We start from the raw sequence: 115,343 nt of genomic DNA on the forward strand, positions 1-115,343 counted from the left end.
TTGGAAATTATTTTTGCCAAAATGAGTAATCCTAACTTGTCGCTGGCTTGTACTCTTTCTTATCTATTACCATTTTAGCAATAATCTCTCTCAAGATTTCACTAGTACCACCACCAATTGGGCCTAGCCTACTATCTCTAAGCAATCTAGCCATAGGATAATCCTCCATATAACCATAACCTCCTAAAAACTGCAAACAGTCATAAATAACTTCATCAGCCATTTTTGTAGACTTCAACTTAGATATAGTCGCTTCTTTAACAACATATTCTCCCTTGTTTAATCTATACGCTACAGAATAGTTATACTCTCTGCATATTTCCATATCTGCATATAGATCTGCATACTTATGTCTTAATGCCTGGTATTTGTCTATTGTTTTTCCAAACGTTGTACGCTCAGACATATATTGACGTGCATAATCCAAAGCGTACTCCGCTCTAGCATGCGCATTAACACCCATTATTAATCGCTCTAAAGCAAAATGCTGCATTATATAAGAGAAACCCTTATCTTCTTCACCCATTAAGTTAGACGCCGGTATCGTAACGTTATCAAATGCTATTTCTGCAGTATCAGAGGCTCTCCATCCTAATTTGTTAAGCTTAGAAGCAGAAACACCTAAAGTATCTTTATCTACCATAAAGATACTAATCCCTTTATTTCCCAACTCAGGACTAGTCTTTGCTGCAACGACCATATAATCACAATATACTCCGTTTGTAATAAATGTTTTAGAACCATTAATTACATATGTATCTCCTTTTTTAACAGCAGTTGTACGCATACCAGCAACATCACTACCTCCAAAAGGCTCTGTAACACATAAACAACCAATTTTTTCACCAGCTATACTAGGTGCCAAATAGTCCTGTTTAATAGCGTCATCTCCTTCTTTTGTAACGTGTGTCATTGCCAAATAAGCATGTGCCCACATTGCAGCAGCAAAACCACCAGAATTAATTTTTTGTAATTCCTCTAAAAAGATAATTGTATAAAAAAGATCCAAATCTAATCCTCCGTACGCTTCTGGAGAAGCAAGACCAAAATAGCCCATATCCCCAAATTTTTTCCAGATAGAACGATCAATAGTTCCTGATTCTTCCCACTTGTCTACATTAGGAACAACTTCCTTTTTTAAAAATTCTTTTAGACTTTCTCTAAATAACTGATGCTCTTCTGTGAAGTACATACCTTCCATACCTGTTTCATTTTTTATCGATGCTCAAATATAGTTTAATTCTATCAATCTTATTCGCAGGAAATCCTTCAATATTTGATAAATCAGCAAAAGAAGTGAAACCTCCGTTTTCCTGTCTATATTCAACCATGCGCTTAGCAAGATCATATCTAATATAAATTAATTTAGAAATCTCATACGCCGTAGCGCTATTAATATCAATTAATACAACCTTAGGCCTGCTTATAACCTTATAACGCTCTAAAAGACGCGCAACCACTTCCGGTGATAAACCATAAACATCTAACAACTGGTCATTTGCCAAAAAACCACCCAGCCTATCTCTAAATTTAATTATCCTTGCAGATAACTTTTCTCCGATTCCGTTTATTCCCTGAAGTTCTTCTGCTGTTGCGGTATTAATATCTACAACATCATAAGCAACAGAGATTATTGGCTTTTTAACAAAACCAACACTCGCTTTCTTCTTATTCTTCTTGGTCCAATCTGGAAATTTAAAGTAGGGAGACAAAACGTCTAATAGCGAATCTGAGACTTTAGTAACTTCTTTAAAATCTGCCGTAGAGTTTACATATTTATTTAAAGCCCTATAATTATGCAATCGATCTATTTCCTCTGTAGACATACCTAATGTATACCCTTTATAATCCGAAATGTAATTTGGATTATAAGGATAGATTTTAAATGTGTTCTTTTCTATAGATTGATTTTTTAAAGAGTCTATTTTAGTTTGAAGTTCGGTATTATGAGTTAAGTCATTTGTAGAAGATGCAAATACTCCATTACGAACCAAAAAATAAACAACTTGCAGAATTATGATAAATAACAATAAAAAGAAAATCCCACTTTGCTGTTCTTTACTGAACTGAAAGTGGGACTTAAACTTTTTCATTATTTTAATATTACTTCTTTATCGTCTGCTTTGTATGCAGCTGACCAGATTTTAACTTCTTAAAGTATTCCGCTAAGTCTTTTTTAACTTCACCAGACATTATATACAAACCTATTATATTAGGAAAGGACATCGCCAAGATCATCATATCTGAAAAATCTAATACAGCACCTAAACTAACAGAAGCACCTATTACAACAAATACCAAGAAGAACATTTTGTAAACAAACTCAGTTCTTTTACTTTTTCCAAATAAGTATGTCCAAGCACGCATACCGTAGTAAGACCAAGATATCATTGTAGAAAAAGCAAATAAGAAAACAGCCAATGCCAAAACATAAGGGAACCAAGAAATTTGACTACCAAAAGCATCTGATGTTAACTGCGCTCCAGCCATACCTTCTACCTCATGCATACCGGTAAATATTAATACCAATGCAGTTAATGTACAAACTACTACTGTATCTATAAACGGCTCTAAAAGCGCAACAAAACCTTCTGATGGAGGATTATTTGTTTTTGCTGTACTGTGTGCAATTGCAGCAGAACCAACACCAGCTTCGTTAGAGAATGCCGCTCTTTGGAAACCAACAACTAAAACACCTACAATACCACCTTTTAAAGCAGACGGACTAAATGCACCATCTACAATTGCAGAAAATGCAGGGCCTATATTTTGTATATTCATTACAATAACTGCTAATGCAGCTACCACATAAATAGATGCCATAACTGGTACAATTTTACCTGTTACTTTGGCAATACTATTAATGCCTCCTATAATTACAACACCTACTAAAACTGCTGTTACTACACCAAACCAAAATCCGTTACCAGCAAGTGCAGGAAACTGACCTGCTAATTGCTCAAAAGATTGATTTGCCTGGAACATGTTACCACCTCCAAAAGAAGCTCCAACAGCTAATACTGCAAAACCTCCTGCAAGTACTTTACCTAATCCTTTCATATTTCTTTTCTCTAGACCATAACGCAAATAGTTCATTGGACCACCAAACACTCTACCATCAGGTAAAATATCTCTGTATTTTACACCTAACGTACACTCTACAAATTTTGAAGACATTCCTAACAACCCACAAACGATCATCCAAAAAGTAGCACCTGCACCACCTAATGACACAGCTACTGCCACACCCGCAATGTTCCCTAGACCAACAGTACCAGATACTGCTGTAGCCAACGCTTGAAAATGTGTTACTTGACCTGGAGCATCTGGATCATCATATTTACCTCTTGCAAGATCTAATGCATGTTTAAATCCACGAATATTGATAAAGCCCATTCTTATTGTAAAGAAAGTTGCTCCTAACACCAACCAGATCACAATAAATGAAATTGGTTTAGTTAACGGATCTCCGTTTGGATGTGTTAAAACTACAGGATCATCATAATTAATTTCGGCAAAGTAATGTGCACCTTGCTCTATAACGTGCTCTTTATTCTCTGAGTTATAGACAACCTTGCCCGCTGCTGTTAAATGGCTTAATGTACCATTCGCTAAAGAAACTATGTTCTGGTCTTCACCTGCTGCGTTTGTAAGAACTGCTATATTCTCACCTTGCTTAACTTTTTCTCCATCTTTTTTAAGCCACGTTTTTAACGTAAACTTATCTTCTAATTCAGGAGACCAGTTAGGCACACCTATTCTTTTAGAATCTGCATATACTACAGGATCGTAAATACCTATTGCTGCAAAAGGGTCCCAAAACAAAACAGACCCCAAAGCGCTTACTGCCGGAGTCATAGTACCGTTAAAAATTTCGGCAATTGCATCTGATTCTACCGTAAATACTTTGGTTACACTTTTTCCGTTAGAATCTGTAATTATACAGGTGTAAGGGATACCTTCTACTAAACCTGTTGCTTTATTTGAGCTTAAGGGAGTGTTTTGATTACTCCACTTATAGGTATAAGGGGCTTCTCCTCCACTTACCTCTAACTTAATCACTCCATCATTAATAGAATTTGAGGGATTAAAAACTTTTCCTTCTACGCTAAAGTCTTGAGCAAAAACAGACATAGACATAATAAAAGAAAGAAAATATAGGTATTTCTTCATCGTTGATTGATTTTTTTGAGTTTGTTAGGGCAGCAATATCCAAAAAATAATCAACTCAATCAAGGAATTTTCATTAAATTATCAATCAATATGGAAGATTTCATTCAATTTCATAATTTGCTCAGGTCTACCTAAAACAATAACCTTGCTTTTAGATTCTAATTGCAAATTAGCTTCTGGATTAATAATATATTCACCTTCGGGAGAAATGTAACCTATTATAGTACACCCCGTTCTTTTCCTTAAATCTAAATCTTTAATAGAATTACTTGTCGTATTGTCTGTTAAATCTTCTATTGCAATTTCTTCTAAGGTTGTGGTGTGTTTGCCTTCTGTAGACAGCTTATCTAAAAAACTAATTAAATCTGGCATTACAACTAAAGATGCCATATGGTCGCCACCAATTTTATCTGGCATTATAACTTTATCTGCACCTGCTAGAATTAATTTACGTTCAGAATTCACCAAAGAAGCTCTACTTATTATAAACAGTTCTTTATTTAACTGCCTACTAGATAAAACTACAAACAAGTTTGATGCATCATCTGGCATTGCCGTAATTAAATATTTTGCATTAGCAACTCCTGCCTCAATTAAAGACTCATCATCCGTAGCATCTCCTTCTATAAAAAGCACATCTTCTTCATACTTTTCTATAACTTCTTTATCCTTTTCTATAACTACAAATGGTCTTTTATAACTACTAAGTCGTTCTGCTGCTTGCGCACCGTTTCTTCCGTATCCACAGATAATAATATGACCAGACAAGTCTTTAATTTTATTTTTCACTCGTTTTTTCTTTAATAGTTGCACTGAATTTTTACCCAAAACATATTCCGTAACAACAGATATAGCGTAGGCGACAATAAAAACACTAGAGATTATAAAAAATATAGTAAAAATTTTAGATGCAGTATCTAATGGTTTAACCTCCGAAAAACCAACGGTAGCCATAGTGATAACAGTCATATAAACTGCCTCCATCCAACTGTAACCCGAAATATACCTATACCCTAAAATACCTATTGCCAAAATAGATACAATTAACAATTCTGCTAAGTATATTTTTGATCTGAATAATTTTAAAAGCTTCACCTATAAATGGTATTTTAGTACTGATTAAAGCATTTCTAGGAACAGAAACACGCTTTATAATAGCATATTAATTATTACAAATCAAAGACTGAGGTTCTCTTGGTATACAGTAAATCCTTAATTTTTAACCAAAATGCTAAAAATAAATACAAAGCAAATCCAAATCCTAACGTGGCAAAAGTTAAGTAAATAAAAGAAGTACGCACTATCCTAGCCCTTATGCCAAAACGCTCTGCTATACGTCTACAAACCTCAAAACCGCGCTTTTGAAAATAGTATAAAATGTTATAGAAAAATTTCATACTATAAAATTAACCATTTCTACTTAATAAACTACTACCAACAACACATTGCAAGCATTTATTTTTTGAACAATACGCTTTATACAATTGTAAAACCGCCTGACTATCTTTTGCGTTCTCTACAGTAACTTTTATCGTTTTAAAGCCAGACACAACATTATTTTGCTCTTTAGCTAAAGTTGTACTCATTTCTAAAATAGTCTCATTGTCATCTTTACCCACATACTTAGAGTAACAAAAACGTAAAGGCAAAATAGTATTTATAACCAGTAAATCTATGAAGGATTTGGTTAGCTTCTTTTTACTTTTTTTTGATTCTTTAGCAAACGTAAAATGATTATCCCAATACGTACTCGCCATAACATTGCAAACAGTATATATTTCTGTTACACTTTTAGCCTGCATTAATTTAGCAAACAATGCTTGATGTTCTACATATAAAGCAGACAGCTGAGACAAACGGATGGTAGGGAAATTAGTAGGCCTTAATTTAAAAAAAGCAACGGAGACCTCATCATCAACAGTAAGGTTGAATTTATTCTGCAAAAAAGCATATTCTTTTTTTAATTCTAAATAATAGGTATCTAAAACTTCATCACTCTTTAACAAACCAGACATACCAAACAAAAGACTTTCTGCCTGTAACGGTTTTACACATACTTTTTTGAAAATACTAAAATCTATGTTTTTTGCGAGTTGCAAAAATGAGTCTCCATTTATGGTCGAGCCAAAATTTTTCATCAACAAAACAAAAAGAACGTGTTCCCAATTGTTATTAGAATCTACTAAAAGTTGGTTTACAAGAACGGCTTTTTGTTCTAAGCGTTCAAAATACAAACGGTCTATCCAATTTTGCATTAAAAAAGAATCTACAGAAGCTATGTCTTTTTCGCAATTGATAAATTTTTGTTTCTCCGAAGAAAATAATTGGCTGTAATTCTCTAAAACATGTAAGGGAATGTAGTCTTTTAATACAAGCGTGGGAATCTCAGAATTATCTGGTCTAAAAACGGTTGCGTCATCTTCCCAAACTACATGTAGTATTACATTATTATAATTTTTATCTTGCTCATGATTATGCGCATACCAATGAGACGCATTTAAATGCATTTCTACATTACCAGCCCACAACTGGTCTCCTATTTTAACTTGAGCATTAAAAAAATCTGGCCCTTCGTTATAGTTATGCGTGCCAGCAGACACAATTGTTATGGCATCTCCGTGGGTTGTTTGCAAACCTTTTAACTGTAATTTTTTATATTTCCATATAAAATGTAAAAGGTCTTCGCGCATAACTATACTAAAGGTTGTTTGCTTACTAAAGTAAACAAAAAGAATTTTATATGTAACGTTACTCTTTTACATCACCTTCCCAGTTCATAAAACCGCCTTCTAAATTGTAAGCGTTTTCAAAACCAAGACTATTCATTATAGCACAAGCCTGTCCACTACGGTTTCCAGATCTACAATACACGTAATAGGTCTTTGTTTTATCTAGCTTTTCTAATTCGTCTATGAAGCCCTGTCCTTTGTAAATATCAACATTTACAGCATTAGGTATGTACCCTTCTGCAATCTCATCTTCAGTCCTTACATCTAATATAAAAGCGTTAGCATCCTCTGCTAATTTTGCACTCCATTCTTCTTGTGTTAAATCCATCTTAAATATTTTTTTTCAAAAGTAATTAAAATAATTTTTACATACATTTGTATATACAATTATTGTAGCAACATGGATGTGAACAAAATTTTAAAATCGAATAAGCCTTTAGCACTAGAAAGCAAGACTATTATTCACTTAATGTTAGTACACCAAAGTATATCGGAACATACAACAGAAGCTTTAAAACCTTTTGATGTTTCTATACAGCAGTTTAATGTTTTACGTATATTAAAAGGACAAAACGGAAAAGCCGCTAACCTTAGCACCTTAAACGATAGAATGGTGTCTAAAATGAGTAATACGACTAGATTGGTAGATAAACTAATTTTGAAAGATTTTGTAAAACGTACAGTTTGCGAGGAAAATAGGAGGAAAATTGAAATTTTTATCACTAAAAAAGGAAAAGAAGAGCTTTTAAAAATGAGCAACGCTATGCTTGTTATGGAAAAAGAACTTCTAAAAGATGTAGATACGGAAGACTTAATTACTTTAAATAAATTATTAGACAAATTAAACACAGACAAATAAAACAACAATTATGAAAAAATTATCAGTAAGTATTTTAGCATTAGTTTTTTCTGTTGCAGCATTAACAGCTCAAGAGAAAAAAATTAACACAGAAACAAGTAGTATTACTTGGAAAGGATATAAAGTAACAGGTTCTCATGAAGGTTCTTTAGAGTTTAAAGAAGGTTCTTTAGTTTTTAAGAACGATAAATTATCTGCAGGTGAATTTGTAGTAGACATGACTACATTAGCTGTTACAGATTTAGAAGGCGGAATGAAAGGTAAATTAGAAGGCCACTTAAAGTCTGATGATTTCTTTAGCACTGAAAAAAATACAACTTCTAAATTAGTTTTTACCGTTGGTAAAGCTACAGGGAAAAATGCTTACGCAGCAAAAGGTAAATTAACTATAAAAGGTATTACTAAGCCAGTAGACTTTACAATATCTGTATACGGTAGTAAAGCAACAGCAAGCTTAAAAATAGACAGAACTGAGTTTAATATTAAATACCAGTCTGGTAGTTTCATAGAAAACTTAGGAGATAAAGCTATTTATGATGATTTTGATCTTGTTGTAGATTTACAATTCTAAAACATACTTTAAGATTGTTTTAAACCTCACTTTTGTGAGGTTTTTTATTTTTTATGAAACTCTAGTTGGGTATTATAAAATTCCTTTATATATTTGACCTAATGAAAATAACAACTAACATATGGTGGTGGAACAACTTACGTCAAACGTCGTGAGCAAAGCATCATTGTAATCATATACATAAAAGGCTTGTCTATCACGACAAGCCTTTTTTTTATTTAAAAATTTAAAGTTTAAGATGAAATATAATCTAACATCACACTACAAAAAAATATTAGCAGACACTATTACACCTGTTAGTATGTACTTAAAAATTAGAGATAAGTTTCCTAATAGCATTTTATTAGAAAGTAGCGACTACCACGCCAATAATAATAGTTTTTCTTATATCTGTTGCAATCCTATTGCTTCTATTAAAATAGAGAATGAAACAATCCTAGAAAGCTACCCAGATGGTACTAGTCAAATTACTACTATAGATGAAACTGTAGATGTTGCCACTGTGCTACACAACTTTAGCACTAAGTTTAGCTCTAGCAATAACGACTTTAAGTTTATAAACAATGGTCTTTTTGGCTATATGGCTTACGATTCTGTTCGTTATTTTGAAGATGTAAACATTACCAAAAAAGACAACTCTGTTACTATACCAGATATGTATTATGCGGTATATAAAAATGTAATTGCTGTTGATCATTTTAAAAATGAAGCATACATATTTGCACATACTTATAACACAGAAAACAACATTCCAGAAATAGAACAATTATTAAACGTAAGAGATTTTGCTACTTACAATTTTTCTAAAACAGGAGAAGCAACATCTAACTTAACAGATAACGATTTTTTAGAACAGGTAGATTTAGCTAAAAAACATTGCCAACGTGGAGACGTTTTTCAATTGGTATTGTCTAGAAGGTTCTCTCAAGAGTTTAAAGGGGACGAATTTAATGTATACCGTGCCTTACGCTCTGTAAACCCATCTCCTTACCTATTTTATTTTGATTATGGTGATTTTAAAATATTTGGTAGTTCACCAGAAGCACAAATTATTGTAAAAGACGGCAAAGCAGAAATACACCCAATTGCTGGCACATTTAAACGTACTGGTAACGACGAAAAAGATGCTATTCTTGCTAAAGAATTAACAGAGGACGACAAAGAAAATAGCGAACATGTAATGCTAGTAGACTTGGCTAGAAACGATTTAAGCAGAAATGGGAATACGGTTACTGTAGAAAACTACAGAGAGGTTCAGTTTTTCTCTCATGTAATTCACTTAGTATCTAAAGTTACAGGAATAAAGAAAAAAAACATACCTACAATGAAAGTTGTTGCAGATACCTTCCCTGCAGGTACACTTAGTGGGGCGCCAAAACATATGGCTATGCAACTTATAGAAAAATACGAAAAAACTAGTCGTGGTTACTATGGTGGTGCAATTGGTTTTATGGATTTTAGCGGAAATTTTAATCACGCTATAATGATTAGAACTTTTCTTAGTAAAAACCATCAACTACATTACCAAGCTGGTGCTGGTTTAGTTGCTGCATCTAATCCAAAAGACGAACTACAAGAAACATACAACAAATTAGGAGCACTAACCAAAGCTTTAGAAATAGCTGAGAATATTTAAGACGATGAAAAAAATACTAGTTATAGATAATTACGACAGTTTTACATACAATTTAGTGCACTACCTAGAAGATTTGGATTGTGATGTTACTGTAAAACGAAATGACCAACTTACACTTGAAGAAGTAGATGCTTTTGAAAAAATAGTACTCTCTCCAGGTCCTGGCATTCCGGATGAAGCAGGATTATTAAAAGAAATTATTGCTACATATGCACCTACTAAAACTATTTTGGGTGTTTGCTTAGGACAACAAGCCATTGGTGAAGTTTTTGGAGGATCTTTAATAAACCTAGAGCAAGTTTACCACGGTATTGCGACTACTATTACGGTTATTAAAGATGATGTCTTGTTTGCTGGTTTAGGCAAAGAATTAAAAGTTGGTCGTTACCATTCTTGGGTTGTTAATCCAGATTTACCAGAAGTTCTAGAAGCTACTTCTGTTGATGAAAACGGACAAATAATGTCTTTACGCCATAAGGTTTATGATGTTAACGCAGTACAGTTTCACCCAGAGTCTGTATTAACTCCAGAAGGCAAAAAAATGCTAAAAAATTGGGTAAATAAGTAAAATAGATCGATATCAAAAATTTACGTATTTATTAAAAATATTAAAGATGAAAACAATATTAAATAGATTAATTAATCACGAAATTCTTGGAAAAGAAGATGCCAAAAATGTATTAGTAAACATTGCTAAGGGTGATTATAACACAAGTCAGATTGCAGCTTTCTTAACTGTTTATATGATGCGTAGCGTTACTATTGAAGAGTTAGAAGGTTTTAGAGATGCATTGCTAGACCTTTGCTTAGCCGTAGATTTATCTGCATATAATCCAGTAGATTTATGTGGTACTGGTGGCGATGGTAAAGACACTTTTAATATTTCTACACTTGCCTCTTTTGTTACTGCTGGCGCTGGCATTAAAGTTACCAAACATGGTAACTACGGTGTCTCTAGCAAATGTGGCAGTAGCAATGTAATGGAATCTTTAGGAATAAAATTTAGTAGCGATGCTGGTTTCTTAGAAAAAACAATAGACCAAGCTGGTATTTGCGTATTACACGCTCCCCTTTTTCACCCAGCTATGAAAAATGTTGCACCAATACGTAAAGAGTTGGCTGTAAAAACATTCTTTAACATGTTAGGACCTATGGTAAACCCTGCCTTTCCTAAAAACCAAATGGTAGGTGTTTTCAATTTAGAGTTGGCTAGGATGTATGGGTATCTTTATCAAAATACAGATAAAAACTTTACTGTTTTACACGCCTTAGATGGGTATGATGAAATTAGCTTAACAGGGAACACAAAGACAATCTCTCGTTTATCAGAAAGTATGCTTAAACCAGAAGATTTTGGAGTGCAGCAAATAAAACAATCAGATATTGTTGGCGGTGATACTATTGATGCTTCTGCTAAAATATTTGTAGACATCTTAAGTGGTAAAGGCACAGAACCACAAAATAATGTTGTTTGTGCTAATGCAGGTATTGCAATTGCTACAGTAGAAAACATAAGCCCAAGAGAAGGCTTTTTAAAAGCACAAGAATCTTTGCGTAGCGGTAAAGGATTAGAAGCATTAAAAAAATTACAAAAGCTAAGTGCATAAATGGATATCTTAGAAAAAATAGTACGCGACAAACGCAAGGAGGTAGATTTAAGAAAATCACTTATTCCTGTTTCTCAATTAGAGGCTTCTGTTTTATTTAACAGACAAACAAGTTCTTTAGCTACGGCATTAAAAAATAGTAGTTCTGGTATTATTGCCGAGCACAAAAGAAGGTCGCCTTCTAAAGCCGTAATAAATAACAGTCTGTCTGTGCAAGATGTAGCTACAGGTTACCAAGGTGCAGGTGTTTGTGGTATGTCAGTTTTAACAGATGGCAAATATTTTGGTGGTTCTTTAGACGACTTACTAACCGCAAGAGCAGCTGTAAAAATGCCGCTATTGCGTAAAGAGTTTATTATAGATGAATATCAAATACTAGAAGCTAAAGCCTACGGTGCAGATGTTATTTTATTAATTGCAGCCATACTTACTAGAGACGAAATAAAACAGTTTTCTGAGTTTGCTAAAAGTTTAAATTTAGATGTTTTATTAGAGGTACACAACGAGGAAGAATTGCACAAATCTATTATGCCTAGTTTAGATATGCTAGGTGTAAACAACCGTAACCTAAAAACATTTACAGTAAGTTTAGATACTAGTAAATCTTTATCTTCTTTAATACCAAACGACTTTGTAAAGGTTTCTGAAAGTGGTATTAGCAGTATTGAAGCAATTAAAGAATTACAACCTTATGGTTACAAAGGTTTTTTAATAGGTGAAAATTTTATGAAAACTGATAATCCTGGCGATAGTGCTACCAATTTTATTACATCTTTATCCTAATGAAACTAAAAGTTTGTGGTATGAAGTACCTTGAAAATATGGAAGCCGTTGCTGCATTGCAACCAGACTATCTAGGTTTTATATTTTGGGAACCTTCTTCTCGATTTTTTAATGGCAAAATGGGTAACATTCCTAAAAACATTAAAAAAGTTGGTGTTTTTGTTGATGCTGATTTGGATTATGTTGTAAATCGTATTAACGAGTATAATTTAGATGCCGTACAATTACACGGTAAAGAGTCTCCGGAGTTTTGTAAAGGATTACGAAATTCTAGCCTTGGATTAAAAGGGAAGCAACCGCAAATAATAAAAGTTTTTTCTATTAAAGATAGTTTTGACTTTAGCAGTCTTAGTCCTTTTGAAAAAGTGTGCGACTACTTTTTATTTGATACAAAAGGAAAATTGCCTGGTGGAAATGGATACACTTTTAACTGGTCTGTTTTAGAAAACTACCCATCTACCAAACCCTACTTTTTAAGTGGTGGTATTGGCATTAAGGATGTAGATAAGGTGAAAGACTTTTTAAAGACTACTGCTTCTAAATACTGCGTTGCTTTAGATGTAAATAGCAGTTTTGAAATAGAACCAGGATTAAAGAATATTGAAAAATTAAACGAATTTAAAACAGCATTAAGTATCTAAATCAAGTGCTTAAAACTTAATACTAATTCAGATGAATTATAATGTAACAGAAAAAGGATATTACGGAACATTTGGCGGTGCCTATATTCCAGAAATGTTATATCCTAACGTAGAAAATCTACGCCAAAATTACCTTAAAGTTATGGCAGAGCCAGACTTTAAAGCAGAGTTCGATCAGCTTTTAAAAGATTACGTAGGCAGGCCGTCTCCTTTGTACTTTGCAAAAAGATTGTCTGAGAAGTACAATACAAAAGTATACTTAAAAAGAGAAGATCTTAACCACACCGGTGCACACAAGATTAACAATACTATTGGTCAAATTTTAATGGCCAAAAAGTTAGGTAAACACCGTATTATTGCAGAGACTGGTGCTGGTCAGCATGGTGTTGCTACAGCTACTGTTTGTGCTCTAATGGGTATGGATTGCGTAGTGTATATGGGTGAAATTGATATTGCCCGCCAAGCACCAAACGTTGCTCGCATGAAAATGTTAGGCGCAGAGGTTAGACCTGCACTTTCTGGTAGTAAAACACTTAAAGATGCAACTAATGAGGCTATTCGCGATTGGATTAACAATCCTGTAGATACCCATTACATTATTGGTTCTGCTATTGGGCCACATCCTTATCCAGATATGGTTACTAGATTTCAATCGATTATATCAGAAGAAATAAAATGGCAGCTAAAAGAAAAAGAAGGTCGTGAAAATCCTGATTACGTAGTTGCATGTATTGGTGGTGGCAGTAATGCTGCTGGTGCTTATTATCACTTTTTACACGAAGAAGAAGTTGGCATTATTGCTGTAGAAGCTGCTGGTAAAGGCATTAATTCTGGAGAAAGTGCTGCTACGTCTGCACTTGGTAAAGAGGGTGTTATACACGGTTGTAAAACATTACTAATGCAAACGCAAGACGGACAAATTACAGAGCCCTACTCTATTTCTGCCGGCTTAGATTACCCTGGAGTTGGACCATTACACGCTCATTTATACAAAACAGGAAGAGGAGAGTTTTATTCCGCTACAGATGATGAGGCTATGCAATCTGGTTTAGAGTTAACAAAATTAGAAGGCATTATCCCAGCCATAGAAAGTAGCCACGCTCTAGCCATTTTTAAACATAAAACTTTTAAACCAGAGGATGTGGTTGTACTAAGTTTATCTGGTCGTGGTGATAAAGATTTAGATAATTATATTAAATATTTCAACTTATAAAATTGTATAATGAATAGAATTAATCAAAAAATGCAAGAAGACAAAAAACTTCTTTCATTGTACTTTACAGCAGGTTACCCAGAGCTTAACAATACAGTTAAAATAATTGAAGATTTAGAAGCTAGTGGTATAGATATGATTGAAATAGGATTGCCTTTTAGTGATCCGTTAGCAGATGGTCCAACCATACAGAATAGCTCTACTATTGCACTTAAAAATGGTATGACCACCAATTTACTTTTTGAGCAATTAAAAGATATACGCAAAACAGTTTCTATTCCTTTAATTGTAATGGGGTATTTTAACCCAATGTTACAATACGGCGTTGAAGCCTTTTGTGCAAAATGCGCAGAAGTTGGTATAGATGGTTTAATTATGCCAGATTTACCTTTGGCTGTTTACCAAGATGAATACGAGTCTATTTTTAAAAAATACAACCTAAAAAACATCTTTTTAATTACACCACAAACTAGCGATGAGCGTATTAAACAAATAGATGATGCATCTGACGCCTTTATTTATATGGTAAGTTCCGCTAGTGTTACAGGTTCTAAATCTGGTTTTGGAGATGAGCAAACTGCGTATTTTAAACGTATTGCTACTATGAAACTTAAAAACCCACAAGTAATAGGTTTCGGTATAAACAATAACGAAACATACACCCAAGCTACAGAAAGCGCAAAAGGTGCAATTATTGGCTCAGCCTTTATAAAACATCTTACAGAAAATGGTGTAAATACCATTAAAGAGTTTGTACAAAAAATAAGATAAGAACTTATTTTTAGATCATAAAAAACTTTTAAAGAATTAAAAAAACAGCTACTTACAAGAGTGTTTCTTGTAAATTACTAAACCAAACAAAAGCTATCTATTTATTTAGGTAGCTTTTTGTATTTTTAGCACGTTAGTAATACTAATACTACATAGTTATTTTGTAATTTTACTACAGAAAAAACAATGAAATTTTGAGAAAAACAATAATATTAATTATTATAATATTGTCATTTAGTTGTGGTAATAATAGAAATAAACATTTAGAAGTAAAAAAAGAAAATCAACAACTTAATGAAAAAAACGGAAAAATATATTATGTACATTATAATTTAAATTCCAATTTTGAAATTATTTTTAATGGAGTTTCATTAGTAAGAAATAATAAAATTGGAGTTGTTGATAATTATCAATATCTCAATCCATATATAAATAAAAAGGGTGTTCAAACACTAAGTTTAAAAATAAAACCTCACGAAAAGGATGAATTATTAACAGAAAATTATCTCAAGAACATAAGTATTGATATCTACTATTCTGAAAATGATGAAAATCCACCATTTAAATTAGTGAAAAAATGCGAGTTAAAATCGATTGAAAAACCAATAAAGATTTTTATTGATTCTTGGACATTTGAAGCAAAGGTTCCATATAGCTTAGTTGGACTTGAAAATTCTCAATCTTTTTTAGATAAAGACCAAAATAAATTATTAGAAAAAGTAATTGAAAAATACTCTAATGTTAAAAACATTATTAATAATGGGGATGCTTTGAAATACTTAGAAGTTTATAAAAAATCTAGACAAAGAGAAATAAATTCTATGTATTATGACGTAAATAAACAAAAAGAATATTTAAATAATATAGCAAAGAGAGTTCAAGCCTCAAAAGGGTTTATGCAGCCTATTTCTGATTACAAACTTTTTATACATCCAAACGGTAAACTAGTCCAATTGGTTAATTCCAATGGTTCTACGCCTTTATATTCAATTGATGATAAAGGCAAAAGAAAATCTTATGGATTAATACTTCATCAATTAAAAGGGGCAAATGAATTAGAAGTCTATTAAATGGTTAAAACGAAACATATTATGGCGAAAGTAATGGTGCTAAAGTGGGATGGGAATTAGAAGGACGCATTAAGGCAAAGAAATAAAACGAGAATACAAACAGCTAGCCAAAGAGTAAAACCTCAATTGTTACTTATTATTAATACCTCAACACCCCTATATAAGCGCATAAAAAAAGCTGTTTCATAATTGAAACAGCTTTTAGTTTTTTGGTTATTTACGGTTATTATTTTCTGTATTGTATTGCCTTGTTAGGGTAATCTGTAATTAAACCATCTACTCCCATTGCTAGTAGCTTTTCCATATCAGTCTCATTATTAACTGTCCAAGGAATAACTTTCATATTGTTTGAGTGAAGATCTGCTATTACTTCTTTAGTTAGCATACTATGCAACGGACTATAAATTTGTGGTACAAACCCTATTGCCTGCAAATTAGTTTTTACATCGTCTTTATACACCAAAGCAGCCAATGTGTACTCTGGATAATTTTGATGTAAATATTGCAACACTCTAAAATCAAAACTTTGTAGTACTACATTTTCAACAGCAATTTTATCTTTAATAGTTGCTATAACTAAATCAGAAAAATCTTTTGGGTTAGGATGATACAAGTCGTCGCCCTCTGGCAAACTCTTAATTTCTATATTGTACTTAATTGGTGTAGCATTACCTGCTGTTAAAGAATCTGCAAGTTTAATAACATCTAACAATAAAGGTTTTGTTACGTACTGTTTTTGTTGCTCAGGAAAATTAACATTTCCCATACTACCACAATCGTATTTTTGAGTTTGCTTGTAGGTATGCTCATAAATATTTAACGCAACAGAATCGTTTTTAGCAATAGTTTTACCTGTAGAATCTTTACAAAAAAGCGGATTAAAATAAGGCTCGTGAGATACCAAAACTTGTTTATCTTTTGTTACTGCAAGGTCTAACTCAATAGTATTTACACCAAGTTTTATTGCTGTTGTAAATGCTGGTATGCTATTCTCGGGCATTAAGCCTCTAGCACCACGGTGTCCTTCTAAATCAAAACTATAAGTCACCACTGTTTCTTCAATCGGAGCAGCTTCTTCTTTTACTTCTTTCTTTTTATCGCTCTGCTTGCAAGCCATAAAACCTAGGCCTATAAGGCCGCAAATAGCTATTTTTAATTTCATTTTATAATTTTGTTTAAAAATGCAACTGTATTTACATAAACACCTTGCCAGTCTTTAGACCTAATATCACTTGCAATTACGTGATTTCCGCTTTCTGGAAAAGCTACCTTTATTTTATTTTCTTCTGGTGTACCAAGAGCGTCAAACATTACTTGCATTGCTGGTACAGAAACCACATTGTCTTGCTCTTCTTCATTTTTATAATAATACCCTAAAAAAACAGGACAAGTAACTTTAGAAAAAGTCGCTGTTGTCATTGTATTTGTTAGCATTGTAATTAAAGAAACATAACCATTTATGTGGTAGTTAGTAGACCAATATTTCGCTTCTAATTCCGGACGTTCTTGCACTTGCATTGTGCCTCCTAAAACTTTCATAAACTGCTCTCTACCTCCTGGCTTTATTATAGATTTCATTGCAGGATTAAGTAAATCTATAAACGGAGAATATAAAACCAACGCTTTAATATCTTTATCTTCTGCTGCTATTGCTAAGCTTAATGTACCACCGGTAGATGTACTAATTACAATAACCTCTTCGCCTATTTGCTTTCCATATTCTATAGCCTTCTTTGCAGAAGCAATGTAATTTTCTGGAGTCAAATTCTCGAACGTATTATCTCTATAAATTCCGTGCTCTTCTAAACGAGCCATATATGTATTTGCTTTAAAGTTTGCCGAAAGCTGAGACATTACGGGCTCACCTTCTGCACTACTAGCACCAAAACCATGTAAATACACAAAAGCAATAGGTGATTTTTTATACTTATAATCGTCTGCCCAAATGATACGTGCTTCGTTATCTGCCTTAATTCCGACTACATTACTCTCCGCTACTTGTATATTTTTCTCTAACTCTTTTAAACTTTGCATTTTCACTGCTTTTTGTGCGGTTACAAAAGAAGCAATTACTAGAAACAAAGAAAGGATATATGTCTTTTTATTTTTCATTTTATTGTTTTTTAATAATTTATCTTAAAACTTTACAGACAATTGCAGTCCATAAAATGCCGGAGGACCTGCAATAAATGTAGGAATACCAAAAGCACCTCCTGTATTACCAGCATCTATAATAAATTCCTCATCTAAAACATTAGTTGCAAATAAACTAATCTCGTACCTATCTTCTATAGTAACGCCTGTTCTAATATTTAACAATCCATAACCGTCTTGAGATATGTTCGGTAAATTAGTTTCCTCAAAAAACACTTTAGACTTATATGTATATGTTGGTCTTAAAAATACAGCTACTTTTTCACTTAAAGTAGGATTGATATTAAATCCTACTGAAAAAGAGTGCTCTGGTGTTAACCTAAATGTATTACCTGCCAATTGTTGTGCATTTCCGTCTGAATCTTTAGCATCAAAAGAAGCATCTATATACCCATAATTAGCAAAGAAAGAGCTACTTTTTGCAAATTGATATTGCATCGCTGCTTCAAAACCAAAAGCTGTAGCACTACCACTATCGTTAGGAAGTATAACCAAACCATCTGTTTCATCTAGACGTGCAATTGTTGTTTGAAAATTATTGTAATCGTAATAATATCCATTAATATCAAACTGTAATTTATTATCTAACAGTAATGATTTTAATCCCAACTCATAAGACCAAACAGTTTCGTCTGACAATACATTTACTTCTGTAGCCGATACATTAATTACATTTGGTCTTCTACCGCGTGCAACATTACCAAAAACAGTTACCACATCACTTAAATCATAATTTACAGCAAACCTACCTACTGCAGATGTAAAAGTTTCACTTGCCGAAATTCTACCGTTTGTTGGTGTAAATAAGTTGTTAGGGAAAGCGCCTAAAAAGTTACCTAACAATCCTGGGGTATCTGCATTTATAACCTCTAAACCAGCATTACTATTTTCTAAGGTTGCTCTTAACCCTAATGTAAAAGTTAATTTATCTGTAACATCATAAGATGCATCTGCAAAAATATCTCCTGAATAATTTTCGCCATAGTTAATAGAGTTTTCTTTATTAATAGACAATAAAGGAGCGCCAGCCAATGGTCCAAAACTAGCCGGGTCATTAGGTAGGTTAGGAAACAATGTTGGTATACCGTTTACAACCAAAGCATCTGTAGCGACTAAAAGAACAAAGTAACTTTGCTCATTCACCTCAAAAGGAACTGCTTGCGAGCCATTCTCATAAAAGAAATTAGCTCCAAAGAAACCAGAAAACTTATCATCATTATCAAAATTAAATCGTACTTCTTGACTAAATTGTTCGCCTTCTGCAATCTCTCTAAAAAATAAAACTGGTGCTGCAGTACCGTCTGCATCAAAAGCTTCATCAGAGTCAAATTTTCTGTAAGCTGTAGTAGCTGTTAAATCCCAATTATCATTTAAATTAGATTTTAAAATACCTGTTATACCATATACTTTACGGTTTAATCCTAATTCTTTACCGCGCTCTAAATCTGCAAAAGAGTTCGGATTTAAATCTCCTCCTAAAGGTGCAAATGTTCCACTTTTAAAAGACGTTCCTGGAGGCGTGTCTTGCTGCCAGTTTCCAATTAAATCTAAGGTCGTATTATCATTAATCATATATTTTAAAGAGCCTCTAAGTGCTAAAGTTTCTTTACCGTTAAGGTCTCCGCCAGAAAGGTTTTCTATATACCCATCTCTTCTATTATAAATGGCAGCAAAACGAGCAAATAACTTATCTTTTACTATTGGTGTATTTACAAAGCCATTTACTAAAAACTGATTGTAATTACCAACACCCGTTTTTAAAGACGCAGAAGTCTCGTTCTTTGCCTTTTTTTGTATAATATGCATTGCACCAATTTGTGCTCCTCTACCAAAAAGAGTTCCTTGCGGGCCTTTTAGCACCTCTACTCGTTCAATATCAAACAACTCTACAACAGAACCACGAGATTTACTAATGGATACTCCGTCTTGAAAAACAGAAACTCTTGGCTCTACTCTAGAGTCACCACTATCACTAGTAATACCTCTTACCACAATACCTGGGTTGTTTACACTTTGAATTTGGATTTGTAAACCTGGCACATAATCTGAAAAAGTATCGTACTCAAACGTGCCTTGGTTGTTAATAAACTCACTACCGTAAGATGTTATAGCAATTGGTACATCTTTATTTAATTGTTCTCTTTTTTGTGCTGTAACCACCAAACCGTCTAATTGAAAAGAAGGCTCTTTTAAATTAAAGTTTACCCTAGTCTGTGGTGTAGAAATATCTACCGTTTTTTTTATGCTCTTGTATCCTAAATAAGATACTGTAACCGTATACGTTTTATAACTTAAGTCATCAATTTTGTATAAGCCAGATTCATCTGTAACTGCACCCCTAGAAATGCTTTGTATAATAACATTGGCTCCAATTACAGGAGTCCCTGTTTCATCTACTACTTGTCCGTTAAGACTCCCTTTGTTTTGTGCAGCAACAGTACATACTGTTAGTAATAATAAAATTAAATAGTACTTCTTTTTCATCGTGTTTTTTTAAGTTGCCCAAAACTATGTAGCTACTGTTAAGCTAAAAGTCTCGCTACTTTATAATAATGTTAGGCAAACATTAACACGTATTACGTAAGCATTAATACGGAGATCCTTTTGTTAAGCGAAGTTTAAAATAATTACTTAAACAACTACTTGTCAGCCTACTAACACAAAAAACAATTAAACAGAATAATTGCGCAGATATTTAATTTAAACAATAAAAAAGTACTTGTAGTATTCTTTTTTTTAGTGCGATGAAAATCTAAGAACAAAACCAATCTTAAAATTTTCATAAAATTAAATTAAACAAACGTTTAATTTAAACATTTGTTTAATTTTACAGCCTCAAAATTAACAATCATCACATGGAGTGGAATGATAAACAGAAAAAAATACTTGATATAGCTGAAGAATTATTTGCAATAAATGGTTTTGATGGTACTTCTATTAGACAAATATCAAAGGCTGCCGATATAAATGTAGCAATGATCTCCTATTACTTTGGTTCTAAACAAAAGTTATTACAAGCAATTGTAGCGTATAGAAACACTGGTTTTAGAGAAGAGTTTGAAGATATAATTGTTACAGAATTAAGCTACCTAGAAAAGTTAGATCAAATAGTTTCCTTAGTAATTAGTAGAATACACAAGAACAGAAGAATTTATAAAATTATTCACTTTCTACATAGTAACAATGAACATAATTTTGATTTTGAAATCTATAATGCCCAGAAAAAAGAAAATTTTAAAACATTAAAAGACTTTATAACTAATGGGCAAAAAGAAGGTTCGTTTGTAGAAGGTGTAGATTATTTACTCTTTGCAAGTAATCTAAGAGGAGCATACTTTAGTTTATACTTTAACAAATCTCTTTTTATGTCCGTCTTAGATCTTAAAGATGATACTGGTTTTGAAAAATACATATTTTCTAATTTAATACCACACGTACAAAGAACAGCTAGAGCCGTATTAACCTATAATCCAAAAAAAAATAAAAAATAAAATCTTATCCATTTAATACATCTAATAAATACTAAAAAAATGAAAACCCCAATAGTTTTAATGCTATTATTTGTTTTAACAATTAGTAATATAACTGCTCAAGAAAAAACAAATTTAACGCTACAAGAGGCTGTAAAACTTGCCACTACAAAAAGTAATATCTCCAAAATTGCTGATACAAAAGTAAACACAGCAAAAGAAGAATTAACATCTATAAAAAACAATAGGTACCCCGACTTTAATATCTCTGGGCAGTATTCTTATTTAACAAGTCCCAATATAGATTTAAAGTTAAATACTGGCAGTGGTGATGGTACAACAACAGAAGCACCAGATGTAAACTCTTTTGCTCTAGGACAAGCAAACATAACCCTACCCCTATTCTCTGGCTTTAAAATTAAAAATAGTATCTCTGCTGGTGAAAATCACTACAATTCTACTATTTACCAAGCAAAAAACACCAAAGAAGTGGCCACTTTAAATACCATTAATGCGTATGCCAACCTATATATGGCAAAACAAAATGTAGCATTAATAAAAGAAAATTTAGCCCAGGTGCAGCAAAGAGTTAAGGACTTTAGTCAAATGGAGAAAAATGGATTACTAGCTAAAAACGATTTACTAAAAGCTACTATACAACAATCTAATATTGAAATTTCTTTAGAAAATGCAAAAAAAGATGTTCGCATTCTTAATTACAGGTTAGCGACCAATTTAAAGTTACCCGAAAATACGGTAATTGAATTAAATGATGCTGATTTTGATACACGTACTATTACTAATAAAAATATTGAAGAAGAAAGTTTAGAAGAGCGTAATGACATACAAGCGTTACAGTTTGAAGAAATGGCGGCTAAAAATCAAATAAAAGTAGCCAAAGCAAACTATTACCCTTCCATTGGTTTAGTTAGTGGCTATACAGCTTTAGACCTAAATAACGCCTTAACAATTACAAATGCCATAAATATTGGTGTAAGTGTATCCTACAACGTTTCTGATATTTTTAAAAACAAAAGTAAAGTAAAAGCAGCAGAAAGTAGAGCTAAAGAAGTTGCTTATACTTTGGATATGGCTCTAGATAACAATAAGGTACAGTTAGCAAGTACAAAGGAAGAATACCTTTTAGCGCTTCATAAATTTACGGTATACACTACATCTGTAGCGCAAGCTGTAGAAAACTACCGAATTGTTAAAGACAAATATGATAATGGACTGGTAGACACAAACGATTTGTTAGAAGCAGATGTAGAACAGCTTCAAGCTAAAATTAATCTTGCTTTTTCAAAAGCCGAAATAACTAAAAAATATTACGAATTACTTGCTGCAAAAGGGCAGTTAGCAAACAAATTTTCTATTTAATAATACATAAACCCCATGGAAAAAAATAAAAAAACAAACAATAAGTTTATCATCATAGTATCAGTTTTAGTAACTATTGGTGTTGTTTACGGGCTATATAAGTATATACATTCACTTTCTCATGAAGAAACGGATGATGCACAAATCTCTGCAAATATGAGTCCTATTATACCTCATGTTAGTGGTTACATTAAAAAGGTTTATGTAAATGATCATCAAAAAGTAAAAAAAGGAGATACACTTTTTATAATAGACAATAGAGATTACAAAGTACAATTAGAGCAAGCCAAAGCTGGTTTAGCGGCTGCCGAAAGTCAGCTTACTGTATCTAAAGCTAGTATTGGATCTTCAGTAGCCAATGCAGCAGCATCTAACTCACAGGTTAATTCTGTTAAAGGAAATATAGAAAGTGCAAAAGTTAGACTTTGGAGAGCAAAAAACGACTTTGAACGTTACAAAAACTTATACGAAAATCATTCTATTACAACGCAACAATACGAGCAGGCACTAGCTGCAAAACAAGAAGCTGAAAGTCAGTTAAACGTTTTAGAAAATCAACAAAAAGCATCCGCTAGCCAACATAATGCTGCTGTATCACAAACAGAAATTACAAAAAAACAAACCAATGTTGCAGAGGCTAATATAAAAAGTGCTGAAGCAGTTTTAGACGCTGCAAAATTAAATATGGCATATACGATTGTTACTGCTCCTATAGACGGACAATTATCTGAGGTAAATTTACAACCTGGTCAATTTGTATCACAAGGTCAGTCTTTAATTTATTTGGTACAAACAGCAGAAAAATGGGTGATTGCCAATTTTAAAGAAACCCAACTAGAAAAAATGGAATTAGGTCAAAAAGTATCTATAGAAGTAGATGCATACCCAAATGAAGAGTTTTTAGGTAAAATAACTGCTTTTTCACCAGCTACTGGTGCTCGTTTTTCATTATTACCACCAGATAATGCTACAGGTAACTTTGTAAAAACAGTACAAAGGTTACCAGTTAAAATTGATTTTTCTTCTGACAATGAAGCTCACAAACTTTCTAAACTACGTTCTGGGATGAACGTTCTTGTAGATGTTCATTTAGATTAATTATGCAAGAAGTAGACGAAAACAGCCTAGTTGAATACGGCTACAGAAGGGTAATTATTACCATTACTGCGGTATTATGTGCTTTATTAGAAATAGTAGATACTACTATAGTAAACGTAGCATTAAATGATATGCGCGGTAGTCTTGGCGCTACATTAACAGATGTGGCCTGGGTAGTAACGGCTTACGCTATTGCTAATGTTATTATTATACCAATGACTAGTTGGCTGGCCAAGCAATTTGGTCGTAGAAATTACTTTGCCGTTTCTATAATCATATTTACGGTGGCCTCTTTTTTATGTGGTAATGCTACAAATATTTGGGAACTGGTTGCCTTTAGGTTTATACAAGGCTTGGGTGGTGGTGCTTTACTAGTAACTGCACAAACTATTATTACAGAAAGTTACCCTGCTGCAAAAAGAGGTATGGCACAAGCCATTTATGGTATGGGTATTATTGTTGGCCCTACTTTAGGTCCGCCTTTAGGTGGTTATTTGGTAGATAATTTTTCTTGGCCTTATATCTTTTACATTAATATTCCATTAGGTATTATAGCCGTATTCTTAACCATATTTTATGTGAAAAGTCCTAAATACGGAGAAAAATTAAAAGCTAACCAGGTAGATTGGTGGGGTATTATTTTACTTGCTACGTTTATAGGTTCTTTACAATTTGTGTTAGAACATGGTCAACAAGATGACTGGTTCCAAGATCCTATAATTGTAACACTAACGGTATCTGCCTTTTTTGGTTTTATATTATTTATATGGCGACAATTAGTATATAAACATCCAATAGTTAATTTAAAGGCTTTAAAAGATAGCAACTTAAGAGTTGGTACTATTATGACGTTTATTTTAGGTTTTGGACTCTATGGCTCTACTTTTATTATTCCAATTTATACGCAGTCTATACTTGGTTGGACAGCAACAGATGCCGGACTATTATTAATTCCGAGTTCTATAACTACAGGTATAATGATGCCAATTGTAGGTAAATTAATAGAACGCGGCATCTCTCAAAAATATCTTGTAGCACTGGGTTTCACCATCTTTTTTGCTTACAGTTTTTGGATGCATCTACTAATTACACCAGACACCAGTTCCGAGGCTATGTTTTGGCCACTAGTAACCAGAGGTATTGGCTTAGGACTATTATTTGTGCCTATTACAACCTTATCTTTATCTACATTAAAAGGAAAAGATATTGGAGATGGCGCTGCTTTTACAGGAATGATGAGACAATTAGGAGGTTCTTTTGGTATTGCTATAATTACTACAATGCTGTCTAGATTAAACCAACAACACCGCGTAGATCTTATTCCTAATATTAGTTCTATAGCAACCAACGTACAAGAACGTATTGCGACTTACAAACAGCTATTTATATCAAAAGGATTTAGTCCTGATGAGGCTTTATCTAGAGCTTATGCTTTAATAGATGGTTCTGTTAATAAACAAGCTGCAATTTTATCTTATATGGATATATTTTTATACCTGGGCGTACTTTTTCTTATCTGTGTTCCTTTTGTATTGCTAATTAAAAAAGGTGCAGGTAAGGTTGATGCTTCTGCAATGCATTAAATAAAAAAATCTTCAACACAACTAGCTATATATCTAGTTGTGTTGAAGATTTAATAATTACCTCAAAAATTTATTTTTACTTTTTTAGGTCGATATCTTTTATATTTTTAATCTTATTACGTTCTAAAAAAGCATCAATAGTTTCAAAATGCTCTATAACACGTTGATCTTTAAATTCAAACACTTTTTCTGCCAAACCTTGTAAAAAATCACGGTCGTGAGATACTAGTATTAATGTACCATCAAAATCTAGTAACGCTTCTTTTAAAACATCTTTAGACTTTAAATCTAAGTGATTTGTAGGCTCATCTAATATTAAAAGGTTTACAGGCTCTAACAATAGTTTTACCATTGCTAGTCTGGTTTTTTCTCCACCAGATAATACGCTTACTTTTTTATCTACATCATCGCCTTTAAACATAAAACGACCCAAGATATTTTTTATTTGCGTACGCACATCTCCTTTTGCTACCTCATCTACGGTTTGAAAAATAGTTAAATCTGGGTCTAGCAATGATGCTTGGTTCTGGGCAAAATAACCTACTTGTACATTATGACCTAAACTACATTTACCATCGTATTCAATTTCTCCTAAGATAGATTTTATCATAGTAGATTTACCTTCACCGTTTCTACCAACAAAAGAGACCTTTTCTCCTCTAGAGATAGACATATTGGCATTTTTAAATACGGTATGATCTCCGTAAGTTTTGGTTAAATCTTCAACCGAAATTGGATAATCTCCAGAACGTTGTGCTGCCGGAAACGATAATCTTAAGGCTGAGTTATCTACCTCATCAATCTCAATAATATCCAATTTTTCTAACATACGTTCTCTAGAGGTAACCTGATTTGTTTTGGAATACGTTCCTTTAAATCGCTCTATAAAACGCATATTGTCCTCTATAAACTTCTGCTGTTCTTCGTAGGCTTTAATTTGATGCGCTCTACGGTCTTCTCTTAATTGTAAGTAATGTGTATAATTTGCTTTGTAGTCGTAAATTTTACCCATAGTAACCTCTATAGTTCTGTTGGTAATATTATCTATAAATGCTCTATCATGCGATATTACCATTACAGCTTTTGCTTTGTTTACCAAAAAGTCTTCTAACCAAATTACAGACTCTATATCGATGTGGTTTGTTGGCTCATCTAACAAAATTAAATCAGGTTTTTGCAGTAGTATTTTAGCTAGCTCAATACGCATACGCCAACCGCCACTAAACTCACTCGTAAGTCTATTAAAATCTTCTGATCTAAAACCTAAGCCTTTTAATGCTTTTTCTACCTCAGCATCATAATTTACATCTTCTAAAGCGTAATATTGCTCCCCAAGCTCAGATACCTCTTCTATAATTTTCATATAGGCATCACTCTCATAATCTGTTCTTGTTTCTAGCTCCTTGTTTAAAAAAGCCATACGATCTCTCATTGTAAAAACGTGACTAAAAGCTTTAGACGCTTCTTCTACTACTGTGCAATTATCTTCCGCTAACAAATGCTGTGGCAAATAAGCAATTACAGTGTCTTTAGGGCAACTAACTTTACCCTTGGTTGCCTTTTGTTTTCCGGCAACAATTTTCATCATTGTAGATTTACCAGCACCATTTTTACCCATAAGTGCTATTTTGTCATTTTCATTAATAACAAAATTTACACCACTAAATAAGGTTGTTCCGCTAAATTCTACTGCAATATTATCTACTGTAATCATCTGTATATTTTAAAGACTGCAAAACTAACAAAAAGTAAAGGATGTAATACGTGGTTTAAATAGTTTAGTGAAAAAAAATTAAAAAACCATTTAACACTCATTAACAAAGACTTACAAGTCTATTAACTAAAACATTACGAGTTATCTTGTATCTTGAAGATGAACCTAAAAAAAGAAATGATATGGGAATTATTGATGATAAGAGATTAAAAAGAAAAGTAAAACAAACAAATCCTACAAATCCCACAGGGAATACTACTATAAACACGAATACGTTCGACATTGACTCTGAAACCATTAAGGGTCAGCAAAATAAAAAATAACCCCACAAGCTTTTATATGCAAAAGCCCTGAAATTATTATAATTTCAGGGCTTTTCTTTTTATCAACTTAACAATTTCATAATTTTTAATTTTTGTATACAATTTAAAAGTAATTGTATACTTGCAATAAATTCCTACAAGAGGCGTTTTATTTCGATAACTAAAAATAAATAATGAAAAAACAAATCTTACTACTTACTACGTTCTTATCTGTTACGTGTTTTACGTATGCACAAGAATTAGAACCTACCGAACAAACCAACAATGAAGAACAGTCTATTTTAGAGTATCAAGACAAAAAAAACATTGCAAAACTTAGTGTAACAAGTTTAGTTTTTAGAAACTTTCAATTTCAATATGAACGAGTTTTAAACAAAACTTTTTCTGTAGCCTTATCTTATGGTACAATACCTGAAGGTGGTATTCCTTTTGGAAGTTCTTTTGTTGATGAAGATGATGATGATGACTTAGCAAATATTGTACACGATGGCAAAATGAGCTACTCTAGTTTTACACCAGAAGTACGTATTTACACTGGAAAAAAAGGATATGGAAAAGGGTTTTATATAGCTCCATTTTTTAGAGCTTCTAAATACACTTTTAAAAACATAAACTTTAGCTATGATTTAGATGGCGGAGGAACCGAGTCTTTAAGTACTAGTGGTACTATAAAAGGAAACACTTTTGGTTTGTTATTTGGATCTCAGTTTAACTTAGGAAGCAACCTTGTTTTAGACTGGTGGATTGCTGGTCCACATATTGGAACTAGCAACGGAAATTTAAAAGGTGTTTCTTCTAGATTATTATCTCAGAACGAGCAAAATGCCTTATTAGAAACTTTAGAAGATACTGATATTCCTTTAGTAGATACGGAGTATAAAGTTGATGCTAATGGTGCTGAAATAGATTTAGATGGTCCTTGGGCTGGTGTACGTGCTGGTTTAAGTATTGGATATAGATTTTAGATCTTAACTTACAGATTAGAAAACCCCTAAAACCAAAATGGTTTTAGGGGTTTTCCTTTTTACAAAAAAAGTACAACCAATTACGATTGTACTTTTCTCATTATAAACTTAAACTAACTTATTAAAATCTGTAAGTTAGTACTCCTGCAAAATTTCTTGGATCTGTTTGGTTAATGTAACGTGTTCTGTATGCATTGTAACCTACTTTATCAAACATATTGTTTACTAAAAAACGTAAGCTCCACTGACTGTTAAGTTCATAAGAAACTTGTGCGTTTGTTTGTGTGTAAGACGCCACATAAAAAGGTTTTTGGTTTGGCACAATACCTTCATGTGTTACAGCACCTGCACTCCAGTCGTTAATTGGTCTTTCTCCTGTATAGTACACTCCTGCTCCTACAGACAAACCTTTTAATTTTTGTTTAAAGCTATAGTTTGCATACACATTAAAAGTATGTTTTGGTGTATTTAAAGGTGCAGATCCATATACATAAGAAGTGTGCTCTTTGTACTGCGCATCTATATAACTATATCCTGTTATTACTTCTAGGTTATCCAAAATACGACCACTTAATTCTACCTCTATACCTTTACGCTCATCATTACCTCCTTTTTGGTAAAAACCAGTAGCAACCCAGTTTTCATCATAAACAGGTAGATTAATATTTTTATTATTAATTTTAAAATAAGTGAAATTAAAACGCAAACGGCTGTCTAACCAATTTGTTTTTATACCAGCTTCTAACTGATCGAAACGTTCATTACCTAACTGATTTCCGTTTACATCTAATCTTGTACCTGTTCTAGGGTAAGAGCTATTTGTGTATGATGCAAAAACATTTACATTCTCTATTGGAGTAATAATTAGTCCGGCTAACGGATTAAAAGCATCACTCTCTGTTGTTTCTGTAGCTGCATCTGTTAAAGTTTTACTGTAACGTATACCTATAAAAGATTTTAACCATTTGTTATATGTAATAACGTCTTGCGCAACTACACCTAAAGATCTAGATTCTGACTCTCCCAAGTTTACATCTCCAAAACCTAAATCTGCTGGTAATGTTGATGAGTTAGCAGATGGATTAAAAACGTCTACAATATCTAAATTTGCCCCACTTTGACTAGTTGTACTATATGCACTTGTTCTGTAGTCAAAACCAACTTGGAAAGTGTGTGCTATTTTTCCTGTTTGTACTTCATCACCAATTAAATCTATTTGCAATACACTGTTTTTATCATTACGAGTAGAAATAGCATAACCACGGTTTCTTTGATTGTATACAGGATTGTCATCTACGTCTGTAATAACATTACCCAAACTAGCTCCTTTATCGTCTAAATCTAATGTAGAAGAAAAGTAAGCTGCTTTAATAGTTAATTTATCATTTATCTCTCTATCAAAACGAAGAGAATAAGTTGCGTTTTTTGTTAGTGCTTTATCATTAGCATACCCTAAAAATATATTATCTGGCAAATCGTAAATTGCATTTACATCATTCTCACCTAAATTTACAGTACCAACATCTGGAGTTCTACTGTCATCTAGGTAATCCATTTCTGCTGTAATAGTAGTTTTATCATCTATTCTCCATTCTAAAGACGGATTGATGTAAAAACGGTCTGACGATACGCCCTTTCTATAACTATCAGATCTTTCTAGAGCACCATTAATTCTAAATGCTAAATTTTTAGCATTATCTAAAGGTCCGTACACATCAAAAGTAGCACGAGTTTGTCCAAAACTGCCAACACGTAGAGATGCAGAACCACCAGAATAGTACTTTGGTGTTTTAGTAACAATATTAATTACACCTCCTGGACTACCCAAATCTGTAGCAACACCCTGAGTAATAGATGCAGCACCTTTTAAAACCTGAATATTATCTACACCTTGCATATCTGTTAATATACCCTGACCTCTAAAATCTGAGTGTACACGTACTCCATTTTTTAATATAGGAATACCTCTAAAACCACGAGAAGACATACTCTCTCTTTTATTACCATAAGTAGCAAAAGTATATACACCAGGTACGTTTTTAGTTGCATCAGAAATTGTAAGGTTTCCTTGTTGCTCTATTAATTTATCAGAAATAATAGAAATACTCTGTATTTGCTCGTAAGGCGCCAGTGGCAAACGTGTTAATGCTTCTATTTTATCTGGATGCTCAAATCGGTTGCCAAAAACTTCAACCTCATCTAGCTTTAAGTTATCTACCAACTTAAAAGTAAGTTTTAGTATTTCATTTTCTATTATTGATACTTCCTTAACAACACCATAATAACCAACATAAGATACTTTTACATTGTAGGTACCTTCTTTTAAATTAGAAATGGTGAAAAAACCGCTTTCATCAGTTGTTGTTCCAATTTTTGTCCCCGACAAAAATACATTGGCATAGCTCACTGGTTCATTGTTAGCATCTGTAACATAACCCTCTATTTGTGACTGAGCAAAAGACAACTGAATTGCCAATACAAATAGCAGACATAATTTCTTATACATAATTCTTATTTAGATTTATTTAAAATAAAGGAGCAAATGTAAAACCCAAAATAATAACAACAAAACTATTTAGACTAAATATAAACAAAAAGATAAATAATTCTATAACTTATTATTTTCCAATCTTTTAACAGATACACAAACAGTAAACAAAGGTTCGTTTAGCAATTAACATTTTGTAATAAAAGATTAGAATGAAGAAGAAAATCATTTTATTTTGATTCATCATTAATGGAAAAACCAAAACTAACATTGAAGAAAACGCACAAAAAAACACCATTCCTCTACAATAAGAAGAATGGTGTTTACTATTTTAAATAGTTGGTATATAGCGCTATTTAAGCACCAATACTAAATCATCAGAATTTACTAAAGAACCTCCAGATAATTGTATTTTATCTACAACACCTTCCGCTGTTGCAGTTACGGTAGTTTCCATTTTCATAGCTTCAATTATAAACAAAGGCTGATTCTTTTTAACTGCTTCCCCTTTTTTAACCAAAACATTAGATAATAAGCCTTGCAACGGCGCTCCTATTTCTTTACCATTTTCTTTATCTGCTTTTATGTTCTGGGCCTTAACAACTTTTATTGCTTTATCCTTAACCATTACATTACGTAACTGTCCGTTAATTTTAAAGAAGATGCTAACATATCCGTTTTCGTCTGGCTCACCTTTTAGCATTAGCGATACTAGTACGTTTTTACCACGATCTAACTCTACTATAATTTCTTCGCCAACATCCATACCATAAAAGAAATTCTTTGTTGGTATATTCATAACATTACCATACTTAACGTGGTTGGTATACGCGTCTGTAAATACTTTTGGATATAGTTTGTAAGATAAGAAATCTGTAATCTCTAAATCTCTACCCATACCCTTGGCAAATTTTCGTTTAAAAGACTTAAATTCTTTTTCAAAATCTATAGGTTCTAAATGTGCATTTGGCCTGTCTGTATAAGCTACTTGATCTTTTAATATTATCTTTTGTAGTTCTTTAGGAAATCCGCCCACAGGTTGTCCTAAGTCGCCCTTAAAAAAACTAATGACCGACTGAGGAAAAGAAATTGAATCTCCCTTTTCTAAAACATCTTGTACAGTTAAACTATTGCTAATCATATACTGCGCCATATCACCTACTACTTTAGAGCTAGGTGTTACTTTAATAATATCTCCAAAAAGTTGATTTACCTCTCCGTACATTTTTGTTACCTCTGGGAACTTATCTTCTAAACCAAGTGCAATTGCCTGTCCTTTTAAGTTAGAATATTGTCCACCTGGAATCTCGTGTTTGTACACTTCTCCTGTGCCAGATTTTAATCCAGACTCAAACGTGTAATAGTAATTACGTACGGTTTCCCAGTAATTAGAGTATTCTGCAAGTTTATCTGTGTTTAATTTATTTTCTCTTTCGTGAAAACGTAACATTTCTACAAGAGAATTAAAATTTGGTTGTGATGTTAAGCCAGACAATCCGCCAAGTGCTACATCTACAACATCTACACCTGCTTCTATGGCTTTTAAATACATTGCTCCTTGTATAGAAGATGTATCATGCGTATGCAAATGTATGGGTATGTTTATTTCTGATTTTAAGGCTGATATAAGCTCAAAGGCAGCATTTGGTTTTAATAAACCAGCCATATCTTTTACTCCTAAAATATGTGCACCTGCATTTTCTATATCCTTTGCGAGTTGAATGTAATATTTAAGATCATATTTTGTTTTCTTAGGATCTAAAATATCACCCGTATAACAAAGAGAACCTTCTGCTAAACCACCTGTTCTTTTACGAACATGCTCTATAGTTGGCGCAATAGATTTCATCCAGTTTAAAGAATCAAAAATACGGAATACATCTACCCCTGTTTCCCAAGATTTTTCTACAAATTTTTCAATTAAATTATCTGGATAGGCAGTATAGCCAACACCGTTAGAACCACGCAGAAGCATTTGTAACAATACATTTGGCATCGATTTACGCAATAGCGCTAAACGTTCCCAAGGATTTTCTTGTAAAAAACGCAAGCAAACATCAAACGTTGCACCTCCCCAAACTTCCATACTAAATATTTCCGGAAAATTTTTTGCATACCCTTCAGAGACCTTAAGCATATCTGTAGTTCGCATACGAGTTGCCAATAAACTTTGGTGCCCATCTCGCATTGTAGTATCTGTAAAATGTACTTTTTTCTCCTTCTTTAACCACGAAGCAAAGCCTTCTGGGCCTAGCTCTGTTAACAAGTCTTTAGTTCCTTTAGGAAAAGGACCTCTTTTATCAAAAGAAGGTACTTTTGGTTTAGAAAAAACGTGATTAGGATCTTTCTTTTTTACATCCGGATTACCATTTACTATAGTTTCCCCAAGATATTCTATTAATTTATTAGCACGATTTCTTGGCTCTACAAACTCGAACAAAGAAGGTTCGTTTTTAATAAAATTAACTGTAACCTTACCGTCTCTAAATGTTTGGTGTTTTAAAATATTATCTAAAAACGCCATGTTACTTTCTACACCTCTAATACGAAACTCTGCTAATGCTCTTCGCATTTTACGACAAGAACCATCTAAAGTTCTACTAATTGCAGAAACCTTTACCAACATAGAATCAAAAAACGGCGAAATACGCACACCTTGATAAATACTACCAGCATCTAATCTAATACCAAAACCAGAAGCACTTCTATAGGTAGTAACCACGCCATAATCTGGCTTAAAATCATTTGCAGGATCTTCTGTTGTAATTCTACACTGCAAAGCATAACCAGTAATTTTTACAGATTCTTGATCTTGAATTTTTATTTGCTGATCAGATAGTTTGTAACCACCTGCAATAAACAGTTGTGCTTTTACCAAATCTATATTGGTAATCATTTCGGTTACCGTATGCTCTACTTGTATTCTTGGATTTACTTCTATAAAGTAAATACTACCATCATCATCTACCAAGAACTCTACGGTCCCTATATTATTATAATTTACAGCTTTACAAATATCTAACGCATATTTATACAAACTATCTCTAGTTTCTTGCGGTAGGCCAATAGATGGAGCAAATTCTATTACTTTTTGATAGCGTCTTTGTACAGAGCAATCTCGCTCGTACAAATGCACCATGTTACCATGCATATCTGCAACAATTTGCACTTCTATATGTTTTGGGTTTTCTACAAATTTTTCAAGAAAAACGGTATCATCCCCAAAGGCATTTAAAGATTCTCTTCTAGCTTCAGGGAAAGCCTTTTCTAGTTCTTCTTCGGTACGTATAACTCGCATACCACGACCACCACCACCAGAAGCAGCTTTTAGCATTAACGGGTATCCTATACGTTTTGCTTCATCTATAGCAATACGAACATCTACAAGATCTTTATCACTACTTTGTATAATTGGGATATTATTAGCAACCGCAACTTCCTTAGCCGTTATTTTATCGCCTAAAGATTTTAATACGGATACCTTAGGGCCAACAAAAATTATATCATTGTCTGCACATTTCTGCGCAAATTCTGCATTCTCTGATAAAAACCCATAACCAGGATGTATCGCATCTACATCATTATCTTTTGCTACCTGTATTATAGCATCTATATTTAAATACGGTTTTAAAGGTTCATGATCTTCTCCAATTTGGTAACATTCATCTGCCTTATATCTGTGCAAAGAGTAACGATCTTCATAGGTATATATACCAACGGTCTTAATACCTATTTCTACACATGCTCTAAAAATACGGATTGCAATCTCCCCTCTATTTGCAACTAAAACCTTGTTAATTTTCATTTACTCTATTTTTGTTAGTATTTACTACCAAGATGCAATTATTTTGCCAAATTAAATGCTAATCAACAATATCAATTAACATAATTACCTCTTTTTATTCTACTTCTCAAAGGTACTTCATTTAACCGTTTTTATCAATATTAAAATTTTACAAAACAACCTTATTTCGTATCATATTGTTACTATTTTACCTATATTACATTTATTTAATAAGTAATTTAAGTATATTACTAGACATTCAATTTTTAAAACATCAAGAAATAAGCTTGACATTGATCTTAAAAATTATTACCTTTTAGGAAAATTATATGATATATGGGAAAAGGAGATATAAAATCGAAGAGAGGGAAAATCATAAACGGCACGTATGGAGCCAAAAGGAAGCGAAAAATTAAAAGAAAACCCACTTTACAAGAAAAGATTAATCCAGAAAAAAAGAAATAAAACCAACCATTTTATGCTTTTTATCTAAAAAACCAACCACTTAAACCGATAAAAATAGGTTCTACACCACAAATTTGACTGTGTTTACCACATTCCTTTTTAATTAACCTAAAAATAGACCAAGTTTGTACTACCAAATTGCAAACATAACCAACTCCCCAAACACTATGCTTAAAAGTACTTTTGTTATTTTTTCTCTTCTAATAACTAATACGTTTACAAATACATCTAGTTGTGACAATGCTTATTCTGCAACTTCTTACGCACTTAACTACGCAAAAAAGTCTTTGAAAGCGGATAATTTTGATCATCAAAAATTTTATGCCAATAAAGCATATACTGCTCTAGAGAAGAGTAATAAGCTTATGAAGCAATGTGATTGCCTTAAAGCTAAAACTACTGTCTTAAGCGGTTTAGAAAATATAGATAAAGCTAGCAAGCCTAAAGATTGGGACTTAGGAAGACATTATGCTAAACTAGCACTTATAGATGTAGAAGATACAATTACGGCTTTAGATGTTTTTACGCAAAATGGCATAAACACAGTTTCTTCAGTAGCCGAACTAAAAGACAACTCTTTATTATTAGAAGCTGTTGAGCTAGAGAAGCAACGTGTAAGTCTAGAAGCTGAAATAGAAAAGCTAATTAGTAAAAAAAGAGTTTTAGCTATTAGAATTGCTGAAAACATACAAAAACAAAGACAAAACTAATTTACTTAGTCTACCACTAAGGTAAGTTCTACGCCATTACTTTCTTCTATAATATTTAACTCGTACGTGTAAAAACCTAAAGGCAAAGGTGTCTCACCCACATAATCTATAGGTTGTAATGTATATGTTTGTCCGTCTGCCTCTATTATGATAGATGCATAATTATAGGCCGTCTCATATTCTAAATACTCAGAAAAAGCATCAGGTGCAATAGCTGTATGTTGCATATCTGCTTCTCCTACTTGTACTGTATCATAAGTTAAACTACTCGTGTTTTTTATTCTAATATTTACGGCTTCAAGATTATCATCTCTATCGTCACAACTAAAACAAAAGCTCAACAATAAAATTACAATAGGTAAAAACAGTTTATTTTTCATAGCACACATATTTAATTGTATACTATAAAAACGATGTTTTACACATATTATTATCTAATAAAAACCGGCATATTTTCTTTTTCCGTATACTCTTGGCTATAAGCATAGCCATCTATAGTAAACTTCTTAATATCGTCTAAAGTTTCTGCATTGGTATCTATAATATAACGCACCATAGAACCTCTAGCTTTTTTAGCGTAAAAACTAATTACCTTTAACTTATCATTCTTCCAATCTTTAAAAATGGGAGTAACAATAGGTGACTTTAAACTTTTCTTGTCTACCGCACCAAAATACTCGTTACTGGCTAGATTTACAAAAACCTCATTTTCTTTAAGTTCTGAGTTTAGTGAAGCTGTTACATCTTTTTTCCAGAACTCGTGTAAGTTCTTATTGTTACCTACAGGCATTTTTGTTCCCATTTCTAAACGGTAAGCCATCATCAAATCTAAAGGCTTAAGAATGCCATACAAACCAGATAAGATTCTTAGTTTATCTTGCAAAGCTCCAAGCTTAGCTTCTGATAAAGAATATGCATCTAAGCCCTGGTACACATCACCATTAAAAGCAAAAACAGCTGGTCTCGCATTTTTTGTAGTAAACGGTATAGTAAAATCTTGATTGCGTTGCCAGTTTAATTGCGCTAGATTATCTGAAATACTCATAAGCTGAGATATTGCTTTTGGCGATTTCATTTTAAGAACCTCATTTAGCTTTTTAGCTTGTTTTAAAAACTGAGGTTCTGTAAATTTTTTAGTTGGCAACTTGGTTTCAAAATCTAATGACTTTGCTGGCGAAATAACAATCTTCATCTTTTATTTAATTTGATATAAAATTAAGAATCCTTTTTACAATTTCACCTATACTCTAAAAGAGTTTTTAAATACCACTATTGCAAAAACTAATGCTATTGAGCGTGCTTAGCGTAATGCCTCCACTTCTCTATAACACTTGCCATATCTTCTGGTATTTCTGAGTTAAATCGCATTAATTCTTTAGTAACAGGATGCACAAAACCAAGAGTTTTAGCGTGTAATGCTTGTCTTGGTAATATTTTAAACGCATTATCTACAAACTGTTTGTATTTTGTAAATGTTGTGCCTTTTAAAATACGTTCTCCTCCATAGCGCTCATCATTAAATAATGTATGCCCTATATATTTCATATGCACTCTAATCTGGTGCGTTCTACCTGTTTCTAATTTACAAGAAACTACAGTAACATACCCCAAACGCTCTATTACTTTATAATGCGTTACCGCTTCTTTCCCCTCGTCTCCTTCAGGAAAAACATGCATTTGCAATCTGTTTTTTGGATGACGACCTAAATGACCTTCTATAGTACCTTCATCATCCTCTACATTACCCCAAACAATAGCAATATATTCTCTTTCTGATGTTTTATCAAAAAACTGCTTAGACAAGAAAGTCATAGCCGCTTCTGTTTTAGCAACTACTAAAAGTCCAGATGTATCTTTATCTATTCTATGCACCAACCCTGGTCTATCACTTGTATTGTTAGGCAACTCGTCCTTACAATGGTGCAATAATGCATTTATTAAGGTTCCAGAATAATTCCCATGACCTGGATGCACAACCATTCCTGGTTCTTTGTTTACTACCAAAAGAACATCATCCTCATAGACAATATCTAAAGGTATATCTTCTGGCTGTAATAAAAACTCGTATGGTGGATGCGTAAACATAACGCGTATCTCATCACCTGCTTTTACTTTATAATTTTGCTTTACCACCACATTATTTACCCAAATGTGACCGTCTTTTGCTGCTTTTTGTATTTGACTACGTGTTGCGTTTTCAATAAAATTCATTAAAAACTTATCTATACGTAGCGGCTCTTGGCCTTTAGAAGCTATTACCTTATGATGTTCATAAAGTTCCTCCTCATTGGCTTGTGGTCCAAATTCTTCACTCATAAAATATGTAGCTTACTGTTGTTATTAGTGGTTACCGTTACCACAAACCAATTCAACCTTAGATGTTTTTGGTAATTTTTCTCCGGCTTTAATTTCTTTTCCTTTGTACTTAATTTTAAGTACCATATCCTCGCCAATATTATCTACATAAGATACTTTTTGTACATCTAAACCAACAGCACGTAACATAGATGTTGCGTTTCTCTTCGTTTTTTGTATAACCTGTGGCACAGATACTTTTTTGTATCCAGAAGGATTTACTGTGAAATATATTTTTCTATTCTTTTTTACTTTGTTTCCTGCTGGTGGATTTTGCTCTATAATAGAAAACCTTGGGAAGTTTGGATTGTAATTAGCAGAATCTAAAACCTGAGATCGCAATCCAACTTTATCTATTTCGTGTTTCATTTGTGAAACTGCCATTCTAGAAAAATCTGGCACTTCTACAAACTCACCATGATTTGTAGTTGATTTTAACCATTGTAAAACTCCAAAAACCAATAATACGACCACTACCAAGGCAATACCAAGTTGAATAATTAATGTTTTACTTTTTAAAAAGTTGAAAAAATTTCGCATAACTATAATAATATCGCACAAATATATAAAACCCAATGCTTTTTTCTTTAATTTAAAAAAATGATATTTGTTATTACCATTTAAGATTTCTATAAATACCATGAAAAAAAATATTGCCATCATTATGGGAGGCTACTCCAAGGAGTACAAAATATCCCTAAAAAGCGGAAACGTTGTCTACAAACACCTAGACACCAGCAAGTTTAACACGTACAGAATTCACATTCTAAAAGATAAATGGGTTTATGTAGATGCAAACGATCAAGAGAGCCCTGTAGATAAAAGTGACTTTTCTATTATAGAAAATAATGAAAAAATAAATTTTGATTGTGTTTTTAATGCAATTCACGGTACACCAGGAGAAGATGGTTACTTACAAGCCTATTTTAATTTAGTGGGTATAACCCAAACTGCCTGCGATTTTTATCAAGCTGCGCTTACATTTAATAAGAGAGACTTACTTAGCGTCCTAAAACCTTATGGTATTAAATCTGCAGATTCTTATTACCTTAATAAAGGGGATACCGTAAATGAAGGTGAAATTATAAATAAAGTTGGTTTACCATGTTTTGTAAAAGCGAATAAGGCAGGTAGTAGCTTTGGTATTTCTAAGGTTCATAAAAAGGAAGACTTAGCAAAAGCTATAGAAAATGCTTATTTAGCCGATGATGAAATTATTATTGAAGCTTTTTTAGATGGCACAGAAGTATCTGTAGGTGTAATTATGTACAACGGAAAACCTACCGTTTTACCAATTACAGAAATAACTACAGAGAACGACTTTTTTGACTACGAAGCTAAGTACGAGGGCAAATCACAAGAGATTACTCCTGCAAGAATTTCTAAAGAACAAGAAGAGAAAGTAAGCGAGATAGCTGCAAGAGTTTATAAAATTTTAAAAATGAAAGGATACTCCAGAAGCGAATTTATTTTTGTAGATAATGAACCTTTTATGCTAGAAATGAATACAACTCCTGGATTAACAGAAGAAAGTATTTTGCCACAACAAGCTGCTGTTGCAGGAATATCTCTTTCTGAGTTATTTGAAAGTGCTATAATAGAGGCTTTAAAATAATTTAGTTCTTTACTAGGGTGTATTAGAGTATGTAATACACTTATTTTTTTTACAAAATAAAACACAATTATATGAAACGTGCCATATTCCCCGGATCTTTTGACCCACTTACATTAGGACACACAGATATTATTAATAGAGGTATTACTCTTTTTGATGAAGTAATTATCGCCATTGGTATTAATGCTGAAAAAAACTATATGTTTACTCTAGAACAGCGTATGCATTTTATTACCGAAGCTTTTAAAAACGAGCCAAAAATAAAAGTAATGACCTACAAGGGCCTTACCGTAGACTTCTGTAAAGAAGTAGATGCTCACTTTATTTTACGTGGATTACGTAACCCGGGTGATTTTGAATTTGAAAAAGCTATTGCACACACAAACAGAAAGTTATCAGAAATTGAAACCGTATTTTTACTAACTTCATCTGGCAAGTCTTACATTAGCTCTTCTATTGTACGCGATGTAATTAGAAACAATGGTGATTATACTAGCTTGGTACCAGACACAGTTAGAGTTTCATAAACACAAACCAATTGTATTTTAACAAAATTGAAAACTACCAAAATGAAAAAAATTATAGGTCTTTTTAGTCTATTATGCATAATTGCTTGTAGCGAAAAACCAGAAGACAAAGAAAAAGATTTTCAAACTTTTTTTGAAACCAGCAACGGACTAGAAACTCCTACATACACAGAAGTTATTGACTTTTACATTAAACTTGCTAAAGAGTTTCCGCAAATAAATGTGCTTACTATTGGGGAAACAGATAGCGGCCTGCCATTGCATTTGGTAACCTATAATCCAGATGGTGAATTTAACTTTAACAAGCTAGAAGACAAAACCGTAATTTTAATAAACAACGGCATACACCCAGGAGAGAGTGATGGTATTGATGCTACTATGCTTTTGTTTAGAGATTTAGTGGTAAACAAAATTGGAGCACCAAGAAATACGGTACTAACTACTATTTCTATTTATAACGTTGGCGGTGCATTAAATCGTAATTCAACGTCTAGAACCAACCAAAATGGCCCTAAAGAATATGGATTTAGAGGTAATGCGCAAAATTATGATCTAAATAGAGATTTTATAAAGAACGATACCAAAAACGCAAGATCTTTTGCTGAGATCTTCCACTTAACAAAACCAGAAATCTTTATAGACAACCACGTTAGTAATGGTGCAGATTACCAGTACTCTTTAACGCACCTCTTTACACAACACAATAAATTGGGTGGCGATTTAGGGAACTATTTACATACAGAAATGATGCCTACACTAGAAACATCATTAGAAGAAATAAACTGGCCAATTACGCCCTACGTTAACGTTTTTAATACTGTTCCTGAAAAAGGATTTTCTCAATTTATGGATTACCCCAGATACTCTACCGGCTACACAACTCTATGGAATACCTTAGGTTTAATGGTAGAAACGCATATGCTTAAACCTTATAAAAAACGAGTTATGGGGACGTACTATCTAATGCAGAAAATGATAGACATATCTGAAAAAGATGGTGAAAAAATTAAAGAATTAAGAGCTAATGCTTTCGCAGCAGATCAAGAAAAAGCAACTTACCCTATACAATACACCATAGACACTACTAAAACATCTACTTTAAACTTTAAAGGGTATGAGGCAGATTTTATAGAGAGTGAAGTTACTGGACTTACTAGACTAAAGTACGACAGGTCTAGACCGTTTACAAAAAAGGTAGAATACAAAAATTACATAAAGCCTACTAAATTTGTTACCATACCAGAAGCATACATTATTCCTAAAGGATGGAAAAAAGTGATTCCGTTTTTAGAGGTTAACAAAATAAATTATACCCAACTAGAAAAAGACACCGTTATAAACGTAGCATCTTACAGAATTAAAGATTACCAAACGCGTAAATCTGCTTATGAAGGTCACTACCCTCATAACAACACAACTGTTACTAGCAGTATGCAAAATGTACAATTTTTAAAGGGCGATTATTATGTACCTACAAACCAACCAGGTTTACGTTACATATTAGAAACACTAGAGCCAGAAGCTATTGACTCATTTTTTAATTGGAACTTTTTTGACACAATTCTACAACAGAAAGAAGGCTTTTCTCCTTATGTTTTTGAAGACGTTGCTGCACAGCTATTAAAAAATAACCCTGCTCTTAAAGCAGAATTTGATCTTAAAAAATCTGAAGACGAAAGTTTTGCTAGTAGCTGGTACGCACAGTTAGATTGGCTGCACAAAAAATCTCCTAATTATGAAAAAGCACACTTACAATATCCTATATACAGAGTATTGAAGAGTAACTAATTACTCTTCAAACAAAATTTTAATGTTAGCATAAGAATTCTCTAAGGCCTTGGCAATTTTCCCAGGGCCTTTCCATTTCACCTTCTCTATACCCTCCTCTTTTTGTCCAGTAAGCTCTCCTTCATAAGAGGTATTCATAGCAAACCAATGCACCTCCTTTAGTTTATATTTACCATTACGCTTAAAAATATGGTAGGTAATTTTTAACAAGTTTTCAATTTTTAAGCCTTGCACACCCGTCTCCTCCTCTACTTCTCTAATAGCGCAATCCTCAATAGTTTCGCCTTTATCTAGTTTTCCTTTAGGCAAATCCCACTTATCATTTCTATAAATAAAAAGTACTTTACCCGCATCATTTGTTACCACGCCACCGCCAGCAACAACAATAGGAATATTCTTGGCAAATTTCTTTAAAATCTCCTCTTTATTAGGATGATAGATGTATGCCTTAGGCAATTTATTCTTAGACAAGGCTTTTATAGCCTCATTAATTGCCTCCCCATTTAATAAAAAATATTTATTATCTGCGATATCTGACAGTTTATTTGTCAAAATCAAGGGCAATTCATTCACAAAAACTTTATACATTTGCGGTATGGTTTTAAATAAAGACACTGCAAAAAAAACAGCCGAACTTCTATTGCAAATTAATGCAATTAAGTTGAAACCAGAAAATCCTTTTACATGGGCTTCTGGATGGCAATCTCCAATCTATTGTGATAATAGAATTATTCTGTCATATCCTATTATTCGCAACTACGTTCGCGAAGAAATGGCTAAACAGGTAGAAGCTCTATACGGCAAACCAGATGTTATTGCTGGTGTAGCTACTGGTGCCATTGGTATTGGTATGCTTGTTGCAGAGTATTTAGGACTTCCGTTTGTATACGTTAGACCAGAAGCAAAATCGCACGGCAGACAAAACCAAATAGAAGGCCATCTATCTCCGAACCAAAACGTTGTGGTAATAGAAGATCTAATTAGCACAGGAAAAAGTAGTTTAAATGCTGTAAAGGCTCTTAAAGAAGCTGGCGCCAACATTAAAGGCATGGTTGCCATTTTTACTTACGGTTTTGATGTTGCTGAAGAAAATTTTAAAAGCGAAGATATAGAATTACATACATTAAGTGACTACCCTAACTTAATACAACAGGCGTCTGACACTAACTATGTTCAAGAAAAACAATTAAACACACTACTGCAATGGAAAAGTAATCCAGCAGTATGGAAACCAGAATAATATGCATATAGAAGCACCAAAAAAAACAGTAGCTAAAAGCGATAAAGAGGTTTTTGATTTCTTAATTGATATTAAAAATTTTGAAAAACTAATGCCAGATAACATTAGTAAGTTTGAAGTATTAAGTGAAGATAAATTTCTTTTTGCCCTTAAGGGGATGCCAGAAATCGTTTTAAAATTAAAAGAACAATATCCTAACAATAAAATAATATTAGGAGCTGCTAGCGAAAAATTACCTTTTACATTAACAGCAGACATTACTAGTCTTTCCGCAACAGAAACTGAAGTTACTTTAAGTTTTGAAGGCGAATTTAACGCTATGATGGCAATGATGATCAAAGGCCCTATCACTAAATTTATAGATACATTATCAGAAAACCTACAGGTTATCTAATATAACAACTGTATTTCTTTTAAGTTATATTCTTTAAAAATATTATCCTCTAGTAGAACTATTAGTTTTCCGCTAGAGGATACTCCTTTTATAAAGCCCATAAACAACTCTCCTGCATTATCTTTAAATGTTGATGGCTTATTTACTCTAAACATAATTTCTTGGTACAAGGCTCTTAATGCATCAGGATTCTCCAAAAAATCTTTTGTTACGTATTTTTTTAATTTCTGAAGTATACTATTTAAAACTTCATCCAAATTAAAAGTTTCTCCTTTTAATAATTTTAAAGAGGAGACATTTGGCAAATTATTGAACAATAATTGATTTACATTTAGCCCTATCCCTATAATTGAAGATTGTATTTTACTGCCAATCAATATATTTTCAATTAAAATACCACAAATTTTAGAGTTAGCTGACAGAATGTCGTTTGGCCACTTTACAGCCAAACTAGGTATATTTAACTGTTGCAGAGCTTCGTACATCGCCAAAGAAACACACATATTTAACAAAAACTGATCTGCAACCTCCAAACCTCCTCCCTTCTTCAATACACTAAAAGTCAAGTTTTTACCGGGCTCAGCCAACCATTGCGTACCCATTTGCCCACGTCCTTGCAATTGATTTTCGGTCACAACTACAGTAAAATCGTCTACATTAGCAGAGACAATTAACTGCTTTAAATACTCGTTTGTAGAGTTGGTGGCATTAAGTTTGATTATGTGCATATGTGGATTATTATAATATTCTGCAATCTTATGTTAAAAACAATAGTTAAAAAAACAAAAAAACAATAACTTTGTATAATCTAAAATTTTTGAATGCAAAAAAATACAACTAGTGCAGACGAACTAATCGCTTTAATTTTACAAGGGATTGATGATGTTAAAGGGCACGATATAAATTTACTTGATCTTAGGGATATAGACAACACTGTTTGCGACTATTTTATAGTTTGCAATGGTACCTCTAATACGCATGTTAATGCAATAGTAGGTTCAGTACAAAAAACCGTTAGTAAAGCAATTCACGACAAACCTTGGCACGTAGAAGGATCAGACAATTCTGAGTGGGTTTTACTTGACTACATAAATGTTGTAGTACACGTTTTCCAAAAACAAATAAGAGAGTTCTATGATATAGAAGGACTTTGGGGAGACGCAAAAATTACCGCAATAGAAAGTAGTTTTAACCAGTAAAAAAAAATAATGGCAAAAGATAATAGCACAAAACCTACTAAACCTAAATTCAACTCTTGGTGGATCTACGGTATTTTAGTAGTCTTAATCATAGGATTTCAGTTTTTAAGCAGTGATGGTTTATCATCAACTAGCAAAAAAACCACATCAGAACTATTAGAATACATCAAAAATGGAGATGTAAACAAGGTTATTGTAATTACGAATGCTAAGTATGCTAAAGTATACCTTACTAAAGAAGCATTAGAAAAAGATACCCACAAAACTGTTGCTAAACCTAGTTTTTCTCTAAACCCTACAGAATCTCCTAGTTACATTGTGAACTATGGTGATTTACAGAATTTTGAGAACGAGTTAAAGAAAGTAAAAAGTGAAAATAGCTTAGATACCAAAATAGAATATGGTACTGAGTCTAACACGTTTGAAAATCTTTTATTTACGCTATTGCCATTTGTACTAATCATAGGTATCTGGATATTTATGATGCGTAGAATGTCTGGTGGTGGCGCTGGTGGTGGCGGTGGCCAAATATTTAACATTGGTAAATCTAAAGCCAAGTTATTTGACGAAAAAACAGATACACGTACTTCTTTTAAAGATGTTGCTGGTTTAGAAGGTGCAAAAGAAGAAATAGAAGAAATTGTTGAGTTCTTAAAAAACCCAGAAAAATATACATCTTTAGGTGGTAAAATACCTAAAGGAGCTTTATTAGTAGGCCCTCCAGGTACGGGTAAAACATTACTTGCTAAGGCAGTTGCTGGTGAAGCTAAGGTTCCTTTCTTCTCTTTATCTGGTTCTGACTTTGTAGAGATGTTTGTAGGTGTTGGTGCTTCTAGAGTACGTGACTTATTTAAACAAGCAAAAGATAAATCTCCTGCAATTATTTTTATAGATGAAATAGATGCTATTGGTAGAGCTCGTGGCAAAAACAACGCTACAGGATCTAACGACGAAAGAGAAAACACATTAAATCAATTGCTAACAGAGATGGATGGTTTTGGAACCAACACTAATGTTATTGTTTTGGCTGCCACTAACCGTGCAGATGTTTTAGATAAGGCATTAATGAGAGCTGGTCGTTTTGACAGACAAATTTATGTAGACCTACCAGACATTAGAGAACGTAAAGAAATTTTTGAAGTACATGTGAAGCCAATTAAAACAGCTGAAACATTAGATTTAGATTTTTTAGCAAAACAAACTCCTGGTTTTTCCGGAGCAGATATAGCTAACGTTTGTAATGAAGCGGCATTAATTGCTGCTCGTAAAGAGAAAAAATCTGTAAACAAACAAGATTTCTTAGATGCCGTTGACAGAATTGTTGGTGGTCTTGAAAAGAAAAATAAAATAATTACCCCTAAAGAAAAGAAAACTATTGCTTATCATGAAGCTGGTCATGCAACCGTAAGTTGGATGCTAGAACACGCTGCGCCATTAGTAAAAGTTACTATTGTACCTAGAGGACAGTCTTTAGGAGCAGCTTGGTACTTACCAGAAGAGCGTCAAATTGTTCATACAGAACAAATGTTAGACGAAATGTGTGCTACCCTTGGTGGCCGTGCTGCAGAGAAAGTTATTTTTGATAAAATCTCTACTGGTGCACTAAGTGACTTAGAAAAAGTGACGAAGCAAGCAAGAGGTATGGTTACTGTTTATGGTTTAAATGACAAAATAGGAAACCTTACGTATTACGATTCTTCAGGACAAGATTCTTATGGTTTCTCTAAGCCTTACAGTGAAGAAACTGCTCGTGTTATTGATGAAGAGATTTCTAAGTTAATTGAAGAGCAATACGTAAGAGCTATTGAGCTTTTAGACAATAACAAAGACAAGCTTACAGAACTAGCTGAACGTTTACTAGAAAAAGAGGTTATCTTTAAAGATGATTTAGAAAAGATTTTTGGAAAAAGACCTTTTGATAAAGACGTTAGAGAAAACGCTGAAGAAGAAGCTAAGAAAGACGCAGCTGCTAATTCTTCTGAGGAAGAATAGTACATATAGATTACAAATTTTAAAGATTTTAATGAGCATATTTGGTAAACTTTTTGGAGGTAGTAAAAAAAAGAGTTCTGATGTACCCGCAGAAAACCGCGGAGTGCATATGCCAGAACTAGACTTACCTATAGACGAAAAGTTTACCATCTATTTTAAAAAGAATGGCGGTAAATTTATCTATTGCGATTCTGAAGATGAAGTTTCATTAGCTCTAAAAAACATAGTAGAAGAAAATAACTGGCAAGACAGTTCTTTTTTTCATTTAGATGATAGATTAGAAAGAAAATTTGCAAGTGAGCATTTAAAATTTTCTAAATCTGCACAACAAAGCACCGTGTTTTTTACAACTTGCGAGCATCTTATTGCTCAAAATGGTTCAATCTTAATTTCTTCTAATCAATTAAAAGAAAGAAAAATGAACGAACTTCCTGATAATTTTATTGTTTACGCAACTACCAGTCAGCTTACACCAAGTTTAGGTGACGGTTTAAAAAGCATAAAAAGTAAGTACCAAGGAAGCATCCCTGCCAATATTACAACCATAAAACACTTTCAATCTAACATAAAAGAAGAAGATTTTTTATCTTATGGTAGTACATCTAAGAACTTATATCTTATCTTAATGGAAGATTTATAAGTATGAAAGAGATCTTAAAAAGGGGAATAACAGGTATTGTTTACGTATTACTTTTATTATCGGCTGTATTCTTAAATTCAGATGCATTCGATTTTTTATTTATGGCTTTTGGCTTAGCTTGTTTGTTTGAGTACAAACGTATTGTTAAACTAAAAGGCTATTATGTATTTGTAGCATACCTAGCCTTATGGTGGGCCTATATTTACCTTATTAAAAGTGATTGGATTATAAACGTACTCCTTATTGCTACGCTACTTATAGACTTCTTTTTACTTTATTTCTTATTTTCCAAAAAAGAAATAAGCTTTAAACCTTTTCATAAATTTTTAATCGCACTATTTTTTCTAGGAGGCGGTTGTATTTTTTTAACTATGATACCTTATAGAGGTGGTGGCTTTGAAAAAATATTAATTATGGGAATTTTTATTTTGATCTGGGTAAACGATAGTTTTGCTTATTTAGTAGGCCGTAAATTAGGGCGTACAAAACTTTTTCCATCAGTATCACCAAAAAAAACAATAGAAGGCGCAGCAGGAGGTTTAATTTTTGCTTTAATTGCTGCATATATTATTTCTATATTTGAAACAAACTTAAGTATTATACAATGGTTTATATTAGCCACTGTAATTGTAGTAACAGGGAATTTAGGCGATTTAATAGAGTCTAAATTCAAAAGAAAAGCTAACGTAAAAGATAGCGGAGCAATTTTACCAGGGCACGGAGGCATTTGGGACCGTTTAGACAGCCTTGTTTTTGCTGCACCATTTGCATTTTTAACTTTAATTATATTTTCACATGTTTCATAAAGAGGGACAAAAAATTATCATTATTACATTTATATTAGTAACCGCTGCCGTAATAGCTGCCGATTACTTTGTAACCCTAAATTGGCTAAAACTAGCTTTACAACTTACTGCTTTAGTATTCTTAATATTGATATTACAATTTTTTAGAAACCCTAAAAGAAAAGTAGTAAAAAGCTTTGATGACATTCTTGCTCCTGTAGATGGCAAAGTTGTAGTTATTGAAGAAGTTGAAGAACCAGAATATTTTAAAGGAAAACGTAAACAAATTTCTATTTTTATGTCTCCTATAAATGTACACGTTACAAGATACGCCGCTTCTGGCTCTGTAAAGTACTCTAAATATCACCCAGGTAAATATTTAGTTGCATGGCACCCTAAAGCAAGTACGGAGAACGAACGTACAACGGTTGTTATTAACACTCCAAAGTTTGGAGACATCTTATACAGACAAATTGCTGGTGCATTAGCAAAAAGGATTGTAAATTACGCTAAAGTTGGCGATAGTGTTCACCAAGGTGAAGATGCCGGTTTTATAAAATTTGGATCTAGAGTAGATATTTACCTACCTTTAGATACTGTTGTAACCGTAAAACTTAACCAAAAAGTAACTGGCGCTAAAACTTGTATTGCAACCTTACCTAATAAAGATGACTAATGATAAGCTACATAAAGAGTTTCTAGAATCTGTGGAATATGTAAACAATTACGTAAACCCTTTGCCTGCAGACTTACTTTTAAAATTATATGCATACTACCGTATTGCACATAAGAACTTTGACAATCCCGGCAGTACAACACCACTTATAAATGCTTTTAAAGCTAATGCCTTAATACAAGCCAAAAACCAAAGCACAGATGAGGCCATGCAAAACTATATAGACCTGGTTGATAAGGAAATTAGAAGCAACAAGAACTAAAGACGTATAATACTATATAAAAAAAGACCGCTTTTAAAGCGGTCTTTTTTTATTCTATAATAGTTCAATTATTTTTTGCACAACAGTATCGCTATCCCAATTCTCTTCTATATTAGGTAGCTTCATTATTTGCTGCATAATAGCTTCTTGCTCGTCTCCTAAAGCTAAAGCTTCTGCATAAGGTCTATTACTAAAAGTTACTCTAGAGTACACTGGTAGCCATTTTTCTGGGTAGGCTGTTGCAAATTTTTTCTCAATTTTTTTCTGTATCAGAAATAAAGGATCAGCAGTTTTGCTACTCATCTCTACAAAATTTCTATAACTAAGCTCTGCTATAGCATCTGCATTAGGCTTGCGTTCTTTTTGATACTCTTCAAAAGCTAGCTTCCAATTATCTGGGTATTTTTCTAACATATTTGTTAGCACAAAAATATCTTCAAAACCAGCGTTCATTCCTTGACCATAAAAAGGAACTATTGCGTGTGCAGAATCACCAACCAAAGCTGCTTTATCCCAGTATGTCCAAGGAAAACATTTCATTGTTACCATTGCACTTGTTGGATTTTTAAAGAAATCATCAATAAGGTTATCTAAGTCTAACATAACATTGGGAAAATGTGTAGAGAAGAACTCCCTAGCTTGTTCCTTTGTGTTTATACTTTCAAATGACGTATCTCCTTCAAAAGGCATAAAAAGCGTACAGGTAAAGCTCCCATCTATATTAGGCATTGCTATAAGCATAAACTTACCACGCGGCCATATATGAAAAGAATGTTTATCTAACTTATGTGTACCATCTTCATTAGGGAGAATAGACAACTCCTTGTAACCTACTTTTATAAATTCTTGCGAATAATCAAAGCCACTACGTCTTTGCATTTTATGACGTACTCTAGAAAAAGCACCATCACATCCAAAAACACAGTCGAACTTATACTCTTCCCAGACTCCTTTTTCAGATTCCCCTGTAAATATTTTTGCTTCAGGCAAATCTACATCCCATACTTTTTCAGAAAAACGAAACTCTGTCCCTTCGGCTTCTGCCAAATCTATCATTTTCCTATTTAAAAGTCCTCTAGAAGTAGACCAAATAGCTTCCTCTTCTTTACCATATTTTTGAAAATACAAAGGCACGCCATCTACGTGCATTGCCCTTTGGTACAATGGTATTGCTATTTTTTTAATTTCATCTTCTAAACCTACCTGCTTTAGAGCGTTCCAACCTCTATTACTCATTGCTAAGTTTATAGAGCGCCCAGAAAACTCTACGGTACGTATATCTGGTCTTCTGTCAAAAACAGTAACCTTATGCCCTTCTTTTCTTAAGTAAATGGCCAATAAAGAACCTACTAATCCGGAGCCGACTATGGCAATGTCTTTTGGAGATTGTGACATATTTTATGTGTGTAAAGAAATTAAGCAAAATGTTAAAATTATACTAGAAAGACATCTAAATACAGCCTAATACTCGTATATATTACACATCCGCGTTATGCGTCTATATATAAAAAAGTCCTTCACAATTTTATTTTTATGAAGGACTTTTTCTTTTAACAAATCTTATTCTAATATTCCGTCTACTATTCCGTAGGCTACAGATTCTTCTGCGTTCATCCAGTAATCTCTATCAAAATCTTTCATTACTTTTTCAAAATCTTGACCACAATTATCTGCTAAGATTTGTGCACTTAATTCTCTGGTTTTTATAATTTCTTCTGCTTGTATTTGTATGTTAGATGCCTGACCTCTTGCTCCTCCACTTGGTTGGTGAATCATTACTTGAGCGTGTGGTTGTATAAAACGTCTTCCTTTAGCACCTACAGATAACAATATAGAACCCATAGAAGCTGCCAAACCAGAACAAACTGTAGAAACAGGACTTTTTAAAGACTTAATAGTATCATAAATAGCAAAACCTGAAGTTACATAACCTCCTGGGCTGTTTATAACAAACTGAATTTCTTCACTTCCCTGTAAATCTAAATACAACAAACGATCTATAACGTGCTTTGCAGAGTCATCATCTACCATACCCCATAAAAACACTTTTCTTTCATTCAACAACTTTTCATCAATTGCTTCTTGAACTTTACCTTTTTTTGAACTCATTGCCTATTTTATTTACATCAAAAATAATCAATTTATTTATAAAGTACGCAGCTACATTTCATCAATCTAAAAAACATACTACAAAACACAGTATCTTTGTTAAAAATTAAACTTTATGCGTAAAATATTCACTTTTATTTTAGTTGCCTCTCTGCTTACCTCTTGTAAAGAAACTAAAAAAGAGGACACTACAACACCTACAAAAACACAAGAACCAGCAAAAAAAGAGCTTACTATATTAGACAGCGTAGCTAATGCTCACGGTTTTGAAAACTGGAAAAACATTACACAATTACAATTTACCTTTAATGTAGACCGAGACGGCAACCATTTTGAGCGTACTTGGAACTGGCGCACAAAAAGCAATGATGTTTTAGCAATGACTGCCCAGGATACCCTTGCTTACAATAGAGCTAGTATGGATTCTATTGCTAAAAAAACAAATGCTGGTTTTATAAATGACAAATATTGGTTATTAGCTCCTTTTAACCTGGTTTGGGATAAGGACAATATTACATTTACCACAGCTAAAAATACAGAAGCTCCAATTAGCAAAAAGTCAATGCAAAAATTAACGATTGTATATGGCAACAATGGTGGTTACACTCCAGGAGATGCGTACGATTTTTATTTTGAAGACGATTACTTACTTAAAGAATGGGTTTACAGAAAAGAAAATGCTGCAGAACCATCTATGAGTACTACTTGGGAAAATTACACAGAACAAAACGGATTAAAAATTGCCTTAGACCATAAGAATGCCGAAGGCAATTTTAAATTATATTTTACAGATGTAAAAAGTATTCGCAAGTAACTATTGCTTTTGCAAAATACCCTCTTTTAAAATTTGTCCAAAACGGTACATATCTTCAAAAGAACAGTAAAATGGTGCAGGAGCTAAACGTATTACGTTTGGCTCTCTCCAATCTGTTATTACTCCGTTTTTCATTAAGTAATTAAACAATTCTTTTCCTTGGCCGTGTAATAACACAGACAATTGTGTACCTCTTTCTTTAGGTGTAATTACCTCAAAACTGGCTGCCTCTACCTCTTTATCTATTTCTTGTAACACAAACTCTAAGTAGCTAACAATTATATCTCTTTTCTTAATTAAAGCAGGCATACCAACCTCTGCAAACATTTCTAAAGATGCTAAATATGGTGCCATTGCCAATACTGGAGGATTACTTACTTGCCAAGAATCTGCTGTGTAACTAGATTCAAATTCTGGTTTCATTAAAAAACGAGTCTCTTTCTTAGAACCCCACCAACCTTCTAGTCTAGGAATAGTATCGTCTGCCAAATGTTGTTCGTTTACATATATACCAGATGCATTTCCTGGCCCACTATTTATATATTTATAACTACACCAAGATGCAAAATCTACATTCCACTCATTTAATTTAAGTTCTACATTACCTGCTCCGTGCGCTAAATCCCAACCTACAAAAGCACCAGCATCTTGTCCTGCTTTTGTTATTGTCTGCATATCAAAAACCTGGCCGTTGTAATAGTTTACCCCACCAATTAAAACTAATGCAAGCTCATCTCCTACTTCGTTAATTTTTGCAACAATGTCTTCTGTACGCCAAAAATGCTCTCCGTCTCTTTTTTTAACCTCAACAATAGTATCCTTAGGATCGTAACCGTGAAACTTAACCTGACTAGTTAACATATACTGGTCTGATGGAAACGCTTTTTCTTCGCAAATAATTTTAAATCGTTTTGCTGTTGGTCTATAAAAAGAAGCCATTAAAAAATGTAAGTTTACGGTTAACGTATTCATTACACTCACTTCTTTTGTTTTTGCTCCTAACAATGCTGCCATTGGTGGCGCTAAACGTTCGTGATAGTCCCACCATGATTTTTCCGCATAAAAATGGCCCTCTACACCTAACTGCGCCCAATCTTGCATTACATCGTCTACAAACTTTTGCGCTGTCTTTGGTTGTAAGCCTAAAGAGTTTCCTGTAAAATAAATAGCATCCTTACCATTAATTTTAGGAAAATAAAACTGATCTCTATATCCTTTTAATGCATCATTAGCATCTAACTCTTTAGCAAACTCTAAGGTATTTTTAAACTGCATCTATTTAAATTTTATTCAAAAATAAGAAATCAAAATAACTATTTTTGCAAAAACTTTTTTATGCATTTTTTATCGTCCGTACTAGAAAACTATATTGCCAATAACTCCGAGAATGAACCTGAAGTTTTAAAAGAGCTTACCAGAGAAACACATTTAAAGGTTATACAACCTAGAATGCTTACGGGGCATTTTCAAGGCCGTGTACTTAGTATGCTATCTAAAATTATATCACCAATACATATTTTAGAAATTGGCACGTATACTGGGTATTCTGCTATTTGTTTAGCTGAAGGACTGCGAAAAAATGGAAAACTACACACTATAGATGTGAACGAAGAACTGAGCCATATACAACGAAAGTATTTTGAGAAAAGTGGTTTTGCTGATAAGATTGATGCACACGTTGGCGATGCTTTGGATATTATACCAAAATTAGATGTTACTTTTGATTTGGTTTTTATTGACGCCGAAAAAAGAAGTTATCCTGCTTATTTTGAAGCTGCTCTTAAAAAAACAAGACCTGGAGGCATTATTTTGTCAGACAATGTACTTTGGTCTGGTAAGGTTATAGAGCCATTAAACCCTAAAGATGTTGCGACTAAAGTATTACTAGACTATAACAAAAATTTAAAAGATGATCCTAGGGTAGAAACTGTTTTACTGCCAATTAGAGACGGACTTACGTTAAGTAGGGTGCTGTAACCTTTTTACTAATCTTATACAATACAAAAGCAGAAATTATACCTACCAATGCCCCAACAGTAATATCTAAGGGGTAATGCACACCAACGTATATTCTACTTGTACAAAATAGTATTGGCCATAGATAAGCTAAATAAATCCACTTGTATTTATTGCGCAAAACAAGAACCACAATTGTTGTTAAAGAAAATGATGAAGATGCGTGTCCAGAGAAAAAACTGTACCCTTTAGCCTTTACCACTACGCGTATAAGATCTCCTAAAGCAGTATCGCTACTTGGCCTTACTCTAGCCACAAAATCTTTAGTTAAATTGGTTAGCAACATTACAAAAAGAAAAACAGCAACTATAGTAAAAAAATCTACTAAAGCTTGTTTCTTGGGTCGCTTGTAAAAAACTAGAATAAGAAAAAAAACATAAATAGGAATCCAAGTTGTTATATTGGTTACTATAGACCAAAAATAATCATACTCTTCTAAACCAAGATTGTTTAAATAGATAAAAGTATCCTTATCCCATTGCAAGAGTTTATCTAACATAAAATTACTTTCTCTTAATTACGCCAGTAATGTCTTTTACATCTTCCTTTACCTTAGTAACACTGTCTTTAATGTCTTTGGTAAAGCTAGTATCTATACCTTGCTTTTCTGCGCTTTTAGTAATTTCTTGTTTAATATCTTCGGTAGCATCTTTAAGTTGACGCATACCTTTACCCAAGCCCTTTGCGATATCAGGAACTTTATCTGCACCAAAGACCATCACTACGATAAACATAATGAAAAAAATTTCGCCTCCGCTAATAAATAAGATAAACGTTGAATACATACTACAAATATAATCAGAAGTTTGATTGCACCATAAAAAAAGTCCCACATCTTGAATAATTAACAAGTGTGGGACTTTCTATTTTTTTAGGAATGAAACTATTGCTTCACATTTCCTTTAAATTTATCAAAACCTGACTTCACCTCTTTAGCTGGCCAAGAGTTGTTTGATGTATCAATATCAGCAGTTTCTGCTTTAGGATCAACAACTATACCTACTAATTCTTTCTGAGAAGAGATTACTTTTTTAATCTCTTTATCACTCATTCTCCAAACTTCCGCTGGGTAAGTAACATTTTCTTTAGAACCGTCTGCATAACTATATTCTACTATTAAAGGCATTGGTATACCACCTGGCTTGTTAAAAGTAACTTCGTAAAAGAATTTTGGTTCTTTTACAGCTGCTCTTTCTGCTGCAGTTAAGTTATCCATCATGTATTCTTTTAATGTTTTAGAAACATCAGATGGGTTTTTACCTTTTAAGTTAGCGTCATAATCATCACCATCCATATCAGCTAAGAAAACTAATGGTGGCAAGTCACTTAATTTTAAGTTTCTTTGCTCCATTACATCTCTAATTTGCTTTGGCGGGTTGTTAGACACTTGGTATTTTTTAACTTCTTTAACTCCCATATCTACATAATCTGTAGTATAGAACCAACCTCTCCAGAAATAATCTAAATCTACTGCAGATGCATCTTCCATAGTACGGAAGAAATCTTCTGGTGTTGGGTGTTTAAACATCCAACGGTGAGAATATGTTTTAAATGCATGATCAAATAACTCTTTTCCCATAACAGTCTCTCTTAAAATATTTAAGGCTGTTGCAGGTTTACCGTAAGCGTTAGATCCTAATTGGAAAACATTTTCTGGGTTAGACATTATAGGAGTCATAAAATTCTGATCTCCTGCCATGTAAGGTACTATTTTAGCAGGCTCACCTCTTTGAGATGGGTATTTAGCATTTGGAGCAATTGCTTCTGGAAATTCTTCTCCAAATTCTTGCTCTGCCATATACTGCATAAAAGTATCTAAACCTTCATCCATCCAACCCCACTGACGTTCGTCAGAGTTTACAATCATAGGGAAAAAGTTATGACCAACTTCATGGATAATTACGCTAATCATTCCGTATTTAGTTCTATCAGCATACGAACCATCTTCATTTGGTCTTCCGTAATTCCAGCAAATCATTGGGTATTCCATACCTTGTTGTTTTGCGTGTACAGAGATCGCTTTAGGATAAGGATAATCAAAAGTATGACTAGAGTAAGAACGTAATGTATGTGCTACTGCTTTAGTAGAATACTCTTCCCATAATGGGTTACCTTCTTTTGGGTATAAAGAAACTGCCATTGCTGTTTTACCACTTGGCAATTTAACATTTTGCATATCCCAGATAAATTTACGTGATGTTGCAAAACCGTAATCTCTTACGTTCTTTGCTATAAATTTCCACGTTTTCTTGTCTTTAGAGAAACCTTTTTCTGCAGCTTCTGCTTCTTTTTGTGTCACTATAACTACTGGCTTATCAAAAGACTTAACAGCCTTTTCATAACGCTTCATCATATCTTTAGAGAATACCTCTTTTCTGTTCTGTAATTCCCCTGTTCCATCTAATACGTGATCTGCAGGTACTGTAATGTTTACTTCGTAATCTCCAAAAGGTAAAGCAAACTCGCCACTACCCCAGAACTGATGGTTTTGCCATCCTTCTACATCACTATAAACTGCCATTCTTGGGAAGAACTGAGCAATTACATATGCTTTGTTACCGTCTTTAGGAAAAGACTCGTATCCAGATCTTGCTCTACTTACTGTATGGTCTGGTATGTTGTACCACCATTTAATAGAAAAAGAGATTTGATCTTGACTTTTTAATGCTGTAGGCAAATCTACACGCATCATAGTTTGGTTAATTGTATAAGGTAAATCTTTACCGTTTGAACCTTTTACATGCTGAATTTTAAATCCACCATCAAATTCTGCACCTTTCATATGCGCTCCTGCAAATTGACCTACTGGCACTGCACCTTGTAAAGCAGAACTGTTTCTTAACGCAGACTTATTTCCTTTTTCACGTACGTTCTGATCTAACTGAACCCATAAAAATTCTAAATCGTCTGGAGAATTGTTGATGTAAGTAATTGTTTCTTCACCGTATATTTTTGAGTCTTTATCATCCAACTCAATATCCATTTTATAATTGGCTTGTTGTTGGTAATATGCTGGTCCCGGAGCTCCAGATGCAGACCTATATGCGTTAGGAGTAGAAAACTCTTGGTACATTTGTCTAAATTTGCTCTGGTTGGTATGGCCAGCTTGTCTTTCTGTTTGTTCTTGTTCTTGTGCTTGCACCATTACAGTGGCAAACATAAATAGAACAGCAGCTAAATAGTAGTTAATTTTGTTCATTTTCTATGGTTTTATGTAGGCGAAAATTAACACTTTTTTAGCGATTTGTTAAAGCAACTCTAAAACTTTAACATTCCTTTATTATTTCCACGCGTTAGAACAACACTTTTCTTAATTTTTGGAAACTTAAAATGTACTATGTTTTTTTGTTCTTCATATATATCAGTCAGTATGGTACTTTCTGCTTCAATAGATCTAAGTTCTTCTAATTTAACATTTTGAACCTCTAAGTATATTATTATATTATCTACATCGTATTCTCTACCTATATAATTAACGGCAACTTCTTTTCCGTTTAAAGAAATATGGAATTTTTGTTTTACATATTTCTTTATATAATCTTCAGCTTGTTTGTTCTCGTTTTTAGTAGCTAAATTAGATTTTATGTCATACCGTTGTTTTAACAACTCATCAAAATCATCTATAAAAACTCTAGATGTTATTTGTAATGTATGTTCTTTATCAGAATAGTTAACACTAGTTACGCTTACATAGTATTTATGTAATGCAACAAAAGCAAAAAGGGGCAACACTAATAATAAGAATCTTTTTTTAAACATAATATGTAATTTATAGTCACCAAAAGTACGCAATTGGCGTGCCAAATATATGGTGTAGTTTATTTATTTAATTTGATTTAATACCTATTTTTTTGTTTTAAACTCCACACTTCTTTCGCGCAAATACCCCTATATTTTTAGTTGGTCTTTGGTATTTATTACAACCTGAAAATCATCTCTATACTCACAGTACAACATAAACAAATCTATATTGTCTTTTTCTATCTCTAATTCATTTACAAATAAAGAATCTGCATAAAATCTTTTAACACGCATTGTACGGGCGTACCTATAGTTACGTTTTACTCTTTCTTTTAATCGTTTGGTCTCTCCGTTTAATGCATTTATTAACGATAAAATTGGTCCGCCAGACATTGATGAATACAATTCGCGTTCATCAGATGTAAGTGCTTTTACATTTTGATTAGGCAACCCCAATGACCTACCATCAACAACGGGTTCTAAAGTCAAACTATTTAAGTCTGTAGCTATATTACCAGATAAATAAAATGGCTTTACTACTACCTCTTTTAACTCTGTTAATGCTACTTCTAAAGCTACAACCCAATTATTCTGTTGTAAAATAGCAGTAGTAATTACTATTTTTTTATTTGCAAACTGTACTGCAGAAAACTCAATAGTATCTTTTTCTTGCGCCGGAATAGAAAAATACCCGTTTAAATTTGTAATTGTAGCTTTATTACTCGTAAACACCAACAACTTCTTCTGTTGTGCTCGTTACCGTACCTTCTATATCTATACTTTTATTTTGCGCTACACCAGCCTGCACAAATAAGACTACCATTAACAAACAAAATAGTTTTTGCATATTATTTTTTTTCTTTTAAAAATGACTTAGCCTTCATTTTAAAGAATGCTTTTACAAACACATCGTTGGGTTGCGACATAAAAGCATCAAAATCCTCATCTTGTTCACAATACAATACAAATTCTTGAAGTTTTGCTTCTGGTATTTTTAGCTTAGTAAGAGTTATAGAATCCAAATACTTCTGCTGCATTTTTTGGCCTGTTGTATAGCGTTTATCTCTTGCTACACGCTCTTTTAACATTTTTGTACGGCCGCTTAAGTAATTTATAACTGGGTCTAATGAATTTTTAATCCCATCAAAAGACATAGTTGTGCCAGAAATCAACTCCCTTTCTGCTAATTCTAATGTTTTTACGTTTGCATGAACTAAACCTAAGCTCATTGCGGTTACTTGCGTTCTTTGGTCCAGAACAACCTCGTCTAACTCCTCTAAGGTTTCGTCTAAATTAATAATGTAACTTTTAAGATCTAATATTTTTTGTGTGATAATAATCTGCTTATTTTTAAACTGCACGGCAGAAAACTCTATCGTATCTTTTAAACGAACTGGAATAGAAAAAGAACCATTTTCATTTGTTACAGCACCTTTATTGTTTGTTCTATTTAAAACATACACACCAACAACTTCTTGAACAGTACTACTTACAGCACCCTTTAATTGTACAACCTTATCTTGTGCAGTAGTGAACTGAGTAACCAGAACTAAAAACAAGAAAAATTGCAATTTCTTCATTTTTACTCTTCCTTAAATTTTAAAAACAACTCACTTTTCTGTCGTAAAAAATCCCAAACCACAAGTTCATTTTTCGCTTTAAAAATGCCATCAAATCTTTTATCATACTCGCAATACAACATAAACTCATCTATGCGATCTATAGGAATATCTAAACTTTTTGAAAAAATTGAATCTACATAACTACTTCGCAACTCCTTACTGTGCGCATAACTTTGGTCTCTAGAAGCACGTTCTTTTAACATTTTAGTACGACCGCTTAAAAAGTTTAAAAAAGGATCTATACCAACCTTATTATTCGTGATCCATTTAGTAGCCGTAACAACTTCTCTTTCTGCCAGTGGCAAGGTTTTTACATCTGCATTTGGCAAGCCTAAACTTTTAGCCGTTATAAATGTTCTGTTATCCAAAACAACCTCATCTAACTCCTCTAAGGTTTCGTCTAAATTAATAATGTAACTTTTAAGATCTAGTATTTTTTGGGTGATGATAATCTCCCTATTTTTAAACTGTACAGCAGAAAACAATAAGGTATCTTGCAAAGCTACTTTTAGGGTAAAATATCCTTTAGGATCCGTAATAGTTGCCTTTTTCGCAGATTTATTTAAGACATAGACACCCACAACTTCTTGCTCTTTACTAACTACGCGCCCTTCTAATGTTTCTACTTTTTGCTCTTGTGCTATAGCAAGCTGAGTTAGCACTATAAAAAACAATAAAAGTTGAAAACGCGTCATCCTTAATCTTCTTTAAAATTTAAAAATAATTCACTTTTCTGTCGTAAAAAATCCCAAACCACAAGTTCATTTTTAGTATTTGATATCCCTTTAAATCTTGGGTCGTACTCACAATACAACATAAACTCATCTATCCTATCTACTGGTATTTTTAAATTATTAAAGAATATAGAATCTACGTATCTTGAACGCAACTCTTTACTACGCGCATAAAGATCATCTCTTTTTATACGGTCTTTAAGCATTTTAGTACGCCCACTTAAAAAGTTTATTAAGGGATCTAAACTCATATAATTGTCACCATTATTGGCCGAAAATAATTCTCTTTCCGCCAAAGGCAATACTTCTACATCTGCATTTGGCAAACCCAAACTTTTAGCCGTTATAAATGTTCTATTATCCAAAACAACCTCATCTAACTCCTCTAAGGTTTCGTCTAAATTAATAATGTAACTTTTAAGATCTAGTATTTTTTGGGTGATACTAATCTCCCTATTTTTAAACTGTATTGCAGAAAATTCTATAGTATCTTGTAAGCGAACTGGAATAGAAAAACTTCCGCTTTTGGTTGTAATTGTTCCTTTTTTAGTTGATTTATTTAAAACATATACGCCAAGTACTTCTTGCTCCTGGGCTACAACAATTCCTTTTAACTGCACTATTTTTTCTTGTGCCGTGCTTACTTGCGTTAGCACAGTTAAAAACAAAAAAAAGTACAATTTTCTCATCGTTATTTTCCCTCTATTGTATTTTTATCTTCCTTTAAAAAGACCAAGCTTTTACGTACTAAAAAGTCCCAAATAATAAAATCGTTTTTTTCTCTAGCAAGCGAATTAAACTCGGGATCTAGCTCGCAATACAATATAAATTCTTCTATACGATCTTTAGGTATGTTTAAATCTTTTATAAAAACAGAATCTGCATAAGAATTTCGCATTTCCTGACTACGGGCATAGCGCTGGTCTCTTGCAACACGCTTTTTAAGCATTTTAGTACGACCATTAATTGCGTTTAAAAGCTTGTTCATATTTATGCTTAAACCACCAAACATAGGTCCGTGGTCTGCATCATGTAACAAACGTTCGCTCTGCGGCAATACAATAGCATCTGCATTTGGCAAGCCCAAACTTTTTGCAGACACAAAGGTTCTTTGGTCTAAAACAACCTCGTTTAGTTCCTCTAAAGTTTCTTCTAAAACTATAATGTTGTTTTTACTTTCCAACATTTTTCTGGTTACTATAATATCTTTTTTCTTAAACTGTACAGCAGAAAAAATTATAGTATCCGTCTCATTGGCCGGCATAACAAAAAAACCATTAGCATTGGCTATTGTAGCCTGTCCGCTAGTTGTGTTTATTACATATACACCAATCACTTCTTCTGCGGTACTCATAATAGTACCTTTTACAGCCTTATAAAGAACAACCTGCCCGTTTGCAAAGAAACAGGCGCTTATAAAGATTAAAAAAAGTAGATTTTTCTTCAACCGTTATAGTTTTTTATATTCCTTACTATGGGTTACAAGAAAATCTATAAGCTGAAATTCGTTAGACTTTTTTAATAAAGTTTGCGATGGTATTTTATCATCACAATACTGTAAAAAATTATCTATTTTATCTTGAGCTATTCCTAAATCGGTTACAAAAAAGTCATCTTCGTATACCTGTCTTAAAACCCTACTTATCTTAATTTCTGGTACTTTTGCTTTTTCATCTTTTTTCTTTTTAGACTTTGTTAAGGCCTTAAAAAGATTTATAAAATTAATCCCATTTTGCAACCCTCCGTTTTGAATATCACTATTTGCAACGTTATTTACAATGGTAGTACGGTCTACATCATACTCTACCTGCTTAAACTCTTCGTTCTTAAGCTCTATAAACTTCTCTTGATCTTCTGGACTTACAACAACCTCATCTAATTCTGTAACTTTTTCGTTTACATCTATAATCAAACGATTTTTCTTTAAAATAGCCTCAGTAATAAATACTATTTTAATTTTATAATTCATAGCTGTAAAAGCCAATTGGTCACCTAGTTTTACGTTTATAGTAAAATCACCATCTTGATCTGTAACTACAGCATCTTCTGCTGTAACATTTATAACATCTAAATCTGGTACATTTATATCTCTATAGATAACAGTACCGCGCAATAGTGTGCGCTCTGCATCTTGCGCAAAAACTGTAACAGTGATTAGTAAAAAAAATAATGCGAGTAAATTGTTTTTCATAGTGGTTAGTTTTTAGTGCTTAGAAAATTATTTTCTAAGTATCACTTAAATATAATGAAATGCAATTTACATTCAAAAAAAATAGAGTACCATTAAACTTTTGTTAATTTGTAAAATTGAATTTTAAGAATCTTTTAAAAATATAATGCATGAAAAAGTTATTATTAGCCAGTACATCTACCCTTTTTGGAGAACGCTATTTAGAATACATATTACCAGACGTTGCTTTATTTTTTAAAGATATAGATACTGTAACTTTTATACCTTTTGCCAGACCAGGCGGCATAAGTCACGACGACTACACAGAAATTGCAACTAAAGCATTTGCTAAAATTAATAAAAAAGTAATAGGACTACACACCTACAAAAACCATAAAGATGGTATAGACCAAGCGCAAGCTTTTTTCTGTGGTGGCGGCAATACATTTGTTTTAGTACAAGAACTATACAGCCAAGATGCCATGCCGTATTTAAAAGAAAGTATTGCAAACGGCAAACCATATATGGGTACAAGTGCAGGTAGTAATATTGCTGGTATTACTATGAAAACAACTAATGACATGCCTATTGTGTATCCTCCTAGTTTTGATACTATGCACCTGGTAAACTTTAACATTAACGCCCATTACCTAGATCCAGACCCAAATAGTAAGCACAATGGCGAAACCAGAGAAACTAGACTAAAAGAATTCCATGCATATAACACTACACCCGTAGTTGGTTTAAGAGAAGGTAGTTTTTTACTTGTAACAGCCAATACAATAGAACTTAAAGGCGAGCATACCGCACGTATTTTTGAAGCAAATAAAATACCATACGAAAGCAAAACCATAGATTTTTAAAATACGAACGTACCATAGGTGTTATTTAACGGATACCAATTACATTTTAACCACTGTTTTAGGTGAATACATTTCTTTATTTTATTTTTGTTTGCAATGCGTAATTGCATTTTTAAAACACCCCTATCGTATGAAAAAATTAGTTTTTGGATTATTTTTAAGTACCTGCCTGTTTACCAGCCTACAAGCACAAGTTAAAATTGGCGAAAATCCACAAAACCTAGACGCTAACTCAGTTTTAGAATTAGAAAGCACTACTAAAGCTTTGGTAATTACTAGACTTAGTACGTTACAAATGGATGCAATGACTCCGTTAAACGGAGCATTAATTTACAACACAGATACCAACTGTGTACATTATTACAATGGCACCATTTGGATTAACTTATGTGAAGCAGAAAATGCAGGCGATATCAACTTGGTAGAAAGTCCTGCCAATACGTTTACGTTTACAAATGCTGCTGGTGATGATATTACGTTTGAGACTCCAGAATTTACAGATAACTATACGGGAACTGTTGCTGGTTTACCAAGCGGCATAAGAGTAACAGACGATGGCAATACGGTTAATATTGAAATAAGAAATTTTCCAGGAAGATTGATTAATGAAAATTCTATAAATGCTGATAGACTTACAGATCGTGCAGTAACTAATCTTAAATTAGGAGATGGTAGTGTATCTGAAATTAAAATACAAGATGAAGCAGTTACTACTACTAAAATACGACCAGGCACTAATAACCAGGTTTTAAAAACAGTTGGCTCCAATGTAGAATGGGGAACTTTAGATGCTGCAAGTATTGCAGGTCAAGATTTAACCGTTGATGCTACTTTAGAATTTACTGGTAGTACAACTGGCGTTGGCGCTCTTATTGAAACTGTTGGTATTTCTGTTGCTGATGGCGGAATTACGAATGCAAAATTAGCTCCAGATGCGGTTACTTCTGATAAAATAATAAATGCAACAATAGTAAGTGATGATCTTGCTGATAACGCAGTAATTACTTCTAAAATAACAGATGCAAACGTTACTGCTAGTAAGATTGCTGCAGATGCAATAGACAATACAAAATTAGCTGATGCCGCAGTACAAACTGAAAACATTTTAGATGGCAGAATTGCAACACTAGATATTGCAGATGATGCCGTAACTGCTGATAAAATTGGAAGCGCAGGTGCTGCAGATGCAAACAAAATTCTTGGAACCTCTGCTGCTGGAGATCCAGAATGGCAAAACGCTAGTCAAATTGCTGCTAGTCTAGGCGAAGATGTAATTTCTAGCAATGGCTCTATTTCTGGGGTTGCTGTAAATGCAGCTTTAGCTGCTATGGATTTAGAAGTAAATGTAGATGATACAACTATTGAAGTTGACGCTACAAACGGCTTGCAAATTGTTGCAGGTTCTATTGATAACACCAAGTTAACTAACGACGCAGTAACAGGTGCTAAAATTTTAGACGCATCTATAGAAAGTAATGATATTGCTGATAAAAATATCACGCTATCAAAATTAGCCGATGGTACTACACTAGGACAATTAATGCAATGGGATGGTACAAATTGGGTTTTAGTTGATGCTGCTACCTTAACAGCAGATGGATTAATTGGTAACGAAGTTACCGGACCAACAGATGCAACGCTTCAACTAAATGGTGCTGGAACCCTAGCGGATCCATTAACACTAGATGTTAGTACAGGCGGAATTAATACAGCAGAACTAGCTACAGATGCAGTTACTACAGATAAACTTACTGATGCAAATGTTACTAGGGATAAAATTGCTGATTTAGCAATTAACGATGCTAAACTAGACAAAACAACTATTTCTTTAACTGGTTTTGCCGTTCCAACAGCTGACTTATCTATAGGCTCACAAAAACTAACCAATGTTTTAAACCCTACTGATGCACAAGATGCAGCAACAAAGTTTTATGTAGATGCAGCAGTTACAGCAGGAACCACTGCTTTAGCCTTAAAAGAAAATAGCGCAAATAAATCTAATGACGGTACTTTAGTTGATAACTCTGTAACTGATTTCCCAACAGAACAAGCCGTAAAAACATATGTAGATAGTAAAACTGTTAGTGGCACAACAGGTTCTATCTTTTTTGCTGATGCAACAGGCCAAGCAACAGAAAACAATAGTCAATTATTTTGGGATAACCCAAACAATAGATTAGGAATTGGAAGAACAAACCCTCAAGACAAATTGGATGTCGAGGGACAAATTAGAGCAAGAGATGGATTCGCTGCAACTGGAGGAACAGTTGGCCAACCATCTTATGGTTTTTATACCAATGGAGATACAAATACTGGAATGTTTAGAATTGCTGAAGACCAAATTGGTTTTTCTGTTGGAGGCACACAAGCTCTCAAAATTGAAGAAGATTCAGGCGAAACAAACGTTACTGTAAACGGTGCTTTTTCAACACGAATTAAAAGTATTAATTCAGGAACAACAGCTATTCTTGAGGTTGATGAACACACCGTTATTTTATCAGGAGCTGTAACGAATGTTACTTTTCCTACATCTGCAAGTTTAGGTCAAGTATTAATTCTGAAAAACATTACAATCACCCCATTAACAGCAAGCATAAATTTTATAAATGATATAGGAGCTTCTACTTCTAGTCTTCCTATTGGTGTAACTCAACTACAATATGACGGTGCTAACTGGCAACAAATAAACTAGTATGAAAAACTTACTTTACATATTATTATGTTGTAGTTCTGTTGCCGTAGCACAAAATGCTATGTACAACAACGGTAGCATACGCATACACGATACGGGTACACTTGGGTTGCACACCAACCTTATTAACGATGCTACGTTTGACCAAAATTTGGGAACAGCAGGGTTTTACGGTCAGGTTACCACAAGTGTTACTGGTGCTTTTATTCCTGTTTTTTACGATGTAGAAATTTTCAAACCTTTTAGTTCTGCTATTTTAGAGACTTCTATTACAGTAACTAATGCTTTAAATTTAGTAGATGGCGACTTTGTTACCTACCGTAATAATCCATTAGAAAACATTAAACTACTGCCAAATGCTTTTACGGTTGGCGAGTCTAACTTGTCTAAAGTAGATGGCTATATGTTGGTAGAACAAAAACAAAATTTCTTTTTTACCGTAGGTGATTCTGGCTATATAAGACCTTTAACATTGCAATCTGAAACTGTAAACGCAACAGCTAAGTGTGCTTATTTTTATGAAGATCCTAATCTTCCTTCGACCTTTGCTACCAGTTTTAACACCAATAGCAAACAAAAAGAAGTAAGAGATGTTAGCACCACAGAATTTTGGGATATCGATAGTAGTTTACCCTCTACTGTTAGTATTTCTTGGAACGACCGCAGCAACATTGCTAACCTAGTAGACGAGTACTACCAAGTTGGTATTGCAGGTTGGCACAGAATACAAAAAAGATGGGTTAATTTAGGCAGTGTAGACCCAATTGGTGATCTTAACCAAGGTGCAGTAACCTCTGAAACTTTTGTGCCTAACGATTACGAAGTGATTACATTGGCTAAAATGGCAATTCCAACAGAATTGTTAGATCTAGAAAACTACTATGTAAGTAATAATGGCGATGGTGTAAACGACTTTCTTGTGATTCCAGAATTAGAGCTATCTCCAAATAATCGCATTCGCATTTTTGATAGAAACGGACTTAAAGTATTTGAAAAAGACAATTATAACAGTGAGTTTAATGGCTATTCTAACATAAACAATAACGTATATAAACGAAACGAAGGTTTACCAAGTGGTGTTTATTTTTACCTTGCTTTCCTAGATGATCTACAACTAGAGTATCAAGGCTTTTTATATCTAACTGGTACTGGTAATTAGTAAGATACAGATTAACAAATTATTATTTTTTTATATAAAAGCAGACCATATGGTCTGCTTTTTTTATATCTAAACACCTATAAAACAAAGAATAAAACAGCACAAACTTAATCCTTTAAAAATACTGTAAGAATTTACTTTTATTTAAATGCGTAAATTCAAAATTTATTTTTTGTATTTTTATGATAGGACCAATCCAAAACCAACTCAAAACAAACGTTCTACAGACTTCTTTAAGCACTAATCAAGCCCATAAATTAGTCGTCTCACATACAATAAACTATGTTTTACAACATAATATTTAAGTACGCTTATTAATTCATTAATTTACAATTGCTAACCTAGATATAAACAAATGAAAATCAACAAATTAGTAGTAATCCTTTTTTTTGCCATTGCTCAACACTCTTTTGGGCAAGTAAAAATAGGTAATGATATAAACACCATAGATTCTGCTTCTATTTTAGAACTGGAGAGTACGGATAAGGTGTTAATTTTAACCCGAGTTACAAATACTCAAATGGCTGCTATTACCCCCCTTTCTGGCGCTATGGTTTACAATACGGATGAAGGTTGTATATTTCAATACAATGGTATTTTATGGCAATCACTGTGTGACACAAGTTCTTTTAATGAAACAAATACCATTATTTTTGATAATAATGATGGTACGTTTTCTTATACAAACGAGAATAATATTACTGTTGCCATTACAAAAGCACAATTATCAGCTAACGGAGATGGGACATTTAGTTTTACAAACGGAAACGGGACTCCTGTAAATTTTGATGGTACAGACAACCAGGTACTAAGTACCGATGGAACTTCTGGTAACCTAACATTAGAAAATGGAGGTACTCTAGTTTTAAATGTTGCTGATGCTGATGCTGATGACACAAACGAACTAAATACTGGCTTTACATTAAACGGTACAGCTTTAGAAATTACCGATGCTGGTGGCACAATAGCACAAGATTTAAACGGAACTTTTGCTACAGATGCAGAAGTTGGCGTTGTTGCTAGCGCAAGTGCAGCAGCGATACAAGCAGTTCAAGACAATGTAGATATAAATGAAGCCGATGCAGACGCAGCAATTACAGCGGAAACTACAAGAGCTACTGCTGCAGAAAATGCTATTCAGGCTGATGTTGATGCGAATGAAACAGCAGCAACTAATGCTATTAATGCAGTTCAGACTGATGTTGACACTAACGAAGCTGATGCTGATGCTGCAATTGCTGCGGCAAACACGGCAATCGCTTTAAAAGAAGATGCTGCTAATAAATCAACTAACGTTGCTTTAGGAACTTCAGATGTTGACTTCCCTACTCAAAACGCAGTTAAAACATATGTAGATGCACAAGTTGCTGGATCTACACAAGTAATTGTAAGCACTGATGCGAATAACGATGTGACTGCTGGTGCTGATGGTGGTGCTTTTTATGATGATGCTGCCTTACAAACTAGTATTGCTAACAATACAACTGCAATTACAACGGAAACTACAAGAGCTACTGCTGCAGAAAATGCTATTCAAGCTGATGTTGATGCCAATGAAACAGCAGCAACTAATGCAATAAATGCAGTTCAGACTGATGTTGATACTAACGAAGCTGATGCAGATGCTGCAATTGCCTTAAAAGAAGATGCTGCTAACAAATCGACTAACGTTGCTTTAGGAACTTCAGATGTTGACTTCCCTACTCAAAACGCAGTAAAAACATATGTAGACGCACAAGTGGCTGGATCTACACAAGTAATTGTAAGTACTGATGCGGATAACAATGTGACTGCTGGTGCCGATGGTGGTGCTTTTTATGACGATGCAACACTACAAACAAACATTGCAAACAATACAACAAATATTACGTCTAACGATACTGATATCGCTAATAATACAACTGCAATTACAGCAGAAACTACAAGAGCTACTGCTGCAGAAAATGCTATTCAGGCTGATGTTGATGCGAATGAAACAGCAGCAACTAATGCAATAAATGCAGTTCAGACTGATGTTGATACCAACGAAGCTGATGCAGATGCGGCAATTGCTCTAAAAGAAGATGCTGCTAACAAATCGACTAACGTTGCTTTAGGAACTTCAGATGTTGACTTCCCAACACAAAATGCAGTAAAGACCTATGTAGATGCACAAGTTGCTGGATCTACACAAGTAATTGTAAGTACTGATGCGGATAACGATGTGACTGCTGGTGCCGATGGTGGTGCTTTTTATGATGATGCAACACTACAAACAAACATTGCGAAAAATACAACAAACATTACGTCTAACGATACTGATATCGCAAACAATACAACTGCAATTACAGCAGAAACTACAAGAGCTACTGCTGCAGAAAATGCTATTCAGGCTGATGTTGATGCGAATGAAACAGCAGCAACTAATGCAATAAATGCAGTTCAGACTGATGTTGATACTAACGAAGCTGATGCCGATGCTGCAATCGCTCTAAAAGAAGATGCTGCTAATAAGTCAACTAACGTTGCTTTAGGAACTTCGGATGTTGATTTCCCAACACAAAATGCAGTAAAAACATATGTAGATGCACAAGTGGCTGGATCTACACAAGTAATTGTAAGTACTGATGCCAACAACGATGTGACTGCTGGTGCCGATGGTGGTGCTTTTTATGATGATGCTGCACTACAAACAAACATTGCGTCTAACGATACTGATATCGCAAACAATACAACTGCTATTACAGCTGAAACTACAAGAGCTACTGCTGCAGAAAATGCTATTCAAGCTGATGTAGATGCGAATGAAACAGCAGCAACTAATGCAATAAATGCAGTTCAGACTGATGTTGATACTAACGAAGCTGATGCTGATGCGGCAATCGCTCTAAAAGAAGATGCTGCTAATAAGTCAACTAACGTTGCGCTTGGAACTTCAGATGTTGATTTCCCAACACAAAACGCAGTAAAAACATATGTAGATGCACAAGTTCTTGCTTCTGATCAAGTAATTGTAAGTACTGATGCGGATAACGATGTAACGGCTGGTGCCGATGGCGGTGCTTTTTATGATGATGCAACACTACAAACTAACATTGCCAACAATACAACTGCTATTACAGCGGAAACTACAAGAGCTACTGCTGCAGAAAATGCTATTCAAGCTGATGTTGATACTAACGAAGCTGATGCAGATGGTGCAATTGCCTTAAAAGAAGATGCTGCTAATAAATCAACTAACGTTGCTTTAGGAACTTCAGATGTTGACTTCCCAACTCAGAATGCTGTTAAAACTTATGTAGACGCACAAGCAGATGGTACTATAACCTCAACAGATATTGATGTTACAGGCGGCTCTAATGCTGCATTTGAAAATGTAAGTCTTAGTATTGCGGACAATGCAATAACCACGAGCAAGATTGCCAATGACAATGTTACATTAGATAAATTGGCTAACGGAACTAGTAATGGCCAAATAATGAGATGGGATGGAACTAACTGGATTCTTAGTAATGAAACAATAACAAAACTAGAAAGTCCGGCTGCAGCTCAAAATACATTAGTATACACAGATGAAGCAAACGGAGTTACAACTTTACCTAACATTGTTAGAAGTGTTAATGGTGTTAACCCTCAAGCAAATGGAAATGTTGCTGTAATTTTGTCAAGTGTATCAACGGGAATGGAATCTGCTAGGCCAGCAACTGGTGTAGATTCTGATATTTATATTGTATCTGGCGAAGTTGCTCCTAATACCGATAGAAATGGTGTTGCTTTTATTTATGATGATCCAACTGGTTGGCAAGAAGTAACAACAGATTTATCTACAAATGATGCTCGTTATGTAAATATTATTGGTGATGCTATGACTGGTCCATTAACAATGGGAGGTAACGCTGTTACTTCAATAGCAAACCCTGTAAATGCTCAAGATGCAACTCCTAAAAGTTATGTAGATGCACAAATTATTGCTTCTACACAAGTTATTGTAAGTACTGATGCAAATAACGATGTTACGACTGGTGCTGATGGTGGTGCTTTTTATGATGATGCAACACTACAAACTAACATTGCCAACAATACAACAAATATCACTTCTAACGATACTGATATCGCCAATAACGTAACTGCTATCGCTTTAAAAGAAGATGCTGCTAACAAATCGACTAACGTTGCTTTAGGAACTTCAGATGTTGACTTCCCTACTCAAAACGCAGTTAAAACATATGTTGATGCGCAAGTAGCTGGATCTACACAAGTAATCGTAAGTACTGATGCGGATAACGATGTGACTGCTGGTGCCGATGGTGGTGCTTTTTATGATGATGCAACACTACAAACAAACATTGCTAACAATACAACTGCTATTACAGCGGAAACTACAAGAGCTACTGCTGCAGAAAATGCTATTCAGGCTGATGTTGATGCGAATGAAACAGCAGCAACTAATGCAATAAATGCAGTTCAGACTGATGTTGACACTAACGAAGCTGATGCTGATGCGGCAATTGCTGCGGCAAATACTGCTATCGCTCTAAAAGAAGATGCCGCTAACAAATCAACTAACGTTTCTTTAGGAACTTCAGATGTTGACTTCCCTACTCAGAATGCAGTAAAGACCTATGTAGATGCACAAGTGGCTGGATCTACACAAGTAATTGTAAGTACTGATGCCAACAACGATGTTACGACTGGTGCTGATGGTGGTGCTTTTTATGATGATGCTGCATTACAGACAAACATTGCCAACAATACAACAAATATCACTTCTAACGATACTGATATCGCCAATAACGTAACTGCTATCGCTTTAAAAGAAGATGCTGCTAACAAATCAACTAACGTTGCTTTAGGAACTTCAGATGTTGACTTCCCTACTCAAAATGCAGTAAAAACCTATGTAGATGCACAAGTGGCTGGATCTACACAAGTAATTGTAAGCACTGATGCGGATAACGATGTGACTGCTGGTGCCGATGGTGGTGCTTTTTATGATGATGCAACACTACAAACAAACATTGCCAACAATACTACTGCTATTACAGCGGAAACTACAAGAGCTACTGCTGCAGAAAATGCTATTCAAGCTGATGTTGACGCGAATGAAACAGCAGCAACTAATGCAATAAATGCAGTTCAGACTGATGTTGACACTAACGAAGCTGATGCTGATGCTGCAATTGCTGCGGCAAACACGGCAATCGCTCTAAAAGAAGATGCTGCTAACAAATCGACTAACGTTGCTTTAGGAACTTCAGATGTTGACTTCCCTACTCAAAACGCAGTAAAAACATACGTAGACGCACAAGTTCTTGCTTCTGATCAAGTAATTGTAAGTACTGATGCGAATAACGATGTGACTGCTGGTGCTGATGGTGGTGCTTTTTATGATGATGCAACACTACAAACAAACATTGCCAACAATACAACTGCAATTACAGCAGAAACTACAAGAGCTACTGCTGCAGAAAATGCTATTCAAGCTGATGTTGATGCAAATGAAACAGCAGCAACTAATGCTATTAATGCAGTTCAGACTGATGTTGACACTAACGAAGCTGATGCAGATGCGGCAATTGCTTTAAAAGAAGATGCTGCTAATAAGTCAACTAACGTTGCCTTAGGAACTTCGGATGTTAACTTCCCAACTCAGAATGCTGTTAAAACTTATGTAGACGCGCAAGTGGCTGGATCTACACAAGTAATTGTAAGTACTGATACGGATAACGATGTGACTGCTGGTGCCGATGGCGGTGCTTTTTATGATGATGCAACACTACAAACTAACATTACCAACAATACAACTGCAATTACAGCAGAAACTGCAAGAGCTACTGCTGCAGAAAATGCTATTCAGGCTGATGTTGATGCGAATGAAACAGCAGCAAACACTGCTATCGCTTTAAAAGAAGATGCTGCTAATAAGTCAACTAACGTTGCCTTAGGAACTTCAGATGTTGACTTCCCTACTCAGAACGCAGTAAAAACCTATGTAGATGCACAAAAAATTTCTGGAACCTCAGGTTCATTATTCTTTGCCGGAGCAACAGGAGCAGCAACTGAAGACAATTCTCAATTATTTTGGGACATCACAAACAATAGGCTAGGTGTTGGAACAGATATGCCCGAAAACAAATTACAAGTTTCAGGAGCAATTAGAAGTGCTGGTCTATTAAATTCTGACGGAACCGTTGGTGAACCTGCATACCGTTTTAGTGATGATACAAATACAGGTATCTTTAGTCCTGCAGCAGATGAAATAGGCCTGACAGTAGGTGGTATTGAAGCTATCAATATTGATGAAACATCTGGAAACACGACAGTTACAATTAATGAAACTTTAGATTTAGATGGTCAAGTTTTAGATGAAAATGATTCTTCTGGAAACGCAGGTCAAGTTTTAACAGCAACTGCAACAGGTACTGAGTGGGTAAACAACAGTAGTCCTATTAAGGCTTTTGGGAAAATCTCATCAACTGGGGCTTTAACTAGAGTTTCTACTGGTGTAACTGTGATAAAACAATCAGGTGTTGGTCATTATAGAGTAGTCCTTACAGGTATAGTTTCTGATGGAAATTATATTATTCAGTTAAGTCAGCCTGGAAGAGGTGGTGTTGGCAATGATGATCCAGGAATCTCGTATAGCAATCAGACCGCAACTGGATTTGATGTTATTATGGGAGATAATGATAACGGAGGAACAGACAGAGCAAGATTTGACTCAGAATTTATGTTTGTAATACTTGATTTATAAGAGAGCATCAACCTATAATATTAAAATAAACTTTAACCCTTAAAACAATCAATTTATAAAAAAAAACAAAAATCGAGTTACTTTTTAGTTCCCCAAGTAATTCATCAAATTAAACAAACATCTATATACTTTGTTGGTAACCAAACACAACAACCAATACCAACAACTAATATGCTAATATCTAACCAATAAAAGCATATTAAAAAATAAGTATATAGTACCAAACCAATAATTTAATGAAGATGAAAAAACAAATTTTACCACTTATGCTTTTAGTTCCTGTACTAAATTGCTTCGCCCAAATTGATGCAAATTTATTGTTAGGATTAACCTCCGGTACAACAGCAGAGATTAATGCAATAGCCGGACCTTTAGAAGGTTCTATTTTGTACAATACCACAGAAAAAAGAATGTATTTATACAACGCAAGTATCTGGGAGAAAATTCCTGATATCACAGATTTATTACCTCCTACATTTACTGATGGTTCAATATTGTTCGCAAGCTCTTCTGGAGCACCAGATGAAGATAACGGACAATTATTTTGGGACAGCACCAATAACAGGCTTGGTGTTGGCACAAACACACCTGACAACAAAATGCAAGTAACCGGTGCAATTAGAAGCGCAGGTCTATTAAATAGTAACGGAAATGCAGGAGAACCAGCATATAGATTTACAGATGATACCGATACAGGTATGTACTCAAAAAATGACAATGAACTTAGTTTTACCCTTGGTAGTCATGAAGCATTAAGATTAGATAGGTACACTACAACACAAACACAAGTATTAATAAGCGAACGTTTAGGTATTGGTTTTGATTTGCCTGAAAATTTGGCTTACACAGGAGTTGACGCCCACTCAACTTTAGAGGTTAAAGGTTCTGTTGCCACTGCAATAGATGTTACTACAGGAGACTTAACATTAGACGATACGCACCACACTATAATTTTAGGGGGAGCTCATAATATAACATTACCCGATGCATCTACTTGTAAAGGAAGAATATATGTAATAAAAAATCCAAATACTTTAATTTTAACTGCTACAATTAGCACTTATAAGAGTTTGATAGGTGTTAATATAAGCGCTATAGCAAGTTTAAAAACAATTTGGGTACAAAGTGATGGAACCAATTGGCAACAAATACAATAACAATGAAAAAAATAATATTCTATATCTTTTTATGTCTCTCTAGTATTGGTTTATCTCAGAACGTGATACAAAATACAGGCAATCTAAAAATTTTCAATAATGGCCAAATCGGTTTTCATATTGATTTGGCTAACGATGGTAATTTTGACCAAAACGAAGGTTTAGCTGGTTTTTATAGCGATGACACTAGAACAATTTCTGGTGCTTTTAAGCCCATTTTTAATGATATGGAAGTTGTTGTAACCAACGACTTATTTTTAGATATAGCGGTAGGAATTACAAACAATAGTAATTTTATTTTGGGTGATGTAGTTACTCCTAGAAGTGCTATTGATATAAACTTAGATTTTATACAAAATGCTTTTTATAACGGAGATAGCAACCTTACCAAAGTAGATGGCTATGCGTCTATTGCAAATAAAAAAAGTTTTACTTTTCCTGTAGGAGATGCAGATAAAATTAGACCCTTATTATTAGATTCTGAAACGATTAATAACACAGCTAAAAGTGCCTATTTTTTTGAAGATCCAAATACGCCATCAACCTTTACAAATACATTTAACACAGATGCCAAAGCTGATATTTTAACCGCCGTAAGCACCTATGAATTTTGGGATTTAGATGCCAATATCCCATCTAAAGTTACCCTAACTTGGGATCAAGATAGTAGTATTGAAAATTTTGTAAACGTTATTGAAGACATACGTATAGTGGGATGGAATAAAGCCTTAAACATTTGGGAGAATTTAGGTAATGCAGCAATGGCTGGCAACTTTAATTCGGGCTCTGTAACGTCTGACACTTTTGTTCCTGATGATTATGAGATTATTACTTTTGGAACCAGCTTAACTGCTTTAAGCGCTAATTTTGATAATTATTTTGTTTCTCCAAATGGGGATGGCATAAACGATTTTCTTCATTTTGAATCTATTTCTTTAGCTCCAGATAATAATAATTTAAAAATCTACAACAGATGGGGAAGGATTGTTTACGATAAAGAAGGATACGACAATACTTTTGGTGGTATAGCAAACGTAAAGGGAGTTGTTACAAAGGGAAATGCTTTACCAGACGGAGTCTATTTTTATATATTAAACCTAAGAGACATCAACATAAAACATCAAGGGTATATTTATTTAGGATATCAAAATCAATAATATGTATTTTTGTTACATAGCATCGATTTTATGATAACCCAAAACAACCTTGTTTTTAAACTGATTTCACCCAAAGAAACGTACCCAGTGAGACACGCTATTCTAAGAGCTGGAAAACCTTTGTCTTCTTGTAAGTTTGATGGAGATGACCTAAAGACTACTTTGCATATTGGTGCGTACCAAAATGGTAATTTAGTGGGAGTTGCAACTTTACTAGAAGCAAAAAATAGTGCTATTTTAGATGTTAATGCCTATCAACTAAGAGGTATGGCTATACATCAAGATCAGCAAGGAAAAGGCTTGGGGAAAAAAATTATTAATTACGCTGAAACAATTTTACAGGAAAAGCACGTTTTACTATTGTGGATGAATGCTAGAGAAAGTGCAATTCCCTTTTACACAAATTGTGGATACACAAAAAGTGGTCGCATATTTGATATAGAAAAGGTAGGACCACATGTAGTTATGTTTAAAAAGTTAAAATAAGAGTTATGCAAAGAAGATCATTTATTCTAAAAAGCGGAATTATAGGTGCTGCCGCATTAACCGCGCCACATCTAATTTTTGCCCAAGATGAAGAAACAGAATATTCTGTATACGAATTAATGGGGCAAGCAGATATAGAATTATTTGGCAAAGGCATAAACCTTAGAAAAGAAGCTTACGAATCTTTTAAAAAAATGAAAGTAGCGGCTTACAGTGCAGGTATAGATTTAAAAATTGTATCTAGCTACAGAAACTTTAACAGACAAGAAGGTATTTGGGAACGCAAGTATTTAAAATATACAGACAACCAAAACCTTAAACCACTAGATGCCATAGAAAAAATAATAGAATACTCTACAATACCAGGCACAAGTAGACACCATTGGGGTACAGATATAGATATTATAGATGGTTACCAAAAAACAAATGGAGATGTTTTGGTGCCTAGTAAATTTGAAGAAGGTGGCCCTTTCAAAGAATTAAAAAAATGGATGGATGAAAATGCTAATGACTTCGGTTTTCATTTAGTTTACACCAATGATAAAAAACGCAGAGGTTTTAAATACGAGCCTTGGCACTATAGCTACGCTCCTATTTCTAAGCCTATGTTAGAACAATTTAGAGGTAAAAACATCATGCGATTAATACAAGAACAAGAGCTTTTAGGTAGCGAACATTTTACCGCTGGCTTTTTAAGATCTTATATTGTAAATAACATTTTGGACATTAATCCAGATCTTTTATAACTCTTTTTGTATCTTGGATTTTACTAACCAAGATATAAACTATAATGAAAAGAGGCGGTAATTGGAAAATAAGAATACTTATTGGTCTAGCTATTGTTGCCTTTGCATACGTACAACGTTGCAGCAACAAAGAAGAAAATCCATATACAGGAAGAGTCCAAAATATTAATATGGACGCTGACCAAGAAATTGCTATTGGTCTACAAAGTTTACCACAAATAACAGAACAACATGGTGGCCTATATCCAGATCAAAGTTTACAAAATCTTGTAGACGCTGTTGGAAATAAACTAGTAGAAAATAGCGTTGCAAAAGACACTCCTTACAAATACGAATTTCATTTACTTGCAGATGAAAACACTATAAATGCTTTTGCCTTACCGGGCGGACAAATATTTATTACCTACGCTCTATTCTCTAAACTTAACGAAGCACAATTAGCTGGTGTTTTAGGCCACGAAATTGGACATGTAATTGGCAGACACTCTGCAGAAAGAATTGCAGATAGTAATTTTTGGCAAACTTTATCTACCGGCGCATCTGTTGGTGCAGATATGGGTGGTGTTGTAAATGGTATTGGCCAAAAAACATTACTTACCAATGGTCGCGGAGACGAATTAGAAAGTGATGATCTTGGAGTATTACTGATGATGCAATCTGGCTACAATCCAGAAGAAATGATAGAAGTAATGAAAATTTTAAAAGATGCCGCTGGGCCAAATAGACAACCAGAATTTCAAAGTACTCATCCAGATCCTGAAAACAGAATCCAAAAAATTAAAGATGCTATAGCAAAATATAGAAAAGGGAACTAACTATTCGACGAAAGGTAATTTAATCTCGTTATTTTTATTTAATTTTGTAGAACCCCAAATCCTAACTAATTGTTTTTAACCATTATAGCTTTGAGAATACTAATTCTAAAAAAGAGACTATATGGGAAGGCTACTAGAATACAAGAAAATTTATTTAAGCGCATTTGACAATTGCAGACCAATATTTGCTGTTATTTTATTAAAAGCATATTCATTTTTTTGCTTTGCACTAATATCGATAACTGTTTATGCATTTTTATACAGAGCATTTACTGGTTTTAGATTCTAAAAAAAATATACTTTTTATTTACGAGAACATTTACAAAGTATTACGTATAAAAAAATCCCTTTGAACTTATCAAAGGGATTTTTTTTAGCTGATGATTGTTGGATGAACTCTACTTTCTTTTTTTATTCTTTCTTTTATTCTTTTTAGCTAACTTTTTTTCCTTTGCAGTTTTATCTAACAAAGCTAAAGAACCCTTTGCATTACACATTTCTGCGTGCTCTACTATAGTCCGACCTTTATCACACGTAACTCTAACATCTGCCCCATTTGCAATTAACAATTCTAAAATAGCTACTTTATTATATCGCGCAGCAAATATTGCTGGTGTCATTCCATTCGATTTTTTATTCACATCTTCGCCAAACTCAATTAATTTACGAACCGTTTCTATATCACCCTTCATAATAGCCATACACAAAGGATTAACTGATACTACCGTACTTTCTGCTGCACTAAAACTAGATGCTGTTGTGCTTACTTCTGCCTTTACTACTGTTGTTGCTACTAATAAAGCAGCTGCCGCAACTAAAATTGATTTTTTCATGATGATTGTTGTTTTTTGATTTAATTGATGAATTGTATTCTATAATGAAAGACGACCATGATTATATTATGTTTCAATAAATATTGACTATAACATAATTTTAACATTGCTTTTCACTAACGATATCGTTTTAGTTTAGGCCAATAGTTAATGCATTCTTAAAAATTAAAAAAAGAAACGTAGATACCTTAAAAACTTAATAAATGGTGCTATTTTTGAGTAGCAAAAAATTTAAAGATGAACAAAAAAGTTATTTTAATGATTTTAGATGGTTGGGGTAAATCTCCAGATCCTAAAATCTCGGCTATAGAAAATGCAAACACTCCGTTTATAGATTCTTTATATACGAAATACCCTAATGCCAACTTACTAACAGATGGTATGAATGTTGGGTTACCTGAAGGTCAAATGGGAAACAGCGAAGTTGGACATATGAACCTAGGTGCTGGCCGTATTGTTTATCAGGATTTAGCTAAAATTAATTTAGCAGTAAAAGAAAATACGTTAAAGGATGAAAAAGTAATACAAGACGCGTTTAAATATGCTAAAGAAAACAACAAGTCTGTTCACTTTTTAGGCTTACTTAGTAATGGCGGTGTACACTCGCATACTTCTCATCTAAAAGGATTAATTGAGGCTGCTGAAAATTACGGAATAGAGAACTCTTACATACACGCCTTTACAGATGGTAGAGATGTAGATCCAAAAAGTGGAAAAGGGTACCTAAATGATATAACCACTTTTTGTGAAGATAAAAACACAAAATTAGCTAGTGTTATTGGTAGATACTACGCAATGGATCGTGATACTCGCTGGGAGCGCGTTAAACTAGCTTATGATTTGTTAGTGAATAATACAGGGACAAAAACTAGCAATGTAGAGCAAGCAATACAAGATAGTTACGACAATGATATTACAGATGAATTTGTAAAACCATTGGTTGTAACGGATGAAAACGGCACACCTCTTACTAAAATACAAGAAGATGATGTAGTCATCTTTTTTAACTTTAGAACAGATAGAGGAAGAGAGCTTACACAAATGTTGAGTCAGGAAATGTTTCACGAATACAATACGCATCCGTTAGCACTGTACTACGTTACAATGACAAATTACAATGAGTCTTTTAAAAACGTACACGTAATTTACAACAAAGCAAATATTGAAGAAACATTAGGAGAGGTATTGTCTAAGGCAGGTAAAAAACAAATTCGTATTGCTGAAACCGAAAAATACCCACACGTAACATTTTTCTTTAATGGCGGTAGAGAAGTTCCTTTTGATGGTGAACAGCGTATATTATGTCCGTCTCCAAAAGTAGCAACATACGATTTACAGCCAGAAATGAGTGCTTTTGAAATTCGTGATGCAATTATTCCTGAATTAGAAAAAGGAGATGCAGATTTTGTTTGTTTAAACTTTGCCAATCCAGATATGGTTGGTCATACGGGAGATATGCAAGCTGCAATAAAAGCTTGCGAAACAGTAGACAGTTGTGCTTCATCGGTTATTACAACTGCATTAGCTAATGGCTACACTACAATTGTTATAGCAGATCACGGTAATTGCGAAACAATGGTAAACCCAGATGGAAGTCCTAATACGGCACATACAACAAACCCTGTTCCTTTAATTTTAGTAGACAAAGAATTAAAACACATAAAAGATGGTGTTCTAGGAGATATAGCACCAACAATTTTAAAATTAATAGGAGTAGAACAACCAAAACTAATGACACAAAAATCTTTAGTTTAAGAATTATACTGATTTTGTAAGATTATTATACCTTTGCAAACTATGGTAAAAATTAAAACACCTGAAGAAATTGAAATTATGCGCGAAAGTGCATTAATCGTTTCAAAAACACTTGGCCTAATTGCTAAAGAAATTAAGCCTGGTGTTACCACATTGCAGTTAGATAAAATTGCTGAAGAATTTATAAGAGATAATGGCGGTATCCCTGGCTTTTTAGGATTATATGACTTCCCTAATACGTTATGCATGAGTCCCAACCAACAGGTTGTACACGGCATACCTAACAATAAGCCATTAAAAAACGGGGAAATTATTTCTGTAGATTGTGGTGTTCTAAAAAATGGTTATTACGGTGACCATGCTTATACTTTTGAAGTAGGCGAAGTAGAACCAGAAACAAAAAAATTACTAGATATAACCAAACAATCTCTATACGTTGGTATAAGAGAGTTTAAAGCTGGTAACAGAGTTGGTGATGTTGGCTTTGCTATACAACAGTTTTGTGAAGCAGAAGGTTATGGCGTAGTACGTGAGTTAGTTGGTCATGGCTTAGGTGAAAAAATGCACGAAGGTCCAGAAATGCCTAACTATGGAAAACGCGGTAGAGGTAAAAAGTTTGTAGAAGGGATGGTAGTTGCCATAGAACCTATGATTAACTTAGGGACTAGAAAAATAGTACAACACAGTGATGGATGGACCATAACTACTTTAGACAATAAACCAAGTGCGCATTTTGAGCACGATATTGCTATTGTTAACGGTAAACCACAGTTGCTATCTACTTTTGATTATATTTATGATGCTTTAGGCATAAAGAGTACCGAAGAGGATGAGTTTAGGGCTGCAAGCAACTAAATACATTATATATGAATTGCAAAACCTGCAATACAAAACTGAACAATAACAATAATTATTGCTCTAATTGTGGAGCAAAAATAGTTTTAGGTAGAATATCATTAAAAGGCGCATGGCAAGAGTTCATTGGGCCTTTTTTTAGTTGGGACAATAACTTCTGGAAAACCTTTTTAAACTTATTTACAAACCCCAAAGATGTTTTAGAAGCCTATATTAGTGGTGCACGTAAAAAATATTTTCAACCATTTTCTTATTTAGTGGTTTACGCCACTATAGCCTTAATTATAAATAAAATTTTCCCTAGTGTCGATGCCACTGATTTCTCTGATGGTTTTAAGTATGGAACAGGAGATTCCAACTCCAAAAAAGTATTAGAAAACTTCAATTTAATTTATCAGTTTTACACTAATTATTATAATCTAATTATAATATCTAGTATTCCTACTTATAGTTTACTTACGTATTTAACATTTAAAAAAAGAGACCACAACTACTCTGAGCACCTTGTATTTAATGCGTACATACAGGCTAATTTAGGATATGCTCTAATTGTTATGCAGCTTATCTTTTTTAATCTTTTAGAACTTTCAAAAGGATTAATTTCAAGTGCATTTATACTCACATCTGCTATTTATGCATTGTACGTTTTTATAAAATTATATCAACTTACTTTAAAACAAACACTTTATGCATTTTTTAGATATGTGGCCTACATTATACTTGCCTTTATAATTTTAATAATCATAAGCATTGGTGTTGTTATTTTATACGCAATAGCAACTAAAACTAACTAAAACATACTTTTAAAGTATATTTGCGCTTTATAGTTGCTATATAAAAACGCAACAGGCATTTATTACCCAACTACATTTATGAAAAAGCTTTTTAAGACCATTTTAAACACCATACCTAGACCATTATTAATAAAACTAAGTTATGTGTCGCGTCCTATTTTAACTTTTTTTATGCGTGGCAATACATATGTAGACCCTATAGATGGCAAAGGCTTTAAAAAGTTTTTACCTTATGGCTACGAAAAGCAACGAGATAATGTTTTGTCTCCCTCTACTCTATCTTTAGAACGCCATAGACTTCTTTGGCTGTATTTACAGAGTGAAACAGACTTTTTCTCTGCAGAGCTTAAGGTTTTACATTTTGCGCCAGAACAAGCGTTTTATAAGCGTTTTAGAAAAATGAATAATCTTGACTATACGACAACAGATTTAGAATCTCCGTTAGCAGATGTAAAAGCAGATATATGCGATTTGCCTTTTAAAGATAATACGTATGATGTTATTTTTTGTAATCACGTTTTAGAACACATTCCTGATGATACTAAAGCTATGCAAGAAATGTACAGAATATTAAAACCTGGCGGATGGGGAATTTTCCAAATCCCACAAGAATTAGACAGAAAAACTACTTTTGAAGACGACACAATAACCGACAGAAAAGAACGCGCACGCATTTTTGGGCAGTACGATCATGTTCGTATTTATGGTCGTGATTATTTTAATAAACTAAGAAGTATTGGTTTTACAGTACAAGAAGTAGATTACACCGCGACTTTACCAAAAGAAGACGTACTAAAGTACTGCCTAGCAAAAGGCGAAATTATACCGGTTGTAAAAAAGTAATTTTACTTAAGTATTAACTTTTTAAATCCGTCTGTAATATAATCTTTAGCTTCTCCATTAGCGTCTAAGTAAACTATATATGCCTCTAGTGAACTATCATTTTCTATAATTTTCTTAGAATCTTCTAAATCCATCGCCATAAAAGAAGTAGCATAACCGTCTGCTTTAGCACAGTTATCTGTAATAATAGTTGCCGCTAAAACTTTCGCATTTTTTGTATATCCTGTTTTAGGATCTAAAGTATGTACATATTTCTCTTTAGTAACAGGATCCACTCTAAAGTGTCTATAATTACCAGAAGAAGCCATTGCAACATCCTTTAGTTCTACTGCATCTTTGTATTGCGTTCTATCTTCAATTAAAGGATCATTAATGCCAACAACCCATTTTTTACGTTTACTAAGGTTTTCACCTTTCGCATAAATTTCTCCACCTACTTCTACCAAATAATTCGTAATTCCTTTTTGCTCTAACATAACTCCAAGTCTATCTATAGAATATCCTTTTGCAATGGCATTAAAGTCAAAAAAGATACTAGGCTTTGTTTTCTTTATTGTACCCGCGTTAGTTAACTCAACCTTACCAAAGCCTACATATTCTAACAAACTATCTACTTTAGAGCTATCTAATTTAATCTGCTCTCCTGGTCCAAAACCCCAAGCATTAACTAAAACGCCAACCGTAGGATCAAAATAACCATCTGTTTTTATATTAATCTCTTTAGATAAATTAAAGACATCTTTAAACATATGATCTACTTGAAGAATAGAGTCTCCTTTATTTATTTTTGATATGTCTGATGTTGGAATATATGTAGACATAGACTTATTTATAACTTTAAACACAGAATCTATCTCTTCTTGATAATCTACTTTTTTACTAGAAAAATAGATAATACTGTAAGATGTACCCAATGCCGCCCCATTATTTCTGTTTTCAATGATACTTGGGCCTTCACTATTTTTACAAGAAACTACTGCAAAAAACACTATTACAAAAGCAAAAAAGGGTATTCTAAATTTTAATAAGTCCATCATAATCAACTATATATTCTTCATTTAAATACACTGGTAAGTTCGGGTCTACAGCATTCGTTAATCTAACACCTGCGTAATATGCGGTTGATTCCATTTTCTCTGCGTGCTCTTTCATTTTGTCCATAAAAGCAATATCAAAAGCATTAGGGTTATGGGGATGCGCAATGGCTCTAACCACAATAAAATGTAATACTTTATCTTTTAAACATACAAACTGCGGGTTTCTTTTAGGCTTACTATTAACACCCATAAACTCGTAACCGTTAGCCTCTAGGTGCTTCCCTACAATATTCATTGCTAAGTTATGCAACTCTTGCTCTGTTAATGGTTTTCCCATAGTACAAAACTAAAACAAAAAAAGAGACTGCCCCAATAAAGAAGCAATCTCTTTCTAACTAAATTAAATTTTAAGTTCTAAATTTTTATAAACTTTTTAAATATTCTACTGCAGTATGTGCATTGGCCGCCTTAGCGTATTTTAACGCTGTAGCTCCAATTTTAGATTTTGCGTGAACATCTGCTCCATTTGCAACCAAAAGCTTCATAAACTCCACCTTATTATATCTAGCGGCATACATTAAAGGTGTCATATCCATTGTTCCAGATTTCTGATTAATATCTGAACCAAATTCTAAGAATTTCTGAGTCATATCAAAATTCCCTTTTACAACAGCTATACTTAAAGGCGATAAATTCTTAATTGTTGTTCTTTCAATTTTTAAATCTTTTTTTAATCGTGGCTTATCTGGACCTGTACTTGCAGATACACTTGTTGCTACTAAACTAAATACGATTCCGAATGCGATGATTGATTTTTTCATAATAATTGTTTTTTGATGTGATGATTGTTTTTGTTTTTGTTGTGTTGTTTTTACACTACACTTATATAGACGCTGAAAAATTTATTTTGTTTCATACTTTTTTCATTATAACTTTTATTTAACATTGATTAAGGGTTGCTTAAAAGCTAATTAACGTTCTAGAAACAAGTTGTTATTACAGCCTATAAAGTGTTTAAAAAAGCTATAGCTTCTGTTGCGTTAGACAATTTAGCATATCCTAAAGCACTGTATCCAATCTTAGATGTTACCGTAGTATCTGCGCCATTCAATAGTAACAATTTTAACAGCTTCACATTATTATATCTAGCCGCATACATTAAAGGCGTCATACCCGTTAATTTAGATTTCTCATTAATATCTGCTCCGTATTTTAAAAAATTGAATGCTGTAACATAATCACCTTTAGCAACAGCGATACTTAATGGTGATACATTTTTAATTGATGTTGTTACTACTATTAAAGTTTCCGGGTTTTTGTTTGATGCTACTGTTGTACCTACTACACTAACTAAAAGACTAAATGCGATGATTGATTTTTTCATGATTGATGATTTTAAATGATTATTATTATTATTATTATTATTATTATTATTTGATTACACTGTAAAGGTAGCGTGGCTATAGCCTAAATAAAACAGTTTTATGACCAACGGTAAATAGTTAGTAGGGAACGGTGCAAAAGCAAGACACCAAATGAAAATGCATAGATTAAGAAGAGCGAAGAAAACTATTGCTCACAAAAAAAGCCGATACAAAAGTATCGGCTTTTCAATTTATAAGTATTTGGAATAACTTTTATTTAACATTGATTAAGGGTTGCTTAAAAGCTAATTAATGTTCTAGAACCAAGTTGTTACTACAGCCTATAAAGTGTTTAAAAAAGCTATAGCTTCTGTTGCGTTAGACAATTTAGCATATCCTAAAGCACTGTATCCAATTTTAGATGTTACCGTAGTATCTGCGCCATTCAATAGTAACAATTTTAACAGCTTCACATTATTATATCTAGCCGCATACATTAAAGGCGTCATACCCGTTAATTTAGATTTCTCATTAATATCTGCTCCGTATTTTAAAAAATTGAATGCTGTAACATAATCCCCTTTAGCAACAGCGATACTTAATGGTGATACATTTTTAATTGATGTTGTTACTACTTTTAAAGTTTCTGGGGTTTTGTTTGATGCTACTGCTGTACCTACTACACTAACTAAAAGACTAAATGCGATGATTGATTTTTTCATGATTGATGATTTTAAATGATTATTACTATTTGATTACACTGTAAAGGTAGCGTGGCTATAGCGTAAATAAAACAGTTTTATGACCAACGGTAAATAGTTAGTAGGGAACGGTGCAAAAGCAAGACACCAAATGAAAATGCATAGATTAAGAAGAGCGAAGAAAACTATTGCACACAAAAAAAGCCGATACAAAAGTATCGGCTTTTCAATTTATAAGTATTTGGATTATCCTCCAAAGTCATCAAATCTAATGTGTTCATCTGGTATACCAAAATCTTCACCCATTTTCTGAACAGCTTTGTTCATCAATGGCGGTCCACAGAAATACAATTCTATATCTTCAGGAGACTCATGGTGACTTAAATAGTTATCTATTACACAATTGTGAATAAAACCAACAAAACCATCACCAGGCGCATCTATATTTTCTTTTACTTTCCAGTTATCTTCTGGAGCCGGCTCAGAAAGCGCTAAGTAGAACTTAAAGTTAGGAAACTCTCTTTCTAACTCGTAGAAGTGCTCTAAGTAGAACAACTCACGCTTAGAACGACCACCATACCAATACGTAACTTTTCTACCAGTTTTTAATGTTTTGAATAAGTGATACAAGTGAGAACGCATTGGCGCCATACCAGCTCCACCACCTACGTAAAGCATTTCAGATTCAGATTCGTTTATAAAAAACTCACCGTAAGGACCAGAAATAACAACTTTATCTCCTGGTTTTTGAGCAAATATGTAAGATGATGCAACACCAGGGTTAACATCCATCCAACCATTTTTAGCTCTATCCCATGGCGGAGTAGCAATACGCACGTTAAGCATTATTTCACGACCTTCTGCAGGGAAAGAAGCCATTGAATAAGCTCTTTCTACAGTTTCTTCGTTCTTCATTGCTAAAGGCCATAAATTAAATTTATCCCATTCGGCCTGAAACTTATCTGGAGTTTCGTGCTCTTCTGGGTGAGCCGTAATATCTATATCAGCGTATTTAATTTCACATTCAGGAATTTCAATCTGAATATAACCACCTGCTTTATACCCCATATCTTCAGGAATCTCTACTACAAATTCCTTGATAAAAGAAGCAACATTGTAGTTACGAACTACAGTACCATCCCATTTTTTAATACCAAATACTTCTTCAGGAATGGTGATTTCCATATCCTGCTTCACTTTTACTTGGCACGCTAAACGAGCTCCGTGGTTTAATTCTTTTTTAGAGAAGTGAGGTGTTTCTGTTGGTAAAGCATCTCCACCACCAGATAATACGTGACACTCACATTGTATACAAGTACCACCACCACCACATGCAGATGGTAAAAATATTTTTTGGTTACCTAAGGTTGTAAGTAAAGAACTTCCTGAACCCACTTCTACTTTTTTCTCTCCGTTAATGGTAATAGTAACAGGACCAGAAGGAGATAATTTTTCTTTTGTAAAAAGTAAAAGAGCAACTAATACTAACAATAATAACATAAACGCTATTACGGTTATAACAATTGTACCTATTGTTGTTGTAGCTAAAATCATTCTTATTTGTTTAAAGCGTTATTGTAAGAAACTGAATTTTCATCAACTTCATTTTTAACTTTTTTATCTTCTAATTTCTGTGCAGTTTCTGTTGTTTCCTTTTTAGGAGCATCATCACCACCAGTTAACATACCACCAAAGCTCATAAACCCAATAGCCATAAGACCAGTGATAATAAATGTTATACCCAAACCTCTTAAAGGTGCTGGCACATTAGAATATCTAATTTTTTCGCGAATAGCAGCAATTGCTACAATTGCTAAAAACCAACCAATACCAGAACTGATACCGTAATTAAACGCCAAACCTAAGGTTTGTATGTCTCTAGATTGCATAAATAATGAACCACCTAAAATGGCACAGTTTACTGCAATTAATGGTAAAAATATACCAAGAGAGTTATACAGTGATGGTGAAAATTTTTCTACAACTATCTCTACTAACTGCACCATTGTTGCAATGGTAGCAATAAATAAGATAAATGATAAAAAACTTAAATTGTAATCTGCATACTCTGGACCTAACCAAGCTAAAGCACCGTCTCTTAACAAGTACTGGTCTAACAACCAGTTCATAGGCACAGTTACTGCTAATACAAATATTACAGCAGCTCCAAGACCTACAGCCGTGGTTACTTTTTTAGATACCGCCAAATAGGAACACATCCCTAAAAAGGTAGCAAATACCATATTGTCTATGAATATGGATTTAAAGAATAATTCTACATGCTCTAACATAACATTGTTCTTTTATATAACTAGTTCTAGTTTTCTTCTATTAATGCTTTATTTCTTGAACGTTGTATCCAGATAATGATACCAACTACAATTAGTGCCATTGGCGACAATAACATAAACCCGTTGTTCTCATACCCTATGGCATACAATCCTGTTTTTTCTATAGGATCTCCTAATACTTTAAATCCTAACAAAGTACCAGAACCTAAAAGCTCCCTAAAGAACCCAACAATAATTAAGATTAAACCATACCCCAATGAGTTCCCTATACCATCAAGAAAAGATCTCCAAGGTCCGTTTGCCAAAGCAAACGCCTCAAAACGCCCCATAATGATACAGTTTGTAATAATTAACCCCACAAATACAGAAAGGGTTTTACTTAACTCGTACGCAAATGCTTTAAGCACTTGATCTACTATAATTACTAAGGCAGCCACTACTACCAATTGTACTATAATTCTAATTTTAGAAGGAATAATGTTTCTCATTAAAGAGATAACAACGTTACCCATTCCTAATACAAACATTACTGAAACCGCCATTACTATAGACGCCTTTAACTCTGCTGTAATTGCCAATGCAGAACATATACCTAATACTTGTATCGTAATTGGGTTGTTATCTGCTAATGGATCTAATATTAGATTTGCATCTTTTTTAGAAAGTAATCCCATTTTTTATTTTTTAGCTATAGTTTCTAAATAATCTTGATAAAGCTTAACACTTTCTTTAATCATAGCCGTTACACCATTACCTGTAATGGTAGCGCCAGCTAAAGCATCAACTTTATTATCATCTTTTCTTTCATTTATTGGATCATTGTTACCTTTTGCAACTGTAATTCCAACAAAATTATCGCCACTTAAAATAGACTCTCCTTTAAAGTCGTCCATAAAGTAACGTTGCTTAATATTTGCTCCTAGACCAGGTGTTTCTCCTTTATGATCAAAAAATACGCCTTGTACTTTTAAATCTTCGCCTACAGCAACAAAGCCCCAAATAGCATCCCAAAGACCTTTACCTCTCATTGGTATGATATAAGATTTTTTACCATCTTTTTCTCCAATAAATAAAGGCAACTTTCTTACTTCGCCATTCTTAGCTGCAGTCTCTTGCTTTTTTAAATCTATTAAGTAAGCTTCGTCATTTGGCGTAACCTTACCATCCTCTATAACTATTTGCTCCGTAATGTATTTTTTAAATTCAGCTTCAACCTTATCTGTAGGAACAAAGTTTATACTTCCTTCATCTACATTTTCATCAACACCCATTGCATACAAAATGTTCTGTTGCTTTTCAAACTTCTCGTTCATCTTAATTTTACTACTTAAACTAGAAGCAGTAAATGCCAAGACAGAACCTACAACAACAACCATAATGGCTGCAAAAAGTACGGTGTAACTATTTTTATCTGTATTAATTGCCATAACTATTTTTTTAATGCTATTAAGCTGTAGCTTTTTTTGATCTCTTTAAACGTCTCTTAACGTTCGCCTGTACTACATAATGATCTATAGTTGGCGCAAAAACGTTCATTAACAATATTGCTAAGAATACACCTTCTGGATATGCAGGGTTAAATACTCTAATTAAAACAGAGATAAACCCAATAAAGAAACCGTAATACCATTTTCCTTTATTTGTTTGCGAACCCGTAACAGGGTCAGTAGCCATATAAACAATACCAAAAGCCAATCCACCAACAAGTAAATGTTGCCAGAACTCGAAGCTCATTAATCCGTAAAATTTACTTCCTTCACTAATCCAATCTGCGCTAACAACGCCATTAAAGATTAATCCCATTGTTAAAGCACCAATAACGGCACTTAGCATAATTCTCCAGCTTGCTATCTTTGTAAATATTAAAAACAACCCTCCTAAAAGAATTAAAAATGTAGAAGTTTCTCCAACAGAACCAGGTATAAAACCAAAGAACATATCGGAAACGGAGTAAGACATATCTGTATTCTGTGCCAATTGACCCAAAATAGTTTCTCCTGACATAGCATCAAGATTTTGTCCTGCTGCAATTAACTGATCTTGTTTTACAGCTCCGTGAACCCAAACTTTATCACCACTCATCCAAGTAGGATAAGCAAAGAATAAAAATGCTCTAATTGTTAATGCTGGGTTTAAGATATTCATCCCTGTACCACCAAAAACTTCTTTACCTATTACAACTCCGAAAATAACTGCTATTGAAAGCATCCATAATGGTGTATCTATTGGCACAATTAACGGCACTAACATACCTGTTACCAAGTACCCCTCTTCTACCTCGTGACCTTTTATAACTGCAAAAACAAATTCTACAGCTAAACCAATTACATAAGATACTATTACCAATGGCAATACCGTAGTAACACCAATTAAGAAGTTATCCCAAGTAAGGAAATCGTTTAGTAATGAAAAGTCTGCAGGAAAACCATTAATTGCAGAATAGTGTTGGTAACCAGCATTAAACATTCCAAATATTAAAACTGGAACCAATGCCATTATTACCGTATTCATTGTACGCTTTAAATCATCTGCTGCTCGTACGTGAGACCCAGAGTGCGTAGTTTCATTAGGCAAGTACAAAAACGTATGGATTGCATTAAATGCAGGTGCCATTTTTTTGCCTTTATACTTTTCCTTTAAATTGTGTAATGTATTTTTAAGACCCATCTTTTATCCTATTTCTTTTTGTAATAAGTCCAACCCTTCTCTAATTATCTGCTGATGTGGTTGTTTAGATATACAGATAAACTCTGTTAAAGCAAAATCCTCAGGAGCTACCTCGTATAAACCAAGTTGTTCCATTTCATCTAAATCCTTAATCATACAAGCTTTTAGCAATTGCATTGGATAAATATCTAGTGGAAAAACTTTTTCATAAGCACCAGTTACCACAAATGCCCTATGTTCTCCGTTCGTATTGGTAGTTAAATCGTATTTTTTATTAGGACTTAACCAAGAGAAAGTCATTGCTCTAGTTGATGATATCTTATTAAAAACTGGCTTATTCCATCCAAATAATTCATAATCATCTCCTTCAGGAATAACAGAAACTGTATTGTTATAGAATCCTAAGTAGCCTTCTGGACTAGTTTTAGAACCCGTTAGCACATCTCCATTAATAACTCTAAAGTTTTCTATAGAAACACCGCTACCGTATAAGAAAGTAGAAATCTCTGCCCCAATTGTAGTTGTATAGTATTTTGGAGATTTAACAGCAGAACCAACTAAAGCTATTGTTCTTTGCGCATTAAACTTACCTGTTAACAACAATTCACCTATTATTACAAGGTCTTGCGCACTAACAGTCCAAACCACTTCTCCTTTATTAACAGGTTCTATCTTATTTATCTGTGTACCTACTAAACCTGCGGGGTGTGGCCCGGCAACCTTATGTTCTGTAACACCAGACAAACCAGATAATGGAGAGCTACTACTACCTACAGACACGTGTACTTTTCCAGAAGTTAAAGTCGCTAAGGCTGTTACAGCTGCTTGCAATTCTTTCTCCTTTCCTTTTAACACGTAATCCAAATCTGCTGCCAAAGGCGCTGTTGTATACCCAGAAATAAAGATAGCTTTTGGAGCCACTTCAGGATTTGCAACAACATCATACGGTCTCTGTTTAATAAAAGACCAACAACCAGATAACAACAACTGCGACTTAACGTCTTCTGCTGTTGCGTTTGCTAGGTTTAGCGTACTGTGTTCTACTACTTCACCACTTTTATTAGCGCTAATTTTTAACGATAATATTTTTCTTCTTGCTCCTCTTACAATTTCCACAAGTTCACCAGACACAGGAGAAACAAACTTCATTTCTTCTACATCTTTGTTGTAAAAAAGAGGCTCACCTGCCTTAACAGAAGCTCCTTCTTTCACTAACATTTTTGGCATTACACCGTGAAAATCATTAAGATTTATTGCATAAACATTGCTTAAAACCGCTTTAGAAGTAGTTTGCTCAGCGGCACCGATTAGGTTGATATTTAAGCCTTTTTTTATTCGAATGTCTTTAGACATATTATTGCAGACCTTAGGTTAACAAAATTTCGTGCAAATTTAAAGTTTTAAGGGGAAACTTCCGTGTTAAATCAACTAAGATGTTATTATTTATATTAATTCTAAATAAATAAAATTGCAATTTCAGCGTCCTAATTTTAGGCACAACTTTTGCTTATATTTGCGTAATAATTATACAAAATGAAACAATACACCCTTATACTATCTTTATTATTGGCTATTTGGAGCACTACAGCACAAGTTGCAGTAGAAAAAGACGCTCCAGAAAATATTAAATCGATAGTTTTTAAAGGAACCACAGAAGATCAATTTCCAATAATTTTATCAGGAGATCGAATTACCTTAGAATTTGATGATCTAAATGCATCTGAAGAAGACTACTATTATAAAGTTACATACTACAATTATGATTGGTCACCTTCTACCCTATTAAAATCTCAATACTTAAAAGGATTAGACAATCTTAGAATTACAAATTACGAGAACAGCTACAACACGCTACAAGCATACTCTAATTACCAACTGCAACTACCAAACAACAATATTAGCTTTAAAGTAAGCGGTAACTACATGCTAGAGGTTTATAATGAATATGATGAACTTCAGTTCTCTAGACGTTTTCTTATTTATCAAAACGCAGTATCTGTTGGCGTAGCAACAAAAAGAACAAGGGAGTTTGAGTTTCTAAACGAAAAACAAGCCGTACAAATAGCAATAAATGCAGGTGATTTTAGACTTATCAACCCTAAAAACGAAGTAAAAGTTGCTATTATCCAGAATTACTATTGGCCTTCTGCTATTACAAATCTTAAACCACAATACACAATTGGCAAAGAATTGCTATACAAATATGATAAAGAGGCTAGCTTTTTTGGCGGCAACGAATTTCTAAATTTTACCACCAAAGATTTGCGCTCCACGAGTACCGCAATTGCAAGAGTAGAATTACAAGATATCTACAACCATTATCTTTATGGGGATATACAAAGAGCAAACGAACCCTATACTTATTTTCCTGATATTAACGGCGACTTTGTAGTTACTACCCAACAAGGAGAGGATGCATCTAGAGAATCAGAATATACCAACATACATTTTAAATTAGAATACACAGATGCCATAGGTTTAGATGATGTTTATGTTTTTGGAAAATTTAACAACTATGCTTTAACTGATGAAAACAAAATGGCCTACAATGAAAAAACTGGCTACCTAGAAGCTAAAATAAAAATAAAGCAAGGTTTTTACAATTACAAATACGTACTAAAAACAGATAAAGGAGAAATAAAGAATAACGCCATTGGAGGCAATTTTCACTTTACCGAAAATAATTATTTAGTCTTAGTTTACTACAGAAACTTTGGCGACCAATACGATAGTTTAATTGGCGTGGGTTCTGGAAACTCTAGAAACATAACCAATTAAAAGCAACTATTTAAGCAGACTAAGTTGTTCGTTTACCGAATATATACCTTTACATAAACATTTTTAAATATTACTTTTTATATTTGTATGTAGCCAATGTGTCTCGCTGTAAAATAGTTACACACAACCTACTGAAAAAATAAGAACCTACATTACATTGTAATTAACCTCTAGTTTTTTCGATTTAATACTGAATTAAGTACTATACTTTTTTAAAAAAATTAAAACGTATGACTACACAAGTTACTAAGGGGATAAAAGTATCTGTAAGCACTAATTTTGAAGGTACTTTTTTTAAGAACTACAAGATGCACTATGCTTTTGGGTACACTATTACTATAGAAAACCTTAGCAAAGAGTCCGTACAATTAACCTCTAGACATTGGGAGATCTACGATTCTCTTAATGATTTAGAAATTATGGACGGTGAAGGTGTTGTTGGCAAAAAACCAGTTTTAAATCCAGGACAATCTCATACCTATAACTCTGGCTGCTTATTAACATCGCCAATTGGCGCTATGCGCGGACATTATAATATGGTTGGTTTTAACGAGAACAAAAAGTTTAGAGTACAGATACCTACATTTAAATTTAGTGCTCCTTTTGCTTTAAACTAAAAAAGCAACTTACTAACACCCAATTTGTTTTAATAACGATTTTGATTTTAGTACATTTGTTACGATATTAAACTTATAAAACGTAGCACAATGGGTAAAGGATTTTTTCAAGTTCCAACCGCTTTTAACGAACCAATAAAAAGCTATGCTCCAGGATCTCCTGAGCGCGAAGCAGTATTAGAGCAATACAAAGCTTACTACAATTCAACAGTAGACGTTCCTTTATATATAGGAAGCGAAGAGATAAAAACAGGCAACACAAGGCCTATGTCTCCTCCGCATGACCATAAACACATAGTAGGACACTACCATTTAGCAGAAAAGAAACACGTTACTAAAGCTATAGAAAACGCTCTTGAATCTAGAGAGGCTTGGGCTAATTTAGCTTGGGAACAACGTGCCGCTATTTTCTTGAAAGCTGCAGAATTAATTGCTGGTCCTTACAGAGCAAAGATTAATGCTGCTACTATGATGGCACAATCTAAAACTATACACCAAGCAGAAATTGATGCTGCCTGTGAACTTATAGACTTTTTACGTTTTAACGTAGAATATATGACTCAGATTTACGCTGAGCAACCAGATTCTGCTGAAGGTATCTGGAATAGAGTAGAATACCGTCCACTAGAAGGTTTTGTTTACGCTATTACTCCTTTTAACTTTACTGCTATTGCGGGTAACTTACCTGCAAGTGCTGCAATGATGGGTAATGTTGTATTATGGAAACCAAGTGATAGTCAGATTTTCTCTGCTAAAGTAATTATAGATATATTTAAAGAGGCTGGTGTACCAGATGGCGTTATTAATGTTGTTTACGGTGATCCAGTTATGGTTACAGAAACTGCTTTAGCTAGCCCAGATTTTGCTGGATTGCACTTTACAGGTTCTACGTATGTTTTTAAAGAACTTTGGAAACAAATTGGAAACAACATACATAATTACAAAACGTATCCTAAAATAGTTGGAGAAACTGGTGGTAAAGATTTTATTTTAGCACACAAAACAGCTAACCCTGCACAAGTAGCTACAGCTATTGTACGTGGTGCTTTTGAGTTCCAAGGACAAAAATGTAGTGCTGCATCTAGAGTATACTTACCTAAATCTACCGCTACAGAAACTTTAGAATTAGTAAAAAGAGATTTAGCTACTATTAACAAACCAGGATCTCCTGAGGATATGAGTAACTTTGTTACTGCTGTTATTCATGAAGGATCTTTTGACAAGTTAGCAAAGTACATCGACGGAGCTAAAGCAGATAAAGATGCTGAAGTTTTTGCTGGTGGTAATTATGACAAATCTAAAGGTTATTTTATAGAGCCTACAGTTATTGTAACTACAAATCCTAAGTACACTACTATGGAAACTGAGCTTTTTGGCCCTGTAGTGACTATATATGTATATGACGATAAAGATTGGAAAGAAACACTTAAACTAGTAGATGCTACATCTGAGTATGCATTAACTGGTGCTGTTATATCTGGTGACCGTTACGCAATAGAAGAAGCTACACAAGCATTACAAAACTGTGCTGGTAACTTTTACATTAACGACAAGCCAACTGGAGCAGTTGTTGGTCAGCAACCATTTGGTGGCGCTAGATCTTCTGGAACTAACGACAAAGCTGGTTCTGCGCAAAACTTATTACGTTGGGTTTCTCCAAGATTAATAAAAGAAACTTTTGTTACACCAACAGATTATAGATATCCTTTTTTAGGATAAGCCATAATTACTGATAATTTAAAAAGCCAAAATCCTAGATTTAATTCTAAAGATTTTGGCTTTTTTATGCTTAAAACTTCCCCGAAAAGGTTTAAAATTGTTTTTATCACAATTTTAATGTAAATTTAACGTTAAGTAAATGTAAACAGATTGTTTGTTTATTGTAAAATTTAAAAACCTATGAAAGATAAGATCGTAAATAACAAAAAACAGTTTCGTATTTTAAACGTGTATACCTATATAAAGAACTATGCAAAAAATTGCAAATACTCTTTTAACAGAATGCTCAGTATATAAATTAACCTTTATACTTTAAAGGTAAGTAAACTATTTTTTTGGTCTCAAAAAAGTCTTCAGTAAAATAATCTGATAAATTATATATTTCGGCAGTTCTATAGTCTAATAGCTCTTCTGATAAATCCCCACCTTTAAGGTATAAAATTCCGTTTCTGCGTTCGTGTATAGAATTCTTTTTTATACGTCCTTTTATCCAATGCACAAAAGTAGGCATCGCTGCCACTGCTCTACTCACTATAAAATCGAACTGAGTATCTAACTCCTCTACACGCATGTGTTTAGCGGTTACATTTGTTAATTGTAAACCATCTATAACCTCTTGCACAACTTTTATTTTTTTACCAATAGCATCTACCAATGTAAAGTGCGTTTCTGGAAAAAGTATAGCCAAAGGAATACCCGGAAAACCACCACCTGTACCAACATCTAAAACTGTTGCACCTGGTAAAAACTGCTGAAATTTTGCTATACCCGTAGAATGTAAAATATGACGCAAATAAATTTCGTCAATATCTTTTCTAGAAACTACGTTAATTTTCTGGTTCCAATCTGCATATAATGCTTCAAGTTGAATAAAGTGTTGCTTTTGCTCCTCGGTTAAGTCTGGAAAATACTTAAAAATAATATCGGACTTCATAAATTTTATCTAAGTTTTGGCAAAAGTAAGCATTTCCTAAATCATAAAAATTTCTTATTTTAAGATAATTATCATATTATAAAAAGTACTTTTGCGTTATCTTTACTTAGTTTTTACGTCTAACAATATCTAGAAGCTATTCAAAACTAAAATTATAAATTTCTACAATATAAAAATACAACTCCCTTAACAGTAAAAAGGGAATATCAGAATCAACAAATTATGGAGAATAAATCTATCAGATTTTCACGAAAAGATTCAACTCAGTTTTTTAAAACTTTGAATAAACGTGTGAATACTTATTTTAAAGAAAACGACATTAAAAAAACAGGGAACTGGAGACTACACTTAAAAACTATAGTTATGTTCACGCTATTTTTAGCGCCCTATTTTTTAATACTCACATTAGGATTGCCAATTTGGGCAAACTTACTATTAACCATTGTTATGGGTATTGGTATGGCTGGTGTTGGTATGAATGTGATGCACGATGGTAACCACGGTGCTTACTCTAACAACAAATGGGTAAATAAATTTATGGGCGGTAGTATTTACATACTTGCAGGTAATGTATACAACTGGCAAGTACAACATAATGTTTTACACCACACCTACACAAATATTCATGAGCATGATGAAGATTTAGAGGCTGGGAGGATTTTACGTTTTTCTAAACATGCAGAATGGCATAAACATCATAGGTTTCAACATTTTTATTCTGTTTTCTTATACGGACTATTAACATTTAACTGGGCTATTACTACAGATTTTCAGCAAATGTACCGTTACATGAAACGCAACTTATCTTATGGTAAAAAACCTAGTAAAGTTGGGAACTGGAGTACTTTAGTAATTACTAAATTATTGTACATTACTATATGGATTGTATTGCCTTTACTTTTTATTGATATTGCTTGGTGGCAAATTCTTATTGGTTTCTTTATTATGCACTACGTTGCTGGTGTAATATTAAGTGTTGTATTCCAATTAGCACATGTTGTAGATGATGCAGATACTCCTTTACCTGATGAAAGTGGTACTATGAAAAACACTTGGGCTATTCACCAATTATTTACTACTGTAAACTTTGGAACTAAAAATAGAATTGTTAATTGGTATACTGGTGGATTAAATCACCAAGTTGAACATCATATTTTTCCAAATATTAGTCACGTTCATTACACAAAAATCGCTAAAATTGTGAAAGAAACAGCAAATGAATTTAATTTGCCTTATAATGAATACAAAACTACTAGGAAAGCTATAATTTCGCACTTTAAACATCTAAAAGAGCTAGGTAAAAAACCAGCTTTACAGTACTAGTAAAAATAGAAAAGCATGAGCAACCATTTATCTAACAGAATTACAAATATGTCTACCTCTGCCACTTTAGCAATGGCAGCAAAAGCAAGAGAGTTACGCAACTCTGGTAAAGACATTATTGGTTTAAGTTTAGGAGAACCAGATTTTAATATTCCTGACTTTATTAAAGACGCTGCAAAACAAGCTGTAGATGACAACTACAGCAGTTATTCTCCTGTAGATGGTTATGCAGATTTAAAACAATCTATTGCGAACAAATTTAAAAGAGACAACAACTTAACGTACGGTCTTAACCAAATTGTAGTAAGCACAGGTGCAAAACAATCTTTAGCAAACATAGCAATGTGTATGTTAAACAAAGGAGATGAAGTTATTTTACCTGCACCTTACTGGGTTAGTTATAGTGATATTGTAAAACTTGCAGAAGGAACACCTGTAGAAGTGCCAACAAGCATAGATACAGATTTTAAAATGACTCCTGCACAGTTAGAAGCTGCAATTACACCTAACACTAAAATGATGTGGTTTAGCTCTCCTTGCAACCCAAGCGGATCTGTTTACAGCAAAGAAGAATTAGAAGGTTTAGCCGAAGTATTAAAAAAACATCCAAATATCTACGTAGTTTCTGATGAAATTTACGAACACATCAACTTTAGAGGTGGTCACGTTAGCATCGCTGGCATAGACGGTATGTACGACCGTACAATAACTGTTAACGGTGTCTCTAAGGCATTTGCTATGACTGGGTGGCGTATTGGGTACATTGGTGCCCCAGAATCTATTGCTAAAGCTTGCACAAAGTTTCAAGGACAAATTACTAGTGGCGCAAATGCTATTGCACAACGTGCTACTATTGCAGCATTAGATGCTCCTGTTAGCAAAATACAATTTATGATTGATGAGTTTCACAAAAGGAGAGATCTTATTTTGGAACTTTTAGGAGAAGTTGAAGGATTTAAATTAAATGTACCAGAAGGTGCTTTTTACGTTTTTCCAGATATCTCTGATTTCTTTGGCAAAACTTTAAACGGCACTACGATTAATACAGCATCTGATTTTTCTATGTATTTACTAGAAAATGCAAATGTTGCAACTGTTACGGGTGAAGCTTTTGGCAATCCAAATTGCATACGTATTTCTTATGCAGCAGCAGAAAAAGAATTAAGAGAAGCTATTAGCAGAATTAAAGCTGTTCTATAATAACTACTTAAAATTACACAAAAGGTCTTATTTGCAATTTGCAGTAAGACCTTTTTTTATTAATTTACTGTATTAAAATAGCAATCATTTCTACAGAAACTCACATAGCTGCTACGCAAGAAAAACCTATCAGGTTTCAAGAATACGGCGTTGGTATTTTTATAGGTCTAAGCACCAAATCTGCGCTAAAGAAAGCTATAAAAAAAGGCCTTTTATATATTGATGCAAAAAAAGCATCTACCGCTACATATATTCACGGATTAGAAACCATTACATATTCAAAACCAAAAGAAGACCTCAGTAAAAAAAAGTTAGTTCTAGATCTAGAAATTGTTTACCAAGACAATTATTTGGCCGTAATAAACAAGCCAGCCGGAATTTTAGTCAGCGGTAATTCTTTTAAAACAATAGACAACGCCCTAGAGCAAAACATTACAAAAAGCAACTTACCAGACGCCACAAGACCAAGACCCGTACACAGACTAGACTATCCAACAACAGGCCTATTGCTCGTTGGTAAAACATCCGCTAGCATCTTAGCTTTAAATAAGCTTTTTCAAAATAAAGAAATCAAAAAAGCATACTTTGCAATAACCACAGGCAGTATGCCTAAAGAAGGAAAAATAGAGACCAATGTAGATGACAAAAAAGCATCATCAACTTATACGGTTTTAGAGAGCGTGCCTTCTAAAAAATATGATTGTTTAAACTTGGTAAAACTTTTTCCTAAAACAGGAAGAAAGCATCAACTTAGAATACACCTAGCAACTATAGGCAATCCTATTTTAGGCGATGCGGAATATGGTATAGAAGGTCTAATTGTAAAAGGAAAAGGACTCTACCTACACGCCTACTCTCTATCTTTTATACATCCATTTACAAATGAAAAAATGAATGTTATGAAAGACCTACCAACTAAGTATAGTAAAATATTTAGTTCACTCTTATAAAAATAATAATTACTTTAGCTGCAAAACCAGTCTAAATGCCCAATACTAATGTCACTTGTAAAAATTGCGAAAATAAGTTCGACGCAAGTTTTGAGTACTGTCCACATTGCGGACAAAAATCTAACGATAAATTAACCGTAGGTGTTTTATTTAGAAACACTATTAAAAATTATTTCTCTGTTGATGCTCGTTTCTTTAAAAGTTTTTTTCCGTTGCTTTTTAAGCCTGGTTATTTACCTACTAAGTTTATAGAGGGAAAACGTTTATTATACCTGCACCCCGCACAGCTATACTTGTTTTCTTCCATTATATTCTTCTTTTTCTTTTCTTTTAAAGTAAGCAAACAAGAACAACAAATAAGAGAAAGTGTAAAATCAGAAAAAACACTTCAACAAACTATAGATTCTATAAAAACGTATAATACTAACGATTCTTTAGCTGCCGCTACCGTTATAGATAAACTTAAAAAAAACCAAGATAAAACAGGATTAAAAGATGAGGAATTAGCTAAGTTAGATTCTATTATTAGAGGAAGAAATTACAATGGTGATGATTTTATGACTTTTGGCTTTAATGAATCCAAAGTAGATTCCTTAATCGCTATTAGCGCGCCAGACTCTTTAATTACTAAAGAAATGGGGCAATCAAAAAACGCTGGTTATTTTAATAAAAAGGTATACGCTCAAGTACTAAAACTTTATAAGGATAATGGTAGTTTAGCAAGTATTCTGCATTCATTTTATGACACTATCCCAATTGCACTATTTTTTCTACTTCCAATATTTGCATTCATTTTAAAATTACTTTTTTATAATAAAGGTCCGTTTGCTTATCATCTAGTATTTGGCTTTTATTATTTCTCATACCTTTTTAGCACCTTTATAATTTTAATGCTAGTAAGCTTTATTTGGCCAAGTTTTTCAGGTTATATTCAATTTTTAATTGTTTTATCTACCTTTATATACCTATGTCTTGCCGCTATAAAATTCTACAAACAAGGTTGGTTTTTAAGCTTTATTAAATGTTCTCTAGCAACTTTTATTTACTTTGTAATTGTAATACCAATTACTATTGGCATATTAAGCACTTTTGCATTTTTATTTTATTAAATTAACTTAGACTTTTAAACTATTTATCAGAAATGAAAAAAGCATATCTAACTCTAACTTTCGTATTTTTTACACTATTTGTATTCAGCCAAAAACCAGCATATATAATTTACAATGCTAAAGGAAAAAAGGTTAGTTACAAGAAAATGCTAAAAGACTTAAATAAAAAAGATGTTATATTATTTGGAGAACTACACAACAACGCAATTGCTCATTGGCTAGAGCTAGAAGTTACTAAAGACATATACAAAAGCAAAACGGTTGTATTAGGTGCCGAAATGCTAGAGGCAGATAACCAACCACAGTTAAACAATTACTTAGCTGGTGTTATAGATGCAAAAACATTAGACACAGTTGCCAGACTATGGCCCAATTACAAAACCGATTATGCTCCTTTAGTAAATTTTTCAAAAGATCATACGTTGCCGTTTATAGCCACCAATATACCACGCAGATACGCGAGTTTGGTATATAAAAAAGGATTTGGAGCCTTAGACACTTTATCAGCCAAAGAAAAAGAATGGATTGCACCTTTGCCAATAGCTTTTGATAGTGAATTACCGACATATAAAAATATTTTAAAAATGATGGGAGATCACGGTACTCCAGAACTTGTAATGGCACAAGCGATAAAAGATGCAACGATGGCTCATTTCATTTTAAAGAACTATAAACCCAACACAACTTTTATACACTATAATGGTGCGTACCACTCTAACAATTACGAAGGCATCTTATGGTATTTAAAAAGAGAGAATACAAGCTTACAGTATGCTACATTATCTACTGTGAGCCAAAAGGATATTTCTAAATTAGAAGAAGAGCATTTAAATGTTGCTAATTACATTATTTGTGTTGATGCTGATATGACTAACACATACTAAAACAACCTAAAATGACAAACCAAGAACTTATTGAAAAATTCTACACTTCTTTTTCTAATGCAGATGCTGATGGTATGATTAGTTGCTACCACGATGATATTGTTTTTACAGATCCTGCTTTTGGAACTCTACATGGCAATAAAGCAAAAGCCATGTGGCAAATGCTATTAAGCAGAAGCAATGGCGGATCTACTATAACTTATACTGGTATTAAAGTTACAGAGAATAACGGAAGTGTTAATTGGAAAGCTGTCTACGCTTATGGACCAAAAAAAAGAAAAGTAATAAATAATATTACTGCTAATTTTACCTTTTTTGAGGGTAAAATAATAGCACACACAGATAAGTTTGATTTATGGAATTGGTCCAAACAGGCATTGGGAACTAGCGGTTATTTATTAGGTTGGTCCTCTTTTTTTAAATCTAAGATTCAGTCTAAGACAAACAACCTATTAACTACATTTATATCTTCTTCCAAAAGTACGGAGTCAAAATAATAAGCACCGTAAATAATTCTAGTCTACCTGCTAACATTAAAAAAGCTGTCCACCATTTTGCTAAACCTGGCAAACTATCAAAATTTGCAAGCGGATTAAGACTACCTAAACCTGGCCCAACATTCCCTAAAGAAGTTGCCGCTCCACCAATAGCAGAGACAAAATCTAACCCTAAAAAGCTTAATACCAAAGCTCCAATTATAAATAACAACATATATAAAACCAAGAAGGCGACAATGTTGTACACTATTTTTTCTGGCACCATTTTATTATTGTATCGTACCGGGATAATTGCATTTATATGTAGAGTCCTTTTAAACTCTAGCAATCCGTTTTTAATAATTAACAAGTGACGCATCACTTTAATACCACCAGCTGTAGAACCTGCACAGCCACCTAAAAACATTAATCCAAAAAAGAAAACGGTTAAAAAGGGTGTCCAGTTTGTAAAATCTGCTGTAACAAAACCTGTTGTTGTAATTACAGACACTATTTGGAATAAGGTATGCCTAAAAGCACTTTCTGCTTCTCCTAAAACCATAGGATGGTAATCTGAAACCGGCACATTTGCCTTTAAGTAAACTGTAAGTGCCGCTATTAACGTAAAGAAAACGACAAAGCCAGTATAAAACTTAAACTCTTCGTCCCTAAACATTTTCTGTATTTTACCCTTAAAAGCAAAGTAACTTAACACAAAATTACTACCTGCTAAAAACATAAATAAGATTACAATATATTGCACTAATGGATCATTATTCCAATACGCCAAACTTGCGTTTTTTGTAGAAAAACCACCGGTAGACAATGTTGCCAATGAATGATTAATTGCATCAAAGAAAGACATACCCGCTAATTGCAATAAAATAGTTTCTGCAACGGTATAGCCAACATAAATGTACCAAAGCCTTTTTGCTGTATCTGTAATACGCGGGTGTAATTTATCTGCACTTGGTCCTGGAGCTTCTGCAGAAAACAATTGCATACCACCAATACCTAATATTGGCAAAATGGCAATTGCCAAAACAATAATACCCATACCACCGATCCAATGTGTTAAGCTTCGCCAAAAAAGAACTCCCTCTGGCAATGCCTCAATGTCATTTAAGATAGATGCCCCTGTGGTTGTATACCCAGAAACAGTTTCAAAAAAAGCATTCGTAAAACTAGGAATAGATTCTGTAAAAAGATAAGGTAGCACACCTGATAAAGACATCACTATCCACCCAAAGGTCACTATTAAATAACCTTCTTTTCTCTTTACTTCTTTTTTATGACCTCTAGTAGCTAGCATAGCCATTGCACCCGCTGCTAATGTTACCAAGGCTGCCATAGCAATTTCTAATGTCGCACCATCATCATAAATAGCACTTATACCAGCAGAAATACCCATAAATGCACCGTTACAAAGTAGCAACAAGCCCATTATATGAATAATGATTTTATAATTTAACGTCATTTTACAAGAACAGCTTTTCAATTTTAGGAATAGCTCTTGGCAAACAACATACCACCACTCTATCTCCTTCTAAAATTTCGAAATCACCTAAAGCAATAATACCTTCACCATCCCTAACAACGCCACCTATGGTTGCTGATCTAGGAAAGTCTAACTCCTTTATAATTTTACCCCTAACCGCAGAATTAGGTTTTACTACAAACTCTAAAATCTCTGCGTTAAGATTGTTTAAACGTGTCATAGCAACCACTTCTCCACGTCTAATGTGTTTAAAAATATTATTGGCTGCTAATAATTTTTTATTAATTAAAGTATCTATACCAATGGTATGCGATAGCTGAAAATAATCCATATTCTCTACTAGGGCAATCGTTTTTTTTATGTTTCTAGATTTTGCTACTAGACAAGACATAATGTTGGTTTCTGAATTTGATGTTACAGAAATAAAAGCATCCATAGCATCTAAATTTTCTTCCTCTAAAACCTCTACATTTCTACCATCTGCATTAATTACTAAAGCGTTTGGCAAATCGTCTGCAAGTTGCAATGCTCTTTCTTTATCTTTCTCTATTAGCTTAACATTAAACTTTTTACCACATAAATCACGTGCTGTTTTATACCCAAGCTTACTTCCACCGTGAATCATCACGTTTTTAATTTGCCTTTTTTCTTTTCCGGTAAGTTTTAGAAGATCATCTAAACCAGCCTTAGAGGTAATAAAATAAACCTGATCCCCTTTCATGAATTCGGTATCTCCTCTTGGTATAATTGTATATTGTGTACCAACACGCTGTATTGCAATTGGCATAAAGTGTAATTCTGGAAATATACGCGCTGCTTCTTTTACCATTTTACCGACAAAAGGAGCCGATTTTGGCAAACAAACACCAATCATAATTAAGGCCCCGTCCTCAAACTCATAACTCTCGTTAAAAGCAGACTGGTTTAATAGTAATTGTATTTCAGTAGCGGCTAACTCTTCTGGAGAAATAAGTTCGTCTATTCCTAGTTTTTCGAAATTTAAAATTTCTTTATTCTTTATAAACTCTGTATTAGAAATACGGGCAATAGTACGTTTACACCCTAATTGCTTTGCTAAAATACAAAGCGTAAGGTTTGTTGTTTCTGATGATGTAACACCAATTACAAGATCTGATTTTTCAACCTGTGCATCTTTTAAAACTGCAACAGAAGTAGCATCTCCCTTTAAAACACGAATATCTAAATGACTGTCTGCATACGCTAGACTTTCCTTAAAAGTATCTATTAAGGTAATATCTTGCGACTCAAAAGACAATAATTTTGCCAAATGAAAGCCAACCTCTCCTGCACCCGCTATAATAATCTTCATATATTTATTTAACTAAGCCAAAATGCACCTTGGTAAACTTTGGACGGCAAAATTACTCTTTTTTATGCAATCGGCTTGTATATAGACGTAAAAACAAATATAAACTAACCTCGCTCTAAAATACGGTATTTATTTATTTGTTAAGCAGTTAACACCATACTACTTTAGCATACTATTTAAAACATTTTACTAGCTAATATGCTATTTAGTACTTAGTTCTAGCTCTTTTACCCCTCTATAACGCATAAAATGTAACCTTTATGTTATCTTTGCAAAAAAATTAATAATGGCAGAAAAAGTTACTCCTTACAAAAATTCTGAACTTGGAAAAAAAGAACAGGTCACTCAAATGTTTGACACTATTTCTAAGAATTACGACGGGTTAAACAGGGTTATTTCTTTTGGTATCGATATAAAATGGCGTAACAGAGTTGTTGCGATTTTAAAAAACAAGCAACCTAAAACTATTTTAGACATTGCTACAGGTACTGGCGACCTGGCCATTAACCTAGTTAAAACAGGAGCAACTAAAATCACTGGTTTAGATATATCTCCAGGAATGCTAGACGTTGGCAAGCAAAAAGTTGCCGATAAAAAACTAGCTGATACTATAGATATGATTATTGGTGATAGTGAGAATCTACCATTTAAAGACAATACTTTTGATGCTATTACTGTAGCATTTGGCGTACGTAACTTTGAAAACCTTGACAAAGGCTTATCAGAAATTTTTCGTGTCCTAAAACCAAAAGGTACTTTTGTAGTTCTAGAAACTTCTGTACCAGTAAAAACACCTTTTAAACAAGGGTATAAATTTTACACAAAATACATACTACCAACCATTGGTAAATTGTTTTCTAAAGACCGTACAGCATACTCTTATTTATCTGAATCTGCATCTATTTTTCCTCACGGAAAAGAGTTCAACAATATTTTAGAGAAAAATGGGTTTATATCTATAGAGAATAAGCCGCAAACTTTTGGAGTAGCATCCATTTACGTTGCTTCTAAATAAGATATGAAAATCTAATGAAAAAAATTCTGTTTCTTTTTTTGTGCCTTTTTATTGCTGGCAACACTGTAAATGCTCAGTTTAACGAGGATCCCATAATGAATTTAGAAAGCGAAGATTTACGCCCTTTAAACTGGGGTTACTTTCTTGGCTTTAACCAATACGATTTTAAATTTGACTATAAAGATGACCTCGGTGACATTTTAGTTGATAAATCTATGGGCTTTAATGTTGGTTTAATTGGTGAACTAAGATTAAATAATTTCTTAGACTTACGTTTTGAACCCGGTTTACATTACACAAAAAGAACTTTAGGGTTTAGAGGTTTTTCTGATGCTAATGATGCTATTAGAGAAGTAAAAAGCACCTACATTAATTTTCCTTTATTACTTAAGGTAAGCGCCAAAAGAATAGGAAATTGGAAGCCTTATCTTATTGGTGGCGCATCTACCTCTATGAATTTAAGTAGTAATGAAGATAGTATTGAAGATAACAGCGGAACTACTTTTAGAATGAAAAAGGCAACTTATTATTATGAAATGGGCTTTGGTGTAGATTTTTACCTAGAGTATTTTAAATTTTCGCCATCTATTAGAGGTGTTTTTGCTATTAATGATGAATTAGTACCAGATGTAGACGCTAACAGTCCGTGGACAGGAAATATTAATTCTATGAAAACTAGAGGTATTTTTATCAACTTTACGTTTGAGTAGTACTAGCCTCTTCTAATTTCGTTTAACAAAATTGCTGTTGCTGTTGCTACATTTAAACTCTCTGTAGTTTTTGCACCAAATTGCGGAATACTAATTTTTTTAGTTATTAAACCTTCAACTTCAGAAGAAACTCCATTAGCCTCATTACCCATTACCAAAATTCCTTTTTTACTTACAAAGTCTTCCTTGTACACCTCTTTTCCGTCCATAAAGGCTCCATATATAGGCATTTTAGTTGTTTGTAAAAAATCTTCTAAATTACCATAAACAATATTTACCCTAGCCAAGGAACCCATTGTTGCTTGTAATGTTTTTGGATTGTAGCAATCTACTGTATGGTTAGAGCAAAATAAGTCTGTTATTCCAAACCAGTCGCACAACCTTATTATAGTACCTAAATTTCCGGGATCACGCACATCATCAACAGCAACAACCCAATTATCTTTTGTTATTTCTTTTTCTTTAGGCTGATAAAAAACAGCTAAAATATTATTAGGTGTCTTTAGAGCACTTACCTTTCTTAGATCGGCTTCAGAAATTAGTTCGCATTTAAAAGTTTCTTCAGATAAAATAATATTGCTAGTTGTATAAATAGCATAAGGTTTCACATTCGCATTTGCCAATTCTTTTACCACCTTAATACCCTCAACCACGAATAACTTATGTTCCGTTCGGTACTTTTTTTGCTGTAGATTTTTTATAAACTTTATTTGGCTTTTACTAACCATACAAATAATGTATTTTTGAACTCTATGAAAATGCGTTTACGTAACACAAAACAGTTTACAAAAATAGGATTATTATTGCTAGTTATAGCAATAACATCTTGTAATGCACTAAAAAAAGTAGAAGACGACGAACTTTTACTTACTAAAAATACGGTAACTGCAGATGGTAAAAAAATAAAAAACGAAGATGCTTTTAGTTTAATTTCTCAAAAACCTAACAGCAACTTATTAGGCTACCCTTTGCGCTTAAACTTATATAATTTAGCTAAAGACAATCCAGATTCACTTTACCAAGTGTGGCTGCATAAAAAACCAAAAAGGATAGAAAGACTTACTAAGTTCTTATCTAAAAAACAAGTAGATGCTCTTGGGGAATCTTTTATGGTAAAAGGTGCTAGTCAATGGTTAAAAAACATAGGTGAGTCTCCTGCTATAATAGATACAACTAAATCTGCAAAATCTGCCAGACAATTAAAATTTTTCTATAATAACAAAGGGTATTTTGACACAGAATCATCATACCAAGTAGACACCACAAATAAAAAACAACGCGCACATATAAACTACAAACTTCAACTTGGAGATGCGTATATGGTAGACAGCATATCACAAAACATAGCTTCTGCCACCCTAGATTCAATTTATCAAATTCACAAAGGAGAATCGTTTTTAAAAGAAAAAGAACAGTATAATTCTTCTAACTTTTATAAAGAAAGAGAACGCTTAACCAAGCTCTTTAAAAATACTGGAATTTATAATTTTCAAGAAAGTTCTATTGAGTATGATATCCCTAGTGATAGTACAAACAGACCTACCTCTAAAAATATGTCTGTTAAAATACAGATTAACAACCTAAAGAAAAGAGGAGAACATAAACTTACCGAATACAAGATCTACGCCTTTGACACCATTAATATTTATACAGACTATCATTTTGGAGATGATGTTTCTAGTATGAAAACTTTAAACTTCGAAAATTACACTATATACTATAAGGATAAACTAAAGTACAAGCCAAAAGCACTAACCAATGCTATTTTTATTAAAAAAGATAGTATTTACAGGGAGATAAATAAATCTAGAACTTACAAACAAATAAGTAACCTAAACACTTTTAAATATCCTAATATTACGTTTGATTCTCTTGGCAATAAGTTAAATACCAACATTTACTTATCGCCATTAAAAAAATATTTATTAGAAACAAATATAGAAGGCACACACTCTAACATACAAAGACTTGGCGCCGCTTTTAGTTCTTCTCTAGCAATTAAGAATGTTTTTGGAGGTGCAGAAACGCTTAGTTTATCTGCTCGTGGATCTTTGGGTGTTTTAAGTGAAGTAAATAATCCTAATGAAAAATCAGTTTCTGAAATAGGTGCAGATATAAATTTAATTGTTCCTAGAATTTGGATGCCTTTTAAAACAAAGAAAATTATACCTCCTTATATGTTACCACAAACCAGAATGGTAATTGGAACAAATTTTCAGAAAAACATAGGATTAGACAAACAAAATGTCAATGCTATTTTAGGGTATAATTGGTCTGCTTCTCAATTCAAAAAAAATTCTTTAGAACTTTTAAATATTCAATTTATTAGGAACTTAAATCCTGGTAGGTTTTATAATGTGTACCAAAGTACGTACAACAGATTAGACGATGTTGCAGATAATTACCAAGACAACCCTGCTTTAAGTGAGTTATTTGAAACATCTGAAGGTAATTCTGACCCAAAACTAAAAATTCCTCTTGGTACAAGTGGGTTTATTGACCAAGTTTTAAATCAAGGTTTAGCTGCTTCTACATCTGATGATTATAAAGAAGTTAGAAGCATAGATGAAAGAGAAAAAAGACTAACTGAAAACAACCTAATCTTTGCTACTAATTTTTCGTATACTAAAGACAGTAGAACAGGAATAAACGATAATGACTTTCATCAATTTAAAATAAAAATAGAAGGTGCCGGCAACGTACTATCTTTACTTTCTGGCGTTGTAGATTTTAAAGAGAATGATAATGGAAAAAAAGAGATTTTTGATGTGCAATTTTCGCAATATATTAAAACAGATTTTGATTACATTAAGCACTGGAGTTTCCCCTCTCAGAATGTGTTGGCTTTTAGAGGTTTTCTAGGCATAGCAGTTCCTTACGGCAACTCTAATAGCATACCGTTTGCAAAAAGTTACTTTGCAGGTGGCTCTAATGACAACAGAGCTTGGAATGCGTATTCGCTTGGTCCAGGAAGCACACAATCTTTAAACGATTTTAACGAAGCAAACCTAAAAATAGCCGCAAATCTAGAATTTAGATTCCCTGTTGCAGGTAATATAAAAGGAGCTTTATTTGCAGATGCAGGCAACATTTGGAATGTTTTTGACAATGAAGAAAATGAAGATGCGATCTTTAAAGATGTTAGCTCTTTAACCGAAATTGCATTAGGAACTGGCTTTGGTATCAGGTATGATTTTACATACTTTGTGCTGCGTTTAGATACTGGTTTTAAAACATATAATCCGGAGTTAGAAGCATCAAAAAGATGGTTTAGAGATTATAATTTTGGTAACGCAACAATAAACATTGGTGTTAATTATCCTTTTTAACGCTAATAATTTTATTACTTTTGCTTTGTTAATCTAATAAAAATACCAACACATAAAGTATGGCTCACAACATTAAACCTGGAGTTGCTACAGGCGACCAAGTACAAGAAATTTTTAATTACGCAAAAGAAAAAGGCTTTGCATTACCTGCGGTAAATGTAATTGGATCTGACACTATAAATAGTGTTATAGAAACAGCAGCAGACTTAAATGCCCCTGTTATTATCCAATTCTCTAATGGAGGTGCACAATTTAACGCTGGTAAAGGATTATCTAACGATGGGCAAAAAGCTGCTATTGTTGGTGCTATTGCAGGCGCTAAACATGTTCATGAATTAGCAAAAGCTTATGGTGCAACTGTTATTTTACATACAGACCATTGTGCTAAAAAATTATTACCTTGGATAGATGGCTTACTAGATGCTAGTGAAAAACACTTTGCAGAAACAGGAAAGCCTTTATTTAGCTCTCATATGATAGATTTATCTGAAGAGCCAATTGAAGAAAATATAGAGATTTGTAAAGAATACCTTGCTAGAATGAGCAAAATGGGTATGACATTAGAAATAGAATTAGGTATTACAGGTGGTGAAGAAGATGGTGTAGATAATTCTGATGTAGATGATTCTAAACTATACACACAACCAGAAGAAGTTGCATTTGCTTACGAAGAACTTTCTAAAATAAGCCCTAAATTTACAATTGCAGCAGCATTTGGTAACGTACACGGTGTATACAAGCCAGGTAACGTAAAACTAACTCCAAAAATATTATTAAACTCTCAAGATTATATCACTAAAAAATACAATGTAGAAGAAAACCACATTGACTTTGTTTTTCACGGAGGTTCTGGTTCTACATTAGAAGAAATTAGAGAAGCTATTGGTTATGGAGTTATAAAAATGAATATTGATACAGATTTACAATATGCATTTTTAGAAGGAGTAAGAGACTATGTACTGGATAAAAAAGACTATTTAAAAGCACAAATAGGAAATCCAGATGGTGCAGATGTACCAAATAAAAAGTTTTACGATCCAAGAGTTTGGCTTCGTGAAGGAGAAAAAACGTTTAGTACACGTTTAAAGAAAGCATTTGAGGATCTTAATAATGTAAACACATTATAATAAAAGATCACCAATTAACTTAATATTATTTTATGTCGGCTTGGTTTAAAAGAAAAGAAAAAGGAATACAGACAGCTACAGAAGAGAAAAAAGACACTCCTAAAGGATTGTGGTATAAATCTCCAACAGGAAAAATTGTTGAATCTGAAGTTTTAGCAAAGAATTTTTACGTTAGTCCAGAAGATGACTACCACGTAAGAATAGGAAGTAAGGAATATTTTGAAATACTTTTTGATGATAATAAGTTTAAAGAATTAGACGCTAAATTATCATCTAAAGACCCTTTAAAGTTTGAAGATACTAAGAAGTATGTAGATCGCTTAAAAGCTGCCGAGAAAAAGACAGGGCTTCAAGACGCTGTAAGAACTGCAATAGGTAAATCTAACGGTAATGACATCGTTATTGCTTGTATGGATTTTAGCTTTATTGGTGGTTCTATGGGTAGTGTTGTTGGTGAAAAAATTGCAAGAGCAATAGATTTCGCTATAAAGAAGAAAGTTCCTTTTATGATGATTTCAAAATCTGGAGGAGCCCGTATGATGGAAGCTGCGTTGTCTTTAATGCAATTAGCAAAAACATCTGTTAAGCTAGCACAATTGGCAGAAGCAGGACTACCATATGTATCTTTATGTACAGACCCTACAACTGGTGGTACAACCGCATCTTATGCAATGTTAGGAGATATAAATATTGCAGAACCAGGTGCTTTAATTGGTTTTGCTGGTCCTAGAATTGTAAAAGACACAACAGGTAAAGATCTTCCTGAAGGTTTTCAATCATCAGAATTCTTAAAAGAACACGGATTTTTAGACTTTATTACACATAGAAGAGATTTAAAACAAAAAGTAAATCTTTATATAGACTTAATACAGAATACCCCTGTTCGTAAACACAAACCTATGTCTGCTTAAAACAGAATAGATTTAATAGTACTATAATCCTTGTTTATATACACTAGCAATAGTTTTATAAAAACAAGGATTATTTTTTTAAAGAGTTTATACATCAACCCATAAAAAAATAGTTGTTGCTAAACATTAATTTTAAGCTCAAAAAAATATCTTTTTCAAGAATAAAATTGTCACAAATAAATTGTACATTTGCAGCTTGATTGAGATTCAGTCATATACATAAAAATCATTAAACAAATATTGGAATGTATTTAACGAAAGAAGTAAAAACCGAAATCTTTAAGAAACACGGTAAAAACGAAAAAGATTCTGGAGCAGCTGAAGCACAAATTGCTTTGTTTACTCACAGAATTAACCACTTAACTGGTCACTTAAGAAGAAATCATAAAGATTACAACACTGAGCGTTCTCTAGTTAAATTGGTAGGTAAAAGAAGAAGTCTTCTAGATTACTTAATCAAAAAAGATATTGTACGTTACCGTGCTATTATCGCAGAATTAGGTATTAGAAAATAATACATCAAGGGAAAGCATTGCTTTCCCTTTTTTTATACCAGTTAATTTATTATAATTATCTTAGCTAAAATTACAAAGACCTTATAGTAGTATAAGGCAAACTAAAAGCTTATTTATAGTTTTTCATTGGTCAACACAACAACACAACACCTCGTCTAACAAGACGTAAGACCATTGTTTAACAAGTCTTATTTTTAAAAAATTAGGCTTTAAAAAAAATTTATGATTCCAAAAGTATTTAAAGAGGTCATAGACCTTGGGGACGGTAGAGAAATCTCTATTGAAACTGGAAAATTAGCAAAACAAGCTCATGGTAGCGTTGTAGTGCAATCTGGAAACTGTATGTTATTATGTACTGTAGTTTCTAATTACAAACAAAGTGATGTGGACTTTCTTCCACTAACTGTAGATTACAGAGAAAAATTTGCTGCTGCAGGTCGTTACCCAGGTGGTTTCTTTAAAAGAGAAGCAAGACCAAGTGATGGTGAAGTATTAACAATGCGTTTAGTAGACCGTGTTTTACGTCCATTATTTCCAAAAGATTACCACGCAGAAACACAAGTTATGATACAGTTAATGTCTCATGATGAAAATGTTATGCCTGAAGCTATGGCTGGTTTAGCTGCTTCTGCTGCTATTCAATTATCAGATTTCCCATTTGAATGTGCTATTTCTGAGGCTAGAGTTGCTCGTGTTAATGGTGAGTTTGTAATTAACCCTACAAGAGCACAATTAGAAGAGTCAGACTTAGAGATGATGATTGGAGCTTCTGCCGATTCTGTAATGATGGTAGAGGGTGAGATGGATGAGATTTCTGAAGAAGAAATGGCTGAAGCTATTAAATTTGCTCATGAGGCTATTAAAGTTCAAATTGCTGCTCAATTACGTTTAGCTGAAGCTTTTGGCAAAAAAGAAACTCGTGAATATACTACTGCAGAAGTAAATGAAGATTTACAAAAAAGAATACACGACTTAGCTTACGATAAATGTTACGCCATTGCTAAGAAGGGAACTTCTAAAGCAGAACGTAGTGCTGCATTTGCTGAAGTAAAAGAAGAAGTGAAAGCATCTTTTACTGAAGAAGAGATGGAAGAATTTGGTCAT

General features: G+C 33.5%; 109 protein-coding genes (1 of these 109 running past the window's edge). 60 read left to right on the forward strand and 49 right to left on the reverse strand.

Annotated features, from left to right (window positions below):
* Nucleotides 1-31 precede the first annotated feature (31 nt).
* From M4I21_RS14525 to M4I21_RS14555, 7 genes are all read right to left on the reverse strand, one after another.
* Entirely contained in the window at nucleotides 32-1,201 is a 1,170-nt protein-coding gene (locus M4I21_RS14525; protein WP_249559953.1) for an acyl-CoA dehydrogenase family protein, read from the reverse strand.
* Between the two features lie 7 nt (nucleotides 1,202-1,208).
* On the reverse strand, nucleotides 1,209-2,093 hold the full coding sequence (locus M4I21_RS14530) for a ComEA family DNA-binding protein (RefSeq protein ID WP_249559954.1): 885 nt from the start codon (nucleotides 2,091-2,093) through the stop codon (nucleotides 1,209-1,211).
* A gap of 10 nt (nucleotides 2,094-2,103) precedes the next feature.
* Nucleotides 2,104-4,173, reverse strand: a complete 2,070-nt coding sequence (locus M4I21_RS14535) for an amino acid carrier protein (RefSeq protein ID WP_249559955.1) — start codon at nucleotides 4,171-4,173, stop codon at nucleotides 2,104-2,106.
* Between the two features lie 81 nt (nucleotides 4,174-4,254).
* Nucleotides 4,255-5,268, reverse strand: coding sequence for a potassium channel family protein (locus M4I21_RS14540; protein ID WP_249559956.1), 1,014 nt, complete (start codon nucleotides 5,266-5,268; stop codon nucleotides 4,255-4,257).
* A gap of 74 nt (nucleotides 5,269-5,342) precedes the next feature.
* Complete coding sequence (locus M4I21_RS14545) at nucleotides 5,343-5,570, reverse strand: PspC domain-containing protein (protein ID WP_072304946.1); 228 nt, start codon at nucleotides 5,568-5,570, stop codon at nucleotides 5,343-5,345.
* Nucleotides 5,571-5,579: 9 nt separating this feature from the next.
* Complete coding sequence (locus tag M4I21_RS14550) at nucleotides 5,580-6,863, reverse strand: DUF2851 family protein (RefSeq protein WP_249559957.1); 1,284 nt, start codon at nucleotides 6,861-6,863, stop codon at nucleotides 5,580-5,582.
* A 58-nt stretch (nucleotides 6,864-6,921) separates the two neighbouring features.
* Entirely contained in the window at nucleotides 6,922-7,230 is a 309-nt protein-coding gene (locus M4I21_RS14555) for a rhodanese-like domain-containing protein (protein ID WP_249559958.1), read from the reverse strand.
* 72 nt (nucleotides 7,231-7,302) lie between these two features.
* Between M4I21_RS14555 and M4I21_RS14560 the strand changes: the two genes are divergently transcribed.
* The 10 genes from M4I21_RS14560 (at nucleotide 7,303) to M4I21_RS14605 (ending at nucleotide 16,053) form a co-directional block, all read left to right on the forward strand.
* Nucleotides 7,303-7,761, forward strand: coding sequence for a MarR family winged helix-turn-helix transcriptional regulator (locus M4I21_RS14560; RefSeq protein WP_249559959.1), 459 nt, complete (start codon nucleotides 7,303-7,305; stop codon nucleotides 7,759-7,761).
* A 10-nt stretch (nucleotides 7,762-7,771) separates the two neighbouring features.
* On the forward strand, nucleotides 7,772-8,332 hold the full coding sequence (locus M4I21_RS14565; RefSeq protein WP_249559960.1) for a YceI family protein: 561 nt from the start codon (nucleotides 7,772-7,774) through the stop codon (nucleotides 8,330-8,332).
* A 238-nt stretch (nucleotides 8,333-8,570) separates the two neighbouring features.
* Nucleotides 8,571-9,968, forward strand: a complete 1,398-nt coding sequence (locus M4I21_RS14570; RefSeq protein ID WP_249559961.1) for an anthranilate synthase component I family protein — start codon at nucleotides 8,571-8,573, stop codon at nucleotides 9,966-9,968.
* Nucleotides 9,969-9,972: 4 nt separating this feature from the next.
* Complete coding sequence (locus M4I21_RS14575; RefSeq protein WP_249559962.1) at nucleotides 9,973-10,536, forward strand: anthranilate synthase component II; 564 nt, start codon at nucleotides 9,973-9,975, stop codon at nucleotides 10,534-10,536.
* A 46-nt stretch (nucleotides 10,537-10,582) separates the two neighbouring features.
* Nucleotides 10,583-11,575 (forward strand): anthranilate phosphoribosyltransferase, encoded by a 993-nt coding sequence (trpD, locus tag M4I21_RS14580; RefSeq protein ID WP_249559963.1) that lies wholly within the window; start codon nucleotides 10,583-10,585, stop codon nucleotides 11,573-11,575.
* Nucleotides 11,576-12,358 (forward strand): indole-3-glycerol phosphate synthase TrpC, encoded by a 783-nt coding sequence (gene trpC / locus M4I21_RS14585; protein WP_249559964.1) that lies wholly within the window; start codon nucleotides 11,576-11,578, stop codon nucleotides 12,356-12,358.
* Entirely contained in the window at nucleotides 12,358-12,999 is a 642-nt protein-coding gene (locus M4I21_RS14590; protein ID WP_249559965.1) for a phosphoribosylanthranilate isomerase, read from the forward strand. Before trpC ends, M4I21_RS14590 begins: the two co-directional genes overlap by 1 nt.
* A 31-nt stretch (nucleotides 13,000-13,030) precedes the next feature.
* Nucleotides 13,031-14,212, forward strand: a complete 1,182-nt coding sequence (gene trpB, locus M4I21_RS14595; protein WP_249559966.1) for a tryptophan synthase subunit beta — start codon at nucleotides 13,031-13,033, stop codon at nucleotides 14,210-14,212.
* Nucleotides 14,213-14,221: 9 nt separating this feature from the next.
* Nucleotides 14,222-14,983: a tryptophan synthase subunit alpha gene (trpA, locus tag M4I21_RS14600; RefSeq protein ID WP_249559967.1), complete on the forward strand. Its 762-nt coding sequence runs from the start codon at nucleotides 14,222-14,224 to the stop codon at nucleotides 14,981-14,983.
* A 194-nt stretch (nucleotides 14,984-15,177) separates the two neighbouring features.
* A complete protein-coding gene (locus M4I21_RS14605) occupies nucleotides 15,178-16,053 on the forward strand; it encodes a hypothetical protein (protein WP_249559968.1) in 876 nt (291 codons plus the stop codon).
* Between the two features lie 226 nt (nucleotides 16,054-16,279).
* Here the strand turns inward: M4I21_RS14605 and M4I21_RS14610 are convergent, their stop codons facing one another.
* From M4I21_RS14610 to M4I21_RS14620, 3 genes are read right to left on the reverse strand one after another with little or no spacing between them, the layout of a single operon-like run.
* On the reverse strand, nucleotides 16,280-17,215 hold the full coding sequence (locus tag M4I21_RS14610; protein ID WP_249559969.1) for a glycerophosphodiester phosphodiesterase family protein: 936 nt from the start codon (nucleotides 17,213-17,215) through the stop codon (nucleotides 16,280-16,282).
* Nucleotides 17,212-18,165, reverse strand: a complete 954-nt coding sequence (locus tag M4I21_RS14615; RefSeq protein WP_249559970.1) for an alpha/beta hydrolase — start codon at nucleotides 18,163-18,165, stop codon at nucleotides 17,212-17,214. The genes M4I21_RS14610 and M4I21_RS14615 overlap by 4 nt, the downstream gene beginning before the upstream one ends.
* 24 nt (nucleotides 18,166-18,189) lie before the next feature.
* Nucleotides 18,190-20,691 (reverse strand): TonB-dependent receptor, encoded by a 2,502-nt coding sequence (locus tag M4I21_RS14620; protein WP_249559971.1) that lies wholly within the window; start codon nucleotides 20,689-20,691, stop codon nucleotides 18,190-18,192.
* A 371-nt stretch (nucleotides 20,692-21,062) separates the two neighbouring features.
* On the opposite strand from M4I21_RS14620, the gene M4I21_RS14625 reads away from it, so the two are divergent.
* Genes M4I21_RS14625 through M4I21_RS14640 form a run of 4 tightly spaced genes read left to right on the forward strand, consistent with a single transcriptional unit; the run spans nucleotide 21,063 to nucleotide 25,738 of the window.
* Nucleotides 21,063-21,698: a TetR/AcrR family transcriptional regulator gene (locus M4I21_RS14625; protein WP_249559972.1), complete on the forward strand. Its 636-nt coding sequence runs from the start codon at nucleotides 21,063-21,065 to the stop codon at nucleotides 21,696-21,698.
* 39 nt (nucleotides 21,699-21,737) lie between these two features.
* Nucleotides 21,738-23,057 (forward strand): TolC family protein, encoded by a 1,320-nt coding sequence (locus M4I21_RS14630; RefSeq protein ID WP_249559973.1) that lies wholly within the window; start codon nucleotides 21,738-21,740, stop codon nucleotides 23,055-23,057.
* A 15-nt stretch (nucleotides 23,058-23,072) separates the two neighbouring features.
* A complete protein-coding gene (locus tag M4I21_RS14635) occupies nucleotides 23,073-24,155 on the forward strand; it encodes an HlyD family secretion protein (protein WP_249559974.1) in 1,083 nt (360 codons plus the stop codon).
* A 2-nt stretch (nucleotides 24,156-24,157) separates the two neighbouring features.
* Nucleotides 24,158-25,738, forward strand: a complete 1,581-nt coding sequence (locus tag M4I21_RS14640; RefSeq protein WP_249559975.1) for a DHA2 family efflux MFS transporter permease subunit — start codon at nucleotides 24,158-24,160, stop codon at nucleotides 25,736-25,738.
* Between the two features lie 76 nt (nucleotides 25,739-25,814).
* On the opposite strand, the gene M4I21_RS14645 is transcribed toward M4I21_RS14640, so the two are convergent.
* Complete coding sequence (locus M4I21_RS14645) at nucleotides 25,815-27,452, reverse strand: ABC-F family ATP-binding cassette domain-containing protein (protein ID WP_249559976.1); 1,638 nt, start codon at nucleotides 27,450-27,452, stop codon at nucleotides 25,815-25,817.
* Between the two features lie 496 nt (nucleotides 27,453-27,948).
* Between M4I21_RS14645 and M4I21_RS14650 the strand changes: the two genes are divergently transcribed.
* Nucleotides 27,949-28,740, forward strand: coding sequence for a DUF3575 domain-containing protein (locus M4I21_RS14650; protein WP_249559977.1), 792 nt, complete (start codon nucleotides 27,949-27,951; stop codon nucleotides 28,738-28,740).
* A 121-nt stretch (nucleotides 28,741-28,861) separates the two neighbouring features.
* Here M4I21_RS14650 and M4I21_RS14655 read toward each other — a convergent pair whose 3' ends face one another.
* Nucleotides 28,862-31,246: a TonB-dependent receptor gene (locus M4I21_RS14655; RefSeq protein WP_249559978.1), complete on the reverse strand. Its 2,385-nt coding sequence runs from the start codon at nucleotides 31,244-31,246 to the stop codon at nucleotides 28,862-28,864.
* Between the two features lie 334 nt (nucleotides 31,247-31,580).
* Nucleotides 31,581-35,033 (reverse strand): pyruvate carboxylase, encoded by a 3,453-nt coding sequence (locus M4I21_RS14660; protein ID WP_249559979.1) that lies wholly within the window; start codon nucleotides 35,031-35,033, stop codon nucleotides 31,581-31,583.
* Nucleotides 35,034-35,348: 315 nt separating this feature from the next.
* Here M4I21_RS14660 and M4I21_RS14665 point away from each other — a divergent pair, with 315 nt between their 5' ends.
* Both M4I21_RS14665 and M4I21_RS14670 read left to right on the forward strand, forming a co-directional pair.
* The gene (locus M4I21_RS14665) at nucleotides 35,349-35,477 is read left to right on the forward strand and encodes a 30S ribosomal protein THX (RefSeq protein ID WP_249559980.1); all 129 of its coding nucleotides are present in this window, start codon (nucleotides 35,349-35,351) and stop codon (nucleotides 35,475-35,477) included.
* A gap of 167 nt (nucleotides 35,478-35,644) precedes the next feature.
* The gene (locus M4I21_RS14670) at nucleotides 35,645-36,187 is read left to right on the forward strand and encodes a hypothetical protein (RefSeq protein ID WP_249559981.1); all 543 of its coding nucleotides are present in this window, start codon (nucleotides 35,645-35,647) and stop codon (nucleotides 36,185-36,187) included.
* Between the two features lie 5 nt (nucleotides 36,188-36,192).
* On the opposite strand, the gene M4I21_RS14675 is transcribed toward M4I21_RS14670, so the two are convergent.
* The 4 genes from M4I21_RS14675 to M4I21_RS14690 form a co-directional block, all read right to left on the reverse strand.
* The gene (locus M4I21_RS14675; protein ID WP_249559982.1) at nucleotides 36,193-36,567 is read right to left on the reverse strand and encodes a hypothetical protein; all 375 of its coding nucleotides are present in this window, start codon (nucleotides 36,565-36,567) and stop codon (nucleotides 36,193-36,195) included.
* A gap of 50 nt (nucleotides 36,568-36,617) precedes the next feature.
* The gene (yaaA, locus tag M4I21_RS14680; protein WP_249559983.1) at nucleotides 36,618-37,379 is read right to left on the reverse strand and encodes a peroxide stress protein YaaA; all 762 of its coding nucleotides are present in this window, start codon (nucleotides 37,377-37,379) and stop codon (nucleotides 36,618-36,620) included.
* Between the two features lie 95 nt (nucleotides 37,380-37,474).
* Nucleotides 37,475-38,503 carry an RluA family pseudouridine synthase gene (locus M4I21_RS14685; protein ID WP_249559984.1) on the reverse strand — a complete coding sequence of 343 codons (1,029 nt, stop codon included), beginning with the start codon at nucleotides 38,501-38,503 and terminating at the stop codon, nucleotides 37,475-37,477.
* 24 nt (nucleotides 38,504-38,527) lie between these two features.
* Complete coding sequence (locus tag M4I21_RS14690; protein WP_249559985.1) at nucleotides 38,528-39,082, reverse strand: PASTA domain-containing protein; 555 nt, start codon at nucleotides 39,080-39,082, stop codon at nucleotides 38,528-38,530.
* A 100-nt stretch (nucleotides 39,083-39,182) separates the two neighbouring features.
* Here M4I21_RS14690 and M4I21_RS14695 point away from each other — a divergent pair, with 100 nt between their 5' ends.
* The 3 genes from M4I21_RS14695 to M4I21_RS14705 all read left to right on the forward strand — a co-directional run bounded on the left by M4I21_RS14695 (nucleotide 39,183) and on the right by M4I21_RS14705 (nucleotide 42,472).
* Nucleotides 39,183-40,157: a D-alanine--D-alanine ligase gene (locus M4I21_RS14695; RefSeq protein ID WP_249559986.1), complete on the forward strand. Its 975-nt coding sequence runs from the start codon at nucleotides 39,183-39,185 to the stop codon at nucleotides 40,155-40,157.
* Between the two features lie 71 nt (nucleotides 40,158-40,228).
* The gene (gene coaD / locus M4I21_RS14700; protein WP_249559987.1) at nucleotides 40,229-40,684 is read left to right on the forward strand and encodes a pantetheine-phosphate adenylyltransferase; all 456 of its coding nucleotides are present in this window, start codon (nucleotides 40,229-40,231) and stop codon (nucleotides 40,682-40,684) included.
* A 42-nt stretch (nucleotides 40,685-40,726) separates the two neighbouring features.
* Nucleotides 40,727-42,472 carry a M14 family metallopeptidase gene (locus M4I21_RS14705; protein ID WP_249559988.1) on the forward strand — a complete coding sequence of 582 codons (1,746 nt, stop codon included), beginning with the start codon at nucleotides 40,727-40,729 and terminating at the stop codon, nucleotides 42,470-42,472.
* Here the strand turns inward: M4I21_RS14705 and M4I21_RS14710 are convergent, their stop codons facing one another.
* On the reverse strand, nucleotides 42,473-43,060 hold the full coding sequence (locus M4I21_RS14710) for an NUDIX hydrolase (protein ID WP_249559989.1): 588 nt from the start codon (nucleotides 43,058-43,060) through the stop codon (nucleotides 42,473-42,475).
* Nucleotides 43,061-43,067: 7 nt separating this feature from the next.
* Between M4I21_RS14710 and pyrE the strand changes: the two genes are divergently transcribed.
* Nucleotides 43,068-43,712, forward strand: coding sequence for an orotate phosphoribosyltransferase (gene pyrE, locus M4I21_RS14715; protein ID WP_249559990.1), 645 nt, complete (start codon nucleotides 43,068-43,070; stop codon nucleotides 43,710-43,712).
* A gap of 1 nt (nucleotide 43,713) precedes the next feature.
* Entirely contained in the window at nucleotides 43,714-44,106 is a 393-nt protein-coding gene (locus M4I21_RS14720; RefSeq protein ID WP_249559991.1) for an SRPBCC family protein, read from the forward strand.
* Here M4I21_RS14720 and M4I21_RS14725 read toward each other — a convergent pair.
* Nucleotides 44,103-44,834 carry a biotin--[acetyl-CoA-carboxylase] ligase gene (locus tag M4I21_RS14725; RefSeq protein ID WP_249559992.1) on the reverse strand — a complete coding sequence of 244 codons (732 nt, stop codon included), beginning with the start codon at nucleotides 44,832-44,834 and terminating at the stop codon, nucleotides 44,103-44,105. The genes M4I21_RS14720 and M4I21_RS14725 overlap by 4 nt on opposite strands.
* A 93-nt stretch (nucleotides 44,835-44,927) precedes the next feature.
* Between M4I21_RS14725 and rsfS the strand changes: the two genes are divergently transcribed.
* From rsfS to M4I21_RS14755, 6 genes are read left to right on the forward strand one after another with little or no spacing between them, the layout of a single operon-like run.
* Entirely contained in the window at nucleotides 44,928-45,305 is a 378-nt protein-coding gene (gene rsfS / locus M4I21_RS14730; RefSeq protein WP_249559993.1) for a ribosome silencing factor, read from the forward strand.
* A gap of 9 nt (nucleotides 45,306-45,314) precedes the next feature.
* Nucleotides 45,315-47,297 (forward strand): ATP-dependent zinc metalloprotease FtsH, encoded by a 1,983-nt coding sequence (gene ftsH / locus M4I21_RS14735; RefSeq protein WP_249559994.1) that lies wholly within the window; start codon nucleotides 45,315-45,317, stop codon nucleotides 47,295-47,297.
* 31 nt (nucleotides 47,298-47,328) lie between these two features.
* Nucleotides 47,329-47,937: an LUD domain-containing protein gene (locus M4I21_RS14740; protein WP_249559995.1), complete on the forward strand. Its 609-nt coding sequence runs from the start codon at nucleotides 47,329-47,331 to the stop codon at nucleotides 47,935-47,937.
* 2 nt (nucleotides 47,938-47,939) lie between these two features.
* Entirely contained in the window at nucleotides 47,940-48,743 is an 804-nt protein-coding gene (locus tag M4I21_RS14745; protein ID WP_249559996.1) for a phosphatidate cytidylyltransferase, read from the forward strand.
* The gene (locus tag M4I21_RS14750; RefSeq protein WP_249559997.1) at nucleotides 48,733-49,398 is read left to right on the forward strand and encodes a phosphatidylserine decarboxylase family protein; all 666 of its coding nucleotides are present in this window, start codon (nucleotides 48,733-48,735) and stop codon (nucleotides 49,396-49,398) included. The genes M4I21_RS14745 and M4I21_RS14750 overlap by 11 nt, the downstream gene beginning before the upstream one ends.
* Complete coding sequence (locus M4I21_RS14755) at nucleotides 49,391-49,660, forward strand: acyl-CoA-binding protein (RefSeq protein WP_249559998.1); 270 nt, start codon at nucleotides 49,391-49,393, stop codon at nucleotides 49,658-49,660. Before M4I21_RS14750 ends, M4I21_RS14755 begins: the two co-directional genes overlap by 8 nt.
* Before the next feature lie 54 nt (nucleotides 49,661-49,714).
* Here the strand turns inward: M4I21_RS14755 and M4I21_RS14760 are convergent, their stop codons facing one another.
* Both M4I21_RS14760 and M4I21_RS14765 read right to left on the reverse strand, forming a co-directional pair.
* On the reverse strand, nucleotides 49,715-51,055 hold the full coding sequence (locus M4I21_RS14760; protein ID WP_249559999.1) for an FAD-dependent oxidoreductase: 1,341 nt from the start codon (nucleotides 51,053-51,055) through the stop codon (nucleotides 49,715-49,717).
* Nucleotides 51,056-51,220: 165 nt separating this feature from the next.
* Nucleotides 51,221-51,769: a ClpP family protease gene (locus M4I21_RS14765; protein WP_072304982.1), complete on the reverse strand. Its 549-nt coding sequence runs from the start codon at nucleotides 51,767-51,769 to the stop codon at nucleotides 51,221-51,223.
* 115 nt (nucleotides 51,770-51,884) lie between these two features.
* Here M4I21_RS14765 and M4I21_RS14770 point away from each other — a divergent pair, with 115 nt between their 5' ends.
* Entirely contained in the window at nucleotides 51,885-52,583 is a 699-nt protein-coding gene (locus M4I21_RS14770) for a hypothetical protein (RefSeq protein WP_249560000.1), read from the forward strand.
* Here M4I21_RS14770 and kynU read toward each other — a convergent pair whose 3' ends face one another.
* A complete protein-coding gene (kynU, locus tag M4I21_RS14775; protein ID WP_249560001.1) occupies nucleotides 52,584-53,858 on the reverse strand; it encodes a kynureninase in 1,275 nt (424 codons plus the stop codon).
* Between the two features lie 60 nt (nucleotides 53,859-53,918).
* Between kynU and M4I21_RS14780 the strand changes: the two genes are divergently transcribed.
* A complete protein-coding gene (locus M4I21_RS14780; RefSeq protein ID WP_249560002.1) occupies nucleotides 53,919-54,560 on the forward strand; it encodes an O-methyltransferase in 642 nt (213 codons plus the stop codon).
* Here M4I21_RS14780 and M4I21_RS14785 read toward each other — a convergent pair.
* From M4I21_RS14785 to M4I21_RS14830, 11 genes are all read right to left on the reverse strand, one after another.
* Entirely contained in the window at nucleotides 54,538-55,098 is a 561-nt protein-coding gene (locus M4I21_RS14785; RefSeq protein ID WP_249560003.1) for a phosphatase PAP2 family protein, read from the reverse strand. The two genes, M4I21_RS14780 and M4I21_RS14785, sit on opposite strands and share 23 nt — an antisense overlap.
* A gap of 4 nt (nucleotides 55,099-55,102) precedes the next feature.
* Entirely contained in the window at nucleotides 55,103-55,384 is a 282-nt protein-coding gene (locus tag M4I21_RS14790) for a Sec-independent protein translocase subunit TatA/TatB (protein WP_283771789.1), read from the reverse strand.
* Nucleotides 55,385-55,482: 98 nt separating this feature from the next.
* On the reverse strand, nucleotides 55,483-57,798 hold the full coding sequence (locus M4I21_RS14795) for a M1 family metallopeptidase (protein ID WP_249560005.1): 2,316 nt from the start codon (nucleotides 57,796-57,798) through the stop codon (nucleotides 55,483-55,485).
* Nucleotides 57,799-57,857: 59 nt separating this feature from the next.
* Nucleotides 57,858-58,358, reverse strand: a complete 501-nt coding sequence (locus M4I21_RS14800) for a DUF6702 family protein (protein ID WP_249560006.1) — start codon at nucleotides 58,356-58,358, stop codon at nucleotides 57,858-57,860.
* A 129-nt stretch (nucleotides 58,359-58,487) separates the two neighbouring features.
* Nucleotides 58,488-59,072: a BamP family beta-assembly machinery protein gene (locus M4I21_RS14805; RefSeq protein WP_249560007.1), complete on the reverse strand. Its 585-nt coding sequence runs from the start codon at nucleotides 59,070-59,072 to the stop codon at nucleotides 58,488-58,490.
* On the reverse strand, nucleotides 59,059-59,187 hold the full coding sequence (locus tag M4I21_RS18585) for a hypothetical protein (protein ID WP_283771790.1): 129 nt from the start codon (nucleotides 59,185-59,187) through the stop codon (nucleotides 59,059-59,061). Before M4I21_RS18585 ends, M4I21_RS14805 begins: the two co-directional genes overlap by 14 nt.
* A gap of 1 nt (nucleotide 59,188) precedes the next feature.
* The gene (locus M4I21_RS14810; protein ID WP_249560008.1) at nucleotides 59,189-59,920 is read right to left on the reverse strand and encodes a carboxypeptidase-like regulatory domain-containing protein; all 732 of its coding nucleotides are present in this window, start codon (nucleotides 59,918-59,920) and stop codon (nucleotides 59,189-59,191) included.
* A gap of 2 nt (nucleotides 59,921-59,922) precedes the next feature.
* A complete protein-coding gene (locus M4I21_RS14815; protein WP_249560009.1) occupies nucleotides 59,923-60,657 on the reverse strand; it encodes a carboxypeptidase-like regulatory domain-containing protein in 735 nt (244 codons plus the stop codon).
* Between the two features lie 2 nt (nucleotides 60,658-60,659).
* Nucleotides 60,660-61,352, reverse strand: coding sequence for a BamP family beta-assembly machinery protein (locus M4I21_RS14820; protein ID WP_249560010.1), 693 nt, complete (start codon nucleotides 61,350-61,352; stop codon nucleotides 60,660-60,662).
* A 35-nt stretch (nucleotides 61,353-61,387) separates the two neighbouring features.
* Nucleotides 61,388-62,143: a BamP family beta-assembly machinery protein gene (locus M4I21_RS14825; RefSeq protein ID WP_249560011.1), complete on the reverse strand. Its 756-nt coding sequence runs from the start codon at nucleotides 62,141-62,143 to the stop codon at nucleotides 61,388-61,390.
* Nucleotides 62,144-62,146: 3 nt separating this feature from the next.
* Nucleotides 62,147-62,887 (reverse strand): BamP family beta-assembly machinery protein, encoded by a 741-nt coding sequence (locus M4I21_RS14830; RefSeq protein ID WP_249560012.1) that lies wholly within the window; start codon nucleotides 62,885-62,887, stop codon nucleotides 62,147-62,149.
* Nucleotides 62,888-63,036: 149 nt separating this feature from the next.
* Between M4I21_RS14830 and pepE the strand changes: the two genes are divergently transcribed.
* From pepE to M4I21_RS18660, 10 genes are all read left to right on the forward strand, one after another.
* Complete coding sequence (pepE, locus tag M4I21_RS14835) at nucleotides 63,037-63,729, forward strand: dipeptidase PepE (protein ID WP_249560013.1); 693 nt, start codon at nucleotides 63,037-63,039, stop codon at nucleotides 63,727-63,729.
* Nucleotides 63,730-63,859: 130 nt separating this feature from the next.
* Nucleotides 63,860-66,421, forward strand: a complete 2,562-nt coding sequence (locus M4I21_RS14840) for a phage tail-like protein (RefSeq protein ID WP_249560014.1) — start codon at nucleotides 63,860-63,862, stop codon at nucleotides 66,419-66,421.
* A gap of 1 nt (nucleotide 66,422) precedes the next feature.
* Nucleotides 66,423-67,580 (forward strand): T9SS type B sorting domain-containing protein, encoded by a 1,158-nt coding sequence (locus M4I21_RS14845; protein WP_249560015.1) that lies wholly within the window; start codon nucleotides 66,423-66,425, stop codon nucleotides 67,578-67,580.
* A 355-nt stretch (nucleotides 67,581-67,935) separates the two neighbouring features.
* Nucleotides 67,936-74,313, forward strand: a complete 6,378-nt coding sequence (locus M4I21_RS14850) for a beta strand repeat-containing protein (protein WP_249560016.1) — start codon at nucleotides 67,936-67,938, stop codon at nucleotides 74,311-74,313.
* Between the two features lie 236 nt (nucleotides 74,314-74,549).
* Nucleotides 74,550-75,470 (forward strand): hypothetical protein, encoded by a 921-nt coding sequence (locus M4I21_RS14855; RefSeq protein ID WP_249560017.1) that lies wholly within the window; start codon nucleotides 74,550-74,552, stop codon nucleotides 75,468-75,470.
* A gap of 2 nt (nucleotides 75,471-75,472) precedes the next feature.
* Complete coding sequence (locus M4I21_RS14860; protein WP_249560018.1) at nucleotides 75,473-76,627, forward strand: T9SS type B sorting domain-containing protein; 1,155 nt, start codon at nucleotides 75,473-75,475, stop codon at nucleotides 76,625-76,627.
* Between the two features lie 30 nt (nucleotides 76,628-76,657).
* Nucleotides 76,658-77,113 (forward strand): GNAT family N-acetyltransferase, encoded by a 456-nt coding sequence (locus tag M4I21_RS14865; protein WP_249560019.1) that lies wholly within the window; start codon nucleotides 76,658-76,660, stop codon nucleotides 77,111-77,113.
* 5 nt (nucleotides 77,114-77,118) lie between these two features.
* The gene (locus M4I21_RS14870) at nucleotides 77,119-77,859 is read left to right on the forward strand and encodes a M15 family metallopeptidase (RefSeq protein ID WP_249560020.1); all 741 of its coding nucleotides are present in this window, start codon (nucleotides 77,119-77,121) and stop codon (nucleotides 77,857-77,859) included.
* Between the two features lie 44 nt (nucleotides 77,860-77,903).
* Nucleotides 77,904-78,674 carry a M48 family metalloprotease gene (locus M4I21_RS14875; protein ID WP_249560021.1) on the forward strand — a complete coding sequence of 257 codons (771 nt, stop codon included), beginning with the start codon at nucleotides 77,904-77,906 and terminating at the stop codon, nucleotides 78,672-78,674.
* Between the two features lie 121 nt (nucleotides 78,675-78,795).
* Nucleotides 78,796-78,963, forward strand: a complete 168-nt coding sequence (locus M4I21_RS18660) for a DUF6747 family protein (RefSeq protein ID WP_342039596.1) — start codon at nucleotides 78,796-78,798, stop codon at nucleotides 78,961-78,963.
* A 109-nt stretch (nucleotides 78,964-79,072) separates the two neighbouring features.
* On the opposite strand, the gene M4I21_RS14880 is transcribed toward M4I21_RS18660, so the two are convergent.
* A complete protein-coding gene (locus tag M4I21_RS14880; protein WP_249560022.1) occupies nucleotides 79,073-79,507 on the reverse strand; it encodes an ankyrin repeat domain-containing protein in 435 nt (144 codons plus the stop codon).
* Between the two features lie 237 nt (nucleotides 79,508-79,744).
* On the opposite strand from M4I21_RS14880, the gene gpmI reads away from it, so the two are divergent.
* The 4 genes from gpmI to M4I21_RS14900 all read left to right on the forward strand — a co-directional run bounded on the left by gpmI (nucleotide 79,745) and on the right by M4I21_RS14900 (nucleotide 83,754).
* A complete protein-coding gene (gpmI, locus tag M4I21_RS14885; RefSeq protein WP_249560023.1) occupies nucleotides 79,745-81,262 on the forward strand; it encodes a 2,3-bisphosphoglycerate-independent phosphoglycerate mutase in 1,518 nt (505 codons plus the stop codon).
* Between the two features lie 42 nt (nucleotides 81,263-81,304).
* Complete coding sequence (gene map / locus M4I21_RS14890) at nucleotides 81,305-82,117, forward strand: type I methionyl aminopeptidase (protein WP_249560024.1); 813 nt, start codon at nucleotides 81,305-81,307, stop codon at nucleotides 82,115-82,117.
* A gap of 11 nt (nucleotides 82,118-82,128) precedes the next feature.
* A complete protein-coding gene (locus M4I21_RS14895; protein ID WP_249560025.1) occupies nucleotides 82,129-82,911 on the forward strand; it encodes a DUF3667 domain-containing protein in 783 nt (260 codons plus the stop codon).
* A gap of 78 nt (nucleotides 82,912-82,989) precedes the next feature.
* Nucleotides 82,990-83,754, forward strand: a complete 765-nt coding sequence (locus tag M4I21_RS14900) for a class I SAM-dependent methyltransferase (RefSeq protein ID WP_249560026.1) — start codon at nucleotides 82,990-82,992, stop codon at nucleotides 83,752-83,754.
* A 2-nt stretch (nucleotides 83,755-83,756) separates the two neighbouring features.
* On the opposite strand, the gene M4I21_RS14905 is transcribed toward M4I21_RS14900, so the two are convergent.
* From M4I21_RS14905 to M4I21_RS14955, 11 genes are all read right to left on the reverse strand, one after another.
* Complete coding sequence (locus M4I21_RS14905; protein ID WP_249560027.1) at nucleotides 83,757-84,791, reverse strand: FAD:protein FMN transferase; 1,035 nt, start codon at nucleotides 84,789-84,791, stop codon at nucleotides 83,757-83,759.
* Nucleotides 84,769-85,128, reverse strand: a complete 360-nt coding sequence (locus M4I21_RS14910) for a DUF8840 domain-containing protein (RefSeq protein WP_249560028.1) — start codon at nucleotides 85,126-85,128, stop codon at nucleotides 84,769-84,771. The genes M4I21_RS14905 and M4I21_RS14910 overlap by 23 nt, the downstream gene beginning before the upstream one ends.
* Nucleotides 85,129-85,213: 85 nt before the next feature.
* A complete protein-coding gene (locus M4I21_RS14915) occupies nucleotides 85,214-85,612 on the reverse strand; it encodes an ankyrin repeat domain-containing protein (protein WP_249560029.1) in 399 nt (132 codons plus the stop codon).
* A 182-nt stretch (nucleotides 85,613-85,794) separates the two neighbouring features.
* Nucleotides 85,795-86,175: an ankyrin repeat domain-containing protein gene (locus M4I21_RS14920; protein ID WP_249560030.1), complete on the reverse strand. Its 381-nt coding sequence runs from the start codon at nucleotides 86,173-86,175 to the stop codon at nucleotides 85,795-85,797.
* A gap of 321 nt (nucleotides 86,176-86,496) precedes the next feature.
* A complete protein-coding gene (locus tag M4I21_RS14925) occupies nucleotides 86,497-86,877 on the reverse strand; it encodes an ankyrin repeat domain-containing protein (RefSeq protein WP_249560031.1) in 381 nt (126 codons plus the stop codon).
* Nucleotides 86,878-87,102: 225 nt separating this feature from the next.
* The gene (gene nqrF, locus M4I21_RS14930) at nucleotides 87,103-88,410 is read right to left on the reverse strand and encodes an NADH:ubiquinone reductase (Na(+)-transporting) subunit F (protein WP_249560032.1); all 1,308 of its coding nucleotides are present in this window, start codon (nucleotides 88,408-88,410) and stop codon (nucleotides 87,103-87,105) included.
* 2 nt (nucleotides 88,411-88,412) lie between these two features.
* Nucleotides 88,413-89,147, reverse strand: a complete 735-nt coding sequence (nqrE, locus tag M4I21_RS14935) for an NADH:ubiquinone reductase (Na(+)-transporting) subunit E (protein ID WP_249560033.1) — start codon at nucleotides 89,145-89,147, stop codon at nucleotides 88,413-88,415.
* A gap of 26 nt (nucleotides 89,148-89,173) precedes the next feature.
* On the reverse strand, nucleotides 89,174-89,821 hold the full coding sequence (locus tag M4I21_RS14940; protein WP_072305017.1) for an NADH:ubiquinone reductase (Na(+)-transporting) subunit D: 648 nt from the start codon (nucleotides 89,819-89,821) through the stop codon (nucleotides 89,174-89,176).
* Nucleotides 89,822-89,824: 3 nt separating this feature from the next.
* Nucleotides 89,825-90,574 carry a Na(+)-translocating NADH-quinone reductase subunit C gene (locus M4I21_RS14945; RefSeq protein ID WP_249560034.1) on the reverse strand — a complete coding sequence of 250 codons (750 nt, stop codon included), beginning with the start codon at nucleotides 90,572-90,574 and terminating at the stop codon, nucleotides 89,825-89,827.
* A gap of 19 nt (nucleotides 90,575-90,593) precedes the next feature.
* Nucleotides 90,594-91,814 (reverse strand): NADH:ubiquinone reductase (Na(+)-transporting) subunit B, encoded by a 1,221-nt coding sequence (locus M4I21_RS14950; protein WP_249560035.1) that lies wholly within the window; start codon nucleotides 91,812-91,814, stop codon nucleotides 90,594-90,596.
* A 3-nt stretch (nucleotides 91,815-91,817) separates the two neighbouring features.
* Entirely contained in the window at nucleotides 91,818-93,167 is a 1,350-nt protein-coding gene (locus M4I21_RS14955; protein ID WP_249560036.1) for a Na(+)-translocating NADH-quinone reductase subunit A, read from the reverse strand.
* A gap of 180 nt (nucleotides 93,168-93,347) precedes the next feature.
* Here M4I21_RS14955 and M4I21_RS14960 point away from each other — a divergent pair, with 180 nt between their 5' ends.
* The 3 genes from M4I21_RS14960 (at nucleotide 93,348) to pruA (ending at nucleotide 96,928) form a co-directional block, all read left to right on the forward strand.
* The gene (locus tag M4I21_RS14960) at nucleotides 93,348-94,592 is read left to right on the forward strand and encodes a type IX secretion system plug protein (protein WP_249560037.1); all 1,245 of its coding nucleotides are present in this window, start codon (nucleotides 93,348-93,350) and stop codon (nucleotides 94,590-94,592) included.
* Between the two features lie 230 nt (nucleotides 94,593-94,822).
* Entirely contained in the window at nucleotides 94,823-95,209 is a 387-nt protein-coding gene (gene apaG, locus M4I21_RS14965; protein WP_249560038.1) for a Co2+/Mg2+ efflux facilitator ApaG/CorD, read from the forward strand.
* A 90-nt stretch (nucleotides 95,210-95,299) separates the two neighbouring features.
* Complete coding sequence (pruA, locus tag M4I21_RS14970) at nucleotides 95,300-96,928, forward strand: L-glutamate gamma-semialdehyde dehydrogenase (protein ID WP_249560039.1); 1,629 nt, start codon at nucleotides 95,300-95,302, stop codon at nucleotides 96,926-96,928.
* 298 nt (nucleotides 96,929-97,226) lie between these two features.
* On the opposite strand, the gene rsmG is transcribed toward pruA, so the two are convergent.
* Complete coding sequence (gene rsmG, locus M4I21_RS14975; protein WP_249560040.1) at nucleotides 97,227-97,862, reverse strand: 16S rRNA (guanine(527)-N(7))-methyltransferase RsmG; 636 nt, start codon at nucleotides 97,860-97,862, stop codon at nucleotides 97,227-97,229.
* A gap of 222 nt (nucleotides 97,863-98,084) precedes the next feature.
* Between rsmG and M4I21_RS14980 the strand changes: the two genes are divergently transcribed.
* The 6 genes from M4I21_RS14980 to M4I21_RS15005 all read left to right on the forward strand — a co-directional run bounded on the left by M4I21_RS14980 (nucleotide 98,085) and on the right by M4I21_RS15005 (nucleotide 103,825).
* Nucleotides 98,085-99,185 carry a fatty acid desaturase family protein gene (locus M4I21_RS14980; protein ID WP_249560041.1) on the forward strand — a complete coding sequence of 367 codons (1,101 nt, stop codon included), beginning with the start codon at nucleotides 98,085-98,087 and terminating at the stop codon, nucleotides 99,183-99,185.
* 15 nt (nucleotides 99,186-99,200) lie between these two features.
* Nucleotides 99,201-100,385: a pyridoxal phosphate-dependent aminotransferase gene (locus M4I21_RS14985; RefSeq protein WP_249560042.1), complete on the forward strand. Its 1,185-nt coding sequence runs from the start codon at nucleotides 99,201-99,203 to the stop codon at nucleotides 100,383-100,385.
* Between the two features lie 350 nt (nucleotides 100,386-100,735).
* A complete protein-coding gene (locus M4I21_RS14990; protein ID WP_349628887.1) occupies nucleotides 100,736-101,335 on the forward strand; it encodes an RluA family pseudouridine synthase in 600 nt (199 codons plus the stop codon).
* 35 nt (nucleotides 101,336-101,370) lie between these two features.
* Nucleotides 101,371-102,444 carry a DUF3667 domain-containing protein gene (locus tag M4I21_RS14995; protein WP_249560043.1) on the forward strand — a complete coding sequence of 358 codons (1,074 nt, stop codon included), beginning with the start codon at nucleotides 101,371-101,373 and terminating at the stop codon, nucleotides 102,442-102,444.
* Nucleotides 102,445-102,476: 32 nt separating this feature from the next.
* Nucleotides 102,477-103,328 carry a ChaN family lipoprotein gene (locus M4I21_RS15000; protein ID WP_249560044.1) on the forward strand — a complete coding sequence of 284 codons (852 nt, stop codon included), beginning with the start codon at nucleotides 102,477-102,479 and terminating at the stop codon, nucleotides 103,326-103,328.
* A gap of 11 nt (nucleotides 103,329-103,339) precedes the next feature.
* Entirely contained in the window at nucleotides 103,340-103,825 is a 486-nt protein-coding gene (locus tag M4I21_RS15005; RefSeq protein ID WP_249560045.1) for a nuclear transport factor 2 family protein, read from the forward strand.
* On the opposite strand, the gene M4I21_RS15010 is transcribed toward M4I21_RS15005, so the two are convergent.
* Nucleotides 103,791-105,281 carry a TrkH family potassium uptake protein gene (locus M4I21_RS15010; RefSeq protein ID WP_072305031.1) on the reverse strand — a complete coding sequence of 497 codons (1,491 nt, stop codon included), beginning with the start codon at nucleotides 105,279-105,281 and terminating at the stop codon, nucleotides 103,791-103,793. The two genes, M4I21_RS15005 and M4I21_RS15010, sit on opposite strands and share 35 nt — an antisense overlap.
* Nucleotide 105,282: 1 nt before the next feature.
* Entirely contained in the window at nucleotides 105,283-106,632 is a 1,350-nt protein-coding gene (gene trkA / locus M4I21_RS15015) for a Trk system potassium transporter TrkA (RefSeq protein ID WP_249560046.1), read from the reverse strand.
* 286 nt (nucleotides 106,633-106,918) lie between these two features.
* On the opposite strand from trkA, the gene ubiE reads away from it, so the two are divergent.
* The gene (gene ubiE / locus M4I21_RS15020) at nucleotides 106,919-107,647 is read left to right on the forward strand and encodes a bifunctional demethylmenaquinone methyltransferase/2-methoxy-6-polyprenyl-1,4-benzoquinol methylase UbiE (protein WP_249560047.1); all 729 of its coding nucleotides are present in this window, start codon (nucleotides 106,919-106,921) and stop codon (nucleotides 107,645-107,647) included.
* 14 nt (nucleotides 107,648-107,661) lie between these two features.
* Nucleotides 107,662-108,357: a type IX secretion/gliding motility protein PorT/SprT gene (gene porT, locus M4I21_RS15025; protein ID WP_249560048.1), complete on the forward strand. Its 696-nt coding sequence runs from the start codon at nucleotides 107,662-107,664 to the stop codon at nucleotides 108,355-108,357.
* Nucleotides 108,358-108,359: 2 nt separating this feature from the next.
* On the opposite strand, the gene M4I21_RS15030 is transcribed toward porT, so the two are convergent.
* On the reverse strand, nucleotides 108,360-109,085 hold the full coding sequence (locus tag M4I21_RS15030) for a TrmH family RNA methyltransferase (protein WP_249560049.1): 726 nt from the start codon (nucleotides 109,083-109,085) through the stop codon (nucleotides 108,360-108,362).
* 24 nt (nucleotides 109,086-109,109) lie between these two features.
* On the opposite strand from M4I21_RS15030, the gene tamL reads away from it, so the two are divergent.
* The 5 genes from tamL to M4I21_RS15055 form a co-directional block, all read left to right on the forward strand.
* Complete coding sequence (gene tamL, locus M4I21_RS15035; RefSeq protein WP_249560050.1) at nucleotides 109,110-111,686, forward strand: translocation and assembly module lipoprotein TamL; 2,577 nt, start codon at nucleotides 109,110-109,112, stop codon at nucleotides 111,684-111,686.
* A gap of 59 nt (nucleotides 111,687-111,745) precedes the next feature.
* Nucleotides 111,746-112,813: a class II fructose-bisphosphate aldolase gene (gene fbaA / locus M4I21_RS15040; RefSeq protein WP_249560051.1), complete on the forward strand. Its 1,068-nt coding sequence runs from the start codon at nucleotides 111,746-111,748 to the stop codon at nucleotides 112,811-112,813.
* 32 nt (nucleotides 112,814-112,845) lie between these two features.
* Nucleotides 112,846-113,724 carry an acetyl-CoA carboxylase, carboxyltransferase subunit beta gene (gene accD, locus M4I21_RS15045; protein ID WP_249560052.1) on the forward strand — a complete coding sequence of 293 codons (879 nt, stop codon included), beginning with the start codon at nucleotides 112,846-112,848 and terminating at the stop codon, nucleotides 113,722-113,724.
* A 245-nt stretch (nucleotides 113,725-113,969) separates the two neighbouring features.
* Nucleotides 113,970-114,239, forward strand: a complete 270-nt coding sequence (rpsO, locus tag M4I21_RS15050) for a 30S ribosomal protein S15 (RefSeq protein ID WP_249560053.1) — start codon at nucleotides 113,970-113,972, stop codon at nucleotides 114,237-114,239.
* A 222-nt stretch (nucleotides 114,240-114,461) separates the two neighbouring features.
* A protein-coding gene (locus M4I21_RS15055) for a polyribonucleotide nucleotidyltransferase (RefSeq protein ID WP_249560054.1) crosses the window boundary here: on the forward strand, nucleotides 114,462-115,343 show its start. It continues 1,365 nt past the right edge of the window; the window shows 882 of its 2,247 coding nt (coding positions 1-882); the start codon lies at nucleotides 114,462-114,464; its stop codon lies beyond the right edge, outside the window.

Source organism: Cellulophaga sp. 20_2_10, from assembly GCF_023476645.1.
GTDB lineage: Bacteria > Bacteroidota > Bacteroidia > Flavobacteriales > Flavobacteriaceae > Cellulophaga.

Bases quoted from the DNA above. Each gene is read 5' to 3' on its own strand.
- M4I21_RS18585 (WP_283771790.1), bottom strand. From the start codon at position 59,187: ATGCAAAAACTATTTTGTTTGTTAATGGTAGTCTTATTTGTGCAGGCT.
- M4I21_RS14960 (WP_249560037.1), top strand. From the start codon at position 93,348: ATGAAACAATACACCCTTATACTATCTTTATTATTGGCTATTTGGAGC.
- M4I21_RS14945 (WP_249560034.1), bottom strand. From the start codon at position 90,574: ATGGCAATTAATACAGATAAAAATAGTTACACCGTACTTTTTGCAGCC.
- M4I21_RS14910 (WP_249560028.1), bottom strand. From the start codon at position 85,128: ATGGGAAAACCATTAACAGAGCAAGAGTTGCATAACTTAGCAATGAAT.
- rsmG (WP_249560040.1), bottom strand. From the start codon at position 97,862: ATGAAGTCCGATATTATTTTTAAGTATTTTCCAGACTTAACCGAGGAG.
- M4I21_RS14940 (WP_072305017.1), bottom strand. From the start codon at position 89,821: ATGGGATTACTTTCTAAAAAAGATGCAAATCTAATATTAGATCCATTA.
- trpA (WP_249559967.1), top strand. From the start codon at position 14,222: ATGAATAGAATTAATCAAAAAATGCAAGAAGACAAAAAACTTCTTTCA.
- M4I21_RS14630 (WP_249559973.1), top strand. From the start codon at position 21,738: ATGAAAACCCCAATAGTTTTAATGCTATTATTTGTTTTAACAATTAGT.
- ftsH (WP_249559994.1), top strand. From the start codon at position 45,315: ATGGCAAAAGATAATAGCACAAAACCTACTAAACCTAAATTCAACTCT.
- M4I21_RS14920 (WP_249560030.1), bottom strand. From the start codon at position 86,175: ATGAAAAAATCAATCATCGCATTTAGTCTTTTAGTTAGTGTAGTAGGT.
- pruA (WP_249560039.1), top strand. From the start codon at position 95,300: ATGGGTAAAGGATTTTTTCAAGTTCCAACCGCTTTTAACGAACCAATA.
- M4I21_RS14575 (WP_249559962.1), top strand. From the start codon at position 9,973: ATGAAAAAAATACTAGTTATAGATAATTACGACAGTTTTACATACAAT.
- M4I21_RS14780 (WP_249560002.1), top strand. From the start codon at position 53,919: ATGCATTTTTTATCGTCCGTACTAGAAAACTATATTGCCAATAACTCC.
- M4I21_RS18660 (WP_342039596.1), top strand. From the start codon at position 78,796: ATGGGAAGGCTACTAGAATACAAGAAAATTTATTTAAGCGCATTTGAC.
- accD (WP_249560052.1), top strand. From the start codon at position 112,846: ATGTCGGCTTGGTTTAAAAGAAAAGAAAAAGGAATACAGACAGCTACA.
- M4I21_RS14790 (WP_283771789.1), bottom strand. From the start codon at position 55,384: ATGTATTCAACGTTTATCTTATTTATTAGCGGAGGCGAAATTTTTTTC.
- apaG (WP_249560038.1), top strand. From the start codon at position 94,823: ATGACTACACAAGTTACTAAGGGGATAAAAGTATCTGTAAGCACTAAT.
- M4I21_RS14545 (WP_072304946.1), bottom strand. From the start codon at position 5,570: ATGAAATTTTTCTATAACATTTTATACTATTTTCAAAAGCGCGGTTTT.
- M4I21_RS14755 (WP_249559998.1), top strand. From the start codon at position 49,391: ATGACTAATGATAAGCTACATAAAGAGTTTCTAGAATCTGTGGAATAT.
- M4I21_RS15000 (WP_249560044.1), top strand. From the start codon at position 102,477: ATGAAAAAAGCATATCTAACTCTAACTTTCGTATTTTTTACACTATTT.
- M4I21_RS14740 (WP_249559995.1), top strand. From the start codon at position 47,329: ATGAGCATATTTGGTAAACTTTTTGGAGGTAGTAAAAAAAAGAGTTCT.
- M4I21_RS14895 (WP_249560025.1), top strand. From the start codon at position 82,129: ATGAATTGCAAAACCTGCAATACAAAACTGAACAATAACAATAATTAT.
- M4I21_RS14565 (WP_249559960.1), top strand. From the start codon at position 7,772: ATGAAAAAATTATCAGTAAGTATTTTAGCATTAGTTTTTTCTGTTGCA.
- M4I21_RS14625 (WP_249559972.1), top strand. From the start codon at position 21,063: ATGGAGTGGAATGATAAACAGAAAAAAATACTTGATATAGCTGAAGAA.
- M4I21_RS14610 (WP_249559969.1), bottom strand. From the start codon at position 17,215: ATGAAATTAAAAATAGCTATTTGCGGCCTTATAGGCCTAGGTTTTATG.
- M4I21_RS14670 (WP_249559981.1), top strand. From the start codon at position 35,645: ATGCTTAAAAGTACTTTTGTTATTTTTTCTCTTCTAATAACTAATACG.
- M4I21_RS14760 (WP_249559999.1), bottom strand. From the start codon at position 51,055: ATGTCACAATCTCCAAAAGACATTGCCATAGTCGGCTCCGGATTAGTA.
- M4I21_RS14660 (WP_249559979.1), bottom strand. From the start codon at position 35,033: ATGAAAATTAACAAGGTTTTAGTTGCAAATAGAGGGGAGATTGCAATC.
- tamL (WP_249560050.1), top strand. From the start codon at position 109,110: ATGAAAATGCGTTTACGTAACACAAAACAGTTTACAAAAATAGGATTA.
- nqrF (WP_249560032.1), bottom strand. From the start codon at position 88,410: ATGATTTTAGCTACAACAACAATAGGTACAATTGTTATAACCGTAATA.
- M4I21_RS15005 (WP_249560045.1), top strand. From the start codon at position 103,340: ATGACAAACCAAGAACTTATTGAAAAATTCTACACTTCTTTTTCTAAT.
- M4I21_RS14900 (WP_249560026.1), top strand. From the start codon at position 82,990: ATGAAAAAGCTTTTTAAGACCATTTTAAACACCATACCTAGACCATTA.
- M4I21_RS14830 (WP_249560012.1), bottom strand. From the start codon at position 62,887: ATGAAAAACAATTTACTCGCATTATTTTTTTTACTAATCACTGTTACA.
- M4I21_RS14535 (WP_249559955.1), bottom strand. From the start codon at position 4,173: ATGAAGAAATACCTATATTTTCTTTCTTTTATTATGTCTATGTCTGTT.
- M4I21_RS14615 (WP_249559970.1), bottom strand. From the start codon at position 18,165: ATGAAAAATAAAAAGACATATATCCTTTCTTTGTTTCTAGTAATTGCT.
- M4I21_RS14840 (WP_249560014.1), top strand. From the start codon at position 63,860: ATGAAAAAATTAGTTTTTGGATTATTTTTAAGTACCTGCCTGTTTACC.
- M4I21_RS14870 (WP_249560020.1), top strand. From the start codon at position 77,119: ATGCAAAGAAGATCATTTATTCTAAAAAGCGGAATTATAGGTGCTGCC.
- fbaA (WP_249560051.1), top strand. From the start codon at position 111,746: ATGGCTCACAACATTAAACCTGGAGTTGCTACAGGCGACCAAGTACAA.
- M4I21_RS14950 (WP_249560035.1), bottom strand. From the start codon at position 91,814: ATGGGTCTTAAAAATACATTACACAATTTAAAGGAAAAGTATAAAGGC.
- M4I21_RS14915 (WP_249560029.1), bottom strand. From the start codon at position 85,612: ATGAAAAAATCAATCATCGCATTCGGAATCGTATTTAGTTTAGTAGCA.
- M4I21_RS14550 (WP_249559957.1), bottom strand. From the start codon at position 6,863: ATGCGCGAAGACCTTTTACATTTTATATGGAAATATAAAAAATTACAG.
- M4I21_RS14570 (WP_249559961.1), top strand. From the start codon at position 8,571: ATGAAATATAATCTAACATCACACTACAAAAAAATATTAGCAGACACT.
- M4I21_RS14785 (WP_249560003.1), bottom strand. From the start codon at position 55,098: ATGTTAGATAAACTCTTGCAATGGGATAAGGATACTTTTATCTATTTA.
- M4I21_RS14850 (WP_249560016.1), top strand. From the start codon at position 67,936: ATGAAAATCAACAAATTAGTAGTAATCCTTTTTTTTGCCATTGCTCAA.
- M4I21_RS14675 (WP_249559982.1), bottom strand. From the start codon at position 36,567: ATGAAAAATAAACTGTTTTTACCTATTGTAATTTTATTGTTGAGCTTT.
- trpD (WP_249559963.1), top strand. From the start codon at position 10,583: ATGAAAACAATATTAAATAGATTAATTAATCACGAAATTCTTGGAAAA.
- M4I21_RS14905 (WP_249560027.1), bottom strand. From the start codon at position 84,791: ATGATGGACTTATTAAAATTTAGAATACCCTTTTTTGCTTTTGTAATA.
- M4I21_RS14815 (WP_249560009.1), bottom strand. From the start codon at position 60,657: ATGACGCGTTTTCAACTTTTATTGTTTTTTATAGTGCTAACTCAGCTT.
- M4I21_RS14800 (WP_249560006.1), bottom strand. From the start codon at position 58,358: ATGTTTAAAAAAAGATTCTTATTATTAGTGTTGCCCCTTTTTGCTTTT.
- M4I21_RS14655 (WP_249559978.1), bottom strand. From the start codon at position 31,246: ATGTATAAGAAATTATGTCTGCTATTTGTATTGGCAATTCAGTTGTCT.
- M4I21_RS15030 (WP_249560049.1), bottom strand. From the start codon at position 109,085: ATGGTTAGTAAAAGCCAAATAAAGTTTATAAAAAATCTACAGCAAAAA.
- M4I21_RS14685 (WP_249559984.1), bottom strand. From the start codon at position 38,503: ATGAGTGAAGAATTTGGACCACAAGCCAATGAGGAGGAACTTTATGAA.
- M4I21_RS14985 (WP_249560042.1), top strand. From the start codon at position 99,201: ATGAGCAACCATTTATCTAACAGAATTACAAATATGTCTACCTCTGCC.
- ubiE (WP_249560047.1), top strand. From the start codon at position 106,919: ATGGCAGAAAAAGTTACTCCTTACAAAAATTCTGAACTTGGAAAAAAA.
- rpsO (WP_249560053.1), top strand. From the start codon at position 113,970: ATGTATTTAACGAAAGAAGTAAAAACCGAAATCTTTAAGAAACACGGT.
- M4I21_RS14795 (WP_249560005.1), bottom strand. From the start codon at position 57,798: ATGAACAAAATTAACTACTATTTAGCTGCTGTTCTATTTATGTTTGCC.
- M4I21_RS14555 (WP_249559958.1), bottom strand. From the start codon at position 7,230: ATGGATTTAACACAAGAAGAATGGAGTGCAAAATTAGCAGAGGATGCT.
- M4I21_RS14810 (WP_249560008.1), bottom strand. From the start codon at position 59,920: ATGAAGAAATTGCAATTTTTCTTGTTTTTAGTTCTGGTTACTCAGTTC.
- M4I21_RS14710 (WP_249559989.1), bottom strand. From the start codon at position 43,060: ATGTATAAAGTTTTTGTGAATGAATTGCCCTTGATTTTGACAAATAAA.
- M4I21_RS14640 (WP_249559975.1), top strand. From the start codon at position 24,158: ATGCAAGAAGTAGACGAAAACAGCCTAGTTGAATACGGCTACAGAAGG.
- M4I21_RS14745 (WP_249559996.1), top strand. From the start codon at position 47,940: ATGAAAGAGATCTTAAAAAGGGGAATAACAGGTATTGTTTACGTATTA.
- M4I21_RS14770 (WP_249560000.1), top strand. From the start codon at position 51,885: ATGCGTAAAATATTCACTTTTATTTTAGTTGCCTCTCTGCTTACCTCT.
- M4I21_RS14690 (WP_249559985.1), bottom strand. From the start codon at position 39,082: ATGCGAAATTTTTTCAACTTTTTAAAAAGTAAAACATTAATTATTCAA.
- M4I21_RS14525 (WP_249559953.1), bottom strand. From the start codon at position 1,201: ATGGAAGGTATGTACTTCACAGAAGAGCATCAGTTATTTAGAGAAAGT.
- M4I21_RS14695 (WP_249559986.1), top strand. From the start codon at position 39,183: ATGAAAAAAAATATTGCCATCATTATGGGAGGCTACTCCAAGGAGTAC.
- trpC (WP_249559964.1), top strand. From the start codon at position 11,576: ATGGATATCTTAGAAAAAATAGTACGCGACAAACGCAAGGAGGTAGAT.
- M4I21_RS14725 (WP_249559992.1), bottom strand. From the start codon at position 44,834: ATGCACATAATCAAACTTAATGCCACCAACTCTACAAACGAGTATTTA.
- nqrE (WP_249560033.1), bottom strand. From the start codon at position 89,147: ATGTTAGAGCATGTAGAATTATTCTTTAAATCCATATTCATAGACAAT.
- yaaA (WP_249559983.1), bottom strand. From the start codon at position 37,379: ATGAAGATTGTTATTTCGCCAGCAAAGTCATTAGATTTTGAAACCAAG.
- porT (WP_249560048.1), top strand. From the start codon at position 107,662: ATGAAAAAAATTCTGTTTCTTTTTTTGTGCCTTTTTATTGCTGGCAAC.
- M4I21_RS14560 (WP_249559959.1), top strand. From the start codon at position 7,303: ATGGATGTGAACAAAATTTTAAAATCGAATAAGCCTTTAGCACTAGAA.
- M4I21_RS14650 (WP_249559977.1), top strand. From the start codon at position 27,949: ATGAAAAAACAAATCTTACTACTTACTACGTTCTTATCTGTTACGTGT.
- M4I21_RS14635 (WP_249559974.1), top strand. From the start codon at position 23,073: ATGGAAAAAAATAAAAAAACAAACAATAAGTTTATCATCATAGTATCA.
- M4I21_RS14845 (WP_249560015.1), top strand. From the start codon at position 66,423: ATGAAAAACTTACTTTACATATTATTATGTTGTAGTTCTGTTGCCGTA.
- M4I21_RS14995 (WP_249560043.1), top strand. From the start codon at position 101,371: ATGCCCAATACTAATGTCACTTGTAAAAATTGCGAAAATAAGTTCGAC.
- M4I21_RS14860 (WP_249560018.1), top strand. From the start codon at position 75,473: ATGAAAAAAATAATATTCTATATCTTTTTATGTCTCTCTAGTATTGGT.
- gpmI (WP_249560023.1), top strand. From the start codon at position 79,745: ATGAACAAAAAAGTTATTTTAATGATTTTAGATGGTTGGGGTAAATCT.
- M4I21_RS14955 (WP_249560036.1), bottom strand. From the start codon at position 93,167: ATGTCTAAAGACATTCGAATAAAAAAAGGCTTAAATATCAACCTAATC.
- M4I21_RS14980 (WP_249560041.1), top strand. From the start codon at position 98,085: ATGGAGAATAAATCTATCAGATTTTCACGAAAAGATTCAACTCAGTTT.
- M4I21_RS14620 (WP_249559971.1), bottom strand. From the start codon at position 20,691: ATGAAAAAGAAGTACTATTTAATTTTATTATTACTAACAGTATGTACT.
- M4I21_RS14720 (WP_249559991.1), top strand. From the start codon at position 43,714: ATGCATATAGAAGCACCAAAAAAAACAGTAGCTAAAAGCGATAAAGAG.
- M4I21_RS14855 (WP_249560017.1), top strand. From the start codon at position 74,550: ATGAAGATGAAAAAACAAATTTTACCACTTATGCTTTTAGTTCCTGTA.
- M4I21_RS14765 (WP_072304982.1), bottom strand. From the start codon at position 51,769: ATGAGTTCAAAAAAAGGTAAAGTTCAAGAAGCAATTGATGAAAAGTTG.
- M4I21_RS14865 (WP_249560019.1), top strand. From the start codon at position 76,658: ATGATAACCCAAAACAACCTTGTTTTTAAACTGATTTCACCCAAAGAA.
- kynU (WP_249560001.1), bottom strand. From the start codon at position 53,858: ATGCAGTTTAAAAATACCTTAGAGTTTGCTAAAGAGTTAGATGCTAAT.
- M4I21_RS14875 (WP_249560021.1), top strand. From the start codon at position 77,904: ATGAAAAGAGGCGGTAATTGGAAAATAAGAATACTTATTGGTCTAGCT.
- M4I21_RS14645 (WP_249559976.1), bottom strand. From the start codon at position 27,452: ATGATTACAGTAGATAATATTGCAGTAGAATTTAGCGGAACAACCTTA.
- coaD (WP_249559987.1), top strand. From the start codon at position 40,229: ATGAAACGTGCCATATTCCCCGGATCTTTTGACCCACTTACATTAGGA.
- M4I21_RS14530 (WP_249559954.1), bottom strand. From the start codon at position 2,093: ATGAAAAAGTTTAAGTCCCACTTTCAGTTCAGTAAAGAACAGCAAAGT.
- map (WP_249560024.1), top strand. From the start codon at position 81,305: ATGGTAAAAATTAAAACACCTGAAGAAATTGAAATTATGCGCGAAAGT.
- trpB (WP_249559966.1), top strand. From the start codon at position 13,031: ATGAATTATAATGTAACAGAAAAAGGATATTACGGAACATTTGGCGGT.
- M4I21_RS15010 (WP_072305031.1), bottom strand. From the start codon at position 105,281: ATGACGTTAAATTATAAAATCATTATTCATATAATGGGCTTGTTGCTA.
- M4I21_RS14590 (WP_249559965.1), top strand. From the start codon at position 12,358: ATGAAACTAAAAGTTTGTGGTATGAAGTACCTTGAAAATATGGAAGCC.
- M4I21_RS14925 (WP_249560031.1), bottom strand. From the start codon at position 86,877: ATGAAAAAATCAATCATCGCATTTAGTCTTTTAGTTAGTGTAGTAGGT.
- pepE (WP_249560013.1), top strand. From the start codon at position 63,037: ATGAAAAAGTTATTATTAGCCAGTACATCTACCCTTTTTGGAGAACGC.
- M4I21_RS14880 (WP_249560022.1), bottom strand. From the start codon at position 79,507: ATGAAAAAATCAATTTTAGTTGCGGCAGCTGCTTTATTAGTAGCAACA.
- M4I21_RS14750 (WP_249559997.1), top strand. From the start codon at position 48,733: ATGTTTCATAAAGAGGGACAAAAAATTATCATTATTACATTTATATTA.
- trkA (WP_249560046.1), bottom strand. From the start codon at position 106,632: ATGAAGATTATTATAGCGGGTGCAGGAGAGGTTGGCTTTCATTTGGCA.
- M4I21_RS14665 (WP_249559980.1), top strand. From the start codon at position 35,349: ATGGGAAAAGGAGATATAAAATCGAAGAGAGGGAAAATCATAAACGGC.
- M4I21_RS14705 (WP_249559988.1), top strand. From the start codon at position 40,727: ATGAAAAAAATTATAGGTCTTTTTAGTCTATTATGCATAATTGCTTGT.
- pyrE (WP_249559990.1), top strand. From the start codon at position 43,068: ATGGTTTTAAATAAAGACACTGCAAAAAAAACAGCCGAACTTCTATTG.
- rsfS (WP_249559993.1), top strand. From the start codon at position 44,928: ATGCAAAAAAATACAACTAGTGCAGACGAACTAATCGCTTTAATTTTA.